This window comes from Curtobacterium sp. PhB146, assembly GCF_004342995.1.
Classification (GTDB): domain Bacteria; phylum Actinomycetota; class Actinomycetes; order Actinomycetales; family Microbacteriaceae; genus Curtobacterium.
The window spans coordinates 1125933-1238956 of sequence record NZ_SMBN01000001.1; the positions used below are offsets into that span (position 1 = coordinate 1125933).

The 113024-nt window shown below is 71.5% G+C and carries 110 protein-coding genes (2 of these 110 cut by a window edge); 59 read left to right on the forward strand and 51 right to left on the reverse strand.

Going from position 1 to position 113024, the window contains the following annotated elements; all coding sequences use genetic code 11:
• The 4 genes in view from EDF33_RS05535 to EDF33_RS05550 are tightly spaced (at most 31 nt apart) and all read right to left on the reverse strand, a layout consistent with a single transcriptional unit that may run on beyond the window.
• On the reverse strand, positions 1-805 hold the 5' portion of the coding sequence (locus EDF33_RS05535; protein ID WP_132099478.1) for an alpha-L-fucosidase. Its footprint begins 797 nt before the window's first position; only the first 805 of its 1602 coding nucleotides appear in the window; its start codon is at positions 803-805; its stop codon lies off the left edge, out of view.
• A gap of 29 nt (positions 806-834) precedes the next feature.
• Positions 835-1713 (reverse strand): PrsW family glutamic-type intramembrane protease, encoded by an 879-nt coding sequence (locus EDF33_RS05540; protein WP_132099479.1) that lies wholly within the window; start codon positions 1711-1713, stop codon positions 835-837.
• A 31-nt stretch (positions 1714-1744) separates the two neighbouring features.
• Positions 1745-2722, reverse strand: a complete 978-nt coding sequence (locus EDF33_RS05545; RefSeq protein WP_132099480.1) for an SDR family NAD(P)-dependent oxidoreductase — start codon at positions 2720-2722, stop codon at positions 1745-1747.
• Positions 2719-3654 (reverse strand): alpha/beta hydrolase, encoded by a 936-nt coding sequence (locus EDF33_RS05550; protein WP_132099481.1) that lies wholly within the window; start codon positions 3652-3654, stop codon positions 2719-2721. The genes EDF33_RS05545 and EDF33_RS05550 overlap by 4 nt, the downstream gene beginning before the upstream one ends.
• Positions 3655-3786: 132 nt before the next feature.
• On the opposite strand from EDF33_RS05550, the gene EDF33_RS05555 reads away from it, so the two are divergent.
• Positions 3787-4422, forward strand: coding sequence for a TetR/AcrR family transcriptional regulator (locus EDF33_RS05555; protein ID WP_132099482.1), 636 nt, complete (start codon positions 3787-3789; stop codon positions 4420-4422).
• A 31-nt stretch (positions 4423-4453) separates the two neighbouring features.
• On the opposite strand, the gene EDF33_RS05560 is transcribed toward EDF33_RS05555, so the two are convergent.
• Together EDF33_RS05560 and EDF33_RS05565 are read right to left on the reverse strand one after the other, a co-directional pair.
• Entirely contained in the window at positions 4454-5284 is an 831-nt protein-coding gene (locus EDF33_RS05560; RefSeq protein WP_132099483.1) for an SDR family NAD(P)-dependent oxidoreductase, read from the reverse strand.
• A gap of 141 nt (positions 5285-5425) precedes the next feature.
• Entirely contained in the window at positions 5426-5977 is a 552-nt protein-coding gene (locus tag EDF33_RS05565; RefSeq protein ID WP_207906631.1) for a cysteine hydrolase, read from the reverse strand.
• Positions 5978-6084: 107 nt separating this feature from the next.
• On the opposite strand from EDF33_RS05565, the gene EDF33_RS05570 reads away from it, so the two are divergent.
• From EDF33_RS05570 to EDF33_RS05580, 3 genes are all read left to right on the forward strand, one after another.
• Positions 6085-7383, forward strand: a complete 1299-nt coding sequence (locus EDF33_RS05570) for an FAD-dependent oxidoreductase (RefSeq protein ID WP_132099485.1) — start codon at positions 6085-6087, stop codon at positions 7381-7383.
• Positions 7384-7444: 61 nt separating this feature from the next.
• Entirely contained in the window at positions 7445-8722 is a 1278-nt protein-coding gene (locus EDF33_RS05575) for a cytochrome P450 (RefSeq protein ID WP_132099486.1), read from the forward strand.
• Positions 8719-8913 (forward strand): ferredoxin, encoded by a 195-nt coding sequence (locus EDF33_RS05580; RefSeq protein WP_132099487.1) that lies wholly within the window; start codon positions 8719-8721, stop codon positions 8911-8913. The genes EDF33_RS05575 and EDF33_RS05580 overlap by 4 nt, the downstream gene beginning before the upstream one ends.
• 86 nt (positions 8914-8999) lie before the next feature.
• Here EDF33_RS05580 and EDF33_RS05585 read toward each other — a convergent pair whose 3' ends face one another.
• Positions 9000-9524 carry a hypothetical protein gene (locus EDF33_RS05585; RefSeq protein WP_132099488.1) on the reverse strand — a complete coding sequence of 175 codons (525 nt, stop codon included), beginning with the start codon at positions 9522-9524 and terminating at the stop codon, positions 9000-9002.
• Between the two features lie 16 nt (positions 9525-9540).
• Positions 9541-10101 (reverse strand): hypothetical protein, encoded by a 561-nt coding sequence (locus tag EDF33_RS05590; RefSeq protein WP_132099489.1) that lies wholly within the window; start codon positions 10099-10101, stop codon positions 9541-9543.
• A gap of 146 nt (positions 10102-10247) precedes the next feature.
• On the opposite strand from EDF33_RS05590, the gene EDF33_RS05595 reads away from it, so the two are divergent.
• Both EDF33_RS05595 and EDF33_RS05600 read left to right on the forward strand, forming a co-directional pair.
• Positions 10248-11426, forward strand: coding sequence for a histidine kinase (locus tag EDF33_RS05595; RefSeq protein WP_123293818.1), 1179 nt, complete (start codon positions 10248-10250; stop codon positions 11424-11426).
• Positions 11423-12085 (forward strand): response regulator transcription factor, encoded by a 663-nt coding sequence (locus EDF33_RS05600; RefSeq protein WP_123293819.1) that lies wholly within the window; start codon positions 11423-11425, stop codon positions 12083-12085. Before EDF33_RS05595 ends, EDF33_RS05600 begins: the two co-directional genes overlap by 4 nt.
• Here EDF33_RS05600 and EDF33_RS05605 read toward each other — a convergent pair.
• The 4 genes from EDF33_RS05605 to EDF33_RS20085 all read right to left on the reverse strand — a co-directional run bounded on the left by EDF33_RS05605 (position 11978) and on the right by EDF33_RS20085 (position 15157).
• Positions 11978-12775, reverse strand: a complete 798-nt coding sequence (locus tag EDF33_RS05605; protein WP_132099490.1) for a hypothetical protein — start codon at positions 12773-12775, stop codon at positions 11978-11980. The two genes, EDF33_RS05600 and EDF33_RS05605, sit on opposite strands and share 108 nt — an antisense overlap.
• Positions 12775-13791 carry a zinc-binding dehydrogenase gene (locus EDF33_RS05610; protein ID WP_131921139.1) on the reverse strand — a complete coding sequence of 339 codons (1017 nt, stop codon included), beginning with the start codon at positions 13789-13791 and terminating at the stop codon, positions 12775-12777. The genes EDF33_RS05605 and EDF33_RS05610 overlap by 1 nt, the downstream gene beginning before the upstream one ends.
• A 266-nt stretch (positions 13792-14057) precedes the next feature.
• Positions 14058-14780 carry a VanZ family protein gene (locus tag EDF33_RS20080; RefSeq protein WP_165918721.1) on the reverse strand — a complete coding sequence of 241 codons (723 nt, stop codon included), beginning with the start codon at positions 14778-14780 and terminating at the stop codon, positions 14058-14060.
• Positions 14690-15157 (reverse strand): hypothetical protein, encoded by a 468-nt coding sequence (locus tag EDF33_RS20085; RefSeq protein ID WP_165918722.1) that lies wholly within the window; start codon positions 15155-15157, stop codon positions 14690-14692. The genes EDF33_RS20080 and EDF33_RS20085 overlap by 91 nt, the downstream gene beginning before the upstream one ends.
• A 74-nt stretch (positions 15158-15231) precedes the next feature.
• On the opposite strand from EDF33_RS20085, the gene EDF33_RS05620 reads away from it, so the two are divergent.
• The 4 genes from EDF33_RS05620 (at position 15232) to EDF33_RS05635 (ending at position 22488) form a co-directional block, all read left to right on the forward strand.
• Positions 15232-16128, forward strand: a complete 897-nt coding sequence (locus tag EDF33_RS05620) for a serine hydrolase domain-containing protein (RefSeq protein WP_132099492.1) — start codon at positions 15232-15234, stop codon at positions 16126-16128.
• A 78-nt stretch (positions 16129-16206) separates the two neighbouring features.
• Complete coding sequence (mtnN, locus tag EDF33_RS05625) at positions 16207-16917, forward strand: 5'-methylthioadenosine/S-adenosylhomocysteine nucleosidase (RefSeq protein WP_123939135.1); 711 nt, start codon at positions 16207-16209, stop codon at positions 16915-16917.
• Positions 16918-17208: 291 nt separating this feature from the next.
• The gene (locus EDF33_RS05630; protein WP_185094282.1) at positions 17209-19194 is read left to right on the forward strand and encodes a potassium transporter Kup; all 1986 of its coding nucleotides are present in this window, start codon (positions 17209-17211) and stop codon (positions 19192-19194) included.
• A 192-nt stretch (positions 19195-19386) separates the two neighbouring features.
• Positions 19387-22488: a choice-of-anchor G family protein gene (locus EDF33_RS05635; RefSeq protein WP_165918723.1), complete on the forward strand. Its 3102-nt coding sequence runs from the start codon at positions 19387-19389 to the stop codon at positions 22486-22488.
• Between the two features lie 299 nt (positions 22489-22787).
• Here the strand turns inward: EDF33_RS05635 and EDF33_RS05640 are convergent, their stop codons facing one another.
• The 3 genes from EDF33_RS05640 to EDF33_RS05650 all read right to left on the reverse strand — a co-directional run bounded on the left by EDF33_RS05640 (position 22788) and on the right by EDF33_RS05650 (position 27655).
• Positions 22788-25214 (reverse strand): excinuclease ABC subunit UvrA, encoded by a 2427-nt coding sequence (locus EDF33_RS05640; protein WP_132099494.1) that lies wholly within the window; start codon positions 25212-25214, stop codon positions 22788-22790.
• A gap of 95 nt (positions 25215-25309) precedes the next feature.
• Complete coding sequence (locus tag EDF33_RS05645; protein ID WP_132099404.1) at positions 25310-25990, reverse strand: hypothetical protein; 681 nt, start codon at positions 25988-25990, stop codon at positions 25310-25312.
• Between the two features lie 279 nt (positions 25991-26269).
• A complete protein-coding gene (locus tag EDF33_RS05650) occupies positions 26270-27655 on the reverse strand; it encodes an FAD-linked oxidase C-terminal domain-containing protein (protein ID WP_132099495.1) in 1386 nt (461 codons plus the stop codon).
• A gap of 140 nt (positions 27656-27795) precedes the next feature.
• Here EDF33_RS05650 and EDF33_RS05655 point away from each other — a divergent pair, with 140 nt between their 5' ends.
• Positions 27796-28749 (forward strand): manganese catalase family protein, encoded by a 954-nt coding sequence (locus EDF33_RS05655; RefSeq protein WP_132099496.1) that lies wholly within the window; start codon positions 27796-27798, stop codon positions 28747-28749.
• Positions 28750-28768: 19 nt separating this feature from the next.
• Here the strand turns inward: EDF33_RS05655 and EDF33_RS05660 are convergent, their stop codons facing one another.
• Together EDF33_RS05660 and EDF33_RS05665 are read right to left on the reverse strand one after the other, a co-directional pair.
• Entirely contained in the window at positions 28769-29203 is a 435-nt protein-coding gene (locus tag EDF33_RS05660; RefSeq protein WP_123939129.1) for a VOC family protein, read from the reverse strand.
• A 119-nt stretch (positions 29204-29322) separates the two neighbouring features.
• The gene (locus EDF33_RS05665) at positions 29323-30195 is read right to left on the reverse strand and encodes a DUF808 domain-containing protein (RefSeq protein WP_123294644.1); all 873 of its coding nucleotides are present in this window, start codon (positions 30193-30195) and stop codon (positions 29323-29325) included.
• 98 nt (positions 30196-30293) lie between these two features.
• On the opposite strand from EDF33_RS05665, the gene EDF33_RS05670 reads away from it, so the two are divergent.
• Positions 30294-30563 (forward strand): hypothetical protein, encoded by a 270-nt coding sequence (locus EDF33_RS05670; protein WP_123294645.1) that lies wholly within the window; start codon positions 30294-30296, stop codon positions 30561-30563.
• Positions 30564-30567: 4 nt separating this feature from the next.
• Here EDF33_RS05670 and EDF33_RS05675 read toward each other — a convergent pair whose 3' ends face one another.
• The 3 genes from EDF33_RS05675 to EDF33_RS05685 are packed head-to-tail and all read right to left on the reverse strand — an operon-like array spanning position 30568 to position 32036.
• Positions 30568-30963, reverse strand: coding sequence for an arsenate reductase ArsC (locus EDF33_RS05675; protein ID WP_123672903.1), 396 nt, complete (start codon positions 30961-30963; stop codon positions 30568-30570).
• Between the two features lie 28 nt (positions 30964-30991).
• Positions 30992-31405 carry a VOC family protein gene (locus EDF33_RS05680; RefSeq protein ID WP_123939127.1) on the reverse strand — a complete coding sequence of 138 codons (414 nt, stop codon included), beginning with the start codon at positions 31403-31405 and terminating at the stop codon, positions 30992-30994.
• A gap of 40 nt (positions 31406-31445) precedes the next feature.
• Positions 31446-32036, reverse strand: a complete 591-nt coding sequence (locus EDF33_RS05685; protein ID WP_165918724.1) for a TetR family transcriptional regulator — start codon at positions 32034-32036, stop codon at positions 31446-31448.
• Positions 32037-32145: 109 nt separating this feature from the next.
• On the opposite strand from EDF33_RS05685, the gene EDF33_RS05690 reads away from it, so the two are divergent.
• Positions 32146-33087: an aldo/keto reductase gene (locus EDF33_RS05690; protein WP_132099498.1), complete on the forward strand. Its 942-nt coding sequence runs from the start codon at positions 32146-32148 to the stop codon at positions 33085-33087.
• An 84-nt stretch (positions 33088-33171) separates the two neighbouring features.
• On the opposite strand, the gene EDF33_RS05695 is transcribed toward EDF33_RS05690, so the two are convergent.
• Positions 33172-33765, reverse strand: a complete 594-nt coding sequence (locus EDF33_RS05695; RefSeq protein WP_132099499.1) for a TetR family transcriptional regulator — start codon at positions 33763-33765, stop codon at positions 33172-33174.
• 68 nt (positions 33766-33833) lie between these two features.
• Between EDF33_RS05695 and EDF33_RS05700 the strand changes: the two genes are divergently transcribed.
• From EDF33_RS05700 to EDF33_RS05750, 11 genes are all read left to right on the forward strand, one after another.
• Positions 33834-34592, forward strand: a complete 759-nt coding sequence (locus EDF33_RS05700) for an SDR family NAD(P)-dependent oxidoreductase (RefSeq protein ID WP_111086884.1) — start codon at positions 33834-33836, stop codon at positions 34590-34592.
• A gap of 73 nt (positions 34593-34665) precedes the next feature.
• Positions 34666-35301, forward strand: coding sequence for a nucleotidyltransferase domain-containing protein (locus tag EDF33_RS05705; protein WP_132099500.1), 636 nt, complete (start codon positions 34666-34668; stop codon positions 35299-35301).
• A gap of 28 nt (positions 35302-35329) precedes the next feature.
• On the forward strand, positions 35330-35743 hold the full coding sequence (locus EDF33_RS05710; protein ID WP_123340571.1) for a hypothetical protein: 414 nt from the start codon (positions 35330-35332) through the stop codon (positions 35741-35743).
• 189 nt (positions 35744-35932) lie between these two features.
• Positions 35933-36760: an ABC transporter ATP-binding protein gene (locus tag EDF33_RS05715; RefSeq protein ID WP_123294748.1), complete on the forward strand. Its 828-nt coding sequence runs from the start codon at positions 35933-35935 to the stop codon at positions 36758-36760.
• 13 nt (positions 36761-36773) lie between these two features.
• On the forward strand, positions 36774-37616 hold the full coding sequence (locus EDF33_RS05720) for an ABC transporter permease (protein WP_207896064.1): 843 nt from the start codon (positions 36774-36776) through the stop codon (positions 37614-37616).
• Positions 37617-37785: 169 nt separating this feature from the next.
• Complete coding sequence (locus tag EDF33_RS05725) at positions 37786-38910, forward strand: ABC transporter substrate-binding protein (protein ID WP_243692364.1); 1125 nt, start codon at positions 37786-37788, stop codon at positions 38908-38910.
• Between the two features lie 48 nt (positions 38911-38958).
• A complete protein-coding gene (locus EDF33_RS05730; RefSeq protein WP_131845212.1) occupies positions 38959-40023 on the forward strand; it encodes an LLM class flavin-dependent oxidoreductase in 1065 nt (354 codons plus the stop codon).
• The gene (locus EDF33_RS05735; RefSeq protein WP_132099501.1) at positions 40020-40760 is read left to right on the forward strand and encodes an isochorismatase family cysteine hydrolase; all 741 of its coding nucleotides are present in this window, start codon (positions 40020-40022) and stop codon (positions 40758-40760) included. The genes EDF33_RS05730 and EDF33_RS05735 overlap by 4 nt, the downstream gene beginning before the upstream one ends.
• Positions 40757-42091 carry an NtaA/DmoA family FMN-dependent monooxygenase gene (locus EDF33_RS05740; RefSeq protein WP_132099502.1) on the forward strand — a complete coding sequence of 445 codons (1335 nt, stop codon included), beginning with the start codon at positions 40757-40759 and terminating at the stop codon, positions 42089-42091. The genes EDF33_RS05735 and EDF33_RS05740 overlap by 4 nt, the downstream gene beginning before the upstream one ends.
• A 1-nt stretch (position 42092) precedes the next feature.
• Positions 42093-43802, forward strand: coding sequence for an MDR family MFS transporter (locus tag EDF33_RS05745; RefSeq protein WP_243692365.1), 1710 nt, complete (start codon positions 42093-42095; stop codon positions 43800-43802).
• A 14-nt stretch (positions 43803-43816) separates the two neighbouring features.
• The gene (locus EDF33_RS05750) at positions 43817-44320 is read left to right on the forward strand and encodes a flavin reductase family protein (protein WP_132099503.1); all 504 of its coding nucleotides are present in this window, start codon (positions 43817-43819) and stop codon (positions 44318-44320) included.
• 107 nt (positions 44321-44427) lie between these two features.
• Here the strand turns inward: EDF33_RS05750 and EDF33_RS05755 are convergent, their stop codons facing one another.
• Both EDF33_RS05755 and EDF33_RS05760 read right to left on the reverse strand, forming a co-directional pair.
• Entirely contained in the window at positions 44428-45015 is a 588-nt protein-coding gene (locus EDF33_RS05755; RefSeq protein WP_123939119.1) for a TetR/AcrR family transcriptional regulator, read from the reverse strand.
• 73 nt (positions 45016-45088) lie between these two features.
• Positions 45089-47293, reverse strand: a complete 2205-nt coding sequence (locus EDF33_RS05760; protein WP_132099504.1) for an MDR family MFS transporter — start codon at positions 47291-47293, stop codon at positions 45089-45091.
• 96 nt (positions 47294-47389) lie between these two features.
• Here EDF33_RS05760 and EDF33_RS05765 point away from each other — a divergent pair, with 96 nt between their 5' ends.
• The 3 genes from EDF33_RS05765 (at position 47390) to EDF33_RS05775 (ending at position 51337) form a co-directional block, all read left to right on the forward strand.
• Positions 47390-47854, forward strand: a complete 465-nt coding sequence (locus EDF33_RS05765; protein ID WP_123294655.1) for a MarR family winged helix-turn-helix transcriptional regulator — start codon at positions 47390-47392, stop codon at positions 47852-47854.
• A gap of 105 nt (positions 47855-47959) precedes the next feature.
• The gene (locus EDF33_RS05770; RefSeq protein WP_132099505.1) at positions 47960-49744 is read left to right on the forward strand and encodes a DEAD/DEAH box helicase; all 1785 of its coding nucleotides are present in this window, start codon (positions 47960-47962) and stop codon (positions 49742-49744) included.
• A 264-nt stretch (positions 49745-50008) separates the two neighbouring features.
• Positions 50009-51337, forward strand: a complete 1329-nt coding sequence (locus tag EDF33_RS05775; protein WP_132099506.1) for a fibronectin type III domain-containing protein — start codon at positions 50009-50011, stop codon at positions 51335-51337.
• 238 nt (positions 51338-51575) lie between these two features.
• On the opposite strand, the gene EDF33_RS05780 is transcribed toward EDF33_RS05775, so the two are convergent.
• On the reverse strand, positions 51576-52502 hold the full coding sequence (locus EDF33_RS05780) for an NAD-dependent epimerase/dehydratase family protein (protein WP_131878120.1): 927 nt from the start codon (positions 52500-52502) through the stop codon (positions 51576-51578).
• 124 nt (positions 52503-52626) lie between these two features.
• Here EDF33_RS05780 and EDF33_RS05785 point away from each other — a divergent pair, with 124 nt between their 5' ends.
• From EDF33_RS05785 to opgC, 4 genes are all read left to right on the forward strand, one after another.
• Positions 52627-53367 carry a TetR/AcrR family transcriptional regulator gene (locus tag EDF33_RS05785; protein ID WP_123294659.1) on the forward strand — a complete coding sequence of 247 codons (741 nt, stop codon included), beginning with the start codon at positions 52627-52629 and terminating at the stop codon, positions 53365-53367.
• Positions 53368-53696: 329 nt separating this feature from the next.
• Positions 53697-55646: a glycosyltransferase gene (locus tag EDF33_RS05790; protein ID WP_132099754.1), complete on the forward strand. Its 1950-nt coding sequence runs from the start codon at positions 53697-53699 to the stop codon at positions 55644-55646.
• Positions 55643-56053: an ATP-binding protein gene (locus EDF33_RS05795; RefSeq protein ID WP_165901162.1), complete on the forward strand. Its 411-nt coding sequence runs from the start codon at positions 55643-55645 to the stop codon at positions 56051-56053. The genes EDF33_RS05790 and EDF33_RS05795 overlap by 4 nt, the downstream gene beginning before the upstream one ends.
• Positions 56050-58575 (forward strand): OpgC domain-containing protein, encoded by a 2526-nt coding sequence (gene opgC, locus EDF33_RS05800; protein ID WP_132099507.1) that lies wholly within the window; start codon positions 56050-56052, stop codon positions 58573-58575. The genes EDF33_RS05795 and opgC overlap by 4 nt, the downstream gene beginning before the upstream one ends.
• Positions 58576-58805: 230 nt before the next feature.
• On the opposite strand, the gene EDF33_RS05805 is transcribed toward opgC, so the two are convergent.
• The 5 genes from EDF33_RS05805 to EDF33_RS05825 all read right to left on the reverse strand — a co-directional run bounded on the left by EDF33_RS05805 (position 58806) and on the right by EDF33_RS05825 (position 63891).
• Positions 58806-59909, reverse strand: a complete 1104-nt coding sequence (locus EDF33_RS05805; protein ID WP_132099508.1) for a Gfo/Idh/MocA family oxidoreductase — start codon at positions 59907-59909, stop codon at positions 58806-58808.
• Entirely contained in the window at positions 59906-60736 is an 831-nt protein-coding gene (locus tag EDF33_RS05810; RefSeq protein WP_132099509.1) for a ThuA domain-containing protein, read from the reverse strand. Before EDF33_RS05810 ends, EDF33_RS05805 begins: the two co-directional genes overlap by 4 nt.
• A 47-nt stretch (positions 60737-60783) precedes the next feature.
• Positions 60784-61674, reverse strand: a complete 891-nt coding sequence (locus tag EDF33_RS05815) for a carbohydrate ABC transporter permease (protein ID WP_131845225.1) — start codon at positions 61672-61674, stop codon at positions 60784-60786.
• Positions 61671-62531 (reverse strand): sugar ABC transporter permease, encoded by an 861-nt coding sequence (locus tag EDF33_RS05820; protein ID WP_111084886.1) that lies wholly within the window; start codon positions 62529-62531, stop codon positions 61671-61673. Before EDF33_RS05820 ends, EDF33_RS05815 begins: the two co-directional genes overlap by 4 nt.
• Before the next feature lie 148 nt (positions 62532-62679).
• The gene (locus EDF33_RS05825; protein ID WP_132099510.1) at positions 62680-63891 is read right to left on the reverse strand and encodes a sugar ABC transporter substrate-binding protein; all 1212 of its coding nucleotides are present in this window, start codon (positions 63889-63891) and stop codon (positions 62680-62682) included.
• A gap of 174 nt (positions 63892-64065) precedes the next feature.
• Between EDF33_RS05825 and EDF33_RS05830 the strand changes: the two genes are divergently transcribed.
• The 8 genes from EDF33_RS05830 (at position 64066) to EDF33_RS05865 (ending at position 72477) form a co-directional block, all read left to right on the forward strand.
• Positions 64066-65082, forward strand: a complete 1017-nt coding sequence (locus EDF33_RS05830) for a LacI family DNA-binding transcriptional regulator (RefSeq protein ID WP_207906633.1) — start codon at positions 64066-64068, stop codon at positions 65080-65082.
• A 257-nt stretch (positions 65083-65339) separates the two neighbouring features.
• On the forward strand, positions 65340-66659 hold the full coding sequence (locus EDF33_RS05835) for an ABC transporter substrate-binding protein (protein WP_131878130.1): 1320 nt from the start codon (positions 65340-65342) through the stop codon (positions 66657-66659).
• A complete protein-coding gene (locus EDF33_RS05840) occupies positions 66656-67627 on the forward strand; it encodes a sugar ABC transporter permease (protein WP_185021092.1) in 972 nt (323 codons plus the stop codon). Before EDF33_RS05835 ends, EDF33_RS05840 begins: the two co-directional genes overlap by 4 nt.
• Positions 67627-68475 (forward strand): carbohydrate ABC transporter permease, encoded by an 849-nt coding sequence (locus tag EDF33_RS05845; protein WP_228504701.1) that lies wholly within the window; start codon positions 67627-67629, stop codon positions 68473-68475. Before EDF33_RS05840 ends, EDF33_RS05845 begins: the two co-directional genes overlap by 1 nt.
• A 123-nt stretch (positions 68476-68598) precedes the next feature.
• Positions 68599-69336 carry an acyl-CoA dehydrogenase gene (locus EDF33_RS05850; protein ID WP_243692366.1) on the forward strand — a complete coding sequence of 246 codons (738 nt, stop codon included), beginning with the start codon at positions 68599-68601 and terminating at the stop codon, positions 69334-69336.
• 8 nt (positions 69337-69344) lie between these two features.
• Positions 69345-69896: a signal peptidase I gene (locus EDF33_RS05855; RefSeq protein WP_132099511.1), complete on the forward strand. Its 552-nt coding sequence runs from the start codon at positions 69345-69347 to the stop codon at positions 69894-69896.
• Positions 69893-70633, forward strand: coding sequence for a hypothetical protein (locus tag EDF33_RS05860; protein ID WP_132099512.1), 741 nt, complete (start codon positions 69893-69895; stop codon positions 70631-70633). The genes EDF33_RS05855 and EDF33_RS05860 overlap by 4 nt, the downstream gene beginning before the upstream one ends.
• Positions 70630-72477: a choice-of-anchor G family protein gene (locus EDF33_RS05865; RefSeq protein WP_165918725.1), complete on the forward strand. Its 1848-nt coding sequence runs from the start codon at positions 70630-70632 to the stop codon at positions 72475-72477. The genes EDF33_RS05860 and EDF33_RS05865 overlap by 4 nt, the downstream gene beginning before the upstream one ends.
• A gap of 67 nt (positions 72478-72544) precedes the next feature.
• Here EDF33_RS05865 and EDF33_RS05870 read toward each other — a convergent pair whose 3' ends face one another.
• Complete coding sequence (locus EDF33_RS05870; protein ID WP_123294672.1) at positions 72545-72991, reverse strand: MarR family transcriptional regulator; 447 nt, start codon at positions 72989-72991, stop codon at positions 72545-72547.
• 121 nt (positions 72992-73112) lie between these two features.
• Here EDF33_RS05870 and EDF33_RS05875 point away from each other — a divergent pair, with 121 nt between their 5' ends.
• Positions 73113-74096, forward strand: coding sequence for an AraC family transcriptional regulator (locus tag EDF33_RS05875; RefSeq protein ID WP_132099514.1), 984 nt, complete (start codon positions 73113-73115; stop codon positions 74094-74096).
• A gap of 7 nt (positions 74097-74103) precedes the next feature.
• Here the strand turns inward: EDF33_RS05875 and EDF33_RS05880 are convergent, their stop codons facing one another.
• Positions 74104-75135 carry a LacI family DNA-binding transcriptional regulator gene (locus tag EDF33_RS05880; protein ID WP_123294674.1) on the reverse strand — a complete coding sequence of 344 codons (1032 nt, stop codon included), beginning with the start codon at positions 75133-75135 and terminating at the stop codon, positions 74104-74106.
• 145 nt (positions 75136-75280) lie between these two features.
• On the opposite strand from EDF33_RS05880, the gene EDF33_RS05885 reads away from it, so the two are divergent.
• The 4 genes from EDF33_RS05885 to EDF33_RS05900 all read left to right on the forward strand — a co-directional run bounded on the left by EDF33_RS05885 (position 75281) and on the right by EDF33_RS05900 (position 81034).
• Positions 75281-76579: an extracellular solute-binding protein gene (locus EDF33_RS05885; RefSeq protein ID WP_132099515.1), complete on the forward strand. Its 1299-nt coding sequence runs from the start codon at positions 75281-75283 to the stop codon at positions 76577-76579.
• 2 nt (positions 76580-76581) lie between these two features.
• Positions 76582-77604, forward strand: coding sequence for a sugar ABC transporter permease (locus EDF33_RS05890; RefSeq protein ID WP_111084878.1), 1023 nt, complete (start codon positions 76582-76584; stop codon positions 77602-77604).
• Positions 77604-78485 carry a carbohydrate ABC transporter permease gene (locus tag EDF33_RS05895; RefSeq protein ID WP_123313217.1) on the forward strand — a complete coding sequence of 294 codons (882 nt, stop codon included), beginning with the start codon at positions 77604-77606 and terminating at the stop codon, positions 78483-78485. The genes EDF33_RS05890 and EDF33_RS05895 overlap by 1 nt, the downstream gene beginning before the upstream one ends.
• Before the next feature lie 107 nt (positions 78486-78592).
• Positions 78593-81034, forward strand: coding sequence for a glycoside hydrolase family 3 N-terminal domain-containing protein (locus EDF33_RS05900; protein WP_132099757.1), 2442 nt, complete (start codon positions 78593-78595; stop codon positions 81032-81034).
• Positions 81035-81100: 66 nt separating this feature from the next.
• Here the strand turns inward: EDF33_RS05900 and EDF33_RS05905 are convergent, their stop codons facing one another.
• Positions 81101-82315 carry an FAD-dependent monooxygenase gene (locus EDF33_RS05905; protein WP_123340593.1) on the reverse strand — a complete coding sequence of 405 codons (1215 nt, stop codon included), beginning with the start codon at positions 82313-82315 and terminating at the stop codon, positions 81101-81103.
• A 38-nt stretch (positions 82316-82353) separates the two neighbouring features.
• Here EDF33_RS05905 and EDF33_RS05910 point away from each other — a divergent pair, with 38 nt between their 5' ends.
• Positions 82354-82845, forward strand: a complete 492-nt coding sequence (locus tag EDF33_RS05910; protein WP_131878146.1) for a MarR family transcriptional regulator — start codon at positions 82354-82356, stop codon at positions 82843-82845.
• 27 nt (positions 82846-82872) lie between these two features.
• Here the strand turns inward: EDF33_RS05910 and EDF33_RS05915 are convergent, their stop codons facing one another.
• Together EDF33_RS05915 and EDF33_RS05920 are read right to left on the reverse strand one after the other, a co-directional pair.
• Positions 82873-83259, reverse strand: a complete 387-nt coding sequence (locus tag EDF33_RS05915) for a VOC family protein (protein ID WP_131878148.1) — start codon at positions 83257-83259, stop codon at positions 82873-82875.
• 19 nt (positions 83260-83278) lie between these two features.
• Complete coding sequence (locus EDF33_RS05920) at positions 83279-84133, reverse strand: helix-turn-helix transcriptional regulator (RefSeq protein WP_131878150.1); 855 nt, start codon at positions 84131-84133, stop codon at positions 83279-83281.
• A 102-nt stretch (positions 84134-84235) separates the two neighbouring features.
• Between EDF33_RS05920 and EDF33_RS05925 the strand changes: the two genes are divergently transcribed.
• Both EDF33_RS05925 and EDF33_RS05930 read left to right on the forward strand, forming a co-directional pair.
• On the forward strand, positions 84236-85093 hold the full coding sequence (locus EDF33_RS05925; RefSeq protein WP_131878152.1) for an aldo/keto reductase: 858 nt from the start codon (positions 84236-84238) through the stop codon (positions 85091-85093).
• Between the two features lie 137 nt (positions 85094-85230).
• Positions 85231-85776 (forward strand): flavodoxin, encoded by a 546-nt coding sequence (locus EDF33_RS05930; RefSeq protein WP_243648959.1) that lies wholly within the window; start codon positions 85231-85233, stop codon positions 85774-85776.
• Between the two features lie 3 nt (positions 85777-85779).
• On the opposite strand, the gene EDF33_RS05935 is transcribed toward EDF33_RS05930, so the two are convergent.
• Positions 85780-86811 carry a Gfo/Idh/MocA family oxidoreductase gene (locus EDF33_RS05935; protein ID WP_131878154.1) on the reverse strand — a complete coding sequence of 344 codons (1032 nt, stop codon included), beginning with the start codon at positions 86809-86811 and terminating at the stop codon, positions 85780-85782.
• Between the two features lie 72 nt (positions 86812-86883).
• On the opposite strand from EDF33_RS05935, the gene EDF33_RS05940 reads away from it, so the two are divergent.
• Complete coding sequence (locus EDF33_RS05940) at positions 86884-87924, forward strand: LacI family DNA-binding transcriptional regulator (RefSeq protein ID WP_207906634.1); 1041 nt, start codon at positions 86884-86886, stop codon at positions 87922-87924.
• 80 nt (positions 87925-88004) lie between these two features.
• Here the strand turns inward: EDF33_RS05940 and EDF33_RS05945 are convergent, their stop codons facing one another.
• Positions 88005-89267, reverse strand: coding sequence for an MFS transporter (locus EDF33_RS05945; protein WP_123939097.1), 1263 nt, complete (start codon positions 89265-89267; stop codon positions 88005-88007).
• A gap of 164 nt (positions 89268-89431) precedes the next feature.
• Between EDF33_RS05945 and EDF33_RS05950 the strand changes: the two genes are divergently transcribed.
• From EDF33_RS05950 to EDF33_RS05965, 4 genes are read left to right on the forward strand one after another with little or no spacing between them, the layout of a single operon-like run.
• Positions 89432-90463, forward strand: coding sequence for a Gfo/Idh/MocA family oxidoreductase (locus EDF33_RS05950; protein WP_123340781.1), 1032 nt, complete (start codon positions 89432-89434; stop codon positions 90461-90463).
• Positions 90464-90476: 13 nt separating this feature from the next.
• On the forward strand, positions 90477-90941 hold the full coding sequence (locus EDF33_RS05955) for a heme-degrading domain-containing protein (RefSeq protein WP_123340601.1): 465 nt from the start codon (positions 90477-90479) through the stop codon (positions 90939-90941).
• Positions 90938-92122, forward strand: a complete 1185-nt coding sequence (locus tag EDF33_RS05960) for a Gfo/Idh/MocA family oxidoreductase (RefSeq protein ID WP_132099516.1) — start codon at positions 90938-90940, stop codon at positions 92120-92122. Before EDF33_RS05955 ends, EDF33_RS05960 begins: the two co-directional genes overlap by 4 nt.
• Positions 92119-93132, forward strand: a complete 1014-nt coding sequence (locus tag EDF33_RS05965) for a sugar phosphate isomerase/epimerase family protein (RefSeq protein ID WP_132099517.1) — start codon at positions 92119-92121, stop codon at positions 93130-93132. Before EDF33_RS05960 ends, EDF33_RS05965 begins: the two co-directional genes overlap by 4 nt.
• A 194-nt stretch (positions 93133-93326) precedes the next feature.
• On the opposite strand, the gene EDF33_RS05970 is transcribed toward EDF33_RS05965, so the two are convergent.
• Both EDF33_RS05970 and EDF33_RS05975 read right to left on the reverse strand, forming a co-directional pair.
• Positions 93327-93626, reverse strand: a complete 300-nt coding sequence (locus tag EDF33_RS05970; protein WP_123294686.1) for a Dabb family protein — start codon at positions 93624-93626, stop codon at positions 93327-93329.
• Complete coding sequence (locus EDF33_RS05975; protein WP_132099518.1) at positions 93623-94558, reverse strand: hypothetical protein; 936 nt, start codon at positions 94556-94558, stop codon at positions 93623-93625. The genes EDF33_RS05970 and EDF33_RS05975 overlap by 4 nt, the downstream gene beginning before the upstream one ends.
• A gap of 138 nt (positions 94559-94696) precedes the next feature.
• On the opposite strand from EDF33_RS05975, the gene EDF33_RS05980 reads away from it, so the two are divergent.
• The 4 genes from EDF33_RS05980 to EDF33_RS20495 all read left to right on the forward strand — a co-directional run bounded on the left by EDF33_RS05980 (position 94697) and on the right by EDF33_RS20495 (position 98312).
• A complete protein-coding gene (locus EDF33_RS05980) occupies positions 94697-95521 on the forward strand; it encodes an SGNH/GDSL hydrolase family protein (protein WP_132099519.1) in 825 nt (274 codons plus the stop codon).
• A 159-nt stretch (positions 95522-95680) separates the two neighbouring features.
• Positions 95681-96943, forward strand: coding sequence for an MFS transporter (locus EDF33_RS05985; protein ID WP_165918726.1), 1263 nt, complete (start codon positions 95681-95683; stop codon positions 96941-96943).
• A gap of 80 nt (positions 96944-97023) precedes the next feature.
• Positions 97024-97959: a hypothetical protein gene (locus EDF33_RS20490; protein ID WP_243692367.1), complete on the forward strand. Its 936-nt coding sequence runs from the start codon at positions 97024-97026 to the stop codon at positions 97957-97959.
• Positions 97956-98312 carry a GntR family transcriptional regulator gene (locus tag EDF33_RS20495; RefSeq protein WP_243649836.1) on the forward strand — a complete coding sequence of 119 codons (357 nt, stop codon included), beginning with the start codon at positions 97956-97958 and terminating at the stop codon, positions 98310-98312. Before EDF33_RS20490 ends, EDF33_RS20495 begins: the two co-directional genes overlap by 4 nt.
• Positions 98313-98360: 48 nt before the next feature.
• Here the strand turns inward: EDF33_RS20495 and EDF33_RS05995 are convergent, their stop codons facing one another.
• The 9 genes from EDF33_RS05995 to EDF33_RS06030 form a co-directional block, all read right to left on the reverse strand.
• Complete coding sequence (locus tag EDF33_RS05995; protein ID WP_132099521.1) at positions 98361-98852, reverse strand: VanZ family protein; 492 nt, start codon at positions 98850-98852, stop codon at positions 98361-98363.
• A gap of 65 nt (positions 98853-98917) precedes the next feature.
• A complete protein-coding gene (locus tag EDF33_RS06000; RefSeq protein ID WP_132099522.1) occupies positions 98918-100648 on the reverse strand; it encodes a putative Ig domain-containing protein in 1731 nt (576 codons plus the stop codon).
• A gap of 93 nt (positions 100649-100741) precedes the next feature.
• On the reverse strand, positions 100742-101350 hold the full coding sequence (locus EDF33_RS06005; protein WP_132099523.1) for a TetR/AcrR family transcriptional regulator: 609 nt from the start codon (positions 101348-101350) through the stop codon (positions 100742-100744).
• Positions 101343-102194 (reverse strand): alpha/beta hydrolase, encoded by an 852-nt coding sequence (locus EDF33_RS06010; protein ID WP_132099524.1) that lies wholly within the window; start codon positions 102192-102194, stop codon positions 101343-101345. The genes EDF33_RS06005 and EDF33_RS06010 overlap by 8 nt, the downstream gene beginning before the upstream one ends.
• Before the next feature lie 148 nt (positions 102195-102342).
• On the reverse strand, positions 102343-103359 hold the full coding sequence (locus tag EDF33_RS06015) for a glycosyl hydrolase family 18 protein (RefSeq protein ID WP_132099525.1): 1017 nt from the start codon (positions 103357-103359) through the stop codon (positions 102343-102345).
• 12 nt (positions 103360-103371) lie between these two features.
• Complete coding sequence (locus EDF33_RS06020) at positions 103372-105003, reverse strand: long-chain fatty acid--CoA ligase (protein ID WP_132099526.1); 1632 nt, start codon at positions 105001-105003, stop codon at positions 103372-103374.
• Between the two features lie 56 nt (positions 105004-105059).
• Positions 105060-105656, reverse strand: a complete 597-nt coding sequence (locus EDF33_RS06025) for a TetR family transcriptional regulator (protein ID WP_132099527.1) — start codon at positions 105654-105656, stop codon at positions 105060-105062.
• Between the two features lie 47 nt (positions 105657-105703).
• The gene (locus tag EDF33_RS20090; RefSeq protein ID WP_159573320.1) at positions 105704-105865 is read right to left on the reverse strand and encodes a hypothetical protein; all 162 of its coding nucleotides are present in this window, start codon (positions 105863-105865) and stop codon (positions 105704-105706) included.
• 81 nt (positions 105866-105946) lie between these two features.
• The gene (locus tag EDF33_RS06030; protein ID WP_123672963.1) at positions 105947-106168 is read right to left on the reverse strand and encodes a hypothetical protein; all 222 of its coding nucleotides are present in this window, start codon (positions 106166-106168) and stop codon (positions 105947-105949) included.
• A 254-nt stretch (positions 106169-106422) separates the two neighbouring features.
• On the opposite strand from EDF33_RS06030, the gene EDF33_RS06035 reads away from it, so the two are divergent.
• Together EDF33_RS06035 and EDF33_RS06040 are read left to right on the forward strand one after the other, a co-directional pair.
• A complete protein-coding gene (locus EDF33_RS06035; protein ID WP_111084859.1) occupies positions 106423-107373 on the forward strand; it encodes a helix-turn-helix domain-containing protein in 951 nt (316 codons plus the stop codon).
• Between the two features lie 24 nt (positions 107374-107397).
• Positions 107398-108339 carry a phosphotransferase gene (locus EDF33_RS06040; protein WP_132099528.1) on the forward strand — a complete coding sequence of 314 codons (942 nt, stop codon included), beginning with the start codon at positions 107398-107400 and terminating at the stop codon, positions 108337-108339.
• A gap of 34 nt (positions 108340-108373) precedes the next feature.
• Here EDF33_RS06040 and EDF33_RS06045 read toward each other — a convergent pair whose 3' ends face one another.
• From EDF33_RS06045 to xylA, 4 genes are read right to left on the reverse strand one after another with little or no spacing between them, the layout of a single operon-like run.
• The gene (locus EDF33_RS06045; protein ID WP_132099529.1) at positions 108374-108889 is read right to left on the reverse strand and encodes a nucleoside kinase; all 516 of its coding nucleotides are present in this window, start codon (positions 108887-108889) and stop codon (positions 108374-108376) included.
• Positions 108890-108916: 27 nt separating this feature from the next.
• Positions 108917-109921, reverse strand: a complete 1005-nt coding sequence (locus EDF33_RS06050; RefSeq protein ID WP_132099530.1) for an acetylxylan esterase — start codon at positions 109919-109921, stop codon at positions 108917-108919.
• Positions 109922-109933: 12 nt separating this feature from the next.
• Complete coding sequence (locus EDF33_RS06055) at positions 109934-111403, reverse strand: FGGY family carbohydrate kinase (protein ID WP_132099531.1); 1470 nt, start codon at positions 111401-111403, stop codon at positions 109934-109936.
• 12 nt (positions 111404-111415) lie between these two features.
• Positions 111416-112606, reverse strand: a complete 1191-nt coding sequence (gene xylA / locus EDF33_RS06060; RefSeq protein ID WP_111084913.1) for a xylose isomerase — start codon at positions 112604-112606, stop codon at positions 111416-111418.
• A gap of 97 nt (positions 112607-112703) precedes the next feature.
• Between xylA and EDF33_RS06065 the strand changes: the two genes are divergently transcribed.
• Positions 112704-113024 carry the start of a Gfo/Idh/MocA family oxidoreductase gene (locus EDF33_RS06065; protein WP_243692368.1) on the forward strand. It continues 876 nt past the right edge of the window, so only the first 321 of its 1197 coding nucleotides appear in the window; it begins with the start codon at positions 112704-112706; the stop codon falls past the right edge of the window.

The window sequence follows — 113024 nt, forward strand, 5'->3', positions numbered from 1 at the left end:
AGTCGAACCAGAGCACCTGCGGGCGGTACTTGTCGATGAGCTCGACGGTGCGGAGCAGCCAGTCCTCCAGGAAGCGCTCGTTCGGGGCGGTCTCCTCGCGCTGCGCCGGCCCGTAGAAGTCGCTGAACCGCGGATCGAGCACGTCCGAGGGGGTCTTCGTCCCGCCGTTCATGAAGAACCAGTGCTCGGCCCGGTGGGACGACGCGCCACGGACCATCCACGCTTCGTCCGCGGCGACGAGGAGCTCGCCGAACACGTCACGCCCGGGCCCGAGCTGCGCGGCGCTCCACCGGGAGCGGTCGGTGTCGTACATCGCGAAGCCGTCGTGGTGCTCGGCGACCGGGACGACGAACTGTGCGCCGGCCTCGCGGAACACCCGCACCCACGCCGCGGCGTCGAAGTGCTCCATCGTGAACGAGGGGATGAAGTCCTTGTACCCGAACGCGTCGTGCGGTCCGTAGGTCTCGACGTGGTGGGCGAACTCCGGCGTGCCGGCGCGGTACATGTCGCGGGAGTACCACTCGTTCCGGAACGCGGGGACCGAGAAGACGCCCCAGTGGACGAAGATCCCGAACTTGGCGTCCTGGTACCAGAGCGGTGCGCGGTACTTCTGCAGCGACGACCAGGTCGCGTCGTACGGACCCGAGCGCACGACGGCGTCGACCGCGGCCAGGGCCGCGGTGTTGTCCGAAACGTCCACGGGCTCGGGCAGCGTGGTCGGGTCCAGCGGGGTGAGCGGTTCGTGCACGACGTGCTCCGATCGGTTGCGGCGGCTCGCGACGGCGGTGTCGGGAGCGTGAGACATCCTATGTCTGTTTGATCGGATGATCCGGGCTAGCGCGCCGCTGACAGCTGGTCGTCGTCCGCTTGCAGCCGCCGCACCTGCGGCCGGAACCAGAACACGAAGACCGCGACGACGTACACGGCTTCGAGCACGATGCTGAGCGGCACGTTCCAGTCGCGGACCGGCCCGTCGATCACGGCGTCGTTGAGGCCGTGGATCGCGGCGGCGCCGAGGTACGCGAGCACTCCGACACCGATCGCCCTGCCCGTCGGCAGCGTCTTTGCGGCGAGCCAGATGAGGACCGCGGCCCCGACGGTGATCAGCGGGTGCGAGACCTCGGCGATGATGCGGACGACGATGTCCATCATCATGACGAACGGCGCATCGGACGGAGCGGATCCGCCGTCGAGGATCGGGTCGAGCGAGGTGATGATGTAGCTGATGCCCTCGAGGAACCCCAACCAGGCGGCGGCGACGAACACGAGCCACACCGCCAGTCGCGGCGACCGGTAGGTGCGCGAGGACAGCAGCAGGATGACGGGCACCAGGAGCTTCAGGAACTCCTCGACGAACCCCGGCCAGACATGGCCGCCGGGCAGCAGGCTCGCGAAGCCGTTCAGGCTCCCGGCGAGCAGCATCGCGATGGTCCCCCAGGCGAGGCCGAGCCACAGCGCCTGCACGCGGTGGGGCAGACCGGCCAGGGAGACCTTCTGCCGGAAGTACCAGCCGAGGGCCACGAGCGGGACCCCGATGCCGATGATCGCGGCGATGACCACCACCACGAGCGCGTAGGGCGGCAGGCCGTCCCCGACCGTGGCCTCGCGGCCGCCGGCGAGCATCAGGCTGCCACCCCAGTACCCGAGGAGAGCACCGGCGGCAGCGCCCGCGAGGCCGACGATGAGTGGTGCGGTCCCTCGGGGTCGCGTCATGGAGCCGAAGTTACCAGCGCCGCCGCAGTGCTCACGCCGTCAGCCGCGCGCTGACCTCCCACAGCCGCCGGGCGTCGTCGGCGTCGAGCATCGCCGAGTTCGCGTCCGACGGGATGCTGTCTGCGGTGAGGGGGCGGACCTCGTCGTCGATCACCGCGACGTCGCTGTCCTTCAGGTAGACCCCGCCGACGCCGTCGAGCAGCGGGCTCGCGGCACCGAACACGAGGGCCGCCGCCCCCTGCTCGATCGTCTTCTTGCCGCGCTCGGGGTCGACGACCGTCGCACCGTCGTCGTCGACCAGCCCCTGCTCGCGGTACGAGGCGATCCGGGACTCGTCGTGCGGGCCCGGGCCGATGATCACCCCGGGGTGCGCGGCGAACGACCGGATGCCCCGGTCGGCGTACCGGCGGTCCAGCTCGACCGTGAACAGCACGTTCGCCCGCTTGGCCTGCCCGTAGGCGGCACCGGCGTCGTAGCCGCTGACGAACGCCGGGTCCTCCCACCGGATCTGCCCGAAGCGGGCGGCGCCGGACGTGACGTTCAGGACCCGCGCACCACGGGCCTCCAGCAGGGAAGGGAGGAGTGCCCGCGTGAGCCGGAAGTGCCCGAGGTGGGACGTCGAGAACGACAGTTCGTTGCCGCGGGCGTCGAGCTGCCGGTCCGGGGTGAAGAGCATCGCGGCGTTGTTGACCAGGGCGTGGAGCGGGCGTCCGGAGGCCGTCCAGTGTGCGGCGAAGGCGTCGATCGACGCCGGGTCGGTCAGGTCGAGCTGCTCGACCCGGACGCCGGGGATGCCGGCGACGGCGGCGCTGGCGCGGTCGGTGTCGCGGGACGCGACGGTGACCGTGGCGCCGGCGGCTGCGAGGGCGCGGCTGGCCTCGCGGCCGAGGCGGCCGTGGCCTCCCGTGACGACGACGTCCCGGCCGGTCAGGTCGACGCCGTCGAGGACGTCGGTGGCGGTGGACGATGCGGTGAAGGGGGTGGGGAGCGGGTGCTGGTCGGTGATCACGAGTGGTCCTCCTTGGAGTCGATGTCGCCGACTGCGTCGCCGGCTTCGGCAGAGGCGACTGCGTCGGCCGTCGCGGACCACGCGTCGGCGTCGAGCCCGAGCGCCGTCCGGAGGAACGCCGTCGTGGTGCGACGGACCAGGTCCACGCGCTCCGGGCTCTCGTCGGTCGTGGCGGTGGACGCGTAGTCCTGGATGCCGCCGAGCAGGTGCTCCCCGCCGTGCACGGTCACCAGGTGCCGGGCGCCGGGGCTGTGGTGGTAGACGTCGGTGAACCAGTCCGGCCCGCGCGTGGAGAGCCGGGACTGGTCGTGGTCCCCGGCGACGACGAGCGACGGTGTGCGCAGCTGGCTGAAGTCCGGGCTCATGAAGGGGAAGTGCTCCTGCGCGAACGGCGTCAGGTCGGGTCCACCGAACCCGGTGGTGGAGAGCAGGACCCCGGCCCGCACGCGCTGGTCGGTGCGGTCCTCGCCCGGCTGTCCGTCCGACCCGGTCACCCGGGCGCCGAGGAGCATGCCGACGGACTGGCCGCCCCACGAGTGCCCGGCGACCGCGAGGTTCGCCTGGTCGACACGTCCCGCGAGACCGGGGACGGCGGCGACGAGGACGTCGAGGTCGTCGATGACCCGCTCGAGGTCGTCGACCCGGGTCTGCCAGATCGTCGGGTAGCGCGGGTCGTCGAGCGTCAGGCCGTAGCCCGTCGAGTCGAGGAACGTGGGCTGGACGACGACGAACCCGTTGGCGGTCCAGTGGTCGACGAGGGGATCGCCGCCGGTCATCGACTGCCCGAAGCCGTGGGCGAAGACGATCACGGGAAGCTCGGTGCCCGTGATCGGGGCGGTGATCCGGACCTCGAGGTCGTGGCCGCGTGATGGTGCGGGCAGGGTGACGGGGCGCACGCTGATCACCTGGGGGAGCGGTGCTGTTGCTGACATCGGGAGTCCTTCCGGAAGCGGTCGTCGCTCGAAACGGAGCAACGTTCCGGAACGATACGGAACAGCGCTCCGGATTGCAAGCGAAACGGATCGGCGTTCCGTTCCGGGTGCAGGCCGTGCGATGATCGGGGGATGAGCACGCCGTCGAACGACACCGCGCCCTCGAACGACACCGCGCCGCCCCGGCGTCGCCGCGACGTCGAACGGAACGAGCGGACGATCCTCGACGCCGCGGCCGGTGTCTTCGCTGCGTCCGGCGTCGGTGCGCCGGTGCGCGAGGTCGCCGCCGCCGCCGGCGTGGGGGTGGGTACGCTCTACCGGCACTTCCCGACCCGCTCGGACCTGGTCGTCGCCGTCTACCGGCACCAGATCGAGGCCCTGGCCGAGGCCGGCCCCGTGCTGCTCGACTCGGCGCCGACGTCGTTCGACGCGATCCTGCGCTGGGTGCACCAGTTCGTCGACTTCCTCGGCACGAAGCACGGCCTGGCGCGGGTGTGGGAGGGCGACGCCGACGGCTTCACCGCGCTGCACACGCTGTTCGTCGACGAGCTCGTCCCCGTGCTCGGCCGCATGCTCGACGCCGCTCGCGCATCGGGCGAGGTGGTCGCGTCGGTGTCGCCGTACCAGCTGCTCCGCGCCGTCGGCGACCTGGTCGCGTGGAGCCCCCAGGACCCGGACTACGACGTGCGGACGATCGTGACGCTGCTGGTCACCGGCCTGCGGCAGGCGCAGCCGCCGGTCACCCCTGCGCCGGAGACCGGCGCGTAGCGCGCCGACGGCCGACGCGGAGCGCGCCTGGTCAGACCGCGTGCAGCATCGCCACGCTCCGGTCCCACAGCTCGCGCGCCAGGTCGGCGTCCTCGGCCTGCGCGTTCGGCGCCGCGACCTTGCGCTTCACGTAGTACTCGCCGGTCGGGTAGTCGCGACCGGGGGTGTTGTCGGCCAGGTACACCAGCGTGTCGGCGCCCTTCTCCGGGGTCGTCAGGAACACGTGGCGCAGGGGCGTGTGGTACACGAGGTACATCGGCGAGGTCTTGTCGTTCGAGAACCCGGTGCTGATCGTGCCGGGGTGGAAGGCCGTCGACGTCACACCCCGGTCGCGGTACCGGCGGTCGAGTTCCTTGGTGAACAGGATCTGTTCGAGCTTCGAGTCGCCGTAGGCCTTGGTGGCCCGGAAGTGCCGCTCGGCGTCGAGGTCGCCGATGTCGACGCGGCCGAAGAGCTTGTTCGCGACGCTCGAGGTGTTGATGACCGTTCCCCCGGACGCGACGAGCCGGTCCATCAGCAGCTCCGTGAGCAGGAACGGCGCCAGGTAGTTGACCTGGAACGTCAGCTCGTGACCGTCGACGGTGACCTGGCGGCCCGCGCTGAAGATCCCGCCGGCGTTGTTGGCCAGCACGTCGATCCGGGGGCAGCGTTCGAGCAGGTCGTCGGCGAGCCCCCGGACGGCGGACAGGTCCGAGAAGTCGGCCACGAAGTGGTCGACGCCGAGGTCGCGGGCGACCCGCTCGGTCTTCGCGGGGTTGCGACCGACCACCACGACCTCGTTCCCGCGGCGGACGAGCTCCCGCGCAGCGGCGACGCCGATGCCGTCGCTGGCGCCGGTGATGACGATGGTCTTCGCGGCCATGGGTGCTCCTCGGGTCGGGTCGGGGCGAGCGTGCGCTCGGCTCCGTCCGTCCTACAGGGTCGGCCCTGAACGGTGCACGTGACGGACGGGAGGCAGGTGGCGGGCCCGCCACGGGCCTCCCGTCCGCCGCCCGGTCGCCGCTCAGGCCGCGCCCGGCCCCGCCAGGTCGGCTGTCTGCACGACGACGCCGAGGGCGGGGAACACCGACCGGAACCGGGCGGCGTGGGCGTCCGGGTCCGGGTCGTTGGTGGCGTCCTCGACGAGGACGACGTCGTAGCCCAGGTCGTACGCGGCCCGAGCCGTGGACTCGACGCCGAAGGTCGTCGCCTGGCCGACCACGACCACCTCGGTGACGCCGTCGGTGCGCAGTCGCTCGTCGAGACCGGTGCCGGCGAAGGCGCTCCACCCGCCGCGGGTCAGGTTGCCGTCGGCGTCGGCCCGTTCGAGCAGCAGTGAGCCGTAGGCGACCGGAGCCGGGCGGGGGCCGCCGCCGTACTGGGTCGCGCCTGCCGGGGTCGCGGCAGGGTCGTGGCGGATGAACACCACCGTGCCGCCGCCACCACGGGTGGCGCGGGCGAGGGTCTCGACGTTGGCCACGACGGCCTCGACGGGGTGGGTGCGCTGGTACGGCGCGGTCCCGGCCTGCAGGTCGACGACGATCAGGGCGGTGTGTTCGGTGCGGGTGCGGGTCACCGGTCCAGGGTGCTCGATCGTCGGGCGCGGCGCGTACTGCGTCTGCGGTATCCCGGTCGGTCCGCCCGGAGTAGTCCGGCACTGCTGGGCCCGGCGAGGCTCGGAGCATGGCCAGTACCGGAGTCCCTCGGACCGATCCCCACGCATCCGTCCTCGTCGTCGGCGCCTCGGCTGCCGGTGTCGCGACGGCCGAGGCGCTCCGCCGCCACGGGCACGTCGGCCGGCTGACACTGCTCGACGGCGAGACCGAGGACCCGTACGACCGGCCACCGCTGTCGAAGCAGTACCTGGCCGGGCAGATCGGCGCCGACGCCATGGTGCTCCGCTCGACCGAGCAGCTCGCGGGCCTCGACGCCGAGTTCGTGCTCGGGGACCGCGCGGTCGCCCTCGACGTCGCGACCCGAACCGTGACCACGACGAGCGGCACCACCCGTGCCGCCGACCACGTCGTCATCGCCACCGGTGTCACGCCGCGTGCGATCCCGGGGGTCGGGCTCGACGGCGTGCACGTCCTCCGCACCCGGGCCGACGCGGACCGGCTCCGAGCGGGACTGCAGACGCTGCAGGGGCCGCTGCTGGTCCTCGGGAACGGCGTGCTCGGCAGCGAGGTGGCACAGACCGCCGCGTCCCTCGGCGTGGACGTCACGCTCGCGGGCAGCATCCGTGCGCCGATGTCCGGGCAGCTCGGCGGGTTCGGCTCGCAGTTCCTCGCGGCACAGCACGAGGCGGCCGGCATCCGGTTGCTCGGCGGGGTCCGCGCCGCGCGGGTGCGCGGCCGGAACGGTCGCGCGGACACGGTGGAGTTCGTCGACGGCCCGAGCCGTGCGGCCGACGTCGTCGTCGTCGCCGTGGGGTCCCGCCCGACGACCGGGTGGCTCGAGGCGTCCGGCTTGGAGGTCACGGACGGCGTCGACTGCGACGCGTTCGGAGCCGCTGCACCCGGCGTCTGGGCCGTGGGCGACGTCGCCCGTTTCCACCACGTCGGAATGGGGCGCTCGATGCGGCTCGAGAACCGCACGAACGCGACCGAGATGGCGCAGGTCGTCGCCGGAAACGTCCTCGGGCGCCGCGTGCCGTACACGCCGGTGCCGTACTTCTGGACGGACCAGCACGGCACCCGCGTGCAGGTCTTCGGGCAGATGACCTCGGCCGACCGGGTCACCGTCGTCGACGGGCACCCCGAGGACGGCCGGTTCGTCGCCGTGGCCGAACGCGCCGGTGAGGCGGTCGGGGTGCTCGGGTGGGGCATGCCGAAGCAGGCGCGGATCGCCAGCATGCGCCTGCGTCCCCGGTACGTGCCGGTAGCGGCGTCTGCGGCGCCTGCCTTGTCTGCCTTGTCGGCCTTGTCTGCCGCGCCTGCCGCGCCTGCGGTTTCTGCCCCTGAGAGCCCGGCACCGGTCGGCTGACCGGTGCCGTCCGCTCCGGTCGCCTGACCGGGGCCGTCACCCGAACACAGAGGAGCAGACCATGACCGACCCACCGATCACCGCCGACCGACCGGACACGTTCCCGATGGACCGCCGGACCGCCGGGTGTCCCTTCGACCCGCCGCCGGCGGCCCGCGTGCTGCAGGAGGACGGCCCCGTCCACCGCGTGACGCTGGCCGACGGCCGCGAGCCGTGGCTCGTCACCCGCTACGACGAGGGCAAGCAGGTGCTGTCGAGCCTGTCCGTCAGCGCCGACGCGGCCAACCCGGGGTACCCCTCCGCCAGCGCCTCGGGCGGCGGCGGCGGGCTGTCCTTCATCCTGATGGACGACCCCGACCACGCCCGGCTGCGGCGGATGGTGACCGCGCCGTTCGCGATCAAACGCATCGAGGCGCTCCGCCCCGTGGTGCAGCGGATCACGGACGACCTGATCGACCAGCTGCTCGCCGGCCCGAACCCGGTCGACCTGGTCGAGGCGTTCGCGCTCCCGCTGCCGTCCCTGGTGATCTGCGCCTTGCTCGGCGTGCCGTACGAGGACCACGACCGGTTCCAGTCGCACTCGAAGACCATCATCCGCCGCACCACGACCGACGACGAACGGCAGCAGGCGTTCCGCGAGCTCGGTGCGTACCTGACGTCGCTGCTCCGCCGCAAGACGGTGGAACCCGGCGACGACCTGCTCACGGACATCGCCGCCCGGGTCACCGCCGGCGACATGACCGAGGGCGAGGCCGTGCAGATGGGGATCCTGCTGCTCATCGCCGGGCACGAGACGACCGCGAACATGATCGCCCTCGGCACGCTCGCCCTGCTCGAGCACCCGGACGAGCGCGACCGCCTGCTCGACGACCCCGAACCGGCGTTGGTCGCCTCGGCGGTGGAGGAGCTCCTGCGCTACCTGACCATCACGCACGACGGACGCAAGCGCGTGGCGACCGAGGACCTCGACGTCGCCGGTACCACGATCCGCGCCGGTGACGGAGTGATCGTCGCGACGGACCTGGCGAACCGGGACCCGGACGTGTACCCGGACCCGGACCGGCTCGACCTGACCCGCAACCCGCGGAACCACGTGGCGTTCGGGTTCGGCGTGCACCAGTGCCTCGGCCAGCCGCTCGCCCGGGTCGAACTGCAGGTCGTGTACCCGACGCTGTTCCGTCGGATCCCCACCCTCGCTCGCGCGGTCCCGCTCGACGAGGTCCCGTTCAAGCACGACGGTGCCGTCTACGGGGTGTACGAGCTCCCCGTCACGTGGTGCCCCGTCGACCACCACACCACCACGAGCGCGAGCTCGACCACCGGAGGGAACGAATCATGAAGATCATCCTCGAACAGGACAAGTGCGTCGCGAGTGGCCAGTGCGTCATGGCCGCGATGGACGTCTTCGACCAGAGGGACGAGGACGGCATCGCCGTCCTGCTGACCGACGAGGTCGCCGACGAGCAGGTCGAGGCGGTGCGGCACGCCGCAGCGGTCTGCCCGGCCCTGGCGATCCGCCTGGCGGACTGACCCGTCGGTTCCGTACACACGACGGCCCGGTGGGGATCCCACCGGGCCGTTTTCCTGTGTGCGTCGTGCGCGGGGCTCCGCCGCCGTCACGACCCGTCGGCCGGGTGCGTGCACGCGTCGATCGCGGCGTACTCCCGGCTGAGCGCGGCCTGGTTCCGCTCGGTGCGCCACGACCGGATGCCGGGCGCTGCGGCCACGGCGGCGATCCACACGCCGGCACCGACGAGGACCGGCACGAGCGTCGGGTCCCCGCCGAGGGCGAGCAGACCGCCGAGCGCGACCGCCAGCACGGCGACCGCGGAACCCGCGGTGGCGACCACACCAGCCAACCGGGCCGGCTGCTGCTCGAGGGCGGCGATCCGGGCCAGCGCCCGCTCGGCACGACGCTCGAGGAGCGGTCGGGCCGCGTCGGGCCGGGTGCGCAGCCGCTGGAGCAGCAGGGACGTCGTGCCGAGCCGTCCGCCCTGCACGGTCACCGTCCAGCCGAACTGCTCCAGGGTGTGCCGGTGAAGCGGCACGAACGCGGTCGGTGCGTACAGCACCCGGGTCTCCAGGTGGCGGGGGACCGGCGCGTGCAGGACAGCGTCTTCCCGGGCGATGGTGTTCGTCATCGGGCTCGGCCCGCGCTCAGGCGGTCCGGCGGCGACTGGCCGCCTCGCACGCGCCGTAGACGACGTCGAACTGGCGGTCGACGGCCGGACGGATCCGCTTGGTGCGCGCCGCGCGGACGAGCTGGAAGGCCACGGGAGCGATCGCCCAGTTGACCAGCCCACCGGCCCCGACGAGGAACACCGTGACCGGGTCGAGCCCGCCGAGCAGGTCGGGGACCGCCACGGTGTCCTGCATGGCGAACACCGAAGCAGCCAGCAGGACGCTGCCGATCGCGCCGAGGGCGTACGCGACCACCGACGCCGCGGTCGTGCGGGACCGTTCGAGGGCGTCGATCGTGGCCAGGGCGGTCTCGGCGTTCTGCTGGAGCTCGGTCAGTTCGACGGAGCGGACGGCACGGTCGCGGCGGAGGCCGAGGGTGTGCCGGCGGTTCAGTGCGCCCGTCCGGTCCGAGCCGTCGGACGTCCAGCCGAAGTTGCGGTAGGTGTCCGCGTACAGGGCGTCCTTGCCGCGCGGGACGTCGACCGTGCAGTAGTCGTACGCGGTGGCAGCGGGAGCGGCGGTGTTCGTCAGCGTCATGGTGGGTCCTCCGGTCGGTGCCGGATCGTTCCGGCCTGGTGTCGATCGTCCCGGGGACGGGCCGCGGGCAGGTCCCCGATCGGTGGTACCCCCGACTACTGCGTTCGCAGTAGCCGGACCGCTGACCCGCACGACAGGATGAGTGCATGCGGCGACTGCGAGCGATCTGGGGTTCGTGGCGTCCGGACGACCGCTGGGTGTTCCGCGGCACCGCCGCCGTCGTCCTGCTCGCGTGCGCGATCGAGTCGGGCCGGGTGATCGCGGCCGATGCCGGCCCGGGGCCCGGCATCGCGGTCGCCGCGACCGTGCTCGCCGTCGTCGCGGCGCCGTGGACACCGTGGACGGCGCTCGGCCTCGCCACGGTCGCGCCGGTGCTCGGTGGCCTGTCCGGGTGGTCGCCGATCGTGACCTGGAGCTGCGCGGTGCTGCTGCTGTTCGCGGTGTCCTCGCGGCAGGGGCACCCGGTCCGCGCCGCGGCGATCGTCGCTCCCGGCGTGGTCATCGGCACGCTCCTCGCGCCGGGGGAGGGCGGTGCGGTACCGACCGCCCTCGGCGCCCTCATCTCCGTCGTCGCCGCGGCGGCCATCGGCTCGGGGCTGCGGGTGCAGCACCAGTACCGGGCGTCGTTGGAACAGCGCGCCGCCGATGCCGTCGCCACGCGGGAACTCGAGGCCGAGCGCCGCGTGGCCGAGGAACGCGTCCGGATCGCGCGGGACCTGCACGACGTCATCGGGCACGAGATCGCGGTGGTCAGCATGCAGCTCGGGGTCGCCGAGGTCACCCTGCCCGCCGGGGCCGACGAGGCCCGGCGTGCGCTGGATGCCGCCCGGGACGGCGTGCGGAACGTCCTGACGGAGACCCAGCACGTCCTGACGGTGCTCCGTTCGGCGTCGGGCAGCGGCGCCGACCTCGACGACCCGACGGCTCCGGCCCCCGGCATCGAGCAGCTCCCCGGACTCATCGCGTCGTACGAACGGATCGGCCTCGACGTCGATGCCCGACTGGACGACGTCGGCCCGGTCTCCGTGCCGATCGGTGTGACGGTCTACCGGGTGGTGCAGGAGTCGCTCACCAACGCCCACCGACACGGCGAGGGCCGGACGACCGTCACCCTCGCCCGCGCCGGTGACGACCTGGTGCTCGAGGTCCGCAACCCCCGCCGGCGGACCCCGGCGAGCGACCCCGTCGCAGGCCGGAGCAGCGGGCTCGGTCTGGTCGGCATGCGCGAGCGCGTCGCCGCCGTCGGAGGGTCCGTCCAGGCCGCGGCGGACGGCGTGCTGTTCGTCGTCCGCGTCCGCCTGCCCACCGCGAACGGAGCACGATGACCACACGAGTGATCCTGGTCGACGACCAGGACATGATCCGACTGGGGCTCCGTGCGATCCTCGACCGCCAGGACGGCATCGAGGTCGTCGGCGAGGCCGGGGACGGGCTCGTCGCGGTGCAGACGGCGCTGTCGGTCCCGGCGGACGTCATCATGATGGACATCCGGATGCCGGGCATCGACGGGGTCGAGGCGACCCGACGGATCCGCGCCGAGCGCACCGCCGAGCAGGTGCGCATCGTCATGCTGACGACCTTCGACCAGGACGAACTCGTCTTCGCGGCGCTGCGTGCCGGGGCGAACGGGTTCCTCAGCAAGGCCGCGGGGCCCGCAGAGCTCGTCGCGGCGATCGAGGAGGTGGCAGCGGGCGGAGGGGCGCTGTCCGCGGCGGCCGCAGCGGCGCTCATCGGACAGGTCGCCCGCACCCCCGCGTCCTCCGTCGACCCGGAGATGACCCGGCGCTTCGAGGCCCTCACCGCTCGCGAGCGCGACGTCGTGGTGATGGTCAGCCGAGGTCAGGGCATCGACGCCATCAGCGCCGAGCTCTTCCTCTCACCACTCACGGTCAAGACCCACGTGAACCGGGCCATGGCGAAGGTCGACGCCCGCGACCGGGCCCAACTCGTGGCGTTCGCGTTCCAGGCCGGCCTGGTCGACTGAGGTCGGTGCCGGCCGAGGTGCCGTCGCTTCCGGGAACCGTCGCAGCGCCATCGCGAGCCCGATCACCGCAGCCACACCGCCGAGGAACACCCCGCTCGCACCCGTGGACGCAGCAGCGTCCTCGGCGCTGCCCGCGAACGAGAGCAGTGCCGACTGGGTCAGCACGAGCAGGACCACCGCGGCGGCGACGTTCACGAGCTTCGTCGCCTCGACGAGTGGTTCCCCGTCCTTGCGCGCGGTCACCGCACCCCAGACCCCGATGCCCAGCTCCGCGAACGTCGCCGCCGCGATGACGATCGCCACCCACTGGTCGTAGTGCACGGGGTGCGCCCTCCCGATGAGCATCGGCACGCTGCACCCGACGAACACGACGGACATCGCGGTCACCGCACCCCCGATCCACCGGTGTCCGGCCTGCCGGAACCGCATCCGGTCGCCGTTCAACGCATCGAACGCGAACGACAGTCGGTGCCGACGGACGGCCCAGACCTTCGCGGCCGCGACCCCGAGCGTGAAGACCACGGTCGCGGCGAGGAACAACGAGGGGGCCGCGCAGAACAGGACGACCTTCCACCCCGCCATCACGAGGCTGCTCGGCACCGACAGCACGGCGAGCACGAGCCCGCGCCGCGGCCGATCCCGCCACACCGTGACGACGTACTGCACGGCGACCTTCCTGGTCACCGGCATCAGTCGAACGTGACGACGACCTTGTCGGCCGCCCCGGGGGTCGCAGCCACCCGGAGGGCCTCGAGCACGTCGCTCGCCGGGAAGACGTCGCTGACGATCTGCGCGTACGCCTCGGGGTTCGCGATGATGTGCTCGGTGACGTCGAAGATCTCGGTCGGGTACCCCATCGCGGTCACGATCGTCGGCTCGACGGCCAGCAGGTCACCGAAGTCGACCTCCACGGGCCGCTTGTGCACCGCCACGACGCCGATCGTCGCGCGGTGCTTCGCCAGGCGCAGCGCCGTCTGCACGGTGGCCGGCACCCCGGCGGCGTCGAGCCAGACATCGGTGCCGGACTTCCCGCCGTGCCCCACGCCGTCCCGTGCTTCGCCGTGCAGGGCGATCAGGCGCTCGTCGAGTGGCTCGTCCGCCGAGTTCACGACGGCATCGGCTCCGACGAGCAGGGCCTTCTCGAGCCGCGACGCGATCACGTCGACGACGACCACGTGCCCGACGCCGAGCGCCTTGTAGCTGATCACGGCGCCCAGCCCGATCGGGCCGGCACCGAACACGACGACCGTGTCGCCCGGCTGCGGCGCGGTCCGGTTCACGGCGTGCAGGGCGACCGCCATCGGCTCGTTGAGCGCGGCCACCTGCCAGGGCAGTTCCTTCGGGACCAGGGCGATGCTGGTGCCGAGCACGGCCTGCTCGACGAGCAGGAACTCGGAGAGCCCGCCGGTGGGGCCGCCGTTGCCGATGATCCCGCGTGGGTCGCCCATCGGGTTCACCACCACGTGGTCGCCGACGGCGATGCCCTCGACCGCGTCGCCGACGGCGGCCACCTCTCCGGCGACCTCGTGCCCGAGGGGCGTGTGCCCCTCACGCGGCGGGATGCCGCCGCGCGCGGCGTAGAAGGCGTCGGAGCCGCAGACCCCGCACGCCTTGACGGCGATCAGGACGTCGGCGGGGCCGACCTCGGGGACGGGCTCGTCGCGGATCTCGACGGATCCGGGGCCGGTGACGACGACGGTGCGCATGGTGCTCCTCACGTCACGAGCACGGGCGGCTCGGGACGGAACCATCTGACCAAGACGGCGACCTGCGCACGTACTGCGATCGCAGTAGCGCCGGGTCATCGGACTGGAGGCACGTGGCGGGCCCGCCATGTGCCTCCCGTCCGCTCTGGTCGACGGATCGTGGCCGCCATCAATGGCCCTCGGGGCCACCAGAAGGGGCGCATGCGTTCAGCCCTGCTCTCGTTGATAACAGTTACGACCGAAACAGAACCAAGGCCACGGACCTTCTACCGCTCCTCACTTGCTCCTGTCGGCTCGATGCGCTCGTCCACCACGTCCACCCGCGCCAGCACGTTCGCGAACCCGCGCCGCCCTCGGGTGGCGAACAGCCCGATGACGGCTGCGACGGCGAGAGCGAACGCCAGCAGGCCGGTGAAGGGCAACGCGGCGGCGGTGGCCGTCGCCCACCCGCCGGAGCCCGCGGCCCACCGCACCAGGCGCTGCCAGGCCGTCGGCCGCGGCTCCGGTCGGAGCCGGACGACCGCCTCGCCGAGCGTGCGCCCGGACGCGAGCACCACCACCAGCTGGACCGCCGGTGCGACGAAGGGCAGCGTGGCGAGCAGGACCCGTGCGAGCGTGGAGTTGAGGTCCTGCCTGGCGAGGGCGAACGACAGGCTCGTGATCGACACCAGGGCGCCGCTGGTCAGCACCATCGCGAGCAGGTCGCAGAACATCCCGAACCCGCGGCGCCAGATCGTCACGCGGCGGGGCAGATCCGACGACGGCTCGCCCCGGTGCCGGACGAGCACCCAGAGCACGGGGGAGACCAGCGTGCCGACGAGTGCTCCGGTGGTGTTCGCGAGCAGGTCGTCGACGTCGAACAGTCGGTACGAGCACGGGTACAGGAACCAGTCGCCGGTCAGCTGCGTGCACTCGATGAGCAGCGAGACCAGGAACCCGGCGACGGTCCCGACGACCACACCGGCCAGGAACCGTCCGTGCAGGAACACGTGCCGCACGAGCATGCCGAGGGGACGAACAGGATGACGTTGAAGACCACCTGCGCCGCGGCCGGGTTCGCGAGCAGGGACCGGGGGCCGGAGAGCCCGCCCTCCTTCGCGATGTCCCCGACGAACGCGAACGGCGTCAGCTGCGGTCCGGAGGCGGCGCGACAGATCGCCGCGACCTCGCTGGTGTCGGGCAGGGGCAGGAGCGTGTACGTGACGAGGGCGAGCCCGTAGACGACGGTGGCAAACGCCAGCACCGCGTTGCCGACGCCGAGGGTGCCCCGGCGTCGGTACTGCAGCGCTGCCCACGGCACCAGTCCGGCGATCGCGATCGCGGACCCGACGAGCAGCGCGATGACGGCAGGGGTCGCGGAGGTCATCCCTCGACCCTAGGGATCCCGTGGGACACGCGTCCGGCTGCTGGCCGTGCCGCGACTCGCGAGAGGATGGCGGTGTGACCACCGCGACCACCATCCTCGACGCGATCGTCCGGCAGGTCGACGACACCGGCTTCGGCGCCCACGGCCTGCACGTCCGCACCGGTGGCGGCACCGCGGACGACGTCGCCGAGCACCGCTGGACGCCCGACGTGCGCGAGGAGATCCACTCCGCGGCCAAGGGCGTCTGCGTGATCGCCACCGGGATCGCCGCCGACGAGGGCCTGGTGGACGTCGACGAACCGATCGCCGCATCGCTGCCCGGGTTCGAGTTCGGGGACGGTGTCGACCAGATCACCCTCCGGCACCTGCTCACGATGACGAGCGGGATCGACATGCCCTGGTCGGCGACCGAGCTGACCGACTGGCCGGACCTGGCGGCCGAGTTCCTGCGGCGGCCCTCGCGGGGTCGCGTGTTCCAGTACGCCAACGTCAGCACCTACACGGCCATGCGCGTGCTCGAGACCCGCGTCGGCGACGTCGGCGCGTTCGTGTCCCGACGCCTGTTCGACCCGCTCGGCATCGAGGACGTGGAGTGGCTGCGCTGCCCGAACGGGTACGTCGCCGCCGGCGAGGGACTGGCGCTCCGGACCGAGGAACTCGCGCGCCTCGGTCGGCTCATCCGCGACGGCGGCGTGGTCGACGGGCAGCGCATCGTCAGCGCCCGCTGGTGCGACGCGATGCACTCCGACTGGGTCGAGCGCGAGGGGACCGGGCCCGGGTACCACCGCTACGCGATGGCCGGCTGGGGTGGTCCGGGTCAGCTGTGGCGGCTGCACGGGGCGTACGGGCAGATGCTGCTGTTCGACGACCACCCCGACGGCGACACCGTGGTCACGATCACCGCCGACGACCACTTCGGCGCCGACGCGATGGCCGCGTTCGTCGCCGAGGAGCTCGCCCGGCAGCGGTAACCGGCAGCGGTAGCCGGCAGCGGTAGCCGGCAGCCGTCGCTGGCAGCCGTCGCGTCCTCGCCGTGCGAGGATCGATCAGTGCAGGAACAGACGCCCGTCGCGATCATCATCGCGGCCATGAGCGAAGAGGTCTCCGCCTTCGCCGACCTGTTCGGCGGGGTCCCGATCCTCGACGGCCCCGTCGGCGGCCACGACCCGCACCAGCTGCTCGACATCGGCGGCGCCACCGTCGCCGTCCGCCGCAGCGGCATCGGCTTCACGAACGCGACAGCAGCCGTGGCACACGGCTTCCACGACTTCGGACCCGGCATCCCCGTGATCAGCGTCGGGACCGCCGGCGGCCTCATGCACGGCATCGCGATCGGTGACGTCGTCGTCGGCGACCGGTACGTCAACCTCAACGCGGACGCCACCGCGTTCGGCTACGCCCTCGGCCAGGTGCCCGGCATGCCGACCGGGTACGCCCCGGACGCCCGACTGGTCGAGCTGGCGATGGCCGCCGACATCGCCTGGCCGCTGCGCTCGGCGACGATCGGCTCGAGCGAGGTCTTCGTCACCGAGGGACGCGCCCGGACGCTCCGCGACGCCTTCCCCGACGTGGCCGCGGTCGACATGGAGTCGGCCGCCATCGCCCAGTTCGCCCACGTGCACGACATGCCGTTCGTGTCGGTGCGCTGCATCAGCGACCTCTGCGCCCCCGACGGTGCCGAGTTCCGCGAGCACCTGGACGGTGCCGCGGCGCGCGCCGCCCGCGTGGTCCACGACCTGGTGCGCGGCCTGCGTCCCTGAGGCCCGGCCCGCGAAAGCGACAATCCTGCGGCACGGGGCACCGTCCGTTCCGGCATCGCGACAGATCTCCGCGAACAGTTCGCGGCACGCTGTCGCTTTCGCGGATGTGGACCCGGCCCACCGTCGGACGGGAGGCGCGGTGCGGGCCCGCCACGGGCCTCCCGTCCGCCCCGCGCGCACGTCGAGAGCTACGGTGCGCACGCATGTGCGCCACCTGCGAGCGCATCCCGCGCACGGTGCGATGATGAGCGGCGGCCGTCGCCCGGACGGCCGGAGACGGAAGTGCCGAGCGTGACCGAGACCCGCTCCGAGACCCCGACGGAACCGTCGAAGCCGACGGACCACACCACCCCCACGACCGAGGCCACCGACGACGGCGGCCACGGTCCGCGCAAGGGCGTCGCCGTCCTGGCGCTCGCCGCACTCGGTGTCGTGTTCGGCGACATCGGGACGAGTCCGCTCTACGCCCTGCGCACCGTGTTCACGATCGACGACGGCCTGGTGAAGGCGAACCAGGAAGACGTCTACGGCGTCATCTCGATGATGTTCTGGAGCATCACGATCATCGTCTCGATCAAGTACGTGCTGATCCTGATGCGCGCTGACAACGACGGCGAGGGCGGTGTGATGGCGCTCGCCGCCCTGGCCCGCCGGCTCTACGCGAAGCGTCGCGGTGGTGCGGTGATCTTCCTCGTGATCGGCATCGTCGGGGTTTCGCTCTTCTACGGCGACTCCGTGATCACCCCGGCCGTGTCGGTGCTGTCGGCGGTCGAGGGGCTCGGCACCGCGGCGCCGTCCGTCGAGCACCTGATCGTGCCGATCGCCGCGGTCATCCTGGTCGTGCTGTTCGCGGTGCAGCGCTTCGGCACCGGCAAGGTCGGCAACCTGTTCGGCCCGGTGATGCTGCTCTGGTTCGTCGTGATCGCCGCCGCCGGCGTCCCGCACATCCTCGAGCACCCCGGCGTCCTGCAGGGGCTCTCGCCGACGTGGGCGATCTCGTTCGCCTTCGCGCACCCGTACATCACGTTCGTTGCGATGGGTGCGGTGGTGCTCGTCATCACCGGTGCCGAGGCGCTCTACGCCGACATGGGGCACTTCGGACGGTCGCCGATCCTCAAGGCGTGGTTCTTCGTGGTGTTCCCGGCGCTCGTCCTCAACTACCTCGGGCAGGCGTCGCTGGTGCTGCGTGACCCGTCGGCGGCGAAGGACCCGTTCTTCCTGCTGTTCCCGGACGCGTTGCGACTGCCCGTGGTGGTGCTGGCGACGCTCGCGACGGTGATCGCGAGCCAGGCCGTCATCTCCGGGGCGTTCTCGCTCACCCGCCAGGCGGTCCAGCTCGGGCTGCTGCCGCCGCTCACGATCCGGCAGACGTCACGGCGGGAGAGCGGGCAGATCTACCTGCCCGCGGTCAACCTGTTGCTGTTCATCGGCGTGCTCGCGATCATGCTCGCGTTCCGGTCGTCGGCGAACCTGGCCACCGCGTACGGGGTGTCCGTCACCGGAGCCCTGGTCGTCGACACGCTCCTGCTCCTGCTCGTCGTCCGCCCGCTGTGGAAGTGGGCGACCTGGAAGCTCGTGGTCGCGGCGGTGGCGTTCGGCGGCCTCGAGCTGACCTTCCTCGCCGGCAACCTGTCGAAGATCATCCACGGCGGTTGGGTGCCGCTCCTCATCGCCCTGGCGGTGATCACGGTGATGACGACGTGGCGCCGAGGTCGGGCGCTCGTGCAGGAGGAACGCAAGGAGCGCGAAGGGTCGCTCGCCGACTTCATCGACCGGATCAACCACGAGCACATCCCGCGGGTGCCCGGGGTGGCGGTCTTCCCGCACCCGAACAAGGAGACCACGCCGCTGGCGCTCCGGGCCAACGTCGAGCACAACCACGTCGTGCACCGGACCGTCCTGATCGTCTCGGTGCTCACCGCCAACGTGCCGCACGTCCCGCACGCGAAGGCGTTCTTCCGCGACGACCTCGGCTACGAGGACGACGGCATCGACCACATCACGGTGAAGTTCGGGTTCTCGGACGACCAGGACCTGCCGAAGGCCCTGCACGCCGCCTGCCTGGCCGAGGTCCTGGACATCGACCCGGAGGAAGTGCTCCGGGCGTCCTACTTCATCTCCCGCGGGGCCCTCCGTCCGATGCCCGGCAACCGGGGGATGGTGGCCTGGCGGAAGAAGCTCTTCGTCGGCCTCGCCCACAACGCCGCCGACCCCGCAGCACGCTTCGGTCTCCCCGCGCAGCGCACCGTGACGATGGGCAGCGACGTCGAGATCTGACCGCGACGTCGAGATCTGACCGCGTCGTGCACCGGCGTTCTGCATCGGCATCCGCATCCGCAGAGCGCAGGCCCCCGTTCGGGGGTGATGGTCTTGTGCACCCGTTCAGGGTTACGCTCATCGGAACCACACCACAGCTGCAGGCAGCATCACCAACTGCCGGACCAGCACCAGGATCAGGAGCGAAGCCACATGAGGCTTGGAGTACTCGAGCGCGCCCAGAAAGACCCAGGGGCGTCCACTTCCACCCGATGGTCAGGCCGGAGCAAGGGCGTCGCGATCGTCACCGCAGCCCTCCTCGGCGCCGGCGGCAGCATCCTCGCCGCCGCCCCCGCGACGGCAGCGCCCGTCGCGTCGACCGGGCAGGGGCGCTTCCTCAGCGGCTCCGCGCTCGGGTTGAACCTCGACGACATCCTCACCGTGACCCCGGCGGACGCGGTCAACACCGGTGGGGCCACGGACACCGACGTCCACCCGCTCGACGTCACCGCGCTCAATGCGGTCAACGTCAACCTGGGCGGGGGCCTCAACCTGCTCGGGAACAACGGCATCCTCACCCTCGGTGCCGTCAACCAGTACGCCGCCGCCAACGCCGACGGCAGCTCCGTCGCCGCGTCCGGCGCGGTGACGAACACCGGCGGGATCGGCGTCGGCGGCCAGGACGGCGTCCCGCAGTCCAACGCCACGCTCGACCTGTCGGGCCTCATCGGAGCCGACCTGGCAGGCGCACTCGCGAACGCCCAGCTCGAGGTCGGCGCCGTCTCGGCCACCGCTGCGCAGGCAGCCGGCCCGGACGGTGCGCAGACGGGCGACTACGGCATCGCCGGACTCGACCTGTCGCTGACGAGCCCCGCACTCGGCACCACGGTGTCCGGCCTCCGCACCACGCTCGGCACGCTCCAGCCGACGGTCGACGGCGTCGAGGACACCCTGAACGCGCTCGGCCCGCTCGTGCAGGTCCAGGGCCTGCCCGACCTCGTCACGGTGCTCGACTCGGCCACCGGCGACGTCACCAGCGCCGACGGCTCGATCACGGCGAACCTGCAGACCGGTGCGATCACGGTCGACGTCGCCGCAGTGCTGACGAACGCCGGCCTGGACATCAACAACCTGCCGGCGAACACCGAGCTGCTGCCGTACATCACGGAGGCCCTCACGACCCAGCTCCTGCCGGCGGTCACCACCGCGCTGCAGGGGGTCGTGACCCAGCTCACGCAGTCGCTCCGCGGGCTCACCGTCACGGTGGCCGGGATCCCGCTGCCGATCGGTCAGCTCCTCGACGTCGTGAACCCCGTCATCGCGCAGGTCGTCGCCCCGATCAACCAGGTCGTCGCCGGCCTCGGTGAGACGGTCATCACGCCCCTCGCCAACGCCCTGACGACCGTCGTGTCGCTGCAGGCCAACGTGCAGGAGACCAGCGCCGACGGCGTCTTCACCCAGCGTGCCCTGCGCGTCGCACTGGTGCCGGCCGCCGGCACCGCCGTCGTCAACCTCGCCTCGGCTGCGGTCGGTCCGAACGCCGGTCCGCTCGCGGTCCCGACGATCACGACGCTCGACCCGGACAACGGGCCGGTCGCCGGTGGCACGGTCGTCACCGTCACGGGGACGGGCTTCACGGACGACGCCACGGTGTCGGTCGACGGTTCCGACCCGATCGCGGCGGACTCCGTCTCGGACGACGGCACCGAGCTGACCTTCACCACGCCGGCGCACGTCGTCGGCACGGTCGACGTCACGGTCACCACGCCCGCCGGTGAATCCGAGCCGCTCGACTTCACCTACACCGACGACGCGGCCGCGGTCCCGACCATCACGACGCTCGACCCGGACAACGGGCCGGTCGCCGGTGGCACGGTCGTCACCGTCACGGGGACGGGCTTCACCAACGACGCCACGGTGTCGGTCGACGGTTCCGACCCGATCGCGGCGGACTCCGTCTCCGACGACGGCACCGAGCTGACCTTCACGACGCCGGCGCACGACGCCGGGACGGTCGACGTCACGGTCACCACGCCCGCCGGTGAATCCGACCCGCTCGACTACACGTACAACCCGGCACCCGTAGCGGTGCCCACGCTCACGACGCTCGACCCCGACAACGGACCGGTCGGCGGCGGCACACTCGTCACCGTCACGGGCACCGGGTTCACCGACGACGCGACCGTCTCGGTCGACGGGTCCGACCCGATCGACCCGGAGTCGGTCTCCGACGACGGCACCGAGCTGACGTTCACGACCCCGGCGCACATCGCCGGTCCCGTCGACGTGACGGTCACGACCGACGCCGGGACCTCGGACCCGCTGACGTACACCTACAACCCGGCACCCGCCGGGGCTCCGACGCTGACGGCGCTGGACCCCGACAACGGTCCGGTCACCGGTGGCACGGTCGTCACGGTCTCCGGCACGGGCTTCACCGACGACTCGACGGTCTCGGTGGACGGTTCCGACCCGATCACGCCGGACAGCGTGTCGGACGACGGCACCGAGCTGACGTTCACGACGCCGGAGCACACCGCCGGTGCGGTCCCCGTGACCGTCACCAACGGCTCCGGCACCTCGGCGCCGCTGCCGTACACGTACAACCCGGCCCCGGCCGCGGTCCCGACGATCTCCGCGCTGGACCCCGACAACGGTCCGGCCGCGGGCGGCACGGTCGTGACCGTCACGGGCACCGGCTTCACCGACGACTCCACGGTCTCGGTGGACGGTTCCGACCCGATCACGCCGGACAGCGTGTCGGCGGACGGCACGACGCTCACCTTCACGACCCCGGCGCACGCTGCCGGTGACGTCGAGGTCACGGTGACGACCCCGGGTGGCACCTCCGACCCGCTCGTCTACACCTACAACCCCGCGTCGACCACGACGACCCCGCCGCCGGTGATCACCTCGCCGACGGACGGTGGCACCGTCACGACGCCCAACCCGCCGATCACCGGCACCGGTCAGCCCGGCGCGACCGTCACGGTCACCGACGGCACGGTCGTCGTCTGCACCGCGGTCGTCGCGGCGGACGGCACCTGGAAGTGCACGCCGATCGTCGGCTTCGGCCCGGGAACGGTGACCATCACCGCCACCCAGACCGGCGCAGACGGCACCTCGGCGGCGTCCGACCCGGTGACGTTCACCGTCCGCCTGGCAACCGCCGGCACCGGTGGCGCGGGTGGTACCGGCCCGAACGGGACGCTCGCCTACACCGGTAGCGACCCGGCCCCGGTGATCGCCTTCGCGATCCTGCTGATGCTCGCGGGCGTCGGGCTCACCATCGCCCGCCGCTTCCGTCGGGCCTAGTCCGCACCACCAGCAGCGCCCGTCGGGATCCGTCCCGGCGGGCGCTGCTGCGTGCGTGCGCGTGCGTGTGCGTGCGTGTGCGTTGGCGTGTGCGGTGCATGCGTGTGCATCATGCGACGGGGCACCGGTTGATCGACGCGTGGAACGTCGGAACATGCACACGCAGCAGATGCGTGTGCATCATGCGACAGGGCACCGGTTGATCGACGCGTGGAACGTCGGAACATGCACACGCACCGGCGGACGGGAGGCGCGGTGCAGGCCCGCCACAGACCTCGTCCGTCCCCGGGTGCGCGCGATCAGAGCCCGAGCTGCTCCCGCAGGTACGGCGCGGTCCGGCTCTCGGCGGACGCCGCGACCTCGGCGGGGGTGCCGGTGGCGACGACGCGGCCGCCGTCCTCGCCACCAGAGGGCCCCATGTCGATGACGTGGTCCGCACTCGCGACGACGTCCATGGCGTGCTCGACCACGACGACGGTGTTGCCGGCGTCGGTGAGGCGTGCGAGCTGTGCGGTCAGCAGCTCGACGTCGGCGGGGTGCAGGCCCGTCGTCGGTTCGTCGAGCAGGTAGAGCGTGTGCCCGGTGCGCGCGCGTTGCAGCTCGGTCGCGAGTTTGATGCGCTGGGCCTCGCCGCCGGACAGCTCCGGTGCGGGCTGCCCGAGCCGCAGGTAGCCGAGGCCCACCTGACGCAGGGCCTCGAGCCCGCGGGCAGCGGCCGGCAGCGATGCCAGCAAGGGGGCAGCCTGGTCGACGGTCATGCCCAGGACGTCGGCGATCGACGCACCGTCCCACTGCACCTCGAGCGTCTCGTCGTTGTAGCGCGCACCGTGGCACTCCGGGCAGGGCGCCCAGCTGCCCGGCAGGAACAGGAGCTCGACGGACACCGAGCCCTCGCCCTGGCACACCTCGCACCGGCCGCCGGCCACGTTGAACGAGAAGCGGCTGGCGGTCCAGCCGCGGGCCGTCGCGTCGTCGGTCGCGGCGAACGCGGCACGCACGGCGTCGAAGAGCCCGGTGTAGGTGGCGAGGTTCGAACGTGGGGTGCGGCCGATCGGCTTCTGGTCGACCTGCACGACGCGGTCGACGAGCGGGTGCGACGTCGCGACGCCGGGCAGGACCCCACCGACGAGCGACGACTTGCCGGAACCGCTGACGCCGGTGACCGCGGTGAGCACCCCGAGCGGCAGGTCGACGGCCAGGTCCTGCAGGTTGTGCAGGGTGAGGTCGCGCAGCTCGAGGGTCCCGACGGGGGTCCGGACGGTGCGCTCACCGTCGGCACGGTCGCGCGGGTGCAGGAACCGTCGGGTGACCGATGCCTCGACGTCGGCGAGGCCGTCGACGGGGCCGCTGTACAGGACGGTGCCCCCGCCGGACCCGGCACCCGGGCCGACGTCGACGATCCAGTCCGCCCGCCGCACGATGCTCATGTCGTGCTCGACGACGAAGACGCTGTTGCCGCCGGCACGCAGGTCGTCGAGGACCTCGACCAGGGACTCGGCGTCGGCCGGGTGCAGGCCAGCGCTCGGTTCGTCGAGCACGTAGACGACACCGAACAGGCCGGAGCGCAGTTGCGTCGCGATGCGCAGGCGCTGCGTCTCGCCGGGGGAGAGGGTCGGGGTGGCCCGGTCGAGCGCGAGGTACCCGAGGCCCAGGCCGACGAGCACCTCGACCCGGGTGAGCAGGTCGCGCGAGATCGCGACCGCGACCTCGGTGTGCTCGCCGGACGAGGCGCGTGAGGTGGCAGCGCCGGCGTCCGTGATGGTGGCGATCGGGCGCAGGACGTCGGCCAGCGCCGTGAGCGGCAGGCCGTTCAGGTCGGCGATCGAGTGGCCGCCGACCGTCACCGCGAGCGCGGCCCGGGTCAGGCCGGTGCCGCCGCAGAGGCCACACGGACCCGACTCGACGAACTGCAGCACCTTGGTCCGCTGCGTCTCGCTCTGCGAGTCGGCGAGGGTGTGCATCACGAACTGGCGTGCGCTCCAGAACCGCCCCTTGTACGGCTTCGCGACGCGGTCGCGCTTCGGGTGGACCTGGACCACCGGCTGCTCCTCGGTGAACAGCAACCAGTCGCGGTCCTGTCGGGAGAGCTCACGCCACGGCACGTCGATGTCGTAGCCGAGCACCGCCGTGACGTCGCGCAGGTTCTTGCCCTGCCACGCCCCGGGCCACGCAGTGATCGCGCCGTCGCGGATGCTCAACGACGGGTCGTGGACGGCCGAGGCCTCGGTGACCTCGTGGGCGATGCCGAGTCCGTGGCAGCGCGGGCAGGCCCCGGCCACGGTGTTCGGCGAGAACGAGTCGGACTCGAGCCGGTCGACGCCAGACGGGTAGGTGCCGGCGCGGGAGAACAGCATGCGCATCGAGTTCGACAGGGTCGTCAGCGTGCCGACGGTCGAACGGCTGCTCGGGGCACCGCGGCGCTGCTGCAGGGCCACGGCGGGTGGCAAGCCGGTGATCGATTCGACGTGCGGCGTCGAGCCCTGCGCGATGAGCCGTCGGGCGTAGGGAGCGACGGACTCGAGGAAGCGGCGTTGTGCCTCGGCGAACACCGTGCCGAACGCGAGCGAGGACTTGCCGGAGCCGGAGACGCCGGTGAAGGCGACGATGCGGTTGCGCGGGATGTCCACGTCGACGTCCTGCAGGTTGTGCTCACGGGCGCCGCGGACGCGGATGAAGTCGTCGGGCCCCGGTTGGTCGTCGGTCACGGTCGAGCGGGGAGCGGGCATCTGCTCGATGGTAGGCGGGTGCTGCTGAACGTGGTGAAGGGCCGTCCCGGTTGCCCGGGGCGGCCCTTCACGTGTGGTGCGTGTGGTGCGGGGTGTTACTTGATCTGTGCGGTGATGGTGGCGGTGCCGACGAGCAGGCCGCGCTTGACGGCGTCGGTGCCGAAGGTCTTGTTCAGCAGGCCGGCGGCGTCTTCGGAGACGTGGACGGTGGTGCCGGTCAGGATGGCGTTGTCGCCCTCGAGCTGGAGGGGCTTGAGGGAACCGCCCCAGAGCTCGAACAGGAACGCGTTGGACGCGGCGACCTTGCCGTTGACCAGGACGTCACCGTAGAGCTTCGAGGAGCCCGGGTTCACGACGAAGTTCTCGAGCGTGACGGTGGTGTCGCCGGCCTTCAGCGTCAGGCCGGAGTCGTCGTGGTTGAGCAGGCCCTGCACGTAGGGCTTGTAGTTGCCGTCCGGCGACCAGTACGTGACCGACCCGGCGGTGATCGGGAACGACACCGACCCGTCAGCCAGGGTCGCATCTCCGGAGACGCCGGGGGTGAGCTTGAGGGCGGTGAGGGCGTCGGTGAAGCCGGAGTCGAGCTTCACGGCGGTGGAACCACCGAGGACCTCGGGGACCGAGGCGACCGGTGCGGGGATCTTCGACGACGACGACGAGACCGTGTGGACCTGGGGGGTCGAGGCCTGGGCGGAGGAGATGCCGAACGCGGCACCGCCGAGCACGAGGGCGCCGGTCGTGGCGAGGGTGATGGAGGTCTTCAGGCTCTTGCGCATGGTGATCGTTTCCTTTGCTGAGGTGTCGCGCTCGGCGCGGCTGCTGTGTGCGCGCCGAACACACCCTGGTGCAGGGTGGAGAACCAGCAATGTGCGGCTGGTGAGCGCTCCGGGTGTTTCCCGGTCTGTGCAGGTGATTCGGGGGCCTCCGGCAAAAGGTTTGGACCGATCTGTCCTCGTTACCGGTCTGTGACCTTCGCGCCCTGGACGCGACCAGCGGACGGACGGGAGGCCCGGTGCCAGCTGGCACCGGGCCTCCCGTCCGTCGTCCACGTGGGTTCAGAACGCCTTGCCGGGATTCAGGGTGCCCGCCGGGTCCAGGGCGTCCTTGACGGCACGGTGCATCGCGAGGACCCGCTCGCCGAGCTCCTGCCGCAGGCCGGGCAGCTTGAGCAGGCCGACGCCGTGCTCACCCGTGACGGTGCCGCCGAGTGCCAGGCAGTCCGCGACGATCTGGTCGAACGCCTGCTTCGCGCGGGCCTTCGCGGCGTCGTCGCCCTCGGGAGCGATGATCAGCGGGTGCAGGTTGCCGTCGCCGGCGTGCGCGATGTTCGCGATGGTGACGTCGTGCGCTGCCGCAGTCGCCTGGATCCGTCGGAGCATCTCGGGCACCGCGCTGCGGGGCACGCAGATGTCCTCGGTGAGCACCGGTCCGAGCCGCTCGAGTGCCGGGTACGCGAGTCGCCGTGCCTGGAACAGCCGGTCGATGTCGTCGGGGTCCGTGGCGCGCTCGACGTCGGTGCCGCCGGCCTGCGCGAAGACGGCTGCGACCTGGTCGGCGAGCTCGTCCCCCGCGGCACCACGCTCGTCGACCCGGGCCAGCAGCAGGGTGTCGACGTCGGACGGCAGCCCGAGGTGCATCCAGTCGTCGACGGCCCGCAGGCAGGTCCGGTCCACGATCTCGAGTGCTGCGGGGATGATCCCGGCACGCGAGATCGCGGCGACGGCGTCCCCGGCGGCGCTGAGCGAGGGGAAGTACCCGATCACAGCACGTTCGTCGCGTCCGGCAAGGGGGAGCAGCTTGACGGTGACCGACACGACGATGCCGAGCGTGCCCTCGGACCCGACCATCAGGCCGGCCAGGTCGTACCCGGCGACGCCCTTCGCCGTGCGGCGTCCGAGCTCCACCACGGAACCGTCGGCCAGCACCACGGTCATCCCGAGCACGTAGTCGCGGGTGACGCCGTACTTCACGCAGCAGATCCCGCCGGCGTTCGTCGCGACGTTGCCGCCGATCGTCGAGATGGCCGAGCTGGCGGGGTCCGGCGGGTACCAGAGTCCGTGTTCCGCGACGGCAGCCCGCAGTGCGTCGTTGACCACACCGGGCTGGGCGACGGCGTAGCGCTCGTCGGTGTTCACCTCGAGCACCGCGTCCATCAGCTCGAGGGACAGGACGACCGATCCGGCCATCGCGTTCGCCCCGCCGGACAGCCCGGTCCCGGCGCCGCGCGGCACGACCCGCACGCCGGCGGCTGCCGCCCACCGGACGGTGGCGACGACGTCGTCGGTGCTGCGTGCGAGGACGACGGCGAGCGGTGCGGTGGAGTCGGCCCACTCGGCGTCGTCGTGGCGGTACCGCTCGAGCGACGCCGGGTCGCGGAGGACCTGGTCCGGCTCGAGCAGGTCGTCGAGGGCGGCTGTGTCGGCGGCGTGACTGACGGTCATCGGTTCGGGGGTCCTTCCGGGCGCGGCGGTGCGGCGCCGACGACGATACCGCGCTGAGTGGACGACCCGTGTCGCCTGCCAGGGACGCCGGACGACGGTGAGGCACGCGGCGGATCCGTCGCGGTGAGCAAGGAGGCCCCATGTACTTCCACGCACAGACCTGGATCAACGAGATCGCCGACGGCGAGCCCGACCCGGCAGCCGCCAACGCCCTGCAGGAAGGGCTCGGCGGGCAGTTCGGCGAGATGCGCACGATGATGCAGTACCTGTTCCAGGCGATGAACTTCCGTGGCCCGGCGGCGAAGCCGTACCGCGACCTCATCCAGGGCGTCGGCACCGAGGAGATCAGCCACGTCGAGCTCATCGGCACCACGATCTCCCGCCTGCTGGACGGCTCGCCCGAGTACACCGGCAAGCTCACCGACCCGCTCGACAAGCCGGGTGCGAAGGGTGCGACGCCGCTCAACATCGCGCTCGACACGAGCAACATCCACCACTACCTGGTCGGTGCCCAGGGTGCCCTGCCGGTCGACGCGGCCGGCAACCCGTGGAGCGGCAGCTACGTCTACAACTCCGGCAACCTGCCGCTCGACCTGCTCTACAACCTGATGCTCGAGTCCACCGGTCGGCTGCAGAAGTGCCGCATCTACGAGATGACGGACAACCCCACCGCCCGCAGCACCGTCGCGTACCTGATCGTCCGCGACCAGGCGCACGAGAACGCCTACGCGAAGGCGCTCGAGACCCTCGGCGTCGACTGGAAGACCCTGCTGCCGATCCCGAAGACGAACGCCGAGCGGTTCCCGGAGGTCAAGGAGCTCCTCGACCTCGGGCTGCAGAGCAAGCAGTACAGCTTCGACCTCGACGGGGCGTCCGAGGCGGGCAAGATCTTCCGCGGCGCGTCCCCGTCGAAGGACGGCACGGACCTGACGGCGACCGAGCAGGCCCCGGCCGGCGTGCCGTCGTTCATCGCTCCGGAGCGCCTCGAGGAGTTCGGTCCCGGTCTCGACGCCGACCTGCTGGCGCTCATCCAGCAGACGGCGGAGCTCGAGCTCGACGCCGTCGAGGTGAGCACGTTCGGGCCGGTGGCCTGAACCTGCGCGGGCTCGCGGATCAGTCGAGGCAGAACTCGTTGCCCTCGACGTCCTGCATCACGATGCAGGACTCGTTGACCTGATCCGCGAGCATGCGGCGGAACTGCGTCGCGCCGAGCGCGACGAGGCGGGCGCTCTCCGCGTCGAGCGCTGCGAGACGTTCCTCGCCGACCAGACCGGTGCCGACCCGGACGTCCAGGTGCACGCGGTTCTTCACCGTCTTGCCCTCGGGAACCCGCTGGAAGAACAGCCGCGGCCCGACGCCCGTCGGGTCGACGCACGCGAAAGCGGAGTCCTGGTGCTCGGGCGGGAGCGAGGCGTTGAACGCCTGCCAGTCGTCGAACCCGGGCGGGGGAGCAGGCACCTCGTAGCCGAGGACCTCGCACCAGAACCGGGCGACCCGCTCCGGCTCGGCGCAGTCGAACGTCACCTGGACCTGTCGCACCGTTGCCATGCGCGCCAGGGTAGGCGCGCGGCGCGGGTCGCGCGCACCCGTTCTGCGACGCTCCACGAGTCGTTCGACGCGTGCACCGTCGGAACACTCGTGTTCCGACGCCGGAACAGAAGTGTCAGTCAGTGCTTCCCGCGGAGGCGACCGATGCCGAGGACGATCGCCACGACGACCATGCCGAGGACGACGCCGGCGACCGCCGAGACTGCGGTGTCGACGATCCACGTGATGACCGGGCCCGTGGCCTCGATCGCGTGCTCGATCGTGTGCAGCAGGTCGTACGGGCCGTGCCAGAAGGTCTCGGCGAGGTTCGCGATGACCAGGTGCCCGCCCACCCAGAGCATGGCCACTGTGCCGATGACGCTGATGACCCGGAAGACCGTCGGCATCGCCCGCACGATCCGCGCTCCTGTGCGACGGGTCCGGCGGACCGAGTTCTTCATCATCTGCAGACCGACGTCGTCGATCTTCACCAGCAGGGCCACCGCGCCGTAGACGACCGCGGTCATGACGAGACCGATCACGATGAGGGCGCCGAGCGTCGGCCAGAGCCCGAGGTCGGGGTCGAGGCCGGCCAGGGCGATGAGCATGATCTCGGTGCTCAGGATGAGGTCGGTCCGGATGGCGCCGAACACGAGCTTCGGTTCGGTGACCGAGTCGGTGGAGCCTGCGCCGTGGTGGACACCGAACCACTCGGTGACCTTCTCCGCGCCCTCGAAGCACAGGTACGTCCCGCCGATGAGCAGGAGGTACGGCAGCACCCAGGGCGCGAACGCGGTGAGCAGCAGCGCCAGCGGGATGATGATGATGAACTTGTTGAACAGGCTGCCGAGCGCGATGCGCCCGACGACCGGCAGTTCCCGGGCCGGCGCGAGTCCCTGCACGTACTGCGGCGTGACCGCGGCATCGTCGATGACGACCCCGGCGGTCTTCGCGCTCGCCTTCAGGGCCGCGGAGAGGATGTCGTCCACCACGGCGAGCAATCCGACTGACATGACTTCGTTCTCCGCTCGTCCGGGCCTGTGACGGTGCTCAGCGTAGTGGGCGCGGCGGACCCTGAACGCCGCCGGGGCACCGTCCGTAGGCTGACGGCATGGCTGACTTCACCGCTGCACAGGCCGCCGTCGTGCGGATCGAACGCGCCGAGGAAGGGCGTTGGGACCTCACGGTGATCAGCGACTCGGGCGTGAAGATGGGGCACGGCGTGTACCTGTTCGATGCCGCGCACGACGACGCCGAGGACGAGCAGGCCGCCGCACTCGACTTCGTGCGCGACTACGGCTTCCGGTTCGAGCGCGACGCCGTGCAGGCTGACGGCGCGGACGCATACTGGGCGCCGCTGCTGCCGTCCGACCAGCAGTAGCCGGCTACAGGGACGCGATCAACCGCTCGACCCGCATCCGGATGTCGTCGCGGATCGGGCGGACCTGCTCGATCCCCAGCCCGGCCGGGTCGGCGAGGTCCCAGTCCTCGTACCGCTTGCCGGGGAACACCGGGCAGGCGTCCCCGCAGCCCATGGTGATGACGACGTCCGACTCGCGCACGGTCTCGGTCTCAAGCACCGCCGGTCGGGCGTCGGCGATGTCGATGCCCTGCTCGGCCATGGCCTGCACGGCGACGGCGTTCACCTGGTCGGCGGGCTCGCTGCCGGCGGAGAACACCCGGACGCGGTCACCGGCGAGGTGCTGCAACCACCCCGCGGCCATCTGGGAGCGTCCGGCGTTGTGGACGCACACGAACAGGACGGCGGGGCGGTCGGTCATGCGCCCATCATCCCAGCGAGGGCGCCCGTCATCCCAGCGCCGACGCCTCGAACCCGATCAGCCACGTGACACCGAACGCGTCCCGCACGGTGCCGTCCCAGTCACCCCACGGCCGTTGCTGCAGGGCATCGACGACCGTGCCACCCTCGGCGAGCGCGTCGAACCACCGCCGCAGCACGTCGGGTTCGTCGGCCCCGAGGAGCGAGAACAGCAGGCCGGTCGCCGCGAACGGCTCGTCGGTCTCGCTCGCGTCCGCGGCGAAGAGCTGCAGCCCGCCGGTGAGCTGCCCGTGGGCGACCGCGTCGGCGGGGCCGTCGGTCCGTGAGAAGTCGGCGTAGGTCGCGATCTGGACCTCGCCGCCGAAGACACCCTGCCAGTGCTCGAGGGCCTGCCTGGCGGTGCCGGCGAACTGGAAGTACGGCGACGGTCCGGTGACGTTCATGCCCGGACGATACCGCTGGACGACGGCGCGCGTCCGCTCGTCAGGCGCTCGGTGCGATGCCGTCGAACGCGCGTCGCAGGATCGCGGCCGCGTCGGGGTCGTCGCCCGTGGCCCAGGTGGTGATCGCCACGTCGAAGCACCCGAGGGCTGCCTGCACGAGGACCCGTGCCCGCAGGTCGGCGTCGGGGCCGTGGAGCTGCTCGACGACGAGGGGCGTCAGGACGTCCGCCCAGGCCTGGTGCTTCTCGAGGTTCCGTGCGCGCAGTGACGCGGTGCTCGTCATCACGCGGACGGACCGTCGACCGGTCTCGGGGTCGTCGGTGCTGCCGCGCTCGAGCATCTCGGCGAACGCCTCGCGCAGCGCGGGCCACACCGGTTGGGTCGTCGACCGCGACCGGAACGCCTCGGCGAGGGCGTCCCGGTGTCGCGTGGGGTCGCCGATGACGGCGTCCTCCTTCGCGGGGAAGTACCGGTGGAAGCTCCGCGCCGAGATCCCCACCTCGGCGGCGACCTGCTCCACGGTGACGTTGTCGAACCCGTTGGTGTCGAACCGCTCGAGGGCCACGGCGGCGATGCGCGCGCGGACGGCATCGCGGGTGATGTCCCTCAGGCCGGTTCGCACGTCGCTCACGGGGCCGATCGTACCGCGACGTCATCTTCGGTCCAAGTTGTCAGACTCTGACAGTAGTGGCGTACAGTGCCACTCGCATGACCACCACACGTCACGAAGGGACGGCACCATGCAGCAACGCACCCTCGGCCGACAGGGCCTCACCGTCAGCGCCATCGGCTACGGCGCCATGGGCACCACGTTCGCGTACGGACCCGGCGACGACACCGAGTCCGTCGCCGCGATCCGGCACGCCCACGAACTCGGCGTCACGCACTTCGACACGGCCGAGCTGTACGGCTGGGGGACCGGCGAGCGGCTCCTCGGCGCGGCGCTCGCCCCGATCCGCGACGAGGTGACGATCGCGACGAAGTTCGGGTTCACGCCCGAGGCCTACGCGCCGGACTCCCGACCGGAGCACATCCGGCAGGTGGTGGACGCGAGCCTGCAGAACCTCGGCACCGACTCGATCGACCTGCTCTACCAGCACGTCCACGATCCGGCCGTCCCGATCGAGGACGTCGTCGGCGTGATGCAGGAGTTCGTGCAGGCCGGCAAGGTCCGGTACCTCGGCCTGTCGAACACCGATGCCGACCAGATCCGCCGCGCGCACGCTGTGCACCCGATCTCGGCGTTCCAGACCGAGTACTCCGTCTTCTCGCGGGAGTCCGAGGCGCTCTTCCCCCTCGTGGACGAGCTCGGCATCGGCGTCGTCGCGTACTCGCCGCTGGCGCGCGGGTTCCTGAGCGGTGCCGTGCAGCCCGCGAGCGCCTACGCGGCCGACGACATCCGCCAGCAGCTCGAGTGGTGGGCACCGGAGCACTTCGACGCGAACGTCGTCGTCGTCGCCGCACTCACCGAGATCGCCGACGCGAAGGGCGTCTCGCTCTCGCAGCTCGCGTTGGCCTGGATCCTGGCGAAGCGGGCCGACCTGGTCCCGATCCCCGGATCGCGCAACCCCGGACGCGTCGCCGAGAACGTCGCCGCCGCCGAGGTGCGGCTCACTGACGACGAGGTCACGCGCATCGACGCGCTGTCGCGCGACGTCCGTGGGAAGCGAGCGATGGGCTGAACCCGGCCGGGTGTCGGACGGGAGGCCCGTGGTGCGCCCGCCACGGGCCTCCAGCCCGTCCGGTGGTCGTGTCCAGGGCGCGTCTCAGGCGAGCAGGGCGAGTGCGCGGTCCACGACGTCCTCCGGACGGCCGTCGCCGTGCAGCGCCCACCAGGTGAGGGCCGCGCTCGCCGCGGCCGCCAGGGCGTGTGCGCGCACCGACACCGCGAGGTCGTCGGGCGTCGCGCCGTCCCGCTCGGCCACGAACCGGACGATCGCGTCGGTCAGGGTCGTGACCGTGGCCGCGCCGACGTGCTCGAGCGAGGGGTTGGCGCGGATGACACGGAGTCGGTGGCGGGTGACCTCGACGGCGTCGTCGGGGAAGGTCGCGCCGATCCGGTAGGCCGCGCGCAGGGCGACCGACGACGACTCCGTGGACGGCCGCTGTCGGAGTGCGTCCCCGAACCGCGAGGCGAACTCGTCGAGCCCGCCCCAGACGAGCGCCGCCTTGTTCGGGAACAGTCGGAACAACGACCGGCGGCTCACCCCGGCAGCTGCGGCGACGTCGTCCATCGACACGGCGTCGAAGCCCTGCTCGTCGAACAGCCGGAGCGCCACGAGGGACACCGCGTCCGGGTCGATCGTGCGGGGGCGTCCCGTCGGTCGATCGCTCGTCGGCCGGTCGCTCGTCGGGCGCATGGAGTCCTTTCGGCACTGAGTGCTATAACCATCGTGGCGCAGCGAGCGCCTCTCAGTGAGGAGACGACATGACCGACACCACCGCCGGACGTTTCACCGGCAGGACCATCATCGTCACCGGGGCGGGTTCCGGCATCGGACGCGCCACGGCGACGCGCATCGCGAACGAGGGCGGGCGGGTGATCGCGACCGACGTCGTCGCCGACCGCCTCGACGCGCTCCGCACCGAACTCGACGGCCTCGAACTCGAGACCGTCGTCGGCGACGTCGCCGCGACCGAGACCATCGACGCGCTCATCGCGGCCGCGGGTGATCGCATCGACGGACTGGCGAACGTCGCCGGCATCATGGACGCCTTCCTGCCGCCGAGCGAGGTCGACGACGCCACCTGGGACCGCGTCTTCAGCGTCAACGTCACCGGGCCGATGCGCCTCACCCGCGCCGTCCTGCCGCACATGATCGCCGCCGGTCGCGGCGCCGTCGTGAACGTCGCGTCCGAGGCCGCGCTCCGCGCGTCGGCAGCGGGTGCGGCGTACACGGCGTCGAAGCACGCGATCGCCGGGTTCACCAAGAGCGTGGCGTTCTTCCACGGGCCGCAGGGCATCCGGGCAAACGCGGTCGCGCCGGGCGCGGTCGCGACGAACATCGAGGCGCCGATGCGCAGCGAGTACGCCGCCAGCCGGGTCGGCCCCATCATGCAGGTCGCCATCCCGCCGGTGGCGCAGCCGGAGCAGCTCGCAGCGGCCATCACCTGGCTGCTCAGCGACGACTCCGCCAACGTGAACGGCGCCGTGCTGCCGAGCGACGGTGGGTGGTCGGTCGTCTGACGAGAATGCTCAGATACGAGTAGAAATCTACTAGAAGTGGTAGATTTCTACTCGTATCCGATCGGAGGTCCCGATGCAGTTGCAGTCCCCCTTCGCGACGGTGACCACCTCCGTGGACGGCGATGTGCTCGCCGTGTTGGCACGAGCGCCAGGACCGATGACGATCGCGGCCATCTGCAGCCTGGTGCCGGACCGGTCGTACGCCGGGGTCCGGAACAGCGCGGATCGGCTGGTCGAGCAGGGTGTCGTCGACGGGCACCGGACCGGACGGACGAAGTCGTTCAGCCTGAACCGGGAACACCTCGCCGCCGATGCGATCACCGCTCTGGCCGATCTCCGGCGCGCGTTCCTCGAACGACTCCGATCCGGCTGTCGATCGATCCCCCTCCGGTACGCCGCGCTCTTCGGATCCGGCGCCCGTGGTGAGATGCGGCCGGACAGCGACCTCGATGTCTGCTTCATCGTCGAGCACGGCCGACGTGCGGAGGCAGAAGACCAGATCCACGCGTTGTGCCGTGCGGCCGGTCGGTGGACCGGGAACGCCGTGCGGCCGGTCCTCTTCGACGAGGACGAGATCGACGGCACCGACCCGCTCCTCGCATCGGTTGCCGGGGACGGGATTCCCATCGCAGGCGATGGTCGATGGCTGTCCCGGAAGCTCCGTACCCTGACCGTGCTGCCGAGCGACGGCGGGTGGTCGGTCGGCTGAGGCGGGACGCGCCGCCTACACTGCCGACATGACCGAGGTCCCCGTCGCGCGCTCCGAGTGGGGCCGGTTCGCCCCCGACTCCGTCGAACGCCGGATGCTCGAGCACACCGGCACCGCCCTCGGCCTCGTCCTCCGCCCGCGCACGGTCGTGCTCGACCGCGCCCGGGTCGAGGTCGAGGGCATCGACGACGCCGACCGCGTCGTCGTGCAGCTCGTCGCGAACCAGGGCGCCTACAAGCCCGCCTGGCGCAACAAGGTGATGGCTGACCTGTTCAAGCTGCTGTGGCTGCGGCAGTCGGTCCCCGGCGTGGAACGAGCAGTGCTCGTCGTCGCCGAACCCGCGGCGAGGGCGCTCGCCGGGTGGGTGGCGGTGGCCGCCGAGGACCTCGGCGTCGAGGTGCTCGTCTGGGACGGGCAGACCGCGGTCCCCTCGCCGCGCTGAGCGCAGTCGACCCGACCCGCGCACTCGTTCACACGTTCGCAACACATGTGGTCCGACTCCGTAACACGGGCGTCCTAACCTCATCACCAGCAGCGGATTTCCGCGTCGCAGACCAACCCGAGCTCGCGACGCACGCTCTCCGCCATACGAGACCGAGCCTGCGTGCTCGCCGACGGTATGGAGGAACGGATGACCACATCAGCGGTCCGCGTGGACGCGGTGCGCAAGGTGTACGGCAGCGGCCCGAGCGCCATGGTCGCGCTCGACGACGTCGAGTTGACCATCGAGCCCGGGAAGTTCGTGTCGCTCATCGGCCCGAGCGGCTGCGGGAAGTCGACGCTGCTCCGCCTGGTGGCCGGGCTCGAGCCCGCCGACCGCGGTGACGTCCGGGTGCACGGTGTCACGCCGGCCCAGGCCTGCGCGGCGAAGCTCATCGGACTCGTGCCCCAGGCACCGGCGCTGCTGCCCTGGCTCACCGTGCTGCAGAACGTGTCGCTCGCCGGGCGCGTGAACCCGGGTGCCGGCCGCCGCCGCGCCGCCATCGAGGACCTCGAGGAGCGCAGTACCGGCACCGGCCCGGACATGCGCGAACTCCTGCGGATGGCGGGACTCGGCGAGGCGATGGACAAGCTCCCCGCACAGCTGTCCGGCGGCATGCAGCAGCGTGCCGCGATCGTCCGGGCCTTCGGCCTGCGCCCCGACGTCCTGCTGATGGACGAGCCGTTCTCGGCGCTCGACGAGTTCACCCGCGAGAGCCTGCAGGACCAGCTGCTCGACCTGTGGGACGAGCTGCGCACGACGGTGCTCTTCGTGACGCACTCGGTGTCCGAAGCCGTCCGGATGTCGGACACCGTCGTCGTGATGGCGCCGCGCCCCGGCCGGATCGTCGACGTCATCGACATCGACCTGCCCCGCCCGCGCAACCAGCGATTGTTCGAGGAACAGCGGTTCCACGAGTACGAAGACCTGGTCCGGACCCGTCTGCACAGCGCCTGGCGCATGACCGATGCGGCCTGAGGGAGACGGGACCATGAGCGCCACCACCACCTCCACGCCCGCCGCGACCGCCACCACGGCCGACGCCGAGCGACGCACCGCCCGCCGACCGGTGCCCGGTTGGCTCCGACCGACCGTCTGGTTGCCCCTCGTCGTGATGCTCGCCGTCCTGGCGGTGCTCTGGCAGATCGGCGCGACGGCGATGCCGTACCTGCTGCCGCCGTTGCCCGCGGTGGGGGAGACCCTCGCCACGCAGCTGCCCTACTACCTGCAGAACGCCGGCATCACCCTGGCGGAGTCGCTCGTCGGCCTGGCCATCGGGTTCCTCGCCGCCTTCGTGCTCGCGGTGCTGACGAGTGAGCTGCCGATCGTCCGCCGTGCGGTCATGCCGATCGCGATCGTGCTGAACGTCACACCTCTCGTCGCGATCGCCCCGGCCCTGGTGGTGGCGTTCGGGTTCGGGCCGCTGCCGAAGCTCGTCATCACGGCGCTCATCTGCTTCTTCCCGATCCTGATCAACACCGCCGCAGGCCTGCGGTCCGTGCCGCAGCCCGTGCTGCAGGTGTACAAGACGATCGATGCCTCCCGGTTCGAGATGCTCGTGCACCTGCGGATCCCGAACGCCCTGCCGTTCGTGTTCGCGGCCCTGCGGATCGTGTTCCCGCTGTCGATCATCGGCGCGGTCGTCGCGGAGCTGTCCGCCTCGGGTTCGACCGGCGGCCTCGGCACCGTGATCAGCACGGCGTCGTCGATGAACCAGCTCGACGTCGTCTACGCGGCGATCGCGATCCTCGCGGTGATGGGCGTGGTCCTGCTCGGACTCATCACGGTCGTCGAGCGCCGTGTCCTGCACTGGCACCGCACCGCGAACGACTGACGCGCGGTCCGCCGGCCGCACCATGCGGCCGCCCCGCGGCCCTGCCGCACCACCCGCCGGCGCGAGCCTGCCCGCGCGACGTCAGCCGCGCCTCCAGGCCGACGTCCGGCGACCCACCGACCCACCCGCACCCGCCCTGCACCACCCATCCCTTCCCACAGGAGTGACCATGCAGCACAGCACCATGCAGCACCGCACCAAGGCCGCACTCGCGGCCCTCGCCACCGCCGTCGTCGCCCTCGCGCTCACCGGCTGCAGCACCGGCTCGAGCGCCGGCACCACCTCGTCCGAGGGCAGCGCGATCTCGGCCGAGCGGTGCAAGGAGAACCAGGACGCCGGCAAGATCACCTACCTTTCCGGCTACCAGTACCAGTCGTCGGCGTCGATCCTCGAGTACATCGCGGCGGACGAGCTCGGCTACTTCAAGGACCTCTGCCTCGACGTGACCCTGAAGCCGGGCTCGGGTGACACCGCCCAGAACACGAAGCTCCTCGCCAGCGGCCAGGCCACCGTGTCCGCCGTCGCCGAGCAGGACCTCATCCAGGCCCGGGCGAACGGCATCGACATCACCGGGATCTCGTCGTACTCGAACGCCGGCCTCGACGTCCTGATGACGAACAAGGACATCACGAAGCTGCCGCAGCTCGACGGCCAGGTCGTCGGCCACAAGGGCTACGTCCCCGCCTCGGTCCGGGCGATGATGGAGAAGGCCGGTGTCGAGTGGGACTCCCTCACGCTCGTGAAGGAGGGCTACGACCCGTCCGTCCTGCCCCGCAAGCAGAACGGCCTCGAGGCGCTGACCGGCTTCGTGTCGAACGAACCGAACCTGCTCAAGGCCGCCGGTGACGACGTCACCGTCTGGCAGCCCGTCGACTACGACATCCCCTCGTCGATCGGTGCGATGGCCGTGAACCCCGCCTTCGCGAAGGCGCACCCGACCGCGGTCGAGGACGTCCTGCGCGCAGCCCTGCACGCCTACGACTTCTGCTCCGCGAGCGAGGCGAAGACCAAGCAGTGCGTCGGGTACGCCGCGAAGCTGTCCGGCGCCACCTACGACACCGCCCAGAACACCAAGATCTGGACCACCGAGACGAAGGTCATCGCGGACAACCCGACGCCGGACCAGCCGCTCGGCGGGATCGACCCGGAGAACGTGACGAAGCTCGTGGACATGCTGCACCAGTTCGACATCGTCAAGAGCTCCGTGACCGCCGACGACGCGAAGCGCTGGTTCACGAACGAGTACATCGACGCCATCACGAAGGACGGCGAGACCGTGTGGCCGGCACCGTGAGCGCCATCGTCACCGAGTGTTCCGCAACGACCAGAAAGGCGGCGTGAGATGCCCGCGAAGGAGTACGGGATCTTCCTCCCGATCGGCAACGGCGGGTGGATGCTCTCCACCACGGCACCCCACCCCGAGGCGACCTACGCGTGGAACAAGCGCGCGGCGCTGCACGCCGAGACGATCGGCCTGGACTTCGTGATGTCGATGGCGAAGTGGCGCGGCTTCGGCGGCTCCACCGACCACTGGGGTCGCTCCCTCGAGTCGATGACGATGATGGCCGGCATCGCCGAGGCCACCGAGCGGGTCAAGATCTGGGCGACGATGCACGCCAACGTCCACAACCCGGCGGTCGCCGCGAAGATGTACACGACGCTGCAGGACGTCTCCGGCGGCCGGGCCGGCATGAACATCGTCAACGGCGCCTACGCGGCGGAGTTCGAGCAGTTCGGGATCTGGGACGCGGCCCTCAGCCACGCCGACCGGTACCGGATGACGGAGCTCTGGACCGAGGCGGTCACGCGCCTGTGGACCGAGGACAGCGTGACGATGCACACGCCGTACTTCGACCTCGACGCGTGCGAGTCCCGCCCCCACCCCGCATCGCGGCCGACCATCATCAGCGCCGGCAAGTCCGAGGCAGCCCGGGCGTTCCAGGCGAAGCACGCCGACGGCGCCTTCCTGGCAGCGGACAGCCTGGACGAGATGCGCGACCTGTCCCGCGACGTCCACGACCGCGCCGCCGCCGAGGGACGCGAGTGCCGCACCTACTCGATGCTCACGGTCGTGCAGGGCGAGACCGACGCCGCCGCGCAGCGGAAGGTGCGCGAGTGGGGTGCCGGCGTCGACCGCGAAGCACTGGCCTCGATGCGGGCGTCGTGGGGCGTCCCCGCCGAGCAGGCGCGTGCCTGGGCGGACGGTGCTGCCGGTGAGGACGCGTTCCAGACCGCGTACGTCGCCGGGTCCGCCGAGACCGTCATCGAGCACATCGAGTACATCGTCGACCGGGGCGAGCTCGACGGCCTGATGCTGATCTTCCCCGAGTACGACCAGGACATGGTGCTGTTCGGGGAGACCGTCCTGCCGGCGCTCCGCCAGCACGACGCGGCGGTCGTCCGGTGACCGGGGGACCCGACGCGGGTCGCGACCCGCGGCTCGCGCAGTTGCTGTCCGCTCCGCTCCGCCCCGCGCTCGTCGTCGTCGACGTGCAGCGCGACTTCGGTGAGCCGGCGCGGATCGCCCCCTACGGACTCGACGACCGCGCGTCCGTCGCCGTGGCCGCCGCCGTCACCCGCATCGGCTCGCTCGTCGACGAGGCCCGCGCAGCGGGCGTCCCCGTCGTCTGGGTCGAACTCGGCAGCGACCCGGCCCGGCCGTGGCGCTCCAGCACGTGGCTGCGCGGGGGCGACCCGGACGGCCCGATGCCGGACGACGAGCCCTGCCGGATCGGCACGGAGGGCGCCGAGTGGTACCGCACGGCGCCCGAGCCCGGTGAGACACGCGTCGTCAAGCGCGGCTACAGCGGGTTCCTGGGCACCGACCTGGAGGCCCGGCTCACCGCCGCAGGGATCGGCTGGGTCACCGTCGTGGGACTCACGACCGAGTGCTGCGTCCTCGCCACCGCACAGGACGCGATGCAGCTCGGCTGGCCCGTGGTGGTCCCGCAGGACGCCACCGCCGCGTACGACACCGACGTGCACGACGCCGCGCTCACCCTGATCGACCTCAACGTGGGCGTCGTGACCGACGCCGACGAGACGGTGGCGCTGTGGCGCGCGGCTGCTGACGCTGCTGCGTCTGCGTCTGCGTCTGCGTCTGCGTCCGGGTCTGCGTCCGCTTCGCCGGTGGGTGCCCGATGAGCGGCATGCACCTGGCCTACGACCTGTCCTTCACCCACACCGAGGGGCGGTGGGCAGCGGCCGGCAGCTGGGTCGGCCAGGACTTCCCCGACGTCCGCATGTACATGGAGGTCGCCCGGACCGCCGAGCGCGCAGGCGTGGACATGCTGTTCTTCGGCGACGGGTCCGGTGTGCCGAGCACGTGGCGCGGCAGCATCGACCCGGCCGTCGAGTGGGGCATCCAGTGGCCCCGGCAGGACATGTCGCCCGTGATCGCCGCGATGTCCACCGTCACGGAGCACATCGGGTTCGGGCTCACCTACTCGTCCACGTTCACCCACCCCTTCTCCGTCGCCCGACTGCTCAACTCCCTCGACCACGTCACCGGCGGGCGGATGGCGTTCAACGTCGTCGCCTCGTCGCGGGGCGCGGACGCGGCGAACTACGGGTCCGACCACCTGATCGACCACGACCTGCGGTACGAACGGATGGAGGAGTTCATCGGCGTCTGCCGTGCGCTCTGGGACTCCGTCGCCCCGGACGCGATCGTCCGCGACCGCGCGACCGGCCGGTTCGCCGACCCGGCCGGGGTCCACCCCATCGACCACGACGGCCGCTTCTTCAAGGTGCGCGGCCCGCTCGCGAGCGTCCCGAGTCCGCAGCGGCACCCCGTCGTCGTGCAGGCCGGCAACTCGCCGCGCGGCATCGCCGCCAGCGCGTCGTTCGCCGACCTGGTGTTCGGGTTCGGGTCGAGCGTCGCCGGACAGCTCCGGCACCGGAACGCCCTCGACGCAGCGCTCACCGACGCCGGTCGGGACCCGTCCGGCGTCGGGATCCTCTGGGCGACCCAGGTCATCGTCGGCGCCACCGACGCCGAGGCCGCCGCCCGCCGTGACTCGCTGCTGTCGTTCTGGAACCGCGAGGCCGTCGGCACCTTCATCTCGCACAACGCCGGGTACGACTTCTCCACGCTCCCGGAGACGTTCCGCCTCGGCGAGCTGCGCGACGAGATCGTCGCCGCGCAGGCGAGCCCGGCCGGCCTGGTCGGCAGCCTGACCGCCGAGTTCGGCGAGGACCACACCATGGACCGCGACGACTTCTTCGAGCACGGCTGGCGTGCCGCGACGGGCCTCGACCACATGCTGGTCGGCGACGCCGCGGGGGTCGCCGACGCCCTGCAGGAGAACTTCGCGGCCACCGGCGGACGCGGCGGCTACATGCTGTCCAGCCCGCTCGGCATGCCCACCGGGTTCGCCGACCTGAGCGAGCTGCTCGTGCCGGAGCTGCGTGCCCGAGGTGCCCTGGCGCCGCGGTACCCGGGGTCGACGCTCCGCGAGAACCTGGCGGTGTGAGGTGACCCCGGCCCGTCGGTGGCTCGCGCTCGGCGGGCTCTGCCTCGGCTTCTTCATGCTGCTGCTGGACAGCACGATCGTGTCCGTCGCCCTGCCGGACATCGGCAGCAACCTCGGCACGGAGGCGTCGCTGTCGGTCTGGGTGAACAGCGCCTACCTGTTCGCGTTCGCCGTGCCGCTCCTCGTCGCCGGACGGCTCGGCGATCGCTTGGGGCACCGCCGGGTCTACCTGCTCGGGCTCGCGGTGTTCACCGTCGCGTCGGTCGGGTGCGCGTTCGCACCGGGGATCGGCGCGCTCATCGTCTGGCGCGCCGTGCAGGGCGTCGGTGCCGCGCTGCTGACACCCCAGTGCCTGACCGTGATCCGCTCGTTGTTCGAGCCACCCCGGCTCGCCGTCGCGCTCGCCGTCTGGAGCGCCGGTGGCGGTGCGGCGACCGTCGCCGGCCCGATCGTCGGCGGCGTGCTCGTCGAGGCGTGGGGGTGGCCGTCGGTCTTCCTGGTGAACGTGCCCGTCGGCATCGTCACCGCCGTCGCCGTGCTCCGGTTCGTGCCGGTGTCCCGACGCATCGCGGTGCCCCTGCCGGTGCTCGCCGTCGTCGGGGTGACCGCCGGGGTGTTCGCGGTGGTCGTCGGTGTCCAGGGCACGGGCGACGGCGTCCTCGCCGCACCCCTGCCGCGGGTCGGTCTGGTGGTGCTCGGCGCACTCGTCGTCGCCGCGGTGCTCACGGTGCAGCGCCGCGCGGGGGACCGGGCGCTCGTCCCGCTCGGGTTGTTCCGCGACCGCGGGTTCGTGACCGGCTCGTGGGGCGCGACGGCTGCGTCGTTCTGCGTCGGGTCGGCGCCGATCCCGCTCATGCTCGACCTGCAGGACGGACGTGGTCTCGGACCGGGTGCCGCGGCCCTCGTGCTCGTGCCGATGGGGGTCGCCTGCCTGGCCGCCGCACCGTTCGTCGGCCGCACGACGAACACCGCGGGCCCCCGTGCGACGGCGACCATCGGCGCCGTCCTGCTCGTCGTCTCGGTGGCACTGACCGCCGTGCTCATCGGGACCGCCGCACCCCTCTGGGCGGTCGCGACGGCGTTCACCGGCTTCGGGGTCGCGAACGCGTTCGTCTGGTCCCCGTTCTCGCTCGCGGCGGTGCTCGGGGCCGGACCGGCGACCATCGGTGCGGCGTCGAGCACCTTCAACACCGTGAAGCAGCTCGGTGCCGTCCTGGGCAGCACGGTCACCGCGGTGCTGCTCGCGGTGTCGACCGACGCGGTGGCCCTCGGTGCCCTGGCGCTGGCGGCCCTCGGGGCACTCGCGGCGGCGGCGTCCCTGCCAGGGCGAGCGCCGGCGGTCCTGACCGGCGCGGTCGTGCACGGCGCCGGGGTCGGGCACGGGCTCGGGTTCCCGACCGCCAACCTGCTGCCCGACGACGGGGGTGCGGTGCCGTCGGACGGGGTCTACGTCGGCTGGCTCACCGCGCCGACGTGGTCCGGTGCCCGTGAGGCCCTCGTGTCGATCGGCAGCAACAGCACCTTCGCCGACCGGCCGCGCACCGTCGAGATCCACGTGCTCGACTTCGACGGCGACCTGTACGGCACCCCCGTCGAGCTCACCGTCGGCCGTCGGCTCCGGCGGCAGCGCACGTTCCCCGGGCCGGACGCCCTCGTCGCCGCGATGCGTGCCGACGAGCGCCGTGCCCGCACCCTGCTCGCCCGCTCCTGAACGAAGGAACCACCATGCAGCACGACTTCACCGACGACCCGCTCGACATCCGTGAGGCGATCGCCGAGGTCCCCTCCGTCGTGGCCGCCATCGCAGCCCGGGTCGACGGCGTGCCGGTCGTCATGGTGGCGACGTCCCTCACCGTCGGGGTCTCGTACGACCCGCCGCTCGCGACGATCGCCGTGCAGCACTCGTCGACGACCTGGCCGGACCTGGCCGGTGCGCCGGTGCTCGGCATCTCCGTGCTCGCCGAGGGCCACGCCGAGCAGACCCGTCAGCTGGCCTCCCGCGATCGGTCGCAGCGACTGGTCGGCGTGCCGTCCACGGACACCGGGGCGGGAGCGATCCTGCTCGACGGCGCGCACTCGTGGCTGGAGTGCTCAGTCGAGGCCGTCCACCGCGCGGGCGACCACGACATCGTGGTGCTGCGGGTGCTCCGCTTCGCCCGCGACCGCGCCAACGCCGCGCTCGTGTGGCACCGGCCGTCGCGGCGGCGAGCAAGCGTCGCCACCACCTGACGTTCTTTCCCAGAACGCGTGCGATGGGAAGCGGAATCGGGCGTACCTGGTCAGAAGTTCCGACCCGGTACGCCCGAAACGACTCGGTACGCCTCACGCGGCGTCCGTCACGAAGCCAGCGCCGCCATCTCGCGCACCACGGCCCGGAGCCGCACCGCGAGCTCGTCGTTGTTCCGCACGGAGTCGCGGTGGGCGGCCTCGCTGAGCGCCGACATCACGAGCGTCACCGCCGTGCGTGCGGTCTGGTCGTCGGTCCTGGTGCCCACGACGCTGAGCAGGGACTGGCGCGACTCGGCCATCCACTGCATGACCATCGACGACATCTCGGGCCGGAGGACCAGCAGCTCCTTCATCCGGCGGCGGTCCTGGGACAGCGGTACGGTCGCCGCGACGAGGGTGCAGAGGTCGTCGACCAGGCCGCCACGAGCCTCGGTGAACCATGCTGCGGAGGGCTCCGGGACCTCGACGGAGTCGAGTCCGAGGGCGGCGTGCGCCTTGGACGAGAAGTAGTTGAAGAAGGTGCGGGGCGAGACGTCGGCATCGGCGCAGATCTGCTCGATGGTGACGCCGTCCAGCCCGTGCGCGGACACCAGCGTCAGGGCCGCGTCGTGCAGCGCCTGCCGGGTCTGCTGCTTCTTGCGCTCCCGCAGGGTGCACGGCTCCGTCGCCACTGCAGCTGCCGGGGTGGTGATCACGTGGACTCCTGGTGGTGGGGGTTGGTGGGCCGCCCGTGCCGGAAAGGGGGCACGGCACGGACGGCCCGGTCGGTCACCGACGGTGCGTCGGCGCGGATCCGGTCGAACCCGATCCGGTGGGCACCGATCCGGTCGGCACGGACCCGGTCATCGGACCGGTGAACGAGCCGGCGTCGGCAGCGGCGGCGCCGGCTTCGGCCTCGAGCTGGGCCTCGGCGGACAGGTCGGCACGCTCCTGCAGGGCGGAGCGCTGGCGCAGCGGCGGCACCCGGAAGAACCAGGTGAGCACGAAGGCGAGCAGGATCACACCGAGGCCGACCCAGTAGATCGTCACGGACGAGGCGTTGAAGCCCGCCATGAACGGCCGGGTGAGGCGGCTGTCGGCACCGGTCAGGAACGAGGTGTCGTTCGTGCTGGTGGCGCTGTCGCTCGTGGTGTTGCCGTCGTCGATCTTCTTCGCGAGCTCCGGGGTGAGCTCGTCGACCCAGTACGAGCGCTGCGAGGCGTTCGACCAGTCGACGGACACGGTGCCGTCCTGCACGCTGGCGTGTGCCTGGTCGGCGACCTGCTCGAGCGCGGACTGCTCGGCCGCGGGCGTCGCCGCTGCGACCTGCTGGTCGATGACGGACTGGGCCGAGGCGGCGGGGACCGCACCGGCGGCGACCTGCTGCTGCACGGCTGCCGTGACCTGCTCGGTGACCGCGGCGTCGGCGGCCTGCGTCGCCTTCGCCGAGGCAGCGTCGAGCTGCGACTGCACGGCCTTCGTCAGCGGGGTGACGACGGGCGTCCAGATCTTGTCCATCGCGCCCTGGTTCGCCTTCGCACTGGCGACTGTGGGGTTGAGCGCGGCGTCGAGCGCCGGGCCGAGGTCCTTCTCGTTCGCGGTGGCGTGCAGGATGTTCGCCGGCATCACCGAGAACAGGATGGACAGCAGCACGGCGGTGCCGAGCGTTCCACCGATCTGCCGGAAGAACGTGGCGGACGACGTGGCGACGCCCATGTCACGGGCCTCGACGGAGCCCTGCGAGGCCAGGGTCAGCGACTGCATGACCGAGCCGAGGCCGAGGCCGATCAGGAACATGCCGATCATCAGGAACCAGAGCGGCTTGTCGATCGACATGAAGGTCAGGACGACGTAGCCGGCGGACACGAGCGCGGTGCCGATGACCGGGAAGATCCGGTAGCGGCCGACGCGGGCGACGATCTGACCGCTCGTGATCGAGGCGATCATGAGACCGCCGACCAGGGGCAGCGTGGCGAAGCCGGACTCGGTCGGGGTGAGCCCCACGACGATCTGCAGGTAGAGCGGGATGGTGAGCATCGCGCCGAACATCGCGAAGCCGACCAGGAACCCGATGACGGTCGCCATCGAGAACGTGCCCGAGCGGAAGAGCTTGAGCGGGATGATCGCCGCGTCGCCCATCTTCGACTCGATGAGCAGCAGCCCGACCAGGCCGACGACCCCGACGACGTAGCAGGCGATGGCGGCGGGGGAGCCCCAGCCCCAGATGCGGCCCTGTTCGGCGACGAGCAGCAGCGGCACGAGGGTGACGATGACGGCGGTCGCGCCCCACCAGTCGACCTTGGGCTTCGCGTCGTCGGCACTGTGCACCTTCGGCAGGTGCAGGAAGACGATGACCATGAGGAGCGCGGCGACGCCGATCGGCACGTTGATCAGCAGGACCCAGCGCCATCCCGTGATCCACAGGATCTCGGAGGAACCGGCGAGCAGCCCACCGATGAGCGGCCCGATGACGGACGAGATGCCGAACACGGCGAGGAAGTAACCCTGGTACTTGGCACGTTCGCGCGGGGCGAGGATGTCGCCCATGATCGCGAGCGGCAGCGACATGAGCGCACCGGCACCGATGCCCTGCACGGCGCGGAAGGCCGCGAGCATGAGCATCGAGGTGGACATCGACGACAGGACGGCGCCGAGGATGAACACGACGATGCCGAAGATGTAGAGGGGCCGGCGGCCGAAGATGTCGGAGAGCTTGCCGTAGATCGGCGTCGCGATCGTCGAGGTGATCAGGTAGGCAGTGGTGACCCAGGCCTGCTGGTCGAGGCCGTGCAGGTCGTCGCCGATGGTGCGGATCGCCGTGCCGAACACCGTCTGGCCGAGGGACGACAGGAACATGCCCGCCATCAGGCCGTAGATCACCAGGAGGATCTGGCGGTGGGTCATCAGGGGCTGCGGGCCGGTCCCGCCGGAGGCTGCTGGGGCCTCGGCGGTGTGCCGACCGTGCTGCACCTGGACGGGTGCGGTGGCGGTCATCGAACTCCTTTTTCGTGCTGTGTAACTTTGCAGACCGCGCAACGATACATCTGTTGCTTCCAGCAAGCAACTAAATGTGCCCACTACGCTGGCCCCATGTGCGACGACCGGCGTGCCGCCGAGCGACTCCTGCGATCCCAGCTCGACCGGCTGTGGGTCCGGCAGACCCTGCGTTCCTCGCTCATCGAGTCCAGCGGCGGGCTCGACCCGACGGCTCGGGTGATCCTGCGTGCCGTCGCCGGTCACGGACCCGTCCGGGCGACCGCGATCGCCGACGCGACGGGCCTGTCCCGCCCGGTGATCAGTCGCCGAGTGGCGTCGCTGGTCGAGGCCGAGCACCTGGTCGGCTCGCCGGACCCCGCCGACGGCCGAGCGACCCTGGTCTCGCTCGCACCCGCGGGCAAGCAGTTGCTCGACCAGCTCGACGCCGCCGGTGCCGAGGTCTTCGACGACCTCACCGAGGAGTTCGCCTCGGACGAGCTGCGCTCGCTCGCCGAGATGCTCACGCGACTGAACGACCGGGCCGACGCGGTCCTCGGGATCGGCACCACGCGCCCGTGACGTGACCAACAAGAGGACGGGAGGCGCGGGGCGGGCCCGCCCCGTTCCTCCCGTCCGCACGCCCCCCGGTCACTGCGGAGCGTGCATTCGAGATACCGTTGGTGTATGAGCACGGACACCGCCACCACCACCGAGACCACCGACGAGGGGCCCGTGGTGACCTTCGCCGATCTCGGCCTGAGCGATGCTGTGCTCAAGGCCGTCAAGGACATCGGCTACGAAACCCCTTCCGCCATCCAGGAAGCCACCATCCCCACACTGCTCGACGGCCGCGACGTCGTCGGCCTCGCGCAGACCGGAACCGGCAAGACCGCCGCCTTCGCGCTGCCGATCCTGTCCCGCATGGAGCCCGGCAGCAAGAAGCCGCAGGCCCTCGTGCTGTCCCCGACGCGCGAGCTCGCGCTGCAGGTGTGCGAGGCGTTCGAGCAGTTCGCGTCGCACATGAAGCACGTCCACGTCCTGCCGGTCTACGGCGGTCAGGCGTACGGCGTGCAGCTGTCCGCCCTGCGCCGCGGCGTCGACGTCATCGTCGGTACCCCCGGTCGCATCATGGACCACCTGGCGAAGGGCACGCTCGACCTGTCCGAGCTGAAGTACCTCGTGCTCGACGAGGCCGACGAGATGCTCAAGATGGGCTTCGCCGAGGACGTCGAGACGATCCTGGCGGACACCCCCGACGACAAGCAGGTCGCCCTGTTCTCGGCGACCATGCCCGCCCAGATCCGCCGCATCTCGCAGCAGTACCTGACGGACCCGGCCGAGATCACCGTCAAGACCAAGACCAAGACCGCCGCGAACATCACGCAGCGCTACCTGATGGTCTCGTACCCGCAGAAGGTCGACGCCCTGACCCGCATCCTCGAGGTCGAGGACTTCGAGGGCATGATCATCTTCGTCCGCACCAAGAGCGAGACCGAGACCCTGGCCGAGAAGCTCCGTGCCCGTGGCTACGCCGCAGCCGCCATCAGCGGTGACGTCGCCCAGGCCCAGCGCGAGCGGACCGTCAACCAGCTGAAGTCCGGCAAGCTCGACATCCTCGTCGCCACCGACGTCGCCGCCCGTGGCCTCGACGTCGACCGCATCACCCACGTCGTGAACTACGACATCCCGGTCGACATCGAGTCCTACGTGCACCGCATCGGCCGCACGGGTCGTGCCGGCCGCTCGGGTGACTCGATCAGCTTCGTCACCCCCCGCGAGCGTCGCCTGCTCTCCGCGATCGAGCGCCACACGAAGCAGCCGCTCACCCAGATGCAGCTGCCGACGATCGACGACGTCAACGAGACGCGCCTGACCCGCTTCGACGACGCGATCACCGCGGCGCTCGAGGACCAGGGCCGCATCGCCGCCTTCCGCGACGTCATCGCGCACTACGTCGAGCACCACGACGTCCCCTCGGACGACGTCGCCGCCGCCCTGGCCGTCGTGGCGCAGGGCGACTCGCCGCTGCTCCTGACCGCAGCCGACGACGCCCTCCGCACGCAGATGGAGCGCGACGCCCGCCGTGGCGAGCGCGACGACCGCGGTGCACGTGACGACCGCGGCCCGCGCAGAGACCGTGGCGGCGACCGTGGTGGCGACCGGGACCGCGCGCCCCGCCGTTCGCAGCCGATGACCGCCTACCGCATCGAGGTCGGCCGCCGCCACCGCGTCGAGCCCCGCCAGATCGTCGGCGCCCTGGCGAACGAGGGTGGCCTGCGCCGCGACGACTTCGGTGCGATCCGCATCCAGCCGGACTTCTCCATCGTCGAGCTGCCCGCCGACATGGACGGCGGCGTGCTCGACCGCCTGACCGACACCCGGATCAGCGGCAAGCTCATCGAGATCAAGCCCGACCGCCGTGGTGGCGGCCGCCGCGACGAGCGTCCGGAGCGCAAGCCCCGCTACTGACGCGAGTCGCGTCGTCGACGCGAGTCGCGTCCTGGACGCGACCACCTCTTGACGGGAGGCACGGTGCCAGCTGGCACCGTGCCTCCCGTCCGTCGTCCGGTCGCGTCTCCCGCCGCGGGCCGCCCCGCCTGCCGGCGTTGCGTCACCAGCCTTGCGGTGCGGGGAACCGCAGATCACGCTCGGATCCGTTCCCCTGGCGCCCGAGCGGTGCTGTGATACCTGGAGCCGTGACGCAGGGAGCCGCGGAGAAGGAAGGGGACGAACGTGTACCGAGCACTCATCACCGTCGCAGCAGTGGCGGCGCTCGTCATCGGGGGAGTGGCGCCGGCGACGGCAGCCCCCTCGTCCTCGGCGCCCGGAGCGCCCACCACCGTCCGGGTCACCGGAGCCGGCGACAGCGCGACCGTGACCTGGGGTGCCCCGAAGTCCGGCGCGAAGGTGACCGGCTGGAAGGTCACGATCGCCCCCGCGCAGCAACAGCCCGGCAACGGCGTCGACCGGCTGCCGGCGAAGGCGCGGTCCGACCGCTTCGGTGACCTGACGCCGAAGACGACCTACAAGTTCTCGGTCCGGGCGATCGGCGCGAAGAAGTCCGGCCGCACGATCCTGGTCCGCTACACCACGCCGTCCGTGGTCGACACGACGCAGTCGCTGTTCGCCCTCGACGCGTCCGGCAACGTCGTGCGGTTCGCCGAGGACGGTTCCGGCGCCGGGAAGGTCGTCGCGGGCAACGGGACGGGCTTCGCCGCGGACGACGTCGGCGACGTGTTCACCCCGTCGGCCGACCGCACCTCCATCCTGTTCCACCCCGCCGACGGCAGTGCCACGCGGACGCTGGCGACCGGGCTGCACCTGACCGCCGACCTGCGTTCCGACGTCGCCGGCAACCTGTACTGGATCGACTCGGTGACGGGGGCAGTGCAGAAGCTCCCCGTCGGCAGCTCCACCGCGACGACCGTGCTCGACCTGACTGCCACGGGCAGCGGCCAGCGGTTCTGGACCGTCACCCCCGACGGCAAGGTCGTCGCCGTCGGTGGTTCGCAGATCTCCCCGATCGTCGTGGGCACCGGCACGGCCGCACGGGCGATCACGCTCCCCGGCAGCTCCGGCGTCGGGTACCCCGCAGCGGTCCTCGCCGACTCGCACGGCAACGTGTACGTCGACATCCGCTCGCCCGGTGGCGCCGGCTCGTGGGCCTGGTACCAGCTGAAGCCGGGCGCCACGGCGCTGACGCGGATCGAGCCCCGGCTGGCGTTCGAGTACGCGGCCGCCAACGCCGACGGGTTCTCGCTGCTGCAGTCCGCCGAGTGGTGCAGCGCCCCCGCCGAGTACCCGACCAGCCCGGCCGGCTGCAAGGTCGACCGCACGATCCCGGACAAGCTCGTGGTCGGCTCCAGTGGGAAGTCCACCGTGGCGGTCTCCGGCATCACGGCGGGGTCGCGCGGGGCGAACACGGGTGCCGCCTCCGACGACGGCGACGTGTTCGCGAACGTCGACAGCGGGCCCTCGGCCGGGCTGTGGCGCGTGCCGGCCTCCGGCGGGGCTGCGCAGCAGCTGTCGTCGGCGCAGTACTCGCGGCTGCTGGTGATCTGACCGGCAGACCGAGGCAGGACGGGGTGGGACGCAACGGCGCGTCCCACCCCGTCCTGTGTTCCGGGGGTCGGGGCGGGCGCGGGCGTCGTGCGGGGGGGGGGGGGGTCGTGCGGCGGGGCCCGAGGTTCCGAAATCTTGGAGTGTCGGCGCTCTCTCGGTCACTCCGTGGAACCTCGGCGGCACACCGGCGGCATGTTGTGGAACCTCGGCGGCGGCGCAGCCCGCCACCCAGCCCGCCTCACGCCACCCCCGCCACGGTCCGGCGACACACCTCATCCCACGGGGTCGGCTCGATGCCGAACACCGCGCGGCTCTCGGCATCGTCGACCACGTACGGTGCGGTCCACTGGTAGCTCATCTCGGCGAGCTCCCGCATCATCGGCGACACGAGCCCGAGCGCACGGATCACCCCCGCGGGCATCCGGTGGACGCCCACGGGTGCCTTGCCCGCCGCTGCCAGCACCTCGGTCAGTGCCTGCCGCTGGGTGCGAGGAGCGTTGCTCGGCACCATCCACGTGCGGCCGTGCGTGCGCTCGTCCGAGGCTGCCGCCACCAGGGTCCTGGCGACGTCGAGCACGTCGGTGAAGGTGTGCGGCAGGTCGGTCCTGCCGATCATCGTCACGGCCTTCCCCTGCAGTGCGGCCGGCAGCACCCGCGTGACGTGTCCGTTCGCCCCGATGCCCGGCCCGACGTAGTCCGAAGCGCGGACCTCGACCGTGCGGATGCGTCCGGCACGGTGCGCGGCCAGGGCATCGGCCCACAGCCGTGCGCGGAGGATCCCCTTGTGGTCGGTCGCCGCGTCCGGTGTGTCGGGGCGCATCGGGCCGTCGACCGGGCCGTACGGGTACAGGTTCCCGGTGATGGCGTAGACGGCTCCGGTCCGCTCGGCAGCGGTCAGCATCGACGCCGCGAGCGGTGGCCAGGTGCGCTCCCACTGGGTGTAGTCGCCGGGGTTCGCGCAGTTGTACAGCACGGCGGCGCCGTCGGCTGCCCGGGTGAGGGCCTCGGCGTCGGAGGCGTCGAGCGCGAGGTGATCGACCCCTGACAGGCCGGTGTCCCGACCCGAGCGGGTGGCGACGGTGACGTGCTCGCCGCGCTCGGCGAGCAGCGCGGCGACGTGGCGGCCCACCGGGCCGGCGCCGATGACGAGGTGGTGGTGCGACATGGTCCCTGCTTCCGTTCTGGTTGTGAGAGCGGTGCTCTCGCAACCAGGATGCGCGTCCGGCGACGAAAGAGCAAGAGCACTGCTCTCATTTGTGTGCAGTGCTCTCTTGTGGCATGGTGACCAGATGGCACCGACAGCACGCGAGCTCGCCCGGCAGACGATCCGGGCGGACATCCTGGCCGCCGCGCGCACCCGCCTCACCGACGAGGGGCCCGCAGCGCTCAGCCTCCGAGCCGTCGCCCGCGACGTCGGCATGGTGTCGTCCGCGGTGTACCGGTACTTCCCGAGTCGCGACGACCTGCTCACCGCGCTGCTCATCGTCGACTACGACGAACTCGGCGCAGCGGTCGAGGCTGCTGACGCTGCGGCCGGCCCGGAACCGGGTGCGCGCTGGGTCGCCGCGTGCCGCGCGATCCGATCGTGGTCCGTCGCGCACCCGGGCGACTTCGCGTTGCTGTTCGGGTCGCCCGTGCCGGGCTACGCCGCACCGCGCGAGACGGTCGTGCCCGCCGCGCGGACGACGCTCGCGCTGGTGCGGGTGGTGGCCGATGCGGTCGCGCCCGGCGGGGACGTCACGTCGGCGTCGGGGGCGGACGGGAGGCCCGGATCACCCGCCGCGCCCACGGCGGCTCCCGGGGTGGCCGGTCCCGCCGTCGCGGACGCAGTGACCACCCTGCGGTCGTTCGGCATCGCACTGCCCGACGAGGTCCTGGTCCGTACCCTGATGGCCTGGTCGACGGTGTTCGGGACGATCTCGTTCGAGCTCTTCGGCCACTTCGTCGGCTCGGTGTCCGACGGCGCGGCCTACTTCGACCAGGTGATCGCGCGGCTCGCCGACGACCTCGGGTTCGCCGCCGCGTTCTGACCCGGTCGTGCGGTCGCCCCGAGCCGTTGTCCACGACTCGCACTCGGGGCCTGACAGAGTGCCGGTCACTGCGGTAGACAGGTCCCTACGCCGAGGTCGTGCCCGACGACCGGAGCGGACGGCCGGCACGGTGTCCCCTGGGCAGCGGCCGGCCGGCACCACACCCGGGCGTGCGCTGCGGCCGGGGTCCGCGCGGATCAGGAGGCACCCTTGCGACGCAGCTCGGCCGGCGACCCCGCAGACGGAGTGACCGGGTGACGGCGCTCGACGTCAGCCGCCAGGACCGCCGCCGGCTCACCACCGGCACGGCCCGCCGACGACTCGTCACGGTGCGCACGGTCGCGCTCCTGGCGTCGATCGCCGGCGTGAACTACGTCGTCTGGCGCTGGGCCGCCTCGGTGAACTGGCACTCCTGGTGGATCGCCGTGCCGCTCATCCTGGCCGAGACCTACAGCGTCATCGACTCGCTCTTGTTCGCCTTCGGGGCGTGGCGGTTGCGCGAGCGCGGTGAGCCCCCGACGAAGCCGTCCTCCGACGTCACGGTCGACGTCTTCATCACCACCTACAACGAACCCGTCGAGATGGTCGTGCGCACGGCCCGTGCGGCGCAGGCGATCACACACCCGCACACGACGTGGATCCTCGACGACGGCAACCGCCCCGAGATGCGTGCGGCCGCCGACTCGCTCGGCATCGGTGTCATCACCCGCGGTGCCGACTGGATCGATCGTCCCCGGCACGCCAAGGCCGGCAACCTCAACAACGCCCTGCTCGCGACCCAGGGCGAGTTCCTGCTCATCCTCGACGCCGACCAGGTACCAGAGCCCGGCATCCTCGACCGCACGCTCGGCTACTTCAAGGACCCGCGGATGGCGCTCGTGCAGACGCCGCAGTGGTTCGAGAACGTTCCGGAGGCGGACCTGCTCGGCAGTCAGGCGCCGCTGTTCTACGGGCCGATCCAGCAGTCGAAGGACGGCTGGAACGCCGCCTTCTTCTGCGGGTCGAACGCGATCCTGCGGCGCGAGGCACTGATGCAGCTCGGCATCTCCCGCTACGTGGTCGAGGTCGAGGCCTCGGTGCAGCGCACGATCACGACGTCGCGGAAGCTGCTGGCCCGTGCCCGTGAGACCGAGACGGACCCGCGGGTGCTCGGCGCCCTGGACGAGGCCGAAGCCGTCGTCGACCGCGCCCGCGACCAGGTCCGGGCCGGCGAACCGCTCGGCGACGTCACCTACGCGTTCCAGCGGGGGATCGACACGATCGCCTTCCGGTTCGCCGCCGCCGACCTCGAGTCGGTGCGGAACGACCTGCAGGAGCTCGCCGCGATGTCGACCGACGCGAACACCTTCGCCGGGCTCGACGACGCCGCGCTCGACGTGCTCGGGCGGCGCGACGCATCGCCCGTGGCGGCCATCGAGTCGATCGCGGTCCTCGCACGGGCACTCGACGTCAACCGCGACGACGAGGCGCAGCCGATCATGCCGCTGGCGACGATCTCGGTGACCGAGGACATGGCGACCGCCATGCGGCTGCACGGGCTCGGCTGGAAGTCGGCGTACCACGACGAGATCCTGGCGAAGGGCCTGGCGCCGGAAGACCTGCCGACCATGCTCGTGCAGCGGCTCCGTTGGGCGCAGGGCACCATGCAGGTGTTCTTCCGCGAGAACCCGCTGGTGCAGAAGGGCCTGTCCTGGGGCCAGCGCCTGATGTACTTCTCGACGATGTGGAGCTACCTGTCCGGGTTCCCCGCGATCGTCTACATCGCGGCCCCGGTGCTCTGCCTGTCGTTCGGCGTCGTCCCGGTGCAGGCCTACAGCGTCGACTTCTTCGCCCGGCTGATCCCGTTCCTCGTGCTCAACCAGCTGCTGTTCTGGGTGGTGGCCGCCGGCAGACCGACGTGGCGCGGGCAGCAGTACTCGCTCGCGCTGTTCCCGGTGTGGATCGAGGCGGTGACGAGTGCGTTCGAGAACGTGTTCCGCGGCAAGCCGCTCGGGTTCCGGGTCACCCCGAAGGTGCGCGACGCGACCGAGCAGAAGCCCCGGTGGGACCTCGTCAAGCCGCAGCTCATCGCCATGGGGGCGCTGGTCGCGGCACTGATCCTGATCGGCATCCGCTACCTGACCGGGCAGGCGTCGGGCCTCGCGCCGCTCGTCAACACCGCGTGGGTCGTCTTCGACCTGTTCATCTTCAGCATCGTGATCCGGGCCGTGCTCTACCGCGGCCGGGGCACGGGAGTCCAGTCAGAGCACGAGTCGAGCACCGCCGGAGGACCACTGTGAACGCCGAGACCACCTTCGACGTCGCCGCGACGCCCGTGTCGCTCGACGAGGTCCAGGACCGCTTCGGCGTCTGGTGGGACGGCCTCGGCATCGACGACGCCCGGCTCCGCTTCGCGCTGGAGACCGCGCTGGCCGAGGTCGCGGCGAACATCGTGGAGCACACGATCCGTTCCGACCAGGAGACCGGTCGGCGCTACACCGTGCGGCTCGAGTCGACCGACCGAGCGCTCACCGCGGAGCTCACCGACAACGGTCTGCCCGTGGACATCGACCTGAGCGCCGTCACGATGGCCGACGTCGAGCAGGAGAGCGGACGCGGTCTGGCGCTCGCGATCGCCGCCCTCGACCGGCTGGAGCACCGGCACGAGCACGGGCACAACGTCTGGACGCTGGTGTGCGACCGGTGAGGCTGCTGGCGGCCCGCGTGGTCGCCGTCCTCGTCACGATCGCGACGCTCCTGCTCGGCGGTGCGCTGCCGGCGTCCGCGGTGACGGAACACACGGCCGCGGCGACGGTGCACACGGCCTCGGCCACGGAGCCGGCGAGCGGGACGACCTGGTTCGGCCCGGACCTCGACTGGGGCGACGACTCCCCGGCGGGGTACGAGGGACGGCTCGGTGCGACGCCGTCGATGTACGGGGTGGAGATCGACTACCCGCTCGACCGCTCGGCCCGGCGGGAGCTCCTCCGCGCGACGCGTGCCGCGGCGACGCAGGGCGCGGTCCTCGTCGTGAGCCTCGAGCCCGGGCAGTCGCTCCGGTCACTCGACGCCGCCGACGCCCGCGCCGCGAACACCGCGTTCCAGGAGATCCACGACCAGTACGACACCCAGGTGCTCGTGCGGTTCGCGCCGCAGATGAACGGCACGTGGGTGCGCTGGGGGCAGCAGCCGACCCAGTTCGTGCAGGCGTTCCGGACGCTCGCGACCGCGGTGCACGGCGGCGACTCCGACGCGCGCATGGTGTGGTCGCCGTCGTACGGTGCGGGGTACCCGTTCGGTGAGTCTGCGGGACGCCTGGCGGACCTCTCCGCGACCGACGTCGCGAAGCTCGACACCAACGGCGACGGCGAGCTGACCGCGGCCGACGACCCCTACGAGCCGTACTGGCCGGGCGACGCCTCGGTGGACTGGGTCGGCTTGTCGATGTACTACTTCGGCAAGGGCAAGTCGACCGAAGCCGCCGGTCGTGACGTCCCCCTCACCCGCAACGACGTGCCGGAGCGTGGCGAGGTCGAGTCCCGGTTCGACGAGACGTGGGGCTACGAGCAGCAGCAGGCGGACAGCTTCTACGACCGGTTCGCCGTCGCCGGTGACCGGTCGATGCTGCTCGACACCGGCGCGCTGTACGACCACACCCGCCGGGGCGATGCGGAGCTCTCGGTCAAGCAGGGCTGGTGGCGGCAGGTGATCGCCTCGGTCCAGGACCGCCCGTTGATCCGGGGCGTGACCTTCCTCGAGACGAACCGCCGCGAGCCCGAGGCCGGGAACCGTGTCGCCGACTGGCGCGACACCGCGGTGCCGGGGATCGCCGGTTCGTTCCGCACCGACCTCGAGCGCGGCGACCACTTCGCCTTCGGGCCCGTCACCGACCGCATCACCACGCAGCAGGGCAACGCCGCGACCGACCAGCAGTACGACACCGGCGGCGACCAGATGGCCTGGATCGTCTGGGTCGCCGTGGGCCTGGCGGTGGTGTTCCTGCTGAGCGGGCTGTTCGGACGGTTGCTGCCGAGCTGGCGCTACCCCGACGACGGGAAACCCGGGCGTGACCTGCGGCTCGACCTGTTCCGCGGGTTCATCATCCTGGCGGTGGTGATCACCCACATCGAGATCGGCGGGCCGTACTCGTACCTCACGCTGCACGCGGTGGGTGCGATCACCGGTGCCGAGATGTTCGTGTTCCTGTCCGGCATGGTCCTCGGCATGACCTACCCGTTCGCCATCAAGAAGTTCGGCGAGTGGGCGGCCGCGATCGGGGCGTGGAAGCGTGCCCGCAAGCAGTACCTCGTCACGCTCGTGGTGATCGCGGTCGTCTTCGCGCTGAGCTTCGTCCCGTTCCTGAACACCGACGCGATCACGACGTTCACCGACCGGGGGACCGGCACCGGGGGCGTCGGTGCCGAGGGCCGGGTGTACGACCTGTACCCGAACGCGATGCAGCTGCTCGGCTACCCGCCGCCGTGGTACGCCATCCGACAGTTCCTGCTGCTCGAGATGGGCCCGTGGCCGTTCAACATCATGGGTCTGTTCGTGGTGCTGAGCCTGTTCATCCCACCGCTGCTCTGGCTGATCCGCCGCGGCTTCTGGTGGGTGGTGTTGGTCGTGAGCTGGGCGCTGTACGTGTTCCAGGCCCTCAACCCGGAGTTCCGCCCGCTGAACTCGCAGTTCGAGGCGGTGTTCCCGCTGCTCACCTGGCAGGTCGTGTTCACCCACGGCCTCGTGCTCGGGTACTACCGACGGCAGATCATCGGCGCGCTCACCGGGCGGCTCGGCAAGGCCCTGGTCGGCATCGGTGTCGGCGGCTACGCGGCGTTCCTGGTGTACGTCTGGGCGGCGAACCACGCCGGGTTCACACCGGTGCCGTTCCCGGCGTCGATGTACGAGGACCTGTACAACACGGCGTACCAGCGGGTGGACCTGCAGTGGGGCCGACTGGTCGACATCGCGTTCTTCGCGATCGTGTCGTACGCGATCCTGACGGTGTTCTGGAAACCGATCTCGGCGGCGATCGGGTGGCTCTGGATCCCGATCGGGCAGGCGAGCCTCTACGTCTTCGTGTGGCAGGTCTTCTTCGCGCTGGCGATCGCGTCGATACCCGGCGTGCCGTGGGGCGACTTCTGGATCGGCTTCGTGGTGCACTCGGCGTTGATCCTGCTGGCCTGGTACATGGTCCGCAAGAAGTTCCTGTTCTCGGTCATCCCGCGCTGACGCGACCGCGGGACGGACGGGAGGCCCGTGGCGGCGTCGCCACGGGCCTCCCGTCCGTCCTCGGTCACGTCCACCGCACGCGCCGCGCCCGACGGGAGCGGTCGCGGTCCCGCGACTCGCCGCTCACGTCCGCCGAGGTTCCGATCGGGAGCCTGACGGACGCCGACATGCCGAGATCTCGGAACCTCGGGGGAACACGCGCGGGCGCGCCGGGCGGGCGCGCCGGGCGCCTACGGCGTGGGGACGGGGGTGCTCAGGGCCTCGCGCACGGGGCCCCAGGCGGCCAGGCGGTCGCGGACCGCGTCGTGCCGCTCGGCGGCGAGTGCCTCGACGTGTGCGCGCTCGAGCACCTCGTCGATGACGATGCGCTGCCCGGTGCGGGTCGACGCGATCGCCGCCTCGACCATCGCGAGGCTCATGACGTTGCCGTGCACCTCACCGTCCGGGGTCTCGCCGGAACGCACGGCGTGCACGAAGGCCGTCAGCGCCCCGGCGATCTCGTGCCCCACGCTGGCAGCGGGCGACGGCGTGCCCAGGGTGCCGTCGAGGTCGCTGGACGGGTCGTGGTCGCCGTCCCACAGCGCCGTGCCAGCCGCACCCGAGGCTCGCCAGTCGCCGTTCCACGAGGTCTCGGCCCCCGGCGCGCACCACGAGCCGTCGTACACGTACCGGACGTCGTCCTCGAAGGCGAAGACCGCTGCCGCCGCCGCGTCGCCGCGGTACCAGGACCACGACGGGTTCCACGACTCGCAGTACACCGACACCGGGTCCCGTTCGAGCACGTAGCGGGCGGAGTCGAACGCGTGGATCGCCATGTCGAGCAGCAGGACGTCGTCCATCTGCTCGCGGAAGCCGCCGAAGTGCGGGGCCTTGGCGAACCGGGTGCCCAGGCCGCCGATCGCGCCCAGGCCGCGCACGTGCTGGCGGAACGCGACGAGCTGGTCGTTGTAGCGCCGCGACTGCGACACCATGAACAACTTGCCGGTGGCCTCGGCGGCCGCGGCGAGCGACAGTGCCTCGGCGACGGTCTGCGCTGCCGGTTTCTCGCCGAGCACGGGGAGCCCGGCGTGCAGGGCCTGCAGTGTGACGGGGTGGTGCGCGACCGGGACGGTGATGTCGAGCACCGCCTGTGCACCGGTCTCGGCGGCGAGCACGGTCAGGTCGGTGCCGACGGGGATGCTCGGGTCGCCGGCGTGTTCGGCACCGGCCCGGGCGGCGTCGAGGTCGAGGTCGACGATGCCGACCAGCTCGACGTCGGGGTCGGCGGCGACGGTGCCGAGCCAGGCCCGGCCCATGCCCCCGGCGCCGACCTGCAGGACGCGGAGCGCGGTCATGCCTGCGCCCCGGCGTGGTCGTCGACGGGCGCGTCGTCGACGGGAGCGTCCTCGACGGGCGCGTCGTCGAACGGGCCGCGGTAGTGCTGGCCCTCGAAGTACTCGCCCAGGTCGTAGCGGCGGAGCGTCGGGATCTCGCGCTCGCGCTCCGGCCGCGCCCACTCGGTGGCGTTCGCGATCACGCGGCGCACGTCCTTGTGGTGGTACACGGGGAAGTCCTGGTCGCCGGGCGAGAAGTAGAAGATCTTCCCCAGGCCGCGGCGGTACGTCATGCCGCTCCGGAACACCTCGCCGCCGGTGAAGCCCGAGATGAACACGAGCTCGTCGGGGGTCGGCACGTCGAAGTACTCGCCGTACATCTCCTGCTCGGGGATGACGATCGGGTTCGGGACGCCGCGGGTGATCGGGTGCTGCGGGTTGACGGTCCAGACGAGTTCTTGGTCGTGTTCACTCCGCCAGCGCAGGGTGCACGTGGTGCCCATCAGCTTGCCGAAGATCTTCGACCAGTGGCCGGAGTGCAGGACGACCAGCCCCATGCCGGACAGGACGTGCTTGTGCACCCGGTCGACCACGGCGTCGTCGACGTCCTGGTGCGCGGCGTGCCCCCACCAGGTCAGGACGTCCGTCGCGGCGAGGACCTCGTCGGTCAGGCCGTGTTCGGGTTCCTGCATGGTGGCGGTCCGGACGACGGCGTCGGGCAGGTTCTCGCGGATGCCGTCGGCGATCGCGCCGTGCATGCCGTCGGGGTACCGCTCGGCGACGTGCTGCTCGACCTGCTCGTGGACGTTCTCGCCCCAGACGGTGATGCGCAGCGGGGTGGTGGTCATGGTGTGCCTTTCAGACGGTGGTACGTGGTGGCGTCGGTCCGGGGCCGTCACTTGACGGCACCGCCGAGGGCACCAGCGGAGATGTACTTCTGCGCGAAGATCAGCAGGACGGCAGCGGGCAGGGACGCCAGCACCGAGGTCGCCATGACGGGTCCCCAGTCGGTGACGTTCGAGCCGATGTAGTTGTAGATGCCGAGCGTGATCGGTCGCACTGCGGTCGTCGACGTCAGGGTCAGTGCGATGAGGAAGTCACCCCATGCGCCGAGGAACGTGAAGAGCGCCGCGGTGACGATGGCGTTCCGGCTGATCGGCACGACGATCGACACGAACGCCCGGAAGTCGCTGGCGCCGTCGACCAGGGCGGCCTCGACCAGGCTCGGCGGGATCGACTCCATGAACGCCCGCATGAGCAGGATGGCGAACGGCACCTGGACCGCGCTGTCGGCCAGGATCAGCCCGACGTAGCTGTTGAGCAGCCCGATGTTGTTGAACAGCGTGTACAGCGCGTTCGCGATGACGATCGCCGGGATCATCTGGGTGATGAGCAGCACGAGCAGGAACACCCGGCCGCCGCGCATCCGGAACCGGGCCAGGCCGTAGGCGGCCGGCGTAGCGATGGCCAGCGTCAGCAGGACGGTTCCGAGGCCGATGATCATGCTCGACAGGAAGTTCTGCCCCTGTTGGGCGAACGCGGCCTGGTACCCGGCGAAGGTGGGGGAGAACGGGAACCACGTCGCCGTTGCGGCCCCGGACGTCGCCTGCAGGCTGGTGTTCACCATCCAGTAGACGGGGAACACCATGATCGCGAGGAACACGCACCCGAGGATCGTGAACGGGATGCCCTTGGCGGAACCGCGCGGGCGGGGTGCCCGGGTGGTCCGCTTCGTCGTGATCGCGCGGGTGGCGGTGACGGTCTGGTTCGCGAGTCCGACGCTCATTCGTCGACCGCCTTCCGGGAGATCGCGATGTAGACCATCGCGAAGACGAACGAGACGACGATGAGCACGTTGCTCACCGCGGCTCCGATGCCGAACTGGAAGTTGATGAACGACTGGTGGTACGCGTTCGTGGCGAGGGTCTGCGTCGAGTTCGCCGGCCCGCCGCCGGTCAGGCCGAGGATGATGTCCACGACCTTCAACGTGTAGACGACCCCGAGCACGACCACGACGCTGACCACCGACCGGATGCTCGGCCACGTGATGTACCAGAACGCCTTGAACCCGGTGGCGCCGTCGAGCGACCCGGCCTCGTAGAGCTCCGGCGGCACGGACTGCAGGCCGCTGTACAGGATCGTCGTGTTGAACGGGATGCCGAGCCACACGTTGACGCCGATGACGGCGATGAGCGCGAGGCTCGGGCTGACCAGCCACGGGACCGGGGCGATGCCCACCAGGCCGAGGAGCTGGTTGAGCGCCCCGCTGTCCTGGTCGAGCAGCCACTTCCACACCGCGCTCGAGGCGATGAGCGGCAGCAGCCACGGCAGGAGCAGGAGCCCCCGCAGGAAGCCCGACAGCGGGAAGTGCCGACGGAAGAACAGCGCGAGGCTCAGCCCGATGACGAACTGCAGGATGATCGAGCCGGCCGTGAACAGGGCGGTGTTCACGAGGCTCGTCGTGAAGACCGAGCTCTGGAACACGGAGATGTAGTTGCCGAGTCCCACCCAGGGGGCTTCGCCGGTGAAGAAGGTCGCCGTCGTGTAGTCCTGGAAGGACATGATGATGTTCTTCACCACGGGGTAGCCGAAGAAGACGGCCACGAAGACCGCCGCTGGCACCACGAAGAGCCATCGGGTCACGCCGGATCGGAACCGGGCTCGTCGTTGCCCGGGTCGGGGTGTCGTCACGGGCGGGATCGTCCGTGGTCGTGTCTGTGTCGAGGCGCTCACGCCGGGGTCCTTTCCTGCACGCCGGAGGGAGCCGACCGGTCGGCCGGCTCCCCGTGGACTACTGCTCTTGCGACTGCGCCTGCTTGAGCGCTGCCTCGGGGCTGGCCTTGCCGGTGAGGGCGAGCTGGACGGCGGTGTAGATCTTCGTGGCGGCCTTGGGCCAGTCGGGTCCGAGCTCACCGGTGCGCGCGCGAGCGGTCTGCACCGTGGTGACGAAGGACGCGACCTGCGGGTGGTCCTTCGCCCAGGCGGCACCGGCCTCGAGGTTGGTCGGCACGTTGCCGCTGACCTCGGACAGGGTCTTCTGCATCTTCTGCGAGTGGAGGCAGCCGACGAACTTGCCGGCGAGCTGCATCTTGTCCTTGTCGCCGGTCTGCGGGACGGTGAACGCCTCGCCGCCGAGCGGTGCGACCGTGGCCTCGCCGGTGCGCGTCGGGATCGGGACGCTGTCGAACTCGAGGCTCTTCTTCTCGTTGAGCGCCGGCAGCTGCCAGGGACCGTTGATCATCATCGCGGCCTTGCCGGCCAGGAACTGGTTGTTGACGTCCGCCTGGGCCCAGTTGATCGAGCTCTTCGACATCGAGCCGTCGTCCTGCAGGTCCTCGACGAGCTGCAGCGCCTGGGTGGCGTCCGCGGTGGCGATGTCCTTCTCGTCACCGCCGTTCGACCAGAAGAACGGCAGGAACTGCCAGGTGCCCTCGTACGTGTTGATGTTGCTCATCGCGAAGCCGTAGGTCGAGCCCTTGGTGAGCTTCTTCGCCGCGGCCTTGAGCTCGTCCCACGTCTTGGGCGGCTGGACGCCGGCGTCCGCCAGGAGCTTCTTGTTGTAGTAGAGCGCGATGGAGTTCGTGTTCGACTGCAGGCCGTAGAGCTTGCCCTTGTAGGTGCTCGCCGCCTTCACGCCGGGGACGTCGCCGTCGGCGTCGAGACCGTAGTCGGACAGGTCGGACAGGGCACCGGAGGAGGCGATCTGCTGGACGTCGGGGTTGTCGAGCATGAGGACGTCGGGCAGCGTCTTCGACGATGCCTGCTGCAGCACCTTCGCGATCAGGCCGGCGCCGGCGACGTGGTTGATCGTGACCGTCGCGCCGACCTCCTTCGCGCACTGCTTGTAGACCGGGTTGTAGTTCGCGTCGTAGTAGTCCTCGATCGTCAGGGCCTTGCTGCCGCCCGACGAGGCCGATCCGGAGCCGGAGCAGCCGGACAGGACCAGGGGGATCGTGGCGACGACGGCGACTGCGCCGACGAGGGCGCGCGTCCGGCGGGACATGGAGGGGAATCTTTGCTTCATTGCAGAGCTCTTCTCTTGACGGGTGCTGGGGCAGGCACGCATCGACGAGGCCGCTGACGTCATCGTCGCTGTGCTCCTGGGGCGAGAAGCTAACAGATAAGCGCTTCACCTGTAAAGCGCTTTTCTGACTTCGTGCGCGCTAGGATCAGCGCCATGGCCACGATGCAGCAGGTCGCCGATCGGGCGGGGGTCTCGATCGCCACCGTGTCCTTCGTGGTGAACGGGACGAAGTACGTGACCCCCGGCACGACCGCGCGGGTGAAGACCGCGATGCGCGAGCTGAAGTTCCGCGGCAACGTCGTCGCCCGGGCCCTGGCGAGCCGGCGGACCCGGATCATCGCGCTGCTGTTCCCGACCACCGGCAACCGCTTCAGCCCGACGACCTCGCAGTTCTTCATGAGTGCGGCGGAACGGGCGTCCGAGCGGGGCTACCACCTCGTGCTCTGGCCGGTGGACCCCGCTGGAGACGACCTCGACGACCTCGTGTCGGGTGGGCTCGTGGACGGCGTCATCCTGATGGAGGTGCGGATGGACGACCCCCGCGTCGCCGTCCTCACCGACCTCGGTGTGCCGTTCACCCTGATCGGCCGGACCCGCGACAGCAGCGGTCTGCCCTTCGTCGACATCGACTTCGAGACGACCATCGAGGACAGCCTCGACCACCTCGAGACACTCGGGCACCGCCGGTTCGGACTCGTGCTCGAGGACCTCGAGGGCACCCCGATGGCCGGCTACGCGCCACACCTGCGCGTCGAGGCGACCTTCCGGCGCGCGATCGTCGAGCGCGGGCTGGCCGGGACGGTCGTCACCGCCGGGCCGGGCAGCGACGGCGGACGGCAGGCCACGAGCGACCTGCTCGCGGCGGACCCCGACGTCACGGCGCTGCTCGTGATGAAGGACGACTCGTCCGCCGGCGTCCTGGTCGGGCTCTACACCGCCGGGCGGCGGGTCCCCGAGGACGTCTCCGTGCTCAGCATCGCGTCGTCCGAGGCCAACGCCGACCAGCACTACCCGCGGCTGTCGACCATGGTCGCCCCCGGCCAGGAGCTCGGGACCCGGGCCGCCGATGCCCTCATCGAGCAGCTCGACGGCACGTCCGACGACCTGCCGCACTTCCTGCTGCCGTGCACGCTCCGCACCGCGGAGTCCACGGCCCCCGCCCCCGCCTGACCACTGCCGGACGGGAGGCGCGGTCCGGCGCCGCCACGGGCCTCCCGTCCGCCCGTTCCCACGTTTCGGGCTGAGCGACAGTTCGCGGGGCCGCGAACCCGTGAACTGTCGCCCAGCGCGAAAGCTCGGCACCGCGCCCCGCCCGCGCCCGCGCCCGCCGCCCGCGCCCGCGCCCGCCGCCCCCACCCACCGGGCGCTCAGGGTCCGTTGGTTGTGTGGACGCACAGGTTCGCAGCACCACACGTCGAGGAGGACGGATGGCCATCGACCGCAGGATGTTCCTGCTCGGGGGAGCGGGGGTGCTGCTCCTCGCGGGTTGCTCCACGCGCCCCGAGCGCACGCTGGTCCAGGACTGGCCCACCGACCCGCCGGAGGGCGAGGCGACGATCAGCTGGTGGGCGGGCCAGGTCGCCTCGAAGGACGGCGGTGACCTGCGGCGCCGGCTCATCGCCGAGTTCCAGAAGGAGCACCCGAACATCCGGGTGCGCATCGTGAGCGCCCCGAGCGACACGGACACGAACCGGACGAGCCTGACGACGCAGATCGCGGCCGGCAGCAGCACGCCGGACGTCTACCTCGGCGACGTCGCGTGGCCCGGGCAGTTCGCGAAGAACAAGCTCGCCACCCCGGTGAACCAGCTCGTGGGCGAGGACTTCTTCGACCAGTTCCCCGAGGGCCTGCGGCAGGCGGCGAGCGTCGACGGGACGTACTACATGTTCCCGCTCTACATCGACGAGTCGTTCTTCCTGTACCGGAAGGACCTGCTCGCGAAGCACTCCCTGCAGGTGCCGGGGTCGTGGGAGGAAGTGCGCGAGACGGCCGCGAAGCTCGTCGACACCGGTGACGTCAGCTACGGGTTCGCGTTCCAGGGCGACGTGTACGAGGGCCTCACCTGCAACGTCACCGAGTTCGTCGCGGACGCCGGCGGCTCGCTGCTCAACGACGACCTGACGAAGCCCGAGACGACGAGCTCGGAGACGAAGCGCGCCTTCGAGTTCATGCGGTCCCTGATCACGGACGGCGCGAGCCCCCGGGCCACCCTGACGTACCAGGAGCAGGACACGAACGACGCCTTCTCGGGCGGCCGGGCGGCGTTCCTGCGCAACTGGTCGTACGCGTGGGGCATCGCGAACGGGCCGGACAGCCAGGTCGCGGGCAAGGTCGGGCTCGCCGCCCGTCCCACCTTCGACGGGCAGGACGAGCACCACTCGACCATCGGCGGGTGGGGAAACTACATCAACCCGCACACGCAGCAGCCCGCGGCGGCACTGACGTTCGCACGCTGGATGTCGAGCGAGACGGCGCAGCAGTTCCTGACCCGCGAGGGCGGCGTCCTGCCTGCCCGCAGCGCGTCGCTCGTCAGCGAGGACGCGAAGCAGCAGAAGCGCCCGACGTACGACACCGCTGCCGGCATCACGCTCGTGCCCCGTCCGACGTCGACGGCGTACTACCCGAAGGTCTCGCAGGGCGTGTACCAGAACGGCAACAGCATCCTCGGCGGACAGGCGTCCGTCGACGGCGGCACGCGCACGATGGCCTCGGCCATCGCGCTCGCCCTGCAGGGGGAGGCGCTGTGAGCGCCGGCACGGCCACACGGTCGGGCACCAGGCCGGGAGGCACGGGTCGCCAAGACCCGCCGCCCCGCCTGAGCGGGCGGTCGCGTCTCGACCGCATCCGCGCGCGGGGCGCGTGGGGCTTCGCGGCCCCGGCGCTCCTGGTCGTCGCGGCGGTGACGATCTTCCCGGTGGTCTACTCGATCGTCCTGAGCTTCGCGGACGTCGAGGTCGGCTACGAGGGGTTCACGATCCAGTCGTTCGGGCTCGGCAACTACGCGGCCCTGCTGCAGAGCGCGGACTGGTACCGGGCGCTCGGCTTCACGGTGCTCTACACGGTCGTGACCGTCTCGGTGGAGCTCGTGCTCGGCATGCTCGTCGCCCTCGTGCTCGAGCGGCTCGGGGCCACGCGCGGCTGGATGCTCGCGCTCATGCTCATCCCGTGGTCGCTCGTCACCATCGTCAACGCGCAGCTGTGGAAGTACATCTACGACAGCACCTACGGCGTCGCGACGTGGTTCTTCGGTCTGTTCGGGGACGCCCCGGTGATCCTCGGTGAACCGGTGCCCGCGATCACGGGCCTGATGGTCGCGGACATCTGGAAGACGACGCCGTTCGTGGCGATCATCCTGCTCGCCGGGCTCGTGCAGATCTCCGAGGACCACTACGAGGCCGCCGAGCTCGACGGCGCCAGCACCTGGCAGACGTTCTGGCGGGTGGTGCTGCCGCAGCTCACCCCGACGCTGACGATCGCGGTGCTGTTCCGCATCCTGCAGGCGTTCGGCGTCTTCGACCTGCCCTTCGTGCTGACGAACGGCGGACCGGGCACCGCCACCCAGTCGCTCGCGATCATGGGCTACAAGGTCCTGTTCCAGGACATCAACATCGGCCCGGGCGCGGCGATCGCGACGTCCACCGCGATCATCGTCGCGGCCGGGTGTCTGCTGTTCCTCCGGGCCTTCCGGAACCAGGCGAAGGGAGGGGATGCCTGATGCCCCGTCAACGTGTGCGCAAGGGCTGGCGCAAGTGGGTCAACACCGTCAACGTCAGCGGCGTCGTCATCGCGGTGCTCACGGCGCTGCCGCTGTACTGGCTCGTGTCGACGTCGCTCAAGCCGGCGTCGGAGATCGGGCAGTCGCCGCCCACCGCGTTCCCGCAGTCGTTCACCCTCGACAACTTCGTGGTGGCCTTCCGCGACAACGCGCTCGGGCAGTACATGGTGAACAGCGTCATCGTGTCGGTGTCGACGACGGTGATCGTGCTCGCGCTGGCGTTCCTGGCGGGCTACGCGCTCGCCGGCCGGTGGATCAAGGGCCGCACGGCGATCATGACGTCGCTGCTCATGCTGTCGGTGTTCCCGGCGATCGCGGTGCTCACGCCGTTGTACCTGCTCGAGCGCAACCTCGGACTGCTCAACTCGTACCCGGGCCTGATCGTGCCGTACGTCGCGTTCAACCTGCCGTTCGCCATCTGGATCATGCGGAACTACCTCGTCGGGATCCCGTCGACGATCGAGGAAGCGTCCGAGATCGACGGGGCGGGGGCGTGGCGCACCGTGCTCAGCGTGATCCTGCCGATGGCGAAGCCGGGCCTGTTCACGGTCGGCGTCTTCACGTTCACGGCGTCGTGGAGCGAGTTCCTGATGGCGCTGACGTTCAACAGCGAGAACTCGTTCCGGACGATCCCGGTCGGCATCGCGCTGTTCGGGACGCAGTTCACGGTGCCCTTCGCGCAGATCTTCGCGGCGAGCGTCGCGGCGACGGTGCCGATCGTGATCCTGGTGCTCGTGTTCCGCCGCTCGATCGTGTCGGGGCTCACCTCCGGTGCCGTCAAGGGGTGACGCGTCCATTGATTCCTGAGGGATAGTCCGCCAGGATCGGAGCAGACGTCGACGGCGACGGCCAGGACCAACCACCCCGGCCGTCGCCGCCACCGATCGGCGTCACGGATCAGGAGACACGTCATGGCTGACAGCACTGCGCCCCCGCGCGCCCGGAACCGCGGCCGTCGCGCCGCGGACGACACCGCCCGCCGCTCCCGGCGTCGCAACCGGGTGTTCGCGCTCGCTGCCGGCGGGGTCCTCGTCATCGGTGGCGCGGGCTACACGCTCGCGTCGTGGACGGACACCGAGTGGGTGTTCGGCGGCAACGGCTCAGGTGGGCCGGGCGTGGGGACGTCCGGATTCGAGGTCGAGCAGAACGTCACGGCGCCGTTCGCCGCGGCGGGCTTCACCTCGGACGAGACGAACCCGGGGCAGGCGCTCCGGTTCACCGTCGACGCGCTCGCCCTGTCGCCGGGCACCGCGACCTACGCCCCCGTCGCGCTCCGCACCACTGCCGACTCGATCGCCGGCGACCTGGTGCTCCGGGCAGCGGTCCCGGCGTCCGGGGTCACGGTCTCCGACGCCGACGACGTGCTGTGGAACGCCCTGCAGGTCCGGGTCGCCGCGATCACGGACACCACCGCAGTGTGCGACGCCACCGCGTTCGACGTGCCGTGGACGAGCGTCGCGTCCGGGCCGCTCGGCACGGCTGCCGCGACGATCGCGCGGCCCCTCGCCGCGGCCAGCGGGTCGACGCAGGTGTACTGCTTCGAGGTCTCGCTGCCCGCGTCGCCGACCCTGCCCGCCGGCACGTCGGTCGACGCGCTCCAGGGGCGGACGGCCGCGCCCGCGTGGCAGTTCGCCGCCGAGTCCGACTGAGCGCGGCCGTGCGCGGCTCCACCGCGCCGACGTCCTCCGACGAGGGCGCGGCGCCGCCCCGTCGTCCTGCCGACCGCATCCGCACCGTCGTCCTGACGGTCGCCGGCGCGATCGGGCTCACGTGCCTGCTCGCCTGGGCCGCCGTGGCGTTCACCGGGCTGTCGTTCGTCGTCGTCACCACCGGGTCGATGGCCCCGACGATCCCCGCGGGCGGGCTCGCCATCACGCACCGCGTGCCCGCGGCCGAGATCACCGACGGGGACGTCGTCACGGTCCCACGCGCGGGGTCGGCCCTGCCCGTCACCCACCGGGTGGTCGCGGTGGACCGGGTCCCGGGGGACTCCGCCGCGCGGTCGCTCACCCTGCGGGGCGACGACAACGCCTCCGACGACCGCGACCCGTACGTCGTCCGGCACGCCGGACTCGTGCTGGCACACGCCCCTGGCCTCGGCTCGGTGCTCGTCGTGGTCACGAGTGCCCCGGCCCGTGGGCTGGCGGTCGCGCTCGTCGGCGTGCTCGTCGCGTGGGCGTTCTGGCCGGCCCGGCGGGAGGACTCGTGACCCGCGTCCTCGCCACCTCCGCGGCGGTCGCCGCGGTGCTCGTCGGTGCGGCCGGGGTCGGCACGACGGCGGTGGCGGTCGCCGCGACGGACTGGAGGCCCGTGGCCGAGACCGGCACGCCGGGCCGGTTGGTGCTGCACACCGGTCCGGAGCCCCTCGTGCTGCCCGGGGCGGGGAACGACGCGGACGTCACGTGGCAGGTGCGGACGAGCGTCGACGCGCCCGGCCCGGTCACCCTCGACCTGCAGCTCACGGGGCGGGGCGGCCTGCCGGGCGGGACCGACGGCGTGCTCGTGTCGGTGGCGACGTGCGACCAGCCGTGGGGGGACCCGTCCGGAGCCCCCACGTGCAGCGGACAGACCGCTGCCCTCGTCGACGCCGTCCCCCTCGTCGACTGGGCGACCACCGCGCCGTCCGTCCGCGTGCCCGACCCGGACGGCGACGGCTCGGCGTACCTGCTCGTCCGGTTGTCCCTCGGTGACGCCGCGACCACGGTGCCCCGGACCGCCGAGGTCGGCGTCGGCGTGACCGCCCGCGGCGGGGACCCCGTCGTGCCCGGACGCCCGACGCACGGCGACGGCGACGGCGACGGCAGTGGCGACGGCGGGGGCGACGACGTCGGTCCGGTCGTCCTCGCGATGACGGGCGGCGGGTTCGCGGGGCCGGTGCTCGTCGCGGTCGCGGCCGTGCTCGCCGGCGTCGCCCTCCGATTCCGACGCCCCGGGAGCCGGTCGTGAGCCGGCGTCCGCTGCACCTGCGCCGTGGGCGGATCGCGGTCGTCACCGGCATCGTCGTCGCAGCAGCCCTGGTCACGCCCACCGCCGTCCCGAGCACCGCGTCGTGGTCGGACCGCGAGTGGGCGCACGGGGCCGTGGGGACGTCGTCGTTCGACTGCGGCACCGACGCGGACTACACGTCGACGGCCTCGAGCCGGTTCCTGGGCGGGAGCATCGCCGGCATCGACCTCGACGACGTCGCGACGGTGCGCGGGGTCGACGTCGCGAAGACCGGAGCCGCACCGGCATCGGTCGAGCCGGCCACCGCGCCCGAGCTCGGCACCGGCGGCCGCCCGTTCACGCAGGCGTTCGGCAACCCGCTCGACGTCGGGCTGCTCGGCGACGTGGCGGGCATCGACCTCACCGGTCTCGGCCTCGGACTGCCGGCCGGTTCGGCGGGCGCGGTGAACCAGGTCGCGACGGCGTCGGGCACCGGTGACGCGGTGGCGGCATCCGGGCTCGTCGCGGACTCCGGTGGCGTGCTCGTCACGCCGACGACCCCGTCCGGGGACCTGCCCGACCCGGCGTCGATCACGCTCGGCCGCGCACTGCCGGGCATCGCGGACGTCACCGACGTGGGGCTCGACGTCGGTGCCGTCGGTGCGAGTGCGCAGCTCGCCGGGTGCGACGCGATCAGCGACGACGTGTGGGGCGGGGTCGTCCAGCGGACGCTCGCGACGAACCTGCGGGCCGCGGTGCAGCAGGTGGCAGCCGACAGCGGCCCCACCGGGCTCGAGCGCGACTACGGCATCGCGAGCCTCGACCTCCGTGTGGACAGCCCGCTCGTCGGTGCGCTCGTCACGGCCGTGAACGACACCGTGGTGCAGCTCGACGCCACGGTCGACGCGCTCGGTGGCACGGACGGGGTGCTCGCACGGACGATCAACCAGGGCGTGCTCGGGGTGCTCGGCGGGCTCACCGGCAGCCTCGGGCTCGGCACCATCGGGGGCACGGTCGAGATCACCGGGCCGGACCTGGCGGGCGCGGTCGCGCCGCTGCTCGCCGAACCCGTGCAGGACGCCGGCGGAACGTTGTCGCTCGACTTGTCGGCCGGATCCGTCCGGGTCGACCTCGCGCACCTGCTCGGCGACGACGCGCACGGGCTCAACGACCTGCCGCCGAACCACGAGGTGGTGCTCGACGCCGTCACCCTCGGTGCGCTGGCCGACCGGCTCGGGCAGGTGGTGGACGCCTGGGCGGGGAAGATCACGACCGCCCTGACGACCGCGCTCGGGTCCCTGCACGTCCGGATCGCGCTCGCCGCCGACCTCAGCGCACCCCTGGTGCTCGGCATCCGCGTGAAGATCGCCACGCTGTCGATCGGCGTCGACACCGGGGTCGCGGCGCTCATGGCGGGGCAGACGAAGCTGTCGGTCGGGGTCGCGCTGCTCGGACTCGACCTGGGGGGCCTGCTCGGCGTCGTGACCGGCCTCGCCACGTCGCTCGTGAACCCGTTGACCCAGGCGGTCGTGGGGACGCTCACGACCCGGTTGTTCGCACTCGTCGGGACGCTCGGCACGACGCTGACGACGACGATCGGTGGCCCGGTCGTCCGTGCGCTCGGGACGGTCCTCGCGCGGCTGCCCGGGGTGCTCTCGCTCCGGGTGAACGTGCAACAGGACCTCGCGGCCGCCCCGACCCCGGCCGGCCGTGCAACGACCGGGCAGTACACGCAGACCGCACTCCGCCTGTCGATCGCGGACGCCCTGGTGCCCGGGGGACTGGCCCGCGTCGACCTGGCCAGCGCCGTGGTGGGGCCGAACTCCGTGTCGCTCCTCGACGCCGCCCGTGCCCGAGATAGGTAGCATCGTTACCTAGCTGCGCATGGTGGACAATCACCGGAGTCGCACGCTGACCGCCCGTAATCTGCCGTCAGGGGCTCGGGGCGCCGAGGTCGACGGCCGCGATGATGCGGTCGACGATCCGGACGAACCGGACCCTGTCCCGTTCCGAGAAGGAGGCCAAGAGCTCGTGCAGGTGCTTGTTCGTGCCGTCCATGGCGATCGAGTAGTCGCGTCTGGCGGTCTCGGTCAGCTCGATGTGGCGACTCCGTCCGTCGGCCGGGTTCGGCACGCGGCTGAGGTGTCCGCTCTGCTCGAGTCGGTCCACCATGCCGGTCACCGCCGGGCCGGTCAGGCCGAGGTGCTTCGCGAGGTCCTTCACGCGGACGGTCCGGTCGGCCGCTTCGGCGCGGGACACGAACTGCAGCACGGTCAGGTCGCTGCCCGAGACGTCGAGCTGGTCGCGCAGCCGCGCCCGCAGTGCGGACACTGCTGCTTCGAGTCGGGTCAGCGCCGCCACGAGGTCGAGATCGCTCACGAGCGCGCCCCCTTCGAACCGATCGGGTCCGCGCCACCGTACGCCGTGCTCACCGGGTCAGCGTATCCACATAACGAGTCGCACGGTCAGGTTCGGGTGTCCGGCACGGGGGCGATGCACCGTGACTGACACGTACGAGGCCCCACCTGCCGGCGGACGCGCGAGCGAGTCGGTGCGCTTCGAGGTGTCCGGCACCGATCCGGAGTCGGCGGCGCGTGACCTGGCCACGGTGCACGGCGCCGACCAGTGGTCCGCCCAGCAGACCGGCAGCGAGTTCCTCTACCGCTACACCGCGGTCGGCGACGCCGAGATCAGCATCCGTCGGTCCCAGATGCGCGGCGTCCTGCGCGGTGCGATGCCGATCAGCACCGACTACATCGTCGCGTGGATGACGAGCGGCAGCGCCCACCTCGACGTCGGCGGGCAGCGGGTGGACCTGCACCGGAACGTGCCGACGCTGCTGCCCTGCGACACCGCGTTCGTCTTCGCGGCCGAGGACCACGACCAGCGTCTGGTGCACCTCGACCGGGAGCTCGTGCACCGGGTCGCCGGCGAACAGCTCGACCTGGGCGACCGCCCGCTGCGCTTCGACCACACGCGCGAACCGGACAACGCGATGTACGGCCGGTGGCAGGGCGCCCTCGCCGCGCTGTCCCGCGCGCTCCGTGTCGGCGGTCCGGACTCCGACACCTGGGTCGCGGCGAAGTCGCTCGCGATCGCCGCGTTCCTCGAGACCTTCCCGCCGCAGCTCGACGACCTGCCGGCCGAACTGGCCCTGCCGCGGAACGCCCGGCTGCGCGCCGCCGTCGAGTACGTCCACGCGCACGCGTCCGAGACCGTGACCATCGCCGACCTCGCCGCGGTGGCCGGCCTGAGCGTGCGGTCGGTGCAGGAGTCGTTCCGTCGGGTGTTCGACGTGTCGCCGCTCACCTACCTGCGGGACGTCCGTCTGGACCGCGTGCGCAGCGAACTCCTCGCACTCGACCCGCAGGTCGGAGCGATCGGCGACGTCGCCCGACGCTGGGGGTTCGCGCACCTCGGCCGGTTCTCGGCGTCGTACGCAGCCAGGTTCGGCGAGTACCCGAAGCAGACCCTGCGCCGCTAGCCGGGGGTCAGGCCCGCGGCGCGGGGCCGGTGCTGGAACGCACCCGCAGCGTGGTCGACAGACGGACGTGGTCCGACGCGGCCTCGCCACGGAGCATCGTCAGCAGCATCTCGACCGCGCGGGACCCGAGCTCGGCCAGTGGCTGCGACACGGTGGTGAGCGGCGGGGTGGTGATCGACGCCTGGGGGACGTCGTCGAACCCGACGACGGACAGGTCCTCCGGCACCCGCAGGCCGAGCTCTGCCGCGGCCCGCAGCACACCGACGGCTGACGAGTCGTTCGCGGCGAACACCGCGGTCGGTCGCTCGTCCATCGTGAGCAGGTCCCGCGCCACGGCCGCGGACTGCTCCTCTTGGTAGTCGCCGTCGCGGACGAGCCGCTCGTCGATCGGGAGTCCGGCGGCGGTCAGTGCGGAGCGGTACCCGGCCTCGCGCAGCTGGGCGGACGCCAGGTCGACGCGGCCCCGCAGGTGCGCGATCCGGGTGTGCCCGAGCGCGAGCAGGTGCTCGACGGCCTGGACGGCCCCGCCCTCGTTGTCGGCATCCACCGTCGCGTGCCCCTCGGGTCCGGTGTGCGGGTCGATCGCGACGACCGGGATCGACGAGCTCGACAGGGCCGTGGTCGGCGTGACGACGATGGCGCCGTCGATGAGGGTGCCGGACAGGCGTGACAGCGACCGGCGTTCCCAGCCCGGGCGGTCGGCGCCGGTCATCAGGCCGGCGTAGGCGAGCAGCTCGTAGCCGGTACCGGTCGTCGCGCTCGAGATGCCGCGCAGGAGCTCGGTCGAGAACGGCTCGAACTCGGGCACCAGGATCCCGACGACCCCGGTGCGGGAGCTCCGCAGGCTGCGGGCGACCAAGGACGTCTCGTAGCCGAGGTCCGCGACGACCTGCTGCACGCGGATCATCGTGGCCGCGGCGACGCCGTCGCGCTGGTTGATGACCTTCGACACGGTGGGGATCGAGACCCCCGCGACCCGTGCGACGTCGCCGATCGTCACCCGGCCGGCACCGGGACGCGCGCCGAGTGCCGAGTCCATGTGCTCACCGTACCGCTGATGGCGTGTCGAAACGGCGTAGAAAACGTTATCGATATCGATTGACAAGCGGCAGGAGCACCTGGCACGCTCTCCGCAGCGGCAGTGGATGTCGCTGCATGTCAACGACGACACGAGGAGTTCCACGATGACGAGGAAGATCCGTGCCGCGGCAGCCATCGCGCTGATCGGGGCGACAGCACTGGTGGCCACGGGCTGCTCGGCAGGCGGCAACGCGGCCGACGACGGCAACGGGAAGGTCACGATGACCTTCTGGCACAACTCCACCACCGGACCGGGCAAGGCCTACTGGGCCTCGACGGTCAAGGCGTTCGAGGCGAAGTACCCGAACGTCACCATCAAGACCCAGGCGATCCAGAACGAGGACCTGGACGGCAAGCTGCAGACCGCGCTCAACTCGGGCGACGGGCCGGACGTCTTCCTGCAGCGCGGCGGCGGCAAGATGGACGCGATGATCGCCGCCGGGCAGCTCATGGACATCTCCGGCTCCATCAGCGCCGACGCGAAGAAGTCCATCAGCGCCGGCACCTTCGCCGGCTACGAGAAGGACGGCAAGACCTACGCCATGCCCGGTGCCGTGCTTCCCGAGGGCATCTGGTACTCGAAGGACCTGTTCCAGAAGGCCGGCATCGACCGTACCCCGACGACGATGGACGAGCTGAACGACGACATCGCGAAGCTCAAGGCCGCCGACATCGACCCCGTCGCCGTCGGTGCGAAGGACGCCTGGCCCGCCGCCCACTGGTACTACAACTTCGCGCTGCGCGAGTGCAGCCAGAAGACGCTCGAGGGCGCGGCGAAGTCGCTGGAGTTCGACAACGCCTGCTGGACGAAGGCCGGCGAGCAGCTCGAGGACTTCACCAAGACGAAGCCGTTCAACGACGGCTTCCTGACGACCGCTGCCCAGCAGGGTGCCGGCAGCTCCGCCGGTCTCCTGGCGAACCACAAGGCCGCCATGGAGCTCATGGGGGCCTGGGACCCGGGCGTGATCAGCTCGCTCACCCCGGACGGCAAGCCGCTGGCCGACCTCGGCTGGTTCCCGTTCCCGACCATCGACGGTGGCAAGGGTGACCCGAAGTCGATGATGGGCGGCGTCGACGGCAACTCCTGCTCGGCGAAGGCCCCGAAGAAGGCCTGCACCGACTTCCTGAACTTCATCGTGCAGAAGGACAACCAAGAGGCCTACTACACGGCGTTCCAGGCCATCCCGGTCAACCAGGAGGCCCAGTCGGTCGTCGACGCGGACTACCTGAAGTCGGCGCTCGCCGCCTACCAGGACGCGCCGTTCGTCTCGCAGTACCTGGACACCCTGTACGGCCAGAACGTCGGCAACGCGCTGAACACCAGCGTCGTCGACCTGCTCGCCGGCAAGGGCAGCGCGAAGGACATCGTGGACACCACCAACCAGGCTGCGGCCAAGGGCTGACCATGACCCTCGACACCTCGCTCGGCACGACCCCGGCCACCGGGTCGGACACGGCCGCGGGGACGTCCCCGGCGGGGAGCGGTACGCCGCTCCCCGCCGGACGGCGGTCCACGCGCCGCATCGCGGACTGGCGGAAGCGCGTCGAGATCGCGGTGCTCGCCGGCCCCGCGGTCATCGTCTTCGTCACCTTCGTGATCCTGCCCGTGGTGCTCGCCGCCTACTACGGGTTCTTCAAGTGGCAGGGCTACGGCCCGCCCACCGACTTCGTGGGGCTGCAGAACTACCTGATCATCTTCCAGGACAAGGCGTTCCACGCGGTCCTGATGCACAACGGCTTCATCGTCGTGCTGTCCCTCGTGCTGCAGGGGCCGATCGCCATCGTGCTCGCGCTCCTGCTCAACCAGAAGATGCACGGCCGCGGGCTCGTCCGCGTGCTCGTGTTCGTCCCGTACGTCATCTCCGAGGTGATCGTCGGCACCGGCTGGAGCCTGATGCTCCAGTCGAACGGCGCGGTGAACGACCTGCTCCAGGGCATGGGGCTCGGCGGGCTGCGGGCCGACTGGCTGTCCAACCCGGACATCGCCATCTGGACCCTGCTCGTGATCATCTCGTGGAAGTACATCGGCTTCGCGGTGATCCTGTTCCTGGCCGGCCTGCAGAGCATCCCCGAGGAGCTGTTCGAGGCCGCGGCCATCGACGGCGCCGGGTACTGGCAGATCCAGCGGCGGATCACCCTGCCGCTGCTCGGCCCCACCATCCGGATCTGGGCGTTCCTGTCGATCATCGGCTCACTGCAGCTGTTCGACCTCGTCTACATCATCTGGGGGCAGTACATCTCGTCGACCGCCGGCACCTCGACGATGGCGACGTACATGGTCGCCAACGGTCGCACGTCCGGCAACTTCGGCTTCGGCAGCGCCGTCGCCGTGGTCATGTTCGTGATCTCGCTCGCCGTCGCCCTGATCTACCAGCGCTTCGTGCTCCGCCGCGACACCGCGGGTGCACTCACCGAGAGGAAGAACTGATGGCCACCACGAGCATCGTCGCCCCCGGGCGGCGGGCCACGCGGGAGCGGCGGTCCAGTGCGGCCATCGGTCGCGCGAACCCGCTCACCTACCTGGTGGCGATCCTGTTCGTCGCCGCGAACCTCGCCCCGGTGCTGTACATCGTGCTGGGCGGCTTCCGGACGAACTCGCAGATCACCACGAGCCCGGCCGGGCTGCCAGCGCCGTTCGAACTCGGCAACTACGGATCCGTGCTGTCCAGCGGGATCTTCTGGCAGCAGCTCGCGAACTCGACGATCAGCGCCGTGACCACCACCGCGGGCGTCGTCGTGCTCGGACTGATGGTGAGCTTCGTGCTCGCCCGCTACCGGTTCGCCGGCCGCGGTGCGCTGTACGCCCTGTTCGCCGCGGGGCTGATGTTCCCGATCACCGTCGCGATCACGCCGCTGTACCTGCTCGTGAAGGACCTCGGGCTGACGAACAGCCTGGCCGGCGTGATCCTGCCGCAGATCGCCTTCGCCCTGCCGACCACGGTCATCATCCTGGTGCCGTTCCTGCGGGCGATCCCGGACGAGCTCGAAGAAGCAGCGTCGATCGACGGCGCCAGCCGCCTCGGGTTCTTCTTCCGCATGGTCGTGCCGCTGTCGCTGCCGGGCGTCGTCACGGTCGGCATCCTGGCGTTCATCGCGAGCTGGAACAGCTACATCCTGCCGCTGTTCATCCTGAACAACGAGGGCAGCTACACACTGCCGCTCGGCGTGCAGGCGTTCTCGTCGCAGTACTCGGTCGACACGGCCAAGGTGCTGGCGTTCACGTCGATGTCGATGATCCCGGCACTGGTGTTCTTCACCATCTTCCAGCGCCGCATCGTCGGCGGCCTGACCGGGGCGGTGAAGGGGTGACGACGACGGACGCGACCCGGGACACCGGACGCCAGCCGCGCCTCCAGGCCGACCACGACGCGCCCGACGCGACCGGACCCGACCGCGCCACCGCCCTGCTCGCCGCCATGACCCTCGACGAGAAGGCGGCGCAGCTCGTCGGCTACTGGCTCGACCAGACCGGCGTCGTCGCGCCCATGCAGGGTGAGATGGCGGCGGCCGCCGACGGCCGCACCCTGGCGGACATCACCCGCGACGGCATCGGCCAGTTCACCCGCGTCTACGGCACGCGACCGGTCGAACCCGACGACCGCGCGGCCTGGCTGTGGGCGGAGCAGCGTCGACTCAAGCGCGAGACCCGGCTCGGGATCCCCGCGCTCGTGCACGAGGAGTGCCTGACCGGGCTCGCCGCGTGGAAGGCCGCGACGTTCCCCACCCCGCTGGCGTGGGGTGCGGCCTTCGACCCCGACCTGGTCGAGCAGGTCGGCGCCGCCATCGGCGCGTCGATGCGGCAGCTCGGCGTGCACCAGGGGCTCGCCCCGGTGCTCGACGTGGTGCGCGACCCGCGGTGGGGGCGGGTCGACGAGTGCATCGGCGAGGACCCGTACCTGGTCGGCACGGTGGGGACCGCCTACGTACGGGGGCTGCAGTCGGCCGGTGTCGACGCGACCCTCAAGCACTTCCTCGGGTACTCGGCCTCGCAGGCGGGGCGGAACCACGCGCCCGTGCACGCCGGGCCGCGCGAGGTCGCCGACGTGTACCTGCCGCCGTTCGTGATGGCCCTGCGCGACGGGGGCGCCCGGAGCGTCATGAACTCGTACGCCGAGATCGACGGCGTGCCCGTCGCGGCGAACGGTGAACTGCTGACCGGCCTGTTGCGTGACGAGCTCGGCTTCGACGGCACCGTCGTGGCGGACTACTTCTCGGTCGCGTTCCTCGAGGTGATGCACGGCATCGCCGCCGATCGTGGTGAAGCAGCGGCGCTCGCGCTCGAGGCGGGCATCGACGTCGAGCTGCCCACCGGGGACGCGTACCTCGCGCCGCTCGTCGAGTGGGTGCGGGCCGGTCTGCTCGACGAGAGTCTGGTCGACCGTGCGGTCCTGCGGGTGCTGCGGCAGAAGGAGCGACTGGGGCTGCTCGACCCGCAGGCGTTCGAGGACGAGCCACCCACCGGCATCGACCTGGACACCCCGCTGCACCGGTCGTTGGCGAAGCAGTTGGCGGCGCGGTCGCTGGTGCTGCTGTCGAACGACGATGTGGTCGCTGGCGCTGGCGCTGGCGCTGGCGCTGGCGCTGGTGCTGGTGCGGGCGTTGGCGTTGGCGTTGGCGTGCCGGCCGCCGCGCCCGTGCTGCCGCTGCGCGCCGGGGCGTCCGTCGCCGTCATCGGCCCGAACGCCGACCGCGCCGAGGCCCTGCAGGGCTGCTACTCGTTCGCCAACCACGTGCTCGCGTCGCACCCCGACCTGCCGCTCGGCTTCGCCATCCCGACCGTGCGCGAGGCGATGGTCGACGCCCTCGGCGACGACGCCGTGCGCTTCGCCGCGGGGTGCGCCGTCACCGGCTCCGACCGTGCCGGTTTCGCAGACGCCGTCGCCGTGGCCGCTGCCTCCGACGTCGCGGTCGTCGTCGTCGGCGACCAGGCCGGCCTGTTCGGCCGCGGCACCGTCGGCGAGGGGAACGACACCGAGTCGCTCGACCTGCCGGGTGTGCAACGCTCGCTCGTCGAGGCGGTCGTCGCCACCGGCACGCCGACCGTGGTGGTGCTGCTCACAGGGCGGCCGTACGCCATCGGGTGGGCGCTCGACGGCGGCGGCGACGGCGTCGTCGCCGCCGGCCCGGCCGGCGCGGGACGTCCGGCCGCCGTCGTGCAGGCCTTCTTCCCCGGCGAGGAGGGCGGCACCGCCATCGCCGACCTGCTCACCGGCGCCGCATCGCCGTCCGGTCGCCTGCCCGTCTCGCTGCCCCGTGCCGCCGGCGCCCAGCCGTACACGTACCTGCACCCGCGGCTCGGGGGGCCCTCGGACGTCACCGCCGCCGACTCGACGCCGGTCCGCCCGTTCGGCTTCGGCCTCGGCTACACGACGTTCACGTACGACGACCTGGTCGTCGACGCGTCCGTCCGCTCCGACGCCGTGTTCGAGGCATCCGTGACCGTCCGCAACACGGGCGCACACGCGGGCGAGGACGTCGTCCAGCTCTACGGCCACGACGTGCACGGCAGCGTCACCCGACCCGAGGTCCAGCTGCTCGGCTACGCGCGCGTCGCGCTCGCCGCGGGGGAGTCCACCCGGGTCCGCTTCCGCGTCCCCGTCCAGCGGTTCGCGTTCACCGACCGTCGCATGCGCCGGGTCGTCGAACCCGGTGCCGTGCAGGTCTGGGTCGCGTCCCACGCGGCGGCGTCACGACCGGGAGGCCCGGTGCCGGCAGGCGGGATCGTCGCGTCCGGCGACGGGCCGGTCCGACACCCCGTCCCCGGCTCCGCGACGGAGCGCGCCACGGTCGACGTGACGGGGCCGGTGCACGAGGTGACGCTGGACGACCCGCGGGTCGTCGAGTGGACGGTGGCCTGAACCGGGGCTGCGCCGACGGGGCGGGCCGTGCGGACGGATCAGGACGCACGGCCCGCCCCGGCAGCGCTACCGCGAACCCTGCTGCAGGGTCTCGGGCAGTGGCGGCAGGGGGCGATCGCTGTCGGCGACCCGGGTCAGCCGTGCTGCCAGTGGTCGGAAGAGCGCCGACAGCAGCACCTTGTCCGCCACACCCCGGGCGGCGAGCCCGAGCCGGGTCTGCGGGTACGCGAAGTGCACGATGCCCTTCGGGATGCCCTGGATCTTGTCGACCAGGGGGCGCATCCACGTGTCGAAGGCGTCGAGCGCGCGGTCGAGGTCCTCGTCCGCCGTGACCGATGCCGCCAGCACGTACCCGCTCGTCAGGGCGAGCGAAGCGCCACCGCCACCCATCGGTGTCACGCACCAGGCCGCATCGCCGATCACGCACACGCGGCCGCGGTGCCAGCGCGGCATCCGGATCTGGGTCAGCTCGTCCAGGTAGACGTCGTCCGAGCCGTCGAACCCGTCGAGCACGCGCTCGGTCTGCCAGCCGGCGTCGGCGTAGCGGGTCCGCAGTGTCGCCAGGGCCTCCGACCGCGAGCGGCCGACCAGGTCGTCGCCGCCGGCGTAGGCCAGGATCGCCCGCGTCGTGCCGTACGGGTCCGGGCGCAGGTGGACCTGACGCCCGCCGACAGCGTTGTACCAGCGCCAGCGGTCGTCGTCGGACGGCGTGCGCGGGATCGTCCCGAAGACCATGGTCACCCCGAGGTCCCGCTCGTCGACCTCGCCCTCCGCGGCGAAGAGCCGGTCGCGGGTCCGGGAGCGGACGCCCTCGGCGATGACCACGAGGTCGGCGTCGAGCACCCGTCCGGCGTCGGTGGTCACGGTCGCCCGGCGTCCGCCGGCCTGGTCGTCGACGTCCTGGATCGTCTCGCCGTAGACGATGCTGACGCCGTCGGGCAGGTCGTCGAGGATCACCCGGGCGAAGTCGCCGCGCAGGACCTCGAGTTCTGCGGTGGCACCGTCCGGGCCGTCGGAGGGCAGCTCGGACCGGACCTTGCCGTCACGATCGACGATCACCGTCCCGGTCTCGGTCGTGTTGCGTGCGCGGACGGCGTCGACCAGGCCCATGCGCTCGAGCACCTCGCGAGCGACCCCGCGGACGTCGACGTTCTGCCCGCCGTCGCGGAAGGACGGCGCACGTTCGATCACCGTCACCTGCCACCCGACGTGGCGCAACCACCAGGCGGCGGACAGGCCTGCGATGCTGGCTCCGGAGATCACTGCGTGCTGTGAGGTCATGCTTTACAGTAAAGCAACTGCACAGTAAAGGAACCTGGATGCCCGACATCGACCCCCTCACCACGGTGTGGTCCGACGACGAGGTGGCCGTCATGCACGCGCTGCGCGACTGGGCCGTCACCTTCGACGAACTCCAGCGCCACCTGTCGTCGTGGATCGGTCTGCCCGGTTCCGACGCGAACGCCCTCGGGCAGATCGTGTGGGCGGACCAGGCCGGCGAGCCACTCTCCCCGGCGCAGTTGGCCCGGCGGATCGGCATGACGTCGGGCGCCACGTCGGTACTGCTCGACCGCCTCGAAGGGGCCGGGCACGTCACCCGGCACCGCGAGAGCGCCGACCGACGGCGGGTCACCCTGCGGCCGACCGAGTCCGCGCGCGCCGAGAGCGGGCGGTTCCTCGCGTTCTCCGGTGCCGAGATCGCCGCCACGGTGCGGGACACCGATCCTGAGGAGACGCGGGTCGTCCTGGCGTTCCTGCGACGCATGACCGACGCCGCCGCGTCGGCGAACGGTCGCCTGCAGGCATGCTGAGGGAACCGACGGGCGGCGTCGCCGCGCTCAGTGCTCCTTGACGAGCGCCTCGACGTTGTTGCCGTCGGGGTCGCTCACGAACGCCGTGTAGGCGCGGTACTCGGGCCAGTACCGAGGCTCGTGGCGCGAGAGCCCGCCGGACGCGACGGCCGCCCAGTGGAACGCATCGACCTCGGTGCGGCTCGCCGCCTCGAACGCCAGGTGCAGACCACGGGTCACCGCCGCCGTCGTGGGTGCGGTCTCGAGCGAGACGCTCGGGGTGTCCTGGCCGGTGGTCCAGTACTCGGCGACGGACTCGGTGCGGTAGCCCGCCTCGACCCCCAGTGGCGCGAGTGCCGCCGTGTAGAACGCCTCGCTCGCGGCGAAGTCGCTGGCGAAGACCCCGAGGTGGTGGATGAGGCGAGGACCGGGCACGGGAGTGACGGTACCCACGTCAGCTCGTTGCCGAGGTCGCCGACAGGCTGCCGAGCAGGGTGAGGCGTTCTCCGGTGGGCGACCCGGCTGTCGCCGTGCAGGCGTACATGGTCCACCCGGGACTGTCGGGCAGGTCGAACGCCTCGTACGTGAACTCGAGGTCGCCGACGTCGGGGTGGTGGATCCGCTTCGCACCGGTGCGGTGGAACCGCACGTCGTGGGCAGCCCAGCGGGCCCGGAACTCGTCGGACCGGGTCACGAGCTCCCCGATGAGTCCGGTGAGGTCCTTGTCGTGCGGGTGTTGTCCGGCAGTCTGTCGGAGCGTCGCGACGATGCTGTTCGCGCCCGCCACCCAGTCCGGGTAGAAGGTCCGGGCCGCGGGGTCGAGGAACGTGAAGCGTGCGTTGTTGCCCTGCGCACCCGGGGCGTCGAGGACCGGTGCCAGGAGCGCCCGGCCGAGCGGGTTCGTCGCGACGATGTCCATCTGCCGGTTCCGCACCCACGTCGGTGTCCCGGTGACCGTGTCGAGGAAGCGTTGCAGACTCGGACGCACGACTGGCTCCGGCGTGGTGGTCCGCCGACGGATCGGGGCCGGAGCCGCGCCGCGGGCGAGGTCGTGCAGGTGCTCGGTCTCGGCGTCGTCCAGTTGCAGCGCACTGGCGATCGCCTCGAGGATCTCGGTCGACACCCCGGAGAGGTTCCCGCGCTCGATCTTTGCGTAGTAGTCGATGCTCGTCCCCGCGAGCATCGCGACCTCCTCGCGACGGAGCCCGGGGACGCGTCGCCGACCGCCGCTGATGAGGCCGGCCTGCTCGGGCGTGATGCGAGCACGCCGGGTGCGGAGGAAGTCACTGACCTCGGCCTGGTTGTCCATGCCCCTCACCGTACGACGACGCGCTGTCGCGAAGGAGTGACTGCTGGTACACGGAAGAGCCCGCCCTCCCACGGACGCCGTCGCGGGAGTCTCATGGGAGTCATGGCGAAGACGACTCCCACAGTGACCCTCAACACCGGTACGACGATGCCGCAGCTCGGCTTCGGCGTCTACCAGATCCCCGCCGACGAGACCGAGCGGGCCGTCACCGATGCGATCACGTCCGGCTACCGACTGATCGACACCGCCGCCTCGTACGGCAACGAGGAAGCCGTCGGCCGGGGCATCGCCGCCAGCGGTGTGCCCCGCGAGGAGCTGTTCATCACCTCGAAGCTGTGGATCCAGCGCCGCGGCGAGGACGGCGCCCGTGACGCGATCACCACGTCGTTGCAGAAGCTCGGCCTGGACTACCTCGACCTGTACCTGATCCACCAGCCGTTCGGTGACTACTACGGCGAGTGGCGTGCTCTCGAAACGGCGCACCGAGACGGCCGGCTCCGCGCGATCGGCGTGTCCAACTTCGCCGCCGACCGACTCGTGGACCTCATCGCGTTCGCCGACGTCGTGCCCGCGGTGAACCAGATGGAGACGAACCCGTTCCACCAGCAGGCCGACTACCAGGAGCTGATGCAGACGGAGGGCGTGCAGCTCGAGGCATGGGCGCCGTTCGCCGAGGGCAAGAACGATCTGTTCACCAACCCGGTCCTGTCCGAGATCGGTGCGGCGCACGGCAAATCGGTCGCGCAGGTCGTGCTCCGGTGGCTCGTGCAGCGCGGCGTCGTGGTCGTGTCGAAGTCCGTCAAGCCCGAGCGCATGCAGCAGAACCTCGACGTCGTCGACTTCGAGCTCACCGACGAGCAGATGGCGACGATCGCCGAGCTCGAGGCCGGTGAGTCGCAGTTCTTCTCCCACGTCGACCCCGACATGGTCCGCTGGCTCACCGGCCGCGCCGAAGCCTGATCTGCGTGCCCGGCCGGCAGCCCACCCGCCGTCAGGTGCTGCGGACCGCCACAGCGAGCACGCTCAGTGTCGCCGTGGGTGGGCTGTTGGCCGCGTGCACCACCGCGCCCACTCCGTCCACCACCCCGAGGAGCACCGTGTCCCCGACCGCGCGCGACGACCGCGTCCTGCTGGCGTACTTCTCCCGACCCGGCGAGAACTACTGGAACGGCGGTCGGCGCACCATCGACACGGGCAACACCGAGGTCCTCGCCGGTCTGATCGGTGACCGGATCGACTGCGACGTCGTCCGCATCGAGGCCGCCGACCCCTACTCCGACCGCTACGACGCCACCGTGGCGCGCAACAGCACGGAGCAGGACGACGACGCCCGTCCGGAGATCGCGAGCGAACTGCCCGATCTGCGCGCCTACGACACGGTGCTGCTCGGGAGCCCGATCTGGAACGTCCAGCCGCCGATGATCATGGCGACCTTCGTCGAGGCCGTCGACCTGTCCGGCAAGCGGCTGCTGCCGGTCGTCACGTACGCGGTGAGCGGTCTGGGCTCCACCGAGTCCTTCTACCGCGACCTCGACACCGGGGCGACGCTCGGCGAGGGGCTCGCAGTGCGCGGCGAAGACGTCCGCGAGCGCGCTGCCGGAGACGACGTCGACCGGTGGCTGCGGAACGTCGGGCTCACCTGACCGTCACAGGGCCGCAGCGATCGCTGCCCGGGCCGTGTCGATGACCCGCATCACGCCGACGACATCGTCGTGCGTGTGCACCGGCGACTCGATCCGCCCCTCGGCTGCGAAGGACGCGAGTGCGGTGGCCTGGTAGGCGAGCCCGTCATGCAGCACCTCGAGTCGCTGGTCCGTCCAGGTCGCGGACTCCGACGCCGCGAAGTTCCCACGAACCGCGGTGATCGACGAGGGCCCGAAGAACGGGCTGCCGACGTCGATGCGTCCCTCGGTGCCGACGACCGAGGCTCGCACGGGCAGCGCGGTCTCGAGCGACGTCGACAACATCGACCGGGCTCCGCCCGCGTACGAGAGCAGCAGGTCGGCGCGCACGTCGACGCCGCCCGGACCGCTCGCCCCTTCGACCAGCACGCGGTCCGGGGAGCCGAGCACCGAGGCGGCGAACGAGATCGGGTAGACGCCGGCGTCCAGCAGCGCGCCGCCGCCGAGCTCCGGCGCCCACAGGCGGTGCCCCGGGTCGTACGGCATCACGAACCCGAAGTCGGCGGTCACGAGCCGGACGGTGCCGATCGTGCCGTCGGTGAGCAGTCGCCGCATGATGTCCGACTGCGGCAGGTACCGCGTCCACATCGCCTCCATGACGACCACGCCGGCGGCCCGTCCCGCACCGGTGATCTCCTGCGCCTCGGCAGCGGACATCGCGATCGGCTTCTCGATCAGGACGTGCTTGCCGGCGGCGATCGCAGCGAGGGCCTGCTCGCGGTGCAGCGGGTGCGGGGTGGCGACGTAGACGACGTTGACCTCGGGGTCGGTCACGAGCGCCTCGACACTCGGCACGGTCCGGTCGATACCGTGCTCCTTCGCGAACCGTGCGGTCTTCGCAGCATCACGGGCGGTCACGGCGATCACCCGCTGCGGCGTGTGCCGGTGGATCGCGGTGACGAACTTGCCGGCGATGCCAGTGCCGATCACGCCCCACCGCAGGGCCGGAACGGCGTCGGGGTCGGGCAGCACCGGGGTGGGCAGCGTCAGGGTCATCGTCGTCCTCTCGCAGGGATTGGCTCGTGCCATCGCAGCCTACGCGTCCTTCGCACGTGCCAGACTGGCCGGGTGACGACGGGGACCGACGACCTGCCGGAGCGGCGCCCCACCGGCGGCCGCCTGCCGACGATGCGCGACGTCGCCGAGCACGTCGGGATGTCCCGGCAGCTCGTCTCGCTCGTGCTCCGCGGCGCGCCCGGACCCAGCGCGGAGTCCCGCGACCGGATCCTCGCGGCGGCGGCCGAGCTAGGCTACCGCCCGCACACCTCGGCCCGGCTGCTCCGCGAGGGCCGCACGCGGCTCATCGGTGCGGTCTTCAGCATGCGCAACCCGTTCCAGGTCCGGTTCGTCGAACGGCTCTTCGCCCGTGCCGCCGAGCAGGGCTTCGGCGTCGCCCTCGGCCCCGCCGGTGCCGAGCGCTCGACGGACCAGGTGGTGGCCGACCTGCTCGGCGAACGCGTCGAGGCCCTCGTCGTGTTCAACCCCGACCCCGACGCGACCGCGCTCGAGGAGGCGAGTCGCCTCGTGCCGGTCGTGCTCCTCGGCGAGTGGACGGACGCCCCCTACGCCGACAACGTGCACGTGGACGAGACCGGTGGGCTCCGCGCCGCGGTCGAGCACCTGATCGGTCTCGGTCACCGCCGCATCGCCTACGTCGGTGGCGAGGACGGGCTGGTCGGCCTCGATCGTGCGACCGCGTACCGTGCCGCGATGCAGGGCGCCGGACTCGCAGCCGAGACCGACGTCGTCCCCAGCGGCTTCAGCGAAGAGGATGGCGCCGCGGCCGCCCGCACGCTCGTCGCCCGCGACACCCTGCCCACCGCCGTGGTCTGCTGCGGTGACCAGTGCGCCACCGGCCTGCTCGCCGTCTTCGCGCAGCACGGTGTCGACGTGCCGGGACGGGTGTCGGTGGTCGGCTTCGACGACAGCTACCTCGCGTCGCTCAGCTACCACCGCTTGACGTCGGTGCACCAGGACGTCGAGGCGACGGTCGACGCGGCGCTGGCTGCCGTCCTCGACCGGACCTCGGGGAACGGTGGGGAGCGACGTCGTGTCGCGACACCGACCGGGTTCGTGGTGCGCGCGTCGACGGGTCCTGCCGAGCGCTGAGCGTCGAGCGTTGACCCGGAACGACGTGGTGGACGTCGTGCGACGTCGACCATGTCGTTCCGGGTCGGGGTGGCTGCCGCTCAGCGCACGCTGCGGATCGGGATCACGACGAGTGCGCCGACGAGTGCCACGATGCCGGCGCCCCAGAGCAGCACCGGGTAGTTGTCACCAGCGCCGACCCCGAGCAGCAAGGCACCGAGTGCCGGCGCGAACGACTGCGGCAGGGAGTTCGCGATGTTCATGACGCCGAGGTCCTTGCCGGGCTTGTCCTTGTCGGGCAGGACGTCGACCACCAGGGCGTTGTCGACGGCCACGTAGATGCCGTAGGCGAAGCCCATGATCACCTCGGCGACGTAGAACACGGTGACGTCCTGCGCGTAGACGAGCACGACGAGGCCCACGCCGAAGAGCAGGGTCGAGCCGCCGACGAACACCTTGCGGCGCCGCAGCCGGTCGGACAGCCAGCCCGAGAACGCCGTGCCGATCATGAGTGCGATCGTGTAGAGGAGGACACCGAACGCCACTGCCGAGGTGGCGCGTTGCGCGGTCATGCCGAGGTGGTCCTGCATGTAGAACAGCCGGAACGTCGTGAACAGGAACGTGGCGAGGATGATCAGGAACCGCGACCACCACGCCAGTCCGTAGTCGCGGTGCGTGATCGGGTTCGTCCAGAAGGTCTGCACGATCGTGAGCCACGAGAACGGCTTCGGTCGGACCTCGGGGATGCGGTCGGGGGTGACGAACGCGTACACCAGCACGCAGAGCACGCCGAGGATGCCGGGCAAGATGAACAGCAGCGGCAGGTTCTCGACCAGCAGGACGGCGGCGTACGTGCCGGCGAGCACGGCCAGGTTCTGCGCCAGCCCGATCACGCTCGAGGCGCGGCCGCGTTGCAGCTCGGGCACGTTGTCCGCCCAGCTGGCCATCATGGCCGAGTAGGCGGCGTTCGACCCGAGCTGGCAGATGATCCACGCCACGGTGAGCATGCCGACGTTCGGCGAGTACGCCACCATGGCGAGTCCGCCGAGCAGCACCAGGATGCCGCCGAGTAGCCACGGGCGGCGGCGCCCCCACCGCGTCCGGGTTCGATCACTCAGGGCGCCGAACAGCGGGTTGCCGAAGATCGCGCCGAGCGATCCGAGCGGCAGCGCGACGGCGATCACCGAGGCGGGGTCGTCGGGGTTCAGCGCCTGGGCCTTCAGTTGCATGCTGACGTAGACCGGCGACAAGATCGCCACGTAGATGCCGAACTGTGCCAGTCCGAGGGCGGTCAGGTACCAGTTGCTGACGTGGTTGGTCGGGGTGGCGGTGGTGAACGGGTGCGCCGGCAGCCTTGTCGACATCGACTCCTCCTCGGGTCGTGTGCACGTCGTCCGGTCGGAAACCCGGTCATCGGTGACGCGCGTTTGGCTCGTGCTAACATGACGACGTCGGCGATGTTATCTCGTGCCAAGCGCAAATGCCACCGCCCGACGACGAACCACGGAACCGAGAGCACTGGAGCACGATGATCCCCACCGCCCTGCCCGAACCCGAGCTCTTCACGACGGCGTCCGGTGAGCCGTCCCTCGGCTGGGGGATCGTCGGCCCCGGCTGGATCGCCGGCGAGTTCGCCACCGCGGTGCGCGCTTCGACCGCCCAGCGCATCGTCGCCGTCGCGTCCCGGTCACTGCCCCGCGCATCCGCGTTCGCCGCCGAGCACGGGATCGAGGCAGCCGTGGAGGGTGTCGACGCCCTCGTCGCCCGGCCCGACGTCGACGTGGTCTACATCGCGACACCGCAGAGTGAGCACGCCGCGGTGGCCCTGGCAGCGATCGCCGCCGGCAAGCACGTGCTCATCGAGAAGCCCTTCACCGTCACGGCTGCCGAGGCCCGCACCGTCGCCGATGCCGCACGCGCCGCCGGGGTGCTCGCGATGGAGGGCATGTGGAGCCGGTACCTGCCGCAGGCCTCGGTGCTCCGGACCCTGCTGGCGGACGGTGCGCTCGGTGCGGTGCGCAGCGTGCTCGCCGACCACGGCCAGGCGATCCCGTTCGGCCCGGACCACCGGCTGTTCCGTCCGGAGCTCGGCGGGGGAGCGCTGCTCGACCTCGGCATCTACGCCGTGCAGTTCGCGTCGATGGTGCTCGGGACCCCGGACCGCGTCACGGCACGAGGCCGGATGACCGAGTCCGGCGTCGACGCCTCCGGCTCGCTCGTCCTCGAACACGGCGCCGCCCAGGCCGTCCTGCACACGACCATCGCCGCCCGCACGCCCACGACTGCGTCGATCGCCGGCACCGAGGGCACGATCGACTTCGCCGGACCCTTCTACAACCCGACGACCTTCACGATCTCGGCAGCAGCACACGGTTCGCCCGTCCTGCACTGGCAGGACCCGACACCGCTGCGGGGCTTCGCCGCCCTGGCCTGGGAAGCCACCGCCCTGGCACGCTTCGTCGGCGAGGGGCGGACGGAGTCCCCGCTGCACACCCTCGACGAGACGATCTCGATCCTCGAGACCGTCGACACCGCCCGCGCGCAGATCGCCGCGGGCTGAGCAGGAGACGACGATGTCCGACCTCATCACCACCCTCGAACAGCAGGAGCGCGACCTCGTGCTCGACGCCTTCACCCACGACGACGCCTGGGAGCTGGGCTCCCTGATCCGCGGCATCGCCCACGAGGCCGGCCACGCCGTCGGCATCGACATCCGTCGTCCCGGCCTCGGCCTGTTCCGCGCGGCGACACCGGGCATCACCCCGGACCAGCACGTCTGGATCGACCGCAAGGCCGCGGTCGTGCTCCGGATGGAGCAGTCGAGTGCCCTCGTCGACGCCCGGCTGTCCGCCGCCGGGGTCGATCCCGCGGCGATCGGGTGGCTCGGCGCCGAGTACGCCGTGACCGGAGGGTCGTTCCCGATCCGGGTCCGCGGTGCCGGTGTGGTCGCGGCCGCGACGGCCTCCGGCCTGTCCTCGACGGAGGACCACGACCTCGTCGTCGCCGGGCTCCGTGCGTTCCTCGAGGGACGCCGGTGACCGCACTCCGCGTCGCCGTGATCGGGACGGGCATGATCGCGGACGCGCACGTCCGGGCGGCCCGTGACGCCGGCGCGGTCGTCGGCGGGGTGCTCGGCTCGTCGGCGTCGCGATCCCGGCAGGCCGCCGAACGGTGGGGCGTGCCGACCGGGTACGCGTCCGTCGACGAACTGGTCGCGGACCGGCCGGACGTCGTGCACGTCTGCACGCCGAACGACACCCACGTCGACTACGCCCTGGCCGCCACGGCGGCCGGGCTGCACACCGTCGTCGAGAAGCCGGTCGCGATGACGCTCTCGGAGGGCCGACGGCTCGCCGATGCCGTGCGCGCCGCCGGCACGGTGAGCACGGTCCCGTACGTGTACCGGTACCACCCGATGGTCCGGGAGCTCCGTGCCCGGGTCGCCGCGGGCACGCTCGGCCGGGTGCTGACCGTGCACGGCTCGTACCTGCAGGACTGGATGGTGTCGCCGGACGCCTCGACGTGGCGGGTCGACCCGGAGCGGGGCGGTCCGTCGCGGGCGTTCGCGGACATCGGGACGCACTGGACCGACCTGGCCGAGTTCATCACCGGAACGAGGTTCACGGAGTTGACCGCCCGGACGTCGATCGCCTACGCCGAGCGCCCCGACCCCACCTCCGCCGGCGCATCGTTCGGCGGACCCGGACCCGGAACCGGAACCGGAACCGGAACCGGAACCGGCACCAGCGCCGAAACCGGCACCGGCACCGTCCCGGTCCGCACCGAGGACACCGCCGTCGTGACCTTCGCCACCGCCGACGGCACCCTGGCCAACACCGTCGTCTCGCAGGTCGCCGCCGGCCGGAAGAACCGCCTGTGGATCGAGGTCGACGGCTCGCAGGGGTCTGCCGTGTTCGACCAGGAGCACCCCGAGTCCGTGTGGTTCGGCGGCGAGCACGGCTCCACGACGGTGCACCGTGCCGAAGGATCCGTCTCCGCCGGCCAGGCGCGGCTCAACCGGACACCGGCCGGGCACCCGCAGGGCTGGACGGACGCCTTCGCGGCGTTCTGCGCCGACACCTACGCCGCGGTCCGTGGCGAGACACCCGAGGGACTCCCCACCGTCGAGGACGGTGTCCGCTCCCTCGAGGTCGTCGACGCCGTCCTGCGCGGAGCCGCGACCGGACGGTGGACGAGCACCAGCACGGAGGAACGATGAGCACCACCACCAACCCCGTCACCCTGTTCACCGGGCAGTGGGCCGACCTGCCCTTCGAGGAGGTCGCCCGCCTGGCCGCGGAGTGGGGCTACGACGGTCTCGAGATCGCAGCGTCCGGCGACCACCTCGACCTCGCCCGCGCGGACGAGGACGACGCCTACCTGCGGAGCCGGCTCGAGGTCCTCGACCGCCACGGCCTCGGGGTGTGGGCGATCTCGAACCACCTCGCAGGGCAAGCCGTCTGCGACGACCCGATCGACTTCCGCCACCGCGCGATCCTGCGCGACACCGTGTGGGGCGACGGTGACGGCGAGGGCGTCCGGCAGCGCGCCGCCGCCGACATGCAGCGTGCGGCCCGCGTGGCCCGGAAGATGGGTGTCGACACCGTCGTCGGGTTCACCGGATCGAGCATCTGGCAGTACGTCGCGATGTTCCCGCCCGTCGGGCAGGACGTCATCGACGCCGGCTACCAGGACTTCGCGGACCGGTGGAACCCGATCCTCGACGTGTTCGAGGCCGAGGGTGTCCGGTTCGCCCACGAGGTCCACCCGTCCGAGATCGCGTACGACCACTGGACGAGCGTGCGTGCCCTCGAGGCGATCGACCACCGCTCGGCCTTCGGGTTCAACTGGGACCCGTCGCACATGGCATGGCAGGGCATCGACACCGTCGGCTTCATCACCGACTTCGCGGACCGCATCCACCACGTCGACTGCAAGGACACCCGCATCCGTTCCGCGTCGGGCCGGCAGGGCATCCTCGGATCCCACCTGCCGTGGGGCGATCCACGCCGCGGATGGGACTTCGTCTCGACCGGGCACGGGGACATCCCCTGGGAGGACGCGTTCCGCGCGCTCCGGCACATCGGCTACGCCGGCCCGATCTCCGTGGAGTGGGAGGACGCTGGCATGGACCGCCTGCACGGCGCCGCCGAGGCGGCCGCGTTCGTCCGCTCCCTGCTCTGGCCGCAGCCGCAGGCTGCGTTCGACGCCGCCTTCAGCAACCAGTAGCGGTGGTCGTCACCGCGTGACGGACGGGAGGCCCGGTTCCAGCTGGCACCGGGCCTCCCGGCTCTCAACCGGTCGCGTTCGCGGGCGTGAGGTTCCACGACTTGCCGCTCACGTTCCCCGAGGTTCCGTGGACGGCTCCTGGGTGCCCCGAGATGCGAGGATTTCGGAACCTGGGGCGCCCAGCGGACGCCCGCTCAGGCGGGCAGCGGCACGAAGTCGAACTCCTGGAACGATGCGACCTCGTCCGCCCAGCGGGTGGCGACGAAGCGCTGGTGCGCGGGGTGTGCGTCGTACGCCGAGTAGGTGTCCTGGTCGGCGAACGCCATCGAGAACTGGAACCGGAAGTCGCTCTGCGTGGACACCTGGCGGGACACCGTGAAGTCCTGCACGCCGGGGATCGCCGGCAGGGTGTCGCGGGCGGTCTCGAGGAACGCTGCCTCGTGCGGGGAGCCGGCGGCGTGGACGAGCGTGAAGCAGACGGTGTGGACGATCATGCGGGGTCTCCGGTGGGGTAGTCGACGAAGGCGAAGGCGGACCCGTCGGGAGCCCACCCGTTGACGTTGAGGGTGCCCTGCCCGCCGTCGAGCTCGACGATGGTCTCGGCTGCCTGCCAGACCTCGGGTCCCCAGGCGCTGACGGATCCGTCACCGGTGACGAGGCGCAACCGCACGCGCTCGTCGGCCGGGTGCCCCTCGGTGCCGGGCGGGAACGACAGGTAGACGGCGGCGTCGTCGGTCGGGGCGGGGTGCGGGAACCAGTTGACGTGCTCGTCGACCGTGAGCTGCTCGATCCCGGTGCCGTCCGGTCGGACCCGGGCGATCTGCGCGTGCCCCGGTGCGGACTCGAACTGCTCGGTGTTGAACAGGATCCACGCGCCGTCCGGCGTCCACTCCGGGCCGTCGGCCGCGGAGGGGTCCGTCGTCACGGCGCGGTCCGAGCTGCCGTCGACGCCCATCACCCGGATCGTGCCCGAGGACCAGACGGCGTCACCGGACGGGTCGAGCCGGACGTAGGCGAGCTCGGAGCCGTCGGGGCTGACGCCGTGCAGGAAGTGCAGACCGCCGTCATCCGCGGTGACCCGGGTCGCTGCGCCGCCGGCGAGCGGGGCGCTCCAGATCTGGAAGTCGTTCGCGCTGACGTGCACGGTGACGCCGTCGGGATCGAGCACGTGGTCGTTGTTCAGGGGCGGGACGCCCTCGATCGCGACGTGCTCCGGAGCTGCGGCACCGTCGGACGGCATCGTCCAGAGGACCCCGTCGCCGTTCAGCACGAGACGGCCGTCGGTGGTCCAGTTCGGCGCTTCGTAGAGCCGCTCGGCGGACTCGTGCACGGTCGTCACGCTGCGATCGGCTCGGTGCCAGATCCGGATCCGGCAGGTCTGACCCGGTGCGAGCACGCGACCCGGGGCTTCATCGTCGAGGGGCATGGCACACCTTCCGCAGTGAATGTTGGCTCGTGACAACCCTAGCTGAAGTCGATCGTGATCCACCCCCCGCGTTGGGGATGATGACATGTCCTCGCTTCCAATAAGGTGAAGGGGATCGTACCTAGACGAAAGCTCACGTTGCCGCACTCCCCGCGCCCTTCCCGCCTGCCCTTCATCGCCGCCACCACCTCGGTCGTCGTCATCGCCGGAGCACTGCTCGCCGCGATCCCGAACACCGCAACCGCTGTGGAAGCACCGATCGCGACGTCGACCGCCACGCCGACCGCGACGGCGACGCCGACCGCTCCGGCACCCGTCGCGACACCGTCGCCGTCGGTGCCGGCGCCCGCAGCGCCGACGGCGCCGAAGCCCACGGCGACCCCGAAGCCCAGCGCGACTCCGAAGCCCACGCCGTCGACGATCTCCGTCACCTACGCCGGGGACTCGCTGACCGCGATGGAGGGCTCGTGGATGCGGCAGATGAACGACAAGACGCTCACGAACATCGGCGGCACGGCCATCGGCGGTGCCACGACGCCGCGGATCCTGACCCGGTCGTCGGCGAAGGACGCTGACGTCCTGGTCGTGATGGCCGGCACGAACGACCTCCGGTACGCCTACAGCAGCAAGAGCATCCAGCAGAACATCGGCAAGATCGTCACGAAGATCGGCGCCCGCCACGTCGTCATCGCCGCGATCGCCCCGTCGAACATCACGAAGTACGGCAAGAAGCGCATCGACCGTCGCAAACAGGGCGAGATCCTCAACCGTGACCTGCAGAACTACGCACTCACCCACGGCTACCTGTTCGTCGACCCGTGGGCGGCGGACCGGCAGCTGAACGGTGGATGGCCGTCGAGCCGGACCTACGACGGCGTCCACCCCACGGTCGCGATGTCGAAGAAGGTCGCGGTCCGCATGCAGCAGGCCATCCACATCGCGGTGGAGGGCGCGAAGGGCTAGCCTGATCGGACGGCGAACGTCCGACCATCACACCGGAGTCATGGCAACGCAGAACTGAGCCAGCGCACCCGCGCAGGCAATCGCATCGCGAGCGACCCGCTCGCGATCCTTCTGCACGCCCGCGACGGCTCTGCGTCGCGATGACTCCTGGGATCCTTCGTGTTCTTCGCCTCTGCCCGACTCCGGGCTGCACGCTCAGCACTCTCCGAACACCGCTTCGTCACGTTCGCGGTGCTCATCGACACTGTCGGCGCCGGCCTGACGCTGCCGCTGACGATCGTCTACTTCACCCTCACCACTGACCTACCGCTCGCGGTCATCGGTCTGCTGTCGACGGCGGCGTCCCTCGTCGCGCTGCCGATCGGTCTCCTGGGCGGGGTCGTGACTGATCGCCTCGGCGCGAAGGTGTCGATGATCGTCAACAACCTGATGTCCGCCGCGGGCTTCGCGGTCTACCTGATCGCGCACGACCCGGTCTTGGTGTTCGTCGCGATCTTCCTCGCCAACGCGTCCGAGCGCCTGTACTGGACGTCGTGGACTGCCTACGTCCACGACCTCGCGGACGGGCGACCGTTCGAACGGTGGTTCGCGTTCCTCGAAGCGATCAAGGCGGCAGCCCTCGGCTCAGGTGCGATCCTCGCGGCGGTCGCGCTCGCGCAGGGGCAGGACGGCCTCCGCTGGCTCATCCTCGCGAACGTGGTCACGAGTGTCGCGGCGGCGATCGTCTTCGCCACGCAGCGACCCGGCGAACGGGCACGTCACCCGCAGCCGCCACGCGGTGCGGACGAGTCGTCCGGCACGATCCGGGAGTTCTTCGCGGACCGCTCGATGCGGCTCATCACCCTCGGGCAGTTCCTCATCGGTCCGGCGATGGTCCTCCCGAACGTCGCCCTCAGTGTGCTGTTCGTCCAGCATTGGCACATGCCGCCGGCGGTGGCCCCCGTGCAGTTCGCCATCGCCACCGCGCTCTGTGCCGTCTTCCAGACCTCGGTCACGCGGTGGGTCGTCGGGCTCCGGCGCGGCACGTTGGTCGCGGTCGGCGCCCTGCTCACTGCGCTGACCGCGCTTCCGCTCATCGTCCTCCCGCCGCTGGACGGTGCCGCGGCCTGGTCCTACGTCGCCGTCGTTGGGGTACTGCTCGCAGCGGCGGACATGATCGCGCTGCCAGCCGCCAACGCCGTCATGGCCGAGGCCCCGCACCCGCGCGTGCGGGGTCGCGCGATCGGCGTCTTCCAGACCGCGAGCTCGATCGGGATGGCGCTCTTCCCGCTCGGTCTCGGACTGCTCGACACCGATGTGCCGTGGCTGCTCTGGGTGATGACGGTGCTGGTGTTCGCCGGGGCGGCGTGGAGCTGGCGCGCGGCCGTGAGCGGCCTGCCTGCCCGGGTGCAGATCGCCTCACCGGGTGATGCCGACAGCTGAGGGCCCGGAAGGACTTGTACCGAGCTGTTGACACACGTACACTCCGGCTTGTACCTTCTGGACAGTACATTGGAGGGGTCATGGAGTACGTCGTGGGATTCGCGGGAGTGCTGGTCGCAGCACTCGCCGTCGGTGGGCTGGCCGGATGGCTCCGGCTCCGTCGGTCCGTGTCGAGCGAACGAGGCGCAGCGGTGGTGGTGGCACAGCGGGCACTCCTGGTCCGGGTGGTCCTGAGCCTCGTCGTCGGCTTGGCCGTGTTCGTCGTCTGTGCGGTCGCGGGAACGAACGCGCGAGCGCTGCAGGGCGTGTCGTTCTTCGTGGGGCCCAGCGCCGGCGCAGGCGTCGCACTCCTCGTCTTCGCCGCGATCCCCGCCGTCACGATCGACGGCGCGACGGCGCACCGCTCCGCGTCGTTGCAGGTGCGGTCCGCACGGAGCGCCCTGCTTCCGCAGCAGTGGCGGCGTCTCTGGTGGGCGGTCGGATGTGCCGTCGGCATCGTCCTGGTTGCGGGGCTCGGATCGGCTCCCGCGCCGGACGGGCGGTGGCTGTGCACGAGCGTGTTCCCGATGCAGTGCCCGGCCGGCGACGGGCCGTACCTCTTCCCCGGCTGGTACTTCGGCCTTCCGGCGCTCCTCGGCATGGCGCTGCTCTCGGCCGGGGTGTGGGCGTCGCTCTGGCGGATCGCAGTGACCCCGGCCGCGGCGTGGCCGGATCTCGACGCAGCGGACGGAGCGCTGCGACAGCGTGCGGGGCAGGTCGTCGCACTGGTCGGGACTGCCGCTGCACTCCTGACCGCGGCGGTCTTCCTCTCGGCGGCCGGTCTGCCGTTGATGAACGCGCTGCACCTCGACTCCGGTCTGGCCGGAGGGGCCGCAACGGTGGTGGCGCGACTCGGGATGGTCGTGGTCCTGGCTGGAGTCGTCGTCGCGTTCGCGGGCGTCGTCACGGCCGTCGCGGCGGTCGTCCGAGCCGTGACGGCAGCCCGCCTGATCGCGACGGGGGCGGTCGCCGCGTGATCACCCTCAGCGCCGATGACCCGACGCCACCGTTCGAGCAGGTCCGCAAGCAGCTGGCCGACGCGATCCGGTCCGGTGAGCTCACGGCCCACGAGCGGCTCCCGTCGATCAGACAGCTCGCCGGCGATCTCCGCGTCGCCCCGGGGACGGTCGCGCGGGCCTACCAGCAGCTCGAGGCAGACGGCTTGATCGCCACGGGCCGCGGCCGCGGGACCACGGTCCGTGAGACGCAGGCAGTGTCCGATGCAGTCGTCGCGAGTGTCGCGCAGATGGTCGAATCGGTGCGGGGCGACGTCGGACTCGACGCGCTCCTGGCGACCGTCGCGTCGATGTGGGAAGGACGTCGGCGCTGACGGTGCCGACACGGTGCGCCGTGCCTTCGGGCTGATCCCTCGCCCGGGTCAGCTGACCCGCGCCACGCGCCGACGTGCCCACAGCACGCCGACGGCGGCGAGTGCCCCACCGACCACGGCGCCGATGGTGTTCGTGATCCAGTCGCTCGTGTCGCACGCCCGACCGATCACGGGGACGACCGCCTGGACGACCTCGATGAGGACGGAGAACGCGCTGGCGCCGACGGCCGCGAGGACCGGGCGCCGCCACCGCACCCCGGCCAGGAACGCGACCGGCACGAACAACAGCACGTTGGCCGTCGACTCGACCGCGGTCGGCGCCAGGTACGGCAGCCCGACGTTGCAGGTGACGTCGGACCGGGGAGCGCCGTCGGGAGACATGGTGAGCGCGAGCGTCACGACCACGGCGAGGCCGAACAGCACGGCGGTGAGCCGCGGCAGGCGCGCCAGCCAGACGCCCACGACGGGCGCGACGATGATGACCGCGATCAGCACGCCGAACGCGAGCCACGGTACTTCGATGAGCAGAGTCGAGAGCATGGATCTCCGGACGGGAGGCCCGGTGCCAGCTGGCACCGGGCTTCCCGTCACTCAGGGGTGTCGGATCAGAGCGCGGCGCGACGACGGCGCACTGCGCGTGCGCCGATCAGGCCGGCGCCGACCAGGACGAGGCCGACCGCCCACGGCAGGGCGCCGGTGGCGTCCGAACCCGTGTAGGCGAGCTGCCCCGAGGTCGGGGTCGTCCCCCCGACGGCGACCGTCGGTGCCGTCGACACCGTCGGCACGACGGGGCGCACGTCGACCGGGAACGAGGTGCTCTGCAGCCCCTCGCCGCCGACGGTCAGCGTGTGCGTCGAGGCGTGTGGGAAGGTGACGCCGACGGCGCTCTCGGCGTCGAACTCGGTGTAGGGCGCGACCACGTCACTGGCGACGTCCGAGGTGACGATCGGCGTCCAGACGGGGTTGCCGTCCCCGTCGGCGGAGTCGATCGGGTTCCCGAAGCGGTCGACCAGGTTGCCGGAGACGACGAGTGTTCCGCCTTGCGCGACCGTCGGACGTCCACCGTCCACGACGTCGAGACCCCCGAAGGAGCCGTCCTCGTCGGTGGTGAGCTTCACGGTCAGGACGGTGCCGTCCGTGCCGATGATCCACATCGTCTTCTTCGGCGCGTCGATCGACTCCGCGTCGAGGGTGAAGACCTGGACGCCGTACGCGGCGGCCGGGTCGACGGTCAGCTCGACGTACTGCGTGACCGACTCGGTACCGCTCGTGGCCGTGATCGCGAACTGGTACCAGGACGCCGTCGTGGCGGTGCCGCTCAGCTCACCGGTGGCGGCGTCGAAGGTGATGCCGTCGGGCAGCTGGATGTCCGGACCGAACTCCTCGTCCGTGTCGTCCGGTTGGAACCCGAACCCGATCGTCCAGCCGGAGTCGCCGGAGTCGCCGGAGCCGCCGGAGGTGCCCGCGGCGAGTGCCGCTGCCTGCGACTTCGTCATGACGACGTCGCCGTCGTCGTCGCCGTCGTACCAGGCGAGCGCGTACGTCGGCGCGGGGGAGCCCTGCGCCCGGAAGGTGTACGAGAACGGGTCGCCAGCGGTCGACTCGAGGGCGAGCGGGTCTCCAGCGTCCGCCCCCGCGGCGATCGCCGTGCCCGCGGAGTCGACGAACACCGGGTCCTGCGTGACGGGGGCCGAGGTCGCCGTCACGGTCGCCGTCGATCCGTCGGGCAGGGCACCGGTGACCTGGACCGACACCCGTTCCCCGGCCTGCGCCGCATCGATCGTGTACGAGCCGCTCGTCGCCAGCACGGTGGTGGAACCGGCCTGGGTCCAGACGTACCGGAACGCCCCGTCCTCGTCGAAGCCGACGGGGACGGCGGTGAGCACGGAACCGACCTCCGTGTCGCCGGTGATGGTGACGGCGGGGTCGACGGCCTGCTGCGCGGTCGGCGCCGAGGTCGGTGACGGCGTGGCGGTCGGCACTGCGGCGGAGGGATCGGCGGCGGCTGTGGGGTCCCGCTCGGACGCCGTGGGCGTCGAGGCGTCGCTCGACGGCTCGGTGGTCGTCGGCGCAGCATCGGGCGAAGGCGTCGCGGACGTCGGGGCGGACGGCTCCGCAGCGGACGGCTCGGACGGATCCGCCGTCGGCGAAGCGGCCGACGCCGGGGCGTCGGTCGCAGCGGGAGCGGACGTTGCGGTCGACGCCGCCGGGTCGCTCGCCGGCTCGGCGTGGGCGGCCGTCGCGGTCACGAGGCCGAGGCCCGTGGTCAGCGCGACGAGGGCTGCGGTGGTGCCGACGGCGCAGGCGCGTCGGACGGTGGAGGCGCTGTGGCGCACGGGTCCCCCTGGATCGTGTCCGGTCGGGTGCCGGATCGTGTGGATCAGCCGAGAAAGCTCAGGCGTCCTCGGATCGTAGGGCCTGGGACCGCTTCAGACCGACGGGGTGTCCGGATCGTGACCATGACTGGGGGCGGCGGTCGTCGCGCGGAACCCCCGGTCGAGGAACGCGACGATCCACTCGAAGCTCGCGTCGACGTCGGTGCGCATCTGGAACCCACCGGACGTCTCGATGGTCGCGAAGCCGTGCAGGACACTGCGCAGCAGGCGGAGCGCGTGCACCTCGTCGGCGGGGTCGAGCCCGTAGCCGCGCAGCGCCGCTGCGAACGAGGCGAGGGTGCGCTCCAGGGCGACGGCCAACGGGTCGTCCGGCCCGGTGGGACGGATCCCGACCGTCGCCTCGTACCGACCGGGGTGCCGCTGCACGTACCGGCGGACGGTCTGCGCGGCCGCCTCGACGGCATCGCGCCCGGCGAGCCCCTGCATCGCGTCGCGCAGGTCGTCGCCGAGTTCGTTCGCGGCGAGGATCGCGATCCGGCGGGTCAGGTCGGTGAGTCCGTCGACGTGCTTGTACAGCGACGGCGACTTCACGCCGAGCCGTTCGGCGACGACGCTCATGCTCAGCCGTGCGAGCCCGATCTCGTCGGCCAGCCCCGCCGCGGCGGTGGTGACGGCGGCGGGGTCGAGTCCTGCCCTAGCCACGGTGGCCACCGACCGGCGCGAGCGTGCGGCCGAGGAAGGGGAGCACGAGCGCGAGGACCTCGGTCGGGGCCTCGGTGTGCGGGTAGTGGCCGGCACCGTCGATGACGGCCAGCTCGCCGAGTCCGTCGGGCAGGTCGGCCAGGACCCGCTCGCCCTCGGCACGCGGGACGGCCCAGTCGGGGTCGGCGCTGCCCTCGATCACCAGGACGGGGCACCGCACGTCCGCCAGCCGTGCACCGGCGTCGGCGGGCGAGGTCTTCGTCATCGCGCGCAGCACCGCCATCCGCTCCGGCTGCTGCAGCGTCGACTCGATGCGGCCCAGTTCCTCGGTCCAGTCGGTCGGCTTCGTCGGCACGGCGAGGTCCAGGTAGGCCAGCCAGCCGGTCAGGCTCCCGGTCGTCATCACCTTGGCGAGCTGGAGCGTGCCGGCGCGGTGGTGGCGGTTCCGGAGCAGGCCGCCGAGGTCGAACGACTGCTTCCGCGTGAACGGTGCCAGCTCGACGATGCCGGTGACGACGTCGGGGGCATCGGCGGCGGCGATGGTGGCCGCCCCGCCGCTGATCGACTGCCCGACGATGACCGCGGGGCCGCCGAGGTGCCGGACGACGGCGATCAGGTCGCGAGCGATGTCGGCGCGCTGGTACGACGCCCATCCCGTGCTCGAGTCGCCACACCCGCGGATGTCGACGTTCGCCACCCGGTAGCCGGCGGCGACGAGTTCGGGGACCAGGAACCGGTAGGCGTGCCGGCTGTCGCCCATGCCGTGTGCGAGGACGACGAGCGGTCCGTCGCCGCTGACGTCGTACGCGATGGTGCCTTCGTCGGTGCGCAGGTGTTCGAGCATGACTGCCTCCATGGCTAAGTGTGTTAGCTAGAAGCTAAGACAATTAGCCGACGCTGTCAAGCCCGCCACGGCAGTTGCGTCGTGCGGCGGCGGACGGGAGGCCCGTGGCGGGCCCGCACCGGGCCTCCCGTCCGCTCGTCGGTCGCCGTCAGTGCACCGTGTCCAGCGCGTCCGACAGGTCCAGGGACCAGACGGCGACCCCGGTCAGGCCGAGCCGCTCGGCGAGGGCCACGCGCTCGCGCAGCGACCGCGCGTCGGACCACCAGAGCACCTCGTCGCTGGGCAGGGTCGCCGTCCACTCGCCCGCTGTCGCGTTCCAGGTCGGGGTGATGCCGGCCTTCCGGACGCGACGACGGGCCTGGTCGTCGGACAGCTGCCCCGCCGGTCGCGGCCCCTTCCAGTGGTAGCCGTACCCGGCGACGCCGAGCACGATCTGGTCGGCGGGCGCGAGGGTGGCGAGCGCCCTGGCGGACTTCGACGCCCAGGGCAACGACCCGACCGGCCCCGGTGCGTCCGGCTCCCACGGGCCGTGCTGGTCGTAGGCCATCAGTGTGAGGTGGTCCAGCGGAGCGCGGAGTGCCCGGACGTCGTACCCCATGCGCGCGTACCCGGCCGCGGTCGTCGACGCCGACAGGGCGATGTCGAGCCGGACGTCGTCGCCGACCGCCGCACGGAGCTCCCGCGCGAAGGCCGTCAACCCCGCCGTGTCGGCCGCGGTCAACGCCTCGAGGTCGATCATGACCGAGTCCCACCCGGATCGCACGTCGGTCGCGAGCGCGCGGACGACGTGGGACCGGTTGGCGGGGGACCGGAGCATCCTCCGGGCGATCGGCTCGCTGAAGTCGCCGTCGGCGTAGTTGCTGACGAGCAGCTGCGCCTCGAGCCCGCGGGCGTGCGCCCGGTTGCGCTGTGTCCTCGCCTCGCGGGAGGGAGTGCTGACGCGCGTGCCGGTCCGGCTCAGCAGCAGCCCGTCGACGCCGACGACGTCCATCGCCGATGCGTTGGCGTCGATCAGCGCGGGGTCCGCCCCCTCTGGCTGGAAGCCCGTGACGTCGAACCAGTCGGGGGTGCCGGACTCGGCGTTCGCGGGGCCCGTGAAGCCGGTCAGGACGAGGCCCGCGGTCAGGGTGACGGCGAGGAGGACGGAACGCGGCCTGGTGATCACGCTCCGAGTGTGTCAGGCCGGAGCAGCCGCCGCGTCGACCGGTGTGCTGAACTGCTCGACCAGCGTCCGCTTCAGGACCTTGCCGCTCGGTCCGAGGGGCAGGGCGTCGACCACGTGCACGACCCGCGGGAACTTGTACGCCGCGATCTCGTCGGACACGAAGTGGACGAGCTCGTCCGGGCTGACGGTCGCGCCGGCGCGGAGCACCACAGCGGCCTCGATCTCCTGGCCGTGCAGCTCGTGCGGGACGCCGAAGACCGCCGCCATGGTGACGTCCGGGTGCGTCGCCAGCACCTCTTCGACCTGTCGCGGGTACACGTTGTAGCCGTTGCGGATGATCATGTCCTTCGTGCGGTCGACGATCGTCAGGTACCCGTCGTCGTCCTTCGTGCCGAGGTCGCCGGTGCGGAACCAGCCGTCGACGATCGCCGCGTCCGTGTCCTCCGGCCGGTCCAGGTACCCGTTCATCAGGTTGTGCCCGCGGATGACGAGCTCGCCGATCTCGCCGTGCGGCAGCAGCACGATCGCGTCCGGCGTGGCCGGGTCGGCGATCTCGACGTCGACACCCCACACGGGCGTCCCGATCGTCCCCGGTCGCGGCGCTCGGCCGACGTGGTTGAAGGTGGCCACGGGCGACGTCTCGGTCAGGCCGTAGCCCTCGTGGATCGGCGCGTCGAACACGGACTGGAACCGCTCGAGGACGGCCAACGGCAACGACGCCCCGCCCGAGATCGCGTAGCGCAGGTCCGGGCGGGCGTCGTTGCGGGTCGCGGCGTCGAGCAGTGCCATGTACATCGTCGGCACCCCCATGAAGATCTCGCAGCCGTGCTCGACCATCGCCGACAGTGCTGCGTCGCCGTCGAACTTCGGGAGCATCACGATGGTGGCGCCGGCGCGGAACCCGGTGTTCATCGTGCAGGTCTGACCGAACGTGTGGAACAGCGGGAGTGCCCCGAGCAGGACGTCGCCGCGGTGCATGTCGAAGGTGCTCATCAGGTTCGTGTTGACCTGTTCGAGCAGGGCGAAGTGCGAGCCCTCTGCACCCTTCGGCTTGCCGGTGGTCCCGCTCGTGTACAGGATCGTCGCGGTGTCGAAGGGGTCGCGGGGGACGTAGGTGTCGAGGGGTTCGGCTGCCGCGGCCAGGGCCTCGAGGCGGTCCGGGCCGTCGTGGCCGTCGTGGTCGTCGTGGTCGGCCGGTGCGAGCACGGTGATGACGTCGACGCCGGCGAGCTCGGCGCCGGCCGCGCCCTCGGCGAGCAGCGGAGCGGCGCAGACGAGCAGCATGGCGCCGCTGTCCTGCAGCAGGTACTCGATCTCGCGCCGCTTGAGCAGCGCGTGGACGGGGACGACGACGGCGCCGAGCGCGAGGGTGGCGTAGTAGACGCGGGCGAAGTCCGCGACGTTCGGCACGAGCATCGCCACGCGCGATCCCTCGGTGACCCCGCGGGCCCGGAGCGCTCCGGCGTAGGCGAGGGTCTCGGACCACAGCTCGGCGTAGGTGGTGCGGTGGTCAGCGACGATCACGGCGACGTCGTCCGGGTACCGCGCGGCGGACTCGGCGAGGATCGCGGCGACCGAGGCGGTGGCCCGGGTCGGTCTGGGGGTGCCGTGGTGAGCGGCGGTGGTGGGCTCGGTGCGCGTCATTCCGGTCTCCGTCTTCGGTGACGAGTGGTTCCCCGGATCATACGTCCGGCCGCCGGTCAGAACGTCGTGCGCTCCTCGAACACCGACATGATCATGGCCGCACCGAGCCGTGCGCTCCGGGCGGGCTTCGCCGAGCCCTGCACCGCTGACTCCACCCGGGCGCCCTCGACCAGCAGCGACAGGGTCTCGGCGATGTGCGCCGGCATGTCCGCACGGGTGCACAGCAACGTGAGGTGGCTCTCGACGTCGCGGAAGTGCTCGGCTGCGAGCGAGGCGATCTCCGGGTCCTGCCGTCCGAGCTCGGCGTGTCCGTTGATGAACGCGCAGCCGCGCCACCCCTCGTCCGCGAAGCACTCCTCGAGGTAGCTGAAGATGCCGAGGATCTCGTCGCGGGGATCCGCCGAGGTGGTGGCGATGTGGTCCAGGGCCCGACGCCACGCGCCGTGCCAGCGTCGCAGGACCGCCACCACGAGCGCCTGCTTGGACGGGTAGGCCGCCGTCAGCTCGTCCACGCTCATGCCTGCGTGCGCGGCGACGTCCTCGAAGCGCACCGGGATCACGCCGTGCGCCGTGAAGAGGTCGTCGGCGGCCTTGGATGCGGTGCGCTGCGCGGTCGTCTCGACGGCCGGGGGCGTGAGTGTGAGGAGCGTCATGGGGAAGTGGGGATCACCCTATCGATCGGTGGACGGACGGCGGGGTGTCAGGATGCGAAGAAGTCCGCGTAGCTCGGGTCGGCGTGGCCCATGTGCGCACTGAGACGGGCCTGGACGATCTCGTCGAGGTCGGCGGGCGGGGTCAAGCCCCGTCGGCGCCACTCGACCGGGTTGCTGCGGAGCTGCTCGAGCGTGCTCTGGTCAAGCATCGTGGCGTTCCTGTTCTGCGAAGAGTGCGCTCATGTCGATGGCCTGGGTACGGACGTCCTCGACCGCCGATCCGTCGCGGATCACGCGGAGAGTCCGAGCACGGCGGCGGCGGACGCGAGGACGCTCACCGAGACGATGCCGGTGCTCACCGCGGCGATCTGCAGCGTGCGCTGTCGCTGGGCGTCCCGCAGCTCACTGAAGCCGCCGCGGTGGCGGTTGCGCCGGCCGGACACCGACGTCGCTTCGAAGGCGTGCTTGGGTGCGCTGATCGGGTGGACCGGAGTTGCGGTCACGGCGGTCATGTCGTCCTCGTGTTCTCCTGAGCGGCCCGTTGCCGCTGGATGAGACGACCGTACGAGCAGCGGGGTCGTCGGTGCGCGCCAGGACCGATGACTCGACGGATCGCGGATGTCGGGAGCGGTCCGGCGGTCGAAATCCGGACATCGTCCCGTCGCCACGAGCATCCGGTCCACGCGCCGACGATCGTCGGTAGCGCTTCTCGGACAGCGACACGGACGACGCGCGTCCGTTCGGTCACACTGCTCTCGGTGAACCGATGACAGACGAACGAGCTCGCGTGCAGGACGACGTCCGGTCCGCCGACGTCGACGAAGCACGCGACTTCCTGGTCGGGGCGTACGACGCCTCCGAGTGGCGCGCCGAGACGACCGCGCAGCCCTTCACCTTCCGGTACTCGGCGGTCGGCGACTCGACGATGACGTTGCGCGCGATCCGGTTCGACGGGCACCTCGACGGCGTCATGACGCCGTCGGACGACTTCGTCGTGCAGTGGATCACCAGGGGTACCGGCTTCATCGGCGAGGGTGACGACCGCCTCGTGAGCGCCGTGGGCCGGCCGCAGCTGTGGCCGCAGGACGGCGCCGCGTTCACGTACCAGGACTACGACCAGCGTCTCGTCCAGATCAACCGGGCATCGCTCGAGGAGGTCGCCGGCGAGCGCGGCGCGGCGTCGGGCGGCGTGCAGCTCGACCACACCGTGCAACCCGACGACCGGGCCGTGACGATGTGGCGGAACACCGTCAAGCTCATCTCGCACACGGTGCTCGACCGGCAGGTCTCACCGCTGCTGCAGGCCGAGATGGGTCGGCTGGGGGCGCTGGCGCTGCTCGAGCTGTACCCGGTCGTCTCGGCCACGCTGCCGGACGAACTGCTGCTCCCGCGCAACGCGCACATCCGCCGGGCCGTCGAGTACGTGCACGAGCACGCCCACCTGCCGATCACGAGCACCGACCTGGCCGAGGTGGCCTCCCTGAGCCTGCGTGCCCTGCAGCAGGCGTTCCAGCGGCAGCTCGGGGTGAGCCCGAACGGCTACCTGCGCGGGGTCCGTCTCGACCGGGTGCGCGACGAGCTCGTGCACGCCGACCCGGCGGGGACGAGCATCGCCGACGTCGCCCGGCAGTGGGGGTTCGCCCACGCTGGTCGGTTCTCGGCGGCCTACCTCGAACGCCACGGCGAGTACCCCCGGGACACGATGCGGCGGGCGTGACACCCCGACGGCCATGATGGGTGCGTGCTCGACGACGACACCCACCGCCACCGACTGGACGCGGTCCTGCGCGCCGTCGGGAGCTCGGACGCCCAGGCCGAACGGCTGCTGGGCGGATCCGTGAACCACACCTACCGGGTGCGGCGAGCGGTCGGTGCCGACGTCGTCGTGCGGTTCCCCGTCGACCCCCTGCGCTCGGACGAGTTCCCCGTCGAGGCGTGGGCCGCGCGAGCGGCTGCCGCAGCGGGCATCGCCGTCGCTCGGCCCGTCGACCACGGCGTCCAGGACGGCGTCCCGTTCATCGTGTCCGAGTACGTCGAACCCGACCCGCGGCCGATCGATCACCCCTGGACGTGGCTCGGCTCGTTCGCCCGCACCGTCGCCTCGATCGACCTGGGCGCGGCGCCGGCGTCGCTGTTCACCCGCTTCGGCACCGACCTGGCTCGGGCGTGGTCGGCGCACCTGGCCTACAACAGCGCAGCGCTCGTCGCGGACGACCCACTCCGCCGGGACGGCGCCTACACCTCGGCCGGCGCACTCCGGAGGCACTTCGAACGGCTGGCCGCGGAGCACTTCGCGTTCGGACTCGCGCACGGCGACCTGGCACCGCGGAACCTGATCGCACGGGGACCGGGTCGCGCGCCCGTGCTCATCGACTGGGGTGCTGCCGAGACCGGTCCGTCACCGTGGACCGACGCTCGTCGGGTGTTCGAGTGGGCGTTCGTCGACGCGACGATCTCGAGGGCCGAGTACGACGAGTTCACCGCCGCCGCCGGGCTGGCCAGCCCGGCTGACCACGCGACCCTGGCGTCGCTCACCGCGCTGCACCTCGTCGACGTGACCCGGTGGGCGCGGGAGCAACGGCCGGACCTGTACGCCGAGTACGTCGACCGGTGCCGGGTCGGTCTCGAGCGCATCGAGCGCATCGAACGTCTCGAGCGGATCGAGCGCGCTTCGGGGGAGTGAGCGGCGAGCGACCGCGGCGGCCCGGGGGCGTCGGTCACGCCCCGAGCAGGCCGCACCGCCGCAGGATCTCGTCGACGACCGCCGACAGCGGCCGGGTCGCGTCGATCGGCGTGCCGGGAGGTGTGTCCGCACCGGACGCGTGGAGCTGACGGACCAGGGCCCGCTCGGCCGTTCGGCCCCGCCCCGCCCACTCGTCGCCGGCGCGCGCGTCGAGCCGGTCGTCGAGCGTCGCTGCGTCGACGGTCAGGACGAAGACCTCGTCGAACAGGTCGAGGAACGCGCCGACGTTCCGGGATCCGCCACAGAAGAAGGTCACCGGTTCCGAGCGGTCCGCCGCCCGCTCCCGGACCAGCTCGGCGTTCCAGAGGTGGTGGGCGTGCACGTCGAGGCCGGACAGACCGTCGACGGCGGCGCCGGTGCGGGGATCACCCTGGTACGCGAGTTCGCGGTCCCCGTTCACCGCCGGGAAGCCGCGCCGGCGCAACTCGAGGCAGACAGCCGTCTTCCCGGTACCGGAGACGCCCTCCACGACGAAGTTCCTGACGCCCATGCGTGGCACGCTACGCGGCCGCCGCCGTCACGCCCGTGCGCGCAGGAACGCCACCTGCCGTTCCCAGTGCCGGAAGCCGCCACCCTCGTGCCCGTTGTACGGGTAGACCTCGATCTCACGGTCGGCCGGCACGTGCGTATCGTCCGCCCCGAGTGCGTTGAAGGCGGCGAAGGTCGTGCGCGGCGGCACGACGTCGTCCATCAGGGCCACGGAGAACAGCGCCGGGGCGGTGATGCCGGCGGCGTGGTTCACCCCGTCGAAGTACGCCGCGGTGTCCCACACCGTGTCGGCTGCGTCGCGGTGCACGGACAGGTAGGTCGCGAGCTCCAGGTACGGGCCCCCGACGGCGATGTCGGTGCCGCCCTCCCAGTCGCACAGGAACGCGACGTCGGGCAGCACCGCGGTGATCGGTCCGACGTGGGCCTCGACCAGGGCAGCTGCGGCGATGGCGATGCCCCCGCCCTGGCTGCCGCCGGTCAGGGCGATGCGTGACGGGTCGACACCGGGCAGCGTCCGCACGGCATCCACCAGGCGGACGGCGTCGGTGTACACCCGGCGGTAGTAGTGGTCCGCGGGGGAGCCGATGCCGCTCGTCATCCACCCGCTCGCGTGCGGTCCGGAGCCGTGCGGGTCGGGGGTGTCGCCGCCGGCCCACCCGCTGCCCTGGCCACGGGTGTCCATGACGACGTGCACGTACCCGGCGAGGGCCCAGTGCACGCGTTCGCCGGGGCGCCCGCGGCCGCCGCCGTAGCCGAGGAACTCGACCACGACGGGCAGCGCCGTGTCACGACCGGCCAGCGGTCGCGAGACCCAGGCGCGCACCGGATCGCCGGCGAACCCCGGGAACGTCAGGTCCTCGACGACGAGTCCGGTCACGGGGGTGTCGGCCGGAGCGAGGGCGGGAGCCGTCCCCGCTCCGGCTGCCCGGGCCGCGGTGATCGTGTCCGCCCAGAACGCGTCGAAGTCGGCCGGTCGCCGGACCTCGGATCGGTGTCGACGGAGTTCGTCGAGCGGGAGGTCGGTGCGTGCCATGGGTCTCCTCGGTCAGCGCGCCGCGGCGCGGTACTGCTCCAGCACCTCGGGGTGCGGGTCCGCCGGCACGGTCGTCGTCGCGATGTCCCACGACGGCAGCGCCCCGGTCAACGCCCAGGCTGCCTGACGCGCGGCCCCGGACGCCACGTACTCGCCGGGTTCCGGGATGAGCACGTCGCGCCCGAACACCTGCGCCGCGACGGTCCGGACGGCCTCGTTCCGCGCGGCCCCGCCGATGAGCAGCAGTCGCGACACGGTCACGCCGGTCCCCTCGACCGCGGCGAGCCCGTCGGCCAGGGCACAGAGCATGCCCTCCACCGCGGCGCGCGCGAGGTGCGGTCGGTCGGTCGTGCCCGGGGTCATCCCGAGCAGTGACGCGGTCGCGTCCGGCCGGTTGGGCGTGCGCTCGCCGACGAAGTACGGCACCAGCACGAGGCCGTCGGCCCCGGCCGGCGCCTGCAGCGCCAGCTCGCCGAGCGCGTCGTGGTCCACGCCGAGCAGGCCGCCGATCACCTCGAGCACGCGGGCTGCGTTGAGCGTCGTGACGATCGGGAGGCGCGACCCGGTCCCGTCGGCGAAGCCCGCCACGGTCCCGCTCGGGTCCAGGACCTCGGTCGCGGTGACGCCGAAGACGGTCCCGCTGGTCCCCAGGGACACCGCGATGTCCCCGGGAGCGAGTCCGAGTCCGAGCGCCGCACCGGCGTTGTCGCCGAGTCCGGCGGCCACGACCAGTCCGGACGGTGCGACCGCGCCGTTCGGCAGTGCCACGTCGACGTCGAGCGTCCCCATCGCCTCGTCGTGGGCGACCACGCGCGGCACGACGACCGTGTCCGCGGTCGGCTCGGAGCCGGCGACGCGCATCGGGCGACCGAGCGCGAGTTCGAACAGCTCCGGGTCGTACTCCCGGCGCACCGGGTCCCAGTAGGCGGTGCCGCTGGCGTCCGAGGCGTCGGTGGCGAGTGCGTCGAGGTCGGGGCCGAGCGGACTCTCGTCGGCCGGGCCGTACCCGCGCAGCCGCCACGACAACCAGTCGTGGGGGAGCGCGACGGCTACGACGCGGCCGGCGTTGTCCGGCTCGGCGTCGCGGAGCCACCGCAGCTTGGTACCGGTGAACGATGCCACCGGGACCAGTCCCGTCCGGGCGACCCAGGCCTCCCGTCCGATCTCCTCGACCATCTGCGCGGCCGCATCCGCACTGCGCACGTCGTTCCAGAGCAGGGCGTCGCGGACCACGTGACCGTCGGCGTCGAGCGCGACCATGCCGTGCTGCTGCCCGGCGATCGCGACGGCGCCGACGTCGGTGAGCCCGCCGGCGTCCGCGACCGCGGTGCCGAGGGCGTCCCACCAGTGGCGGGGATCGACGGACGTGCCGTCCGGGTGGGCGGCACGTCCCTCACGGACGACGGCACCCGTCGCCGCGTCGCGGATCGTGACCTTGCAGGACTGGGTCGACGAGTCGACGCCGGCGACGAGCTGTGTCATCCCCGCAGCCTGTCAGCGCGCGCCGAGCAGGTGCTCGATGGCGAGCTGCTGCAACCGGACGAAGCCGAAGCCCTTGCCGCCGAAGTACGCGTCGGCGTCGAAGTCCTCGTAGGCCGAGCGGTCGGACAGGAAGGCGTCGTAGGACTCGCCGTCGTTCAGGGTCGGCGTGCTGAGCTCTCCGACCTTCGAGGCCTCGAGCGCGGCCTGCACCTCGGGGTCGGCGCGGAAGGCCTGCGCGCGCTCCTTGAGGAGCAGGTACATGCGCATGTTCGCGGCCGCCGAGTCCCAGACGCCCGTGATGTCCTCGGTGCGGCTCGGCTTGTAGTCGAAGTGGCGCGGGCCGTCGTAGGCCTGGCCGCCCTGCGGCGAACCGTGCTCGAGCAGGTCGACGAGCGAGAACGCGTTCTGCAGGTCGCCGTGACCGAACACCAGGTCTTGGTCGTACTTGATGCCACGCTGACCGTTGAGGTCGATGTGGAAGAGCTTGCCCTGGTAGAGCGCCTGGGCGATGCCGGCCGTGAAGTTCAGGCCCGCCATCTGCTCGTGGCCGACCTCGGGGTTGATGCCGAACAGCTCGGGGCGCTCGAGGGTCTCGGTGAACGCGATCGCGTGGCCGAGGGTCGGCAGCAGGATGTCGCCGCGGGGCTCGTTCGGCTTCGGCTCGATGGCGAAGCGGATGCCGTAGCCCTTGTCGGTGACGTAGTCGGCGAGCAGGTTGACGGCCTCGCGGTAGCGCTCGAGCGCGGCCTGCACGTCCTTCGCACTGTCGTACTCGGAGCCCTCGCGGCCGCCCCACATCACGAAGGTCGACGCACCGAGCTCGGCGGCGAGGTCGATGTTGCGCAGAACCTTGCGGAGCGCGAAGCGGCGGACCTGCCGGTCGTTCGAGGTGAAGCCGCCGTCCTTGAACACGGGTGCGGAGAACAGGTTCGTCGTCACCATCGGCACGATGAGGCCGGTGGAGTCGAGCGCACCCTTGAGGCGGTCGATCTGCGTCTGCCGCTCGGCGTCGGTCGAGCCGAACGCGAACAGGTCGTCGTCGTGGAAGGTCAGGCCGTAGGCGCCGAGCTCGTCGAGCTTCTCGACCGCCTCGACCACGTCGAGGGCCGGACGGGTCGGCCCGCCGAAGGGGTCGGAGCCGTTGTAGCCGATGGTCCAGAGACCGAAGGAGAACTTGTCTGCACGGGTGGGCGTCGTTGCCATGGTGGTCACCGTTCGTCGTCGAAACAAAATGTTGCCGCGCCCAACATAAGCGGTAGTGTTGGCTGTGGCAAGGACGTGATCGCAAAGGAGCGAGCGGATGGCAAGTGTTTCGACGGCGCAGCAACGACTGCGGATCGCCATGGTGGGGCACGGCTTCATGGGAGCCGCGCACTCACAGGCGTGGCGGACCGCCCCCAGGTTCTTCGACCTCGGGGTCGAGCCGGAGATGGCGGTGATCGTCGGGCGCGACCCGGAACGCACCGAGGCGGCTCGCGTGCAGTACGGCTGGCAGTCCGCGTCCACCGACTGGCGTGCCGTCGTGGCCGACCCGGACATCGACGTCGTCGACATCGTGTCGCCCGGGTCGTCGCACGTCGAGATCGCGATCGCCGCGCTCGAGGCCGGCAAGCACGTCCTG

Coding starts and splice junctions, on each gene's coding strand:
- EDF33_RS05540 (WP_132099479.1), bottom strand. CDS start 1,713: ATGACGCGACCCCGAGGGACCGCACCACTCATCGTCGGCCTCGCGGGC.
- EDF33_RS05550 (WP_132099481.1), bottom strand. CDS start 3,654: ATGTCAGCAACAGCACCGCTCCCCCAGGTGATCAGCGTGCGCCCCGTC.
- EDF33_RS05555 (WP_132099482.1), top strand. CDS start 3,787: ATGAGCACGCCGTCGAACGACACCGCGCCCTCGAACGACACCGCGCCG.
- EDF33_RS05560 (WP_132099483.1), bottom strand. CDS start 5,284: ATGGCCGCGAAGACCATCGTCATCACCGGCGCCAGCGACGGCATCGGC.
- EDF33_RS05570 (WP_132099485.1), top strand. CDS start 6,085: ATGGCCAGTACCGGAGTCCCTCGGACCGATCCCCACGCATCCGTCCTC.
- EDF33_RS05575 (WP_132099486.1), top strand. CDS start 7,445: ATGACCGACCCACCGATCACCGCCGACCGACCGGACACGTTCCCGATG.
- EDF33_RS05580 (WP_132099487.1), top strand. CDS start 8,719: ATGAAGATCATCCTCGAACAGGACAAGTGCGTCGCGAGTGGCCAGTGC.
- EDF33_RS05585 (WP_132099488.1), bottom strand. CDS start 9,524: ATGACGAACACCATCGCCCGGGAAGACGCTGTCCTGCACGCGCCGGTC.
- EDF33_RS05590 (WP_132099489.1), bottom strand. CDS start 10,101: ATGACGCTGACGAACACCGCCGCTCCCGCTGCCACCGCGTACGACTAC.
- EDF33_RS05595 (WP_123293818.1), top strand. CDS start 10,248: ATGCGGCGACTGCGAGCGATCTGGGGTTCGTGGCGTCCGGACGACCGC.
- EDF33_RS05600 (WP_123293819.1), top strand. CDS start 11,423: ATGACCACACGAGTGATCCTGGTCGACGACCAGGACATGATCCGACTG.
- EDF33_RS05605 (WP_132099490.1), bottom strand. CDS start 12,775: ATGCCGGTGACCAGGAAGGTCGCCGTGCAGTACGTCGTCACGGTGTGG.
- EDF33_RS05610 (WP_131921139.1), bottom strand. CDS start 13,791: ATGCGCACCGTCGTCGTCACCGGCCCCGGATCCGTCGAGATCCGCGAC.
- EDF33_RS20085 (WP_165918722.1), bottom strand. CDS start 15,157: ATGACCTCCGCGACCCCTGCCGTCATCGCGCTGCTCGTCGGGTCCGCG.
- EDF33_RS05635 (WP_165918723.1), top strand. CDS start 19,387: ATGAGGCTTGGAGTACTCGAGCGCGCCCAGAAAGACCCAGGGGCGTCC.
- EDF33_RS05640 (WP_132099494.1), bottom strand. CDS start 25,214: ATGCCCGCTCCCCGCTCGACCGTGACCGACGACCAACCGGGGCCCGAC.
- EDF33_RS05645 (WP_132099404.1), bottom strand. CDS start 25,990: ATGCGCAAGAGCCTGAAGACCTCCATCACCCTCGCCACGACCGGCGCC.
- EDF33_RS05650 (WP_132099495.1), bottom strand. CDS start 27,655: ATGACCGTCAGTCACGCCGCCGACACAGCCGCCCTCGACGACCTGCTC.
- EDF33_RS05655 (WP_132099496.1), top strand. CDS start 27,796: ATGTACTTCCACGCACAGACCTGGATCAACGAGATCGCCGACGGCGAG.
- EDF33_RS05660 (WP_123939129.1), bottom strand. CDS start 29,203: ATGGCAACGGTGCGACAGGTCCAGGTGACGTTCGACTGCGCCGAGCCG.
- EDF33_RS05665 (WP_123294644.1), bottom strand. CDS start 30,195: ATGTCAGTCGGATTGCTCGCCGTGGTGGACGACATCCTCTCCGCGGCC.
- EDF33_RS05670 (WP_123294645.1), top strand. CDS start 30,294: ATGGCTGACTTCACCGCTGCACAGGCCGCCGTCGTGCGGATCGAACGC.
- EDF33_RS05675 (WP_123672903.1), bottom strand. CDS start 30,963: ATGACCGACCGCCCCGCCGTCCTGTTCGTGTGCGTCCACAACGCCGGA.
- EDF33_RS05680 (WP_123939127.1), bottom strand. CDS start 31,405: ATGAACGTCACCGGACCGTCGCCGTACTTCCAGTTCGCCGGCACCGCC.
- EDF33_RS05690 (WP_132099498.1), top strand. CDS start 32,146: ATGCAGCAACGCACCCTCGGCCGACAGGGCCTCACCGTCAGCGCCATC.
- EDF33_RS05695 (WP_132099499.1), bottom strand. CDS start 33,765: ATGCGCCCGACGAGCGACCGGCCGACGAGCGATCGACCGACGGGACGC.
- EDF33_RS05700 (WP_111086884.1), top strand. CDS start 33,834: ATGACCGACACCACCGCCGGACGTTTCACCGGCAGGACCATCATCGTC.
- EDF33_RS05705 (WP_132099500.1), top strand. CDS start 34,666: ATGCAGTTGCAGTCCCCCTTCGCGACGGTGACCACCTCCGTGGACGGC.
- EDF33_RS05710 (WP_123340571.1), top strand. CDS start 35,330: ATGACCGAGGTCCCCGTCGCGCGCTCCGAGTGGGGCCGGTTCGCCCCC.
- EDF33_RS05715 (WP_123294748.1), top strand. CDS start 35,933: ATGACCACATCAGCGGTCCGCGTGGACGCGGTGCGCAAGGTGTACGGC.
- EDF33_RS05720 (WP_207896064.1), top strand. CDS start 36,774: ATGAGCGCCACCACCACCTCCACGCCCGCCGCGACCGCCACCACGGCC.
- EDF33_RS05725 (WP_243692364.1), top strand. CDS start 37,786: ATGCAGCACAGCACCATGCAGCACCGCACCAAGGCCGCACTCGCGGCC.
- EDF33_RS05730 (WP_131845212.1), top strand. CDS start 38,959: ATGCCCGCGAAGGAGTACGGGATCTTCCTCCCGATCGGCAACGGCGGG.
- EDF33_RS05740 (WP_132099502.1), top strand. CDS start 40,757: ATGAGCGGCATGCACCTGGCCTACGACCTGTCCTTCACCCACACCGAG.
- EDF33_RS05750 (WP_132099503.1), top strand. CDS start 43,817: ATGCAGCACGACTTCACCGACGACCCGCTCGACATCCGTGAGGCGATC.
- EDF33_RS05760 (WP_132099504.1), bottom strand. CDS start 47,293: ATGACCGCCACCGCACCCGTCCAGGTGCAGCACGGTCGGCACACCGCC.
- EDF33_RS05765 (WP_123294655.1), top strand. CDS start 47,390: ATGTGCGACGACCGGCGTGCCGCCGAGCGACTCCTGCGATCCCAGCTC.
- EDF33_RS05770 (WP_132099505.1), top strand. CDS start 47,960: ATGAGCACGGACACCGCCACCACCACCGAGACCACCGACGAGGGGCCC.
- EDF33_RS05780 (WP_131878120.1), bottom strand. CDS start 52,502: ATGTCGCACCACCACCTCGTCATCGGCGCCGGCCCGGTGGGCCGCCAC.
- EDF33_RS05785 (WP_123294659.1), top strand. CDS start 52,627: ATGGCACCGACAGCACGCGAGCTCGCCCGGCAGACGATCCGGGCGGAC.
- EDF33_RS05805 (WP_132099508.1), bottom strand. CDS start 59,909: ATGACCGCGCTCCGCGTCCTGCAGGTCGGCGCCGGGGGCATGGGCCGG.
- EDF33_RS05810 (WP_132099509.1), bottom strand. CDS start 60,736: ATGACCACCACCCCGCTGCGCATCACCGTCTGGGGCGAGAACGTCCAC.
- EDF33_RS05815 (WP_131845225.1), bottom strand. CDS start 61,674: ATGAGCGTCGGACTCGCGAACCAGACCGTCACCGCCACCCGCGCGATC.
- EDF33_RS05825 (WP_132099510.1), bottom strand. CDS start 63,891: ATGTCCCGCCGGACGCGCGCCCTCGTCGGCGCAGTCGCCGTCGTCGCC.
- EDF33_RS05830 (WP_207906633.1), top strand. CDS start 64,066: ATGGCCACGATGCAGCAGGTCGCCGATCGGGCGGGGGTCTCGATCGCC.
- EDF33_RS05835 (WP_131878130.1), top strand. CDS start 65,340: ATGGCCATCGACCGCAGGATGTTCCTGCTCGGGGGAGCGGGGGTGCTG.
- EDF33_RS05845 (WP_228504701.1), top strand. CDS start 67,627: ATGCCCCGTCAACGTGTGCGCAAGGGCTGGCGCAAGTGGGTCAACACC.
- EDF33_RS05850 (WP_243692366.1), top strand. CDS start 68,599: ATGGCTGACAGCACTGCGCCCCCGCGCGCCCGGAACCGCGGCCGTCGC.
- EDF33_RS05880 (WP_123294674.1), bottom strand. CDS start 75,135: ATGGACTCGGCACTCGGCGCGCGTCCCGGTGCCGGCCGGGTGACGATC.
- EDF33_RS05885 (WP_132099515.1), top strand. CDS start 75,281: ATGACGAGGAAGATCCGTGCCGCGGCAGCCATCGCGCTGATCGGGGCG.
- EDF33_RS05890 (WP_111084878.1), top strand. CDS start 76,582: ATGACCCTCGACACCTCGCTCGGCACGACCCCGGCCACCGGGTCGGAC.
- EDF33_RS05895 (WP_123313217.1), top strand. CDS start 77,604: ATGGCCACCACGAGCATCGTCGCCCCCGGGCGGCGGGCCACGCGGGAG.
- EDF33_RS05900 (WP_132099757.1), top strand. CDS start 78,593: ATGACCCTCGACGAGAAGGCGGCGCAGCTCGTCGGCTACTGGCTCGAC.
- EDF33_RS05905 (WP_123340593.1), bottom strand. CDS start 82,315: ATGACCTCACAGCACGCAGTGATCTCCGGAGCCAGCATCGCAGGCCTG.
- EDF33_RS05910 (WP_131878146.1), top strand. CDS start 82,354: ATGCCCGACATCGACCCCCTCACCACGGTGTGGTCCGACGACGAGGTG.
- EDF33_RS05920 (WP_131878150.1), bottom strand. CDS start 84,133: ATGGACAACCAGGCCGAGGTCAGTGACTTCCTCCGCACCCGGCGTGCT.
- EDF33_RS05925 (WP_131878152.1), top strand. CDS start 84,236: ATGGCGAAGACGACTCCCACAGTGACCCTCAACACCGGTACGACGATG.
- EDF33_RS05935 (WP_131878154.1), bottom strand. CDS start 86,811: ATGACCCTGACGCTGCCCACCCCGGTGCTGCCCGACCCCGACGCCGTT.
- EDF33_RS05945 (WP_123939097.1), bottom strand. CDS start 89,267: ATGTCGACAAGGCTGCCGGCGCACCCGTTCACCACCGCCACCCCGACC.
- EDF33_RS05950 (WP_123340781.1), top strand. CDS start 89,432: ATGATCCCCACCGCCCTGCCCGAACCCGAGCTCTTCACGACGGCGTCC.
- EDF33_RS05955 (WP_123340601.1), top strand. CDS start 90,477: ATGTCCGACCTCATCACCACCCTCGAACAGCAGGAGCGCGACCTCGTG.
- EDF33_RS05965 (WP_132099517.1), top strand. CDS start 92,119: ATGAGCACCACCACCAACCCCGTCACCCTGTTCACCGGGCAGTGGGCC.
- EDF33_RS05970 (WP_123294686.1), bottom strand. CDS start 93,626: ATGATCGTCCACACCGTCTGCTTCACGCTCGTCCACGCCGCCGGCTCC.
- EDF33_RS05975 (WP_132099518.1), bottom strand. CDS start 94,558: ATGCCCCTCGACGATGAAGCCCCGGGTCGCGTGCTCGCACCGGGTCAG.
- EDF33_RS20490 (WP_243692367.1), top strand. CDS start 97,024: ATGGAGTACGTCGTGGGATTCGCGGGAGTGCTGGTCGCAGCACTCGCC.
- EDF33_RS05995 (WP_132099521.1), bottom strand. CDS start 98,852: ATGCTCTCGACTCTGCTCATCGAAGTACCGTGGCTCGCGTTCGGCGTG.
- EDF33_RS06010 (WP_132099524.1), bottom strand. CDS start 102,194: ATGCTCGAACACCTGCGCACCGACGAAGGCACCATCGCGTACGACGTC.
- EDF33_RS06020 (WP_132099526.1), bottom strand. CDS start 105,003: ATGACGCGCACCGAGCCCACCACCGCCGCTCACCACGGCACCCCCAGA.
- EDF33_RS06025 (WP_132099527.1), bottom strand. CDS start 105,656: ATGACGCTCCTCACACTCACGCCCCCGGCCGTCGAGACGACCGCGCAG.
- EDF33_RS20090 (WP_159573320.1), bottom strand. CDS start 105,865: ATGCTTGACCAGAGCACGCTCGAGCAGCTCCGCAGCAACCCGGTCGAG.
- EDF33_RS06030 (WP_123672963.1), bottom strand. CDS start 106,168: ATGACCGCCGTGACCGCAACTCCGGTCCACCCGATCAGCGCACCCAAG.
- EDF33_RS06035 (WP_111084859.1), top strand. CDS start 106,423: ATGACAGACGAACGAGCTCGCGTGCAGGACGACGTCCGGTCCGCCGAC.
- EDF33_RS06045 (WP_132099529.1), bottom strand. CDS start 108,889: ATGGGCGTCAGGAACTTCGTCGTGGAGGGCGTCTCCGGTACCGGGAAG.
- EDF33_RS06050 (WP_132099530.1), bottom strand. CDS start 109,921: ATGGCACGCACCGACCTCCCGCTCGACGAACTCCGTCGACACCGATCC.
- EDF33_RS06055 (WP_132099531.1), bottom strand. CDS start 111,403: ATGACACAGCTCGTCGCCGGCGTCGACTCGTCGACCCAGTCCTGCAAG.
- xylA (WP_111084913.1), bottom strand. CDS start 112,606: ATGGCAACGACGCCCACCCGTGCAGACAAGTTCTCCTTCGGTCTCTGG.